We start from the raw sequence: 97594 nt of genomic DNA, 5'->3' as shown, positions 1-97594 counted from the left end.
CGGGGCGCGCGGGGCGCACCGGGGCCCGCCCGGGCCGCGGGCGCGGGGGGGGGGGGGCGGGGCACCCCGCACCGCGCCGGGGCCCGGCCCGGGTTTTTCCCCCGGGCCGGGCCCCGCTGCGCTGTGCTGTGCTGTGCTGTGCGGTCCGAGGCGACCCCGCCGTCCGGGCGGCTGTGCGGTCCGGGGCGGCCGCTGTCAGACGAGGACGACGCAGGAGGCCGCTGGGACCTCGACGGAGCCCGCGTGCCGCGGGACGCCCGTCTCGGCGTCCACGGCGAACCAGCTGACGTTCCCGGAGTGCTCGTTGGCCGCGTACAGCCACTGCCCGCTCGGGTCGAGCGTGAGGTCGCGCGGCCAGCGGCCGCCACAGCCGACGGTGGCCACCAGGGCCGCCTGCTCGCCGCTCTCGTCGAGGGTGAGCACGGAGATGCTGTCGTGGCCCCGGTTGGCGGTCCACAAGAAGCGTCCGTCGCGTGCGACGACCACCTCGGAAGGGTAGGTGCGCGCCGCGCCCTCGGCCGCCTCGTGCTCGGGCAGCACCGGCGTCTCCCCGAGCACGTCGAGGCGGCCCGTCGCCGCGTCCCAGCGGCACACGGTGAGGGTCGGCTCCAGCTCGCCCAGGACGTAGGCGAGGGTGCCCGAGGGGTGGAAGGCCAGATGGCGCGGTCCGGTGCCCGGGCGCAGGGCGGTCTCGCCGTGCGGGCGCAGGGCGCCGGTGGCGGGGTCCAGGGCGCAGACGTGTACGGAGTCGGTTCCGAGGTCCACGCTGACCACCCAGTTCCCGGAGGGGTCGGCGAGCACCTGGTGGGCGTGCGGTCCCTCCTGGCGGCCGGTGTCCGGGCCGCTGCCCTCGTGCCGGAGCACCGAGGCCGCGCCCCCCAGCGATCCGTCGGCGAGGACCGGCAGAGCGGTGACGCTGCCGGAGCTGTAGTTGGCCGTGACCAGGTGGTTCGCGGCGAGCGCCAGGTGTGTGGGCGCATCGCCGTCGACGGCCCGGACGGCGCCCAGGAGGGCCGGTACGTCGCCGTCGAGCGCGAAGGCGGCGGCGACGCCCGGGGCGCTCTCGCCGACCGCGTACAGGGCCGTGCCGCCCGCTCCGGGGCCGACGGCGAGGAAGGAGGGGTCGGGTACGGCGTCCGTGGAGCCGAGCACGGTCAGCGCGCCGGTGTCCCGGTCCACGGCGGCGGCGGTGATGCCGCGCCCGCCCGCCGAGGTGAATGACCCTATGAATGCCCGCCCGACGCTGTTGCCGGTCATCGTGCTACCCCTCTTCACCGTCGCCGCGATCTTCACGGCCGACGGTAGCAGGCAGCCCACGGCGGTCCAGACCAATGTGATCGGAGGGGATCGAGAGGATCGGAGGGATCGGAGGAGGGGGCCGGCTGCCCCGATCGGCGGGACGCCCGCCAGGGGGCGATCAGGCCGGTTCGGGGATCAGGCCGGTTCGGGGGCCACGGCAGGTGTCCGGCCGCCCCGGCCCTGGAGCGGTGCCGCCAGTGCGGCGAGCGCGCGTTCCAGGCCGTGGAGGTGGGCCAGGGCGGGGTCCGCGGCGGCCACGGGAAGCTCGGGCAGGTGGAAGCCCCGGGAGCCGTCGGGTGCGGTGAGCGCCTCGACGGTCGCCTCGACGCGGGAGCACGCGGCCGACAGCCGTGCGTCGTGCGAGGCGTCCGGGTCGGCGGCGATGGAGGCCAGCCCCCGCACTTCCCGTACGCAGTCGTCCAGCAGCGCGAGCACCTGCCGGGCGCGCGCCTTGCGGGCCGGCAGCGGGCTCAGGGGGTGCACCAGCGGCGCGAGGGAGAGCCGGACCCGGCCGAGCAGCACCTCCAGTTCGGCGACGCGGGGGCCGGGGTCGGCGAGCGTGGAGCCGGCGAGGCGGTCGGCGGCCTCGGCCGTGCAGGCGTGCACGCAGCGCAGCGCCTTCTGGATCCACGCGTCGGTGATGGCGTGGGTGGTGACGGGGAGGACCAGCAGCACGGCGAGCACCGCGCCGAGCGCGCCGACGGCGGTCTCCGCGACGCGCAGCCAGAGCAGGGCGGCGTCCAGGACGCCCAGCACGCCGTAGAGCATGCCGACCATCACCGTCACCCAGAACATCATCCAGCTGTACGAGACCGCCGCCGTGTAGAAGATGCCGAAGACGCTGACCGCGACGATGGCGGCGGTCGGGACGCCCGCGCCGTCGAGCGGGATGGCCACGGCGAAGCCCGCGACGATGCCGACCACGGTTCCCAGGACCCGCCGGAATCCCCGTACGAGCGTCTCGCCGCGCGAGGTGGTGTTGACGAAGACCCACCAGGTGGCGCCCACCGCCCAGTACCACCGCTGGTCGGACAGGACCTGCCCCAGGCCGAGCGCGAAGGCCCCGCCCAGGGTGGCCTGGACGGCCTGCCGGGTGGTGATGCGCAGCCGGCCCCGGCCCTCCGGAGGAGCGGGCGCGGCCACGACGGGCAGCCGCCGCTCGTAGCACCACAGGCCGAAGCGCACGGCGGACGAGGCGCACAGGGACAGCACCACGGCGAGGTACAGCTCGGGAAGCTGCCCGGGCACGGTGTGCAGGAACTGGGCGGCGAAGAACGTCATGAACGCGAAGACGCCCAGCGCGTGCCCGCGCGGCCCCCAGCGCCGGGCGTACACGCCCGCCCCCATCACCGCGAGGAAGATCAGGTCGCGGGCGGCCGGCTGGTCGTGCAGCACAGCCGCGACGGCGAGGACGGGCAGACCGACGGTGGGGAGCAGTGCGGTGGTGACCGCCTGCCCCCGCACCGTCGGGTCGGTGACGGTGAAGAGGGCGAGCAGGGCCGCGAGGCCACCCGTGATGGCCGCCACGAGCGAGAGCCCGGCGAGGCCGCACAGCGCGACCGCGAGACCGATGCCGAGAACGGCCCGGACGGCGAAGCGCAGCCGTACCCGACCCGGGTCCGGCGCCACGAACACCCTCTTCAGCACACTTCCACCCCTTCCGCGTCGCCGCGGGACTCGCACGAAAAAGGCGCCACGGAAGTCCGCGGCGCCATCGACATCACCATTGCAGCATCTATCGGGCCCGTGGATCAAATCAGGAGGAATATCCTGTACCAATGGACCAGCGGAACGGCCGACACTTCGGCCACCAGCATGCCAACGGACCATCCGTGGGATGAGTACGCGTACTCATCCCGCGGACGGCGCGGGCGGCGCGGGCGGCGCGGGCGGCGCGGGCGGCGCGGGCGGCGCGGGCGGCGCGGGCGGCGCGGGCGGCGCACGATGCCGCCATGGACGTGAACATGGACATGGACATGCGCACGGCCGGGCTCCGGGCGGAGCGCGAGCCGCGGAGCGGAGCGATAAACCTCCTGGTGTTTCTGGCGCTCGTTCCGTTCGACGCGCTCGTGGGCGGCTACGCCTGGCTCGCGGTCGGCATGGAGGGCTGGGCCGCCGCGCACAACGGGGCGGAACCCACCCTTCCGGTGGCGGAGCTGATGGGGAGCGGGGGCGTGCTGGTGGCGGTGGGGCCGGCCCTGTACTGGGGCCGGTTCCGGGGCGCCGCCGTGATCCAGCTGGCCCTGACGGTCGTGCTGATGGCCTGGCTGCTGTCGCCCTACGGGTGACCTGCTGTCGTGCGAGGTGACGCCCTCGCCCTGGGTACAGTCGGAGCCGCACCGGACAACCGGACAGCTCGGAAGGAGATCTGCGGATCATGGCGGTGGACGCTCTCGACACCCGGATCCTGCGCCTGCTGATCGAGCAGCCGCGCACCAGCGTCCGGGAGTACGCGCGCATCCTCGGCGTGGCCCGCGGCACCCTGCAGGCCCGGCTGGAGCGGCTGGAGCGCGACGGCGTGATCACCGGCACCGGGCCGACCCTCTCCCCCGCCGCGCTCGGCCACCCCGTGCTCGCCTTTGTCCACCTGGAGGTCACCCAGGGGCATCTGGTCGAGGTGGGCGACGCCCTGGCGGCCGTGCCCGAGATCATCGAGGCGTTCTCGACGACGGGCGGGGGCGATCTGCTGACCCGCGTGGTCGCCCGGGACAACGGGCACCTGGAGGACGTGATCCAGCGGCTGATCCAGCTGCCGGGGGTGGTCAGGACGCGGACGGACGTGGCGCTGCGCGAGCGGGTGGCGCACCGGGTGCTGCCGCTGGTGGAGTCCGTGGGGCGCGCGGCGGGCGACCGGGACCGGCAAGCCCCGGGACCGGCCAGGGGTGACGGTCCCGGTCAGGCATGACGGTCCCGGTCAGGCATGACGGTCCCGGTCAGGGAAGGCCGGGGAGGGCGGTCAGGGGTGACCGGACCCGTCGGTCCGGGCTGCGGCATGCTGGGGCCATGACTTCCCTCCCCGTATCCGCGTCCGGCCTTCACGTGATCTTCGATCTCGACGGGACGCTGGTGGACAGTGAGCCGAACTACTACGAGGCGGGGCGGCGGTTGCTCGCCCGGTACGGGGTGCGGGACTTCGGCTGGGAGGTCAACGCCCGGTTCATCGGCATCAGCACCCTGGAGACGCTGACGGTCCTGCGCGCGGAGTACGGGATCGACGCCCCGCTCGAGGAGCTGCTCGCCGGGAAGAACGCCCTGTATCTGGAGCTCGCCGGGGCGTCGACGGAGGTCTTCCCGCAGATGCGGGTGCTCGTGGAGCGGCTGCACGCGGCCGGGGTGCCGATGGCGGTGGCCTCGGGTTCGTCCCGGGCCGCGATCGAGGCGGTGCTCGCGGTCACCGGGCTCGACGCGTACATCCCGCTGTACGTCTCCGCCGATGAGGTCCCGCGCGGCAAGCCGGAGCCGGACGTGTTCCTGGAGACGGCCCGGCGGCTGGGGGTGGAGCCGGGGGACTGCGTGGTGCTGGAGGACGCCCCGGCCGGGGCCGCGGCCGCGCACGCGGCGGGCATGCGGTGCATCGCCGTCCCCTACGTTCCGGAGACCGCGTCCGACCCGGCGTTCAAGGCCGCCGACCTGCTGTTCCCGGACGGCCAGTCCGCGTTCACGGCCGAGGCCGCGTGCCGCCTGCTGCTGGGCTGACCCGGATACGGCGGGCCGCTCCCGGCACCGGGACCGGCGGCGAGGGGTGCCGGGCCGTCAGCCGGGCCCGGTGAAGGGGCCGTCGGGGCATCCGGGCTCCGCCGGACCGATATCCTGATCATGTCGTTCGTCGCACCGCCCAGGACTCCGCCGGAGACCGGGCCCCCGGGGGCCGACAGCCGGAGCGGGCCACAATTCGAGATAGGTGTACAGGTGCTGGTAGCTGGTCGGTACCGATTGGTATCCCCCATCGGTCGTGGCGGCATGGGCGAGGTGTGGCGCGCCACGGACGAGGTGCTGGGACGCGCCGTGGCCGTGAAGCTGCTGCTGGGCGACCAGGCGGACGCCTCGTCGACCGCCCGCTTCCGGCTGGAGGCCCAGACCGCCGCCCGGTTGAGCCACCCGCACCTGGTGGCCGTGTTCGACTTCGGGGCCTGGGAGGACCGGTTCTTCCTGGTGATGGAGCTGGTCGAGGGGCAGAGCCTCGGAGACCTGCTGGCCGCCCAGGAGCGGGTCCATCCCGAACAGGTCGCCCTGATCGCGGGCCAGGCGGCCGCCGGGCTGGCCGCCGCGCACCGCCAGGGCATCGTCCACCGCGACATCAAGCCGGGCAACCTGATGCTGGACGCGGACGGTTCGGTGAAGATCGGCGACTTCGGGATCGCCCAGTTCGTCGACGACCCCTCGACCGCGCTGACGACGGCCGGTCACATCGTGGGCACGAGCCTCTATCTGGCCCCCGAGCGGGCGCTGGGGCGCACCGCCGACTCCGCGTCCGACATGTACTCCCTGGGCTGCGTCGTCTACCAACTGCTCCTCGGTCAGCCGCCGTTCAAGTCCGACACCGCGACCGCCACGCTCTACCAGCATGTCGACACCCCGCCGGTCCCGCTGCGGCAGCACGGGGTGGACATCTCCGCCGCGTTCGACTCGTATCTGCTCGGGCTGCTGGCCAAGAAGCCCGAGGAGCGGCCCACCGCGCAGCAGGTGTCCGACTGGTTCCGCACCGACGCCTGGCGCGGCCGGCCGGAGCCCCTCCCGATGCAGACGCCCAAGTCCCACCGGGCGTCCACCCCCGTGGCCCCGAAGCCCGCTCCGGCGGCGCCGCCCGCTCCGGTCGGGCCGACGACGTACCGGCTCCCGGGGCCCACGGGGCGAAGACGGCAGGCCCCGGCCCGCTCGGCTCCGGCCCGTCGGCGCAGCACCCGCGAGGCGATCCGCCGGCGCCCCAGGGTGGCCAGTGCCATCGCGGGCACGGCGACGTTCCTGGCCGCCGTGTATCTGGGGATGATCCTGTTCTCCCCGGACTCCAGTTCCGCCGGCACACCGGACCGGAGCCCGTCCCCGGGCCCCTCGCAGGACGTCCGCGACGGCGGCGGGCAGCAGCAGCCCGATCAGCAGGGTGAGCAGGGCCAGGAGGACGGGGACCAGCAGGGCCGGGGCCAGGACGACGGGGACGACGAACAGGACGACTGAGTCCCGCCCGCCCCTCCCCCTCCCCCTCCCCGTCCGTCACCGTCACCAGCGGTCGTGGACCGCCGCACGGATCGACCGGTCGTACAGGTCGCGCACCGCGTCCAGCGTGGACTGCGGCAGCGGCGGCAGGGCGGCCGCCGCCGCGTTGGCACGGGCCTGTTCCACCGAGCGTGCGCCGGGGATCACGCTGGTCACGCCCGGCTGCTGGATGATCCAGCGCAGCGCGGTCTGCGCGGGGGTGGCTCCCTCGGGGGCCAGTTCGGCGAACTCGGCGGCCGCGGCGACGCCGGTCGCGTAATCGATGCCGGAGAACGTCTCGCCCTGGTCGAACGCCTCGCCGTGCCGGTTGTACGTCCGGTGGTCGTCGGGGCCGAAGACCGTGTCCTTGGTGTACTTCCCGGAGAGCAGGCCGGAGGCGAGCGGGACCCGGGCGATGATGCCGACGCCCGCGGCGACGGCCGCCGGGAGGACCTCGTCCAGCGGCTTGAGGCGGAACGGGTTGAGGATGATCTGTACGCTCGCGACGCCCGGGCGCGCGATGGCGGCGAGTGCCTCGGCACAGGTCTCGACGCTCACCGCGTAGGCGGCGATCCGCTGTTCGGCGACGAGGGTGTCCAGGGCGTCGTAGACGGCGTCCGAGGAGTAGACGGCGCCGGGTGGGCAGTGCAGTTGTACGAGGTCGAGTGTGTCGGTGCCGAGGTTGGCCCGGGAACGGTCGTTCCAGGCACGGAAGTTGTCCAGGACGTAGTTCTCCGGCACCTGATCGGCGCGACGGCCCATCTTGGTGGCGACGAAGACGTCCGCGTCGGGGCGGTTCTTGAGGTAGCGGCCGATGAGCTGTTCGCTGCGGCCGTCCCCGTACACGTCCGCGGTGTCGAAGAAGGTGACGCCGGATGCGACGGCCGCGTCGAGGAGCCCGAAGGCGTCGTCCTCCGCGACCTCGCCCCAGTCGCCCCCGAGCTGCCAGGTGCCCTGTCCGACGACCGAGACGTCACGGCCGGTCCTGCCGAGTGTGCGCTGTTCCATGAGGATCATGCTATTCCGCTTCTCGCGTGGGAGGAGTGGACGGCGGCAGGAGCACCGCTGCCGCCGTCCACGTCTGATGCCCCCAGGGAGCGGGCGGGCCCGGGAGGGGGGAGCCGGCACCCGTCCGCGGACTGCCGCGGACGGGTGCCGGGGCTGCTGGTTCCACCGCGGCCGACACCTCGGGCGCCCGCGCCGGTCCGTCGCCGGTGGTCCGTCGCCGGTGGTCAGTCGCCGGTGGTCAGTCGCCGGTGGTCAGTCCCCGGTGGTCAGTCCCCGGTCGTCAGTCCCCGGTCGTCACGCGGACGTAGTCGATGACCATCTCCTGCGGGAACTGGGTGGAGCCGTCGGGGTCGCCCGGCCAGTAGCCGCCGACCGCGAGGTTCAGGATGAGGAAGAAGGGCTTGTTGAACACCCACTGGTTGCCGCCCAGGTCGGCGGGGGTGCGCCGCTGGAAGACGTTGCCGTCGACGGACCAGGTGATGGAGTCGGGCGCCCAGTCGACGGCGAAGGTGTGGAAGTCGTCGGCGAACGCCTGCCCGTCGGGCAGCGTGTACGAAGCGCCGATGCCGCCGGAGCCGGAGTATCCCGGTCCGTGCAGGGTGCCGTGGACGGTGCCGGGTTCGAAGCCGACGTTCTCCATCACGTCGATCTCGCCGCTGTCCGGCCAGCCGACGTTGCCGAAGTCGTCGCCCAGCATCCAGAACGCGGGCCAGATGCCCTGGCCGCGCGGGATCTTGATCCGCGCCTCGACATGGCCGTAGGCCGCGGCGAACTTGCCCGAGGTGTTGAGCCGGGACGAGGTGTAGTCACAGGTCCCGTACCAGCACTGGTAGTTGCCCGGGTTCTCCTTCCGGGCGGTGATGACGAGGTTGCCCTGGCCGTCGAGCGCGGCGTTGTCGTTGCCCGGGGTGTAGAACTGCCGCTCATGGTTGTTGACGTTGTCGCCGGTCTCGAGCTGCCACTTGCCGCCGTCCACGGCGGCGCCGGCCGGTCCGTCGAACTGGTCCTCGAAGGCGACCGCCTGGGCAGCCGGGCCGGGGGCCGGGGAGCCGGTGGCGGGTGCGGCGGACGCTCCGCCGGGGAGCGCGGTCAGGATGGCGGAACAGCAGAGCAGCGAGGCCGCGTAGAGAGCGACGCGGCGGCGCCGGGAGACGCTGCGCGCCGTGGAGTGCGTGGGGTGCACGGTCATCACATCACTTCGCGTGGGGGGCATGCGCATGACAGGTGGACGCCGAGAGGTGAACGGTTGGGGCGATCACCTCGGGCGCATATTTCAATTCTTGATTTAAGGGAGTGCCGAAGGAGCCGTCAATAACCTGGTCCGGACCGGAGAAGGAACGGCATGCGCCAGAGGCATATGCATCTGAAGACAGCCGTACATCGTGCGGTTCGCACTCCGCGGCCGCAGAGTGGAGATACAGGCGAAGGGAGCACGACGTGGACAACGACAGCGCACCGCGGCCCCACTTCGTCGTGCAGATCCATGACGCGCGCCGCCTGCACTTCGACTTCCGGCTGGAGGTCGACGGCGTACTGAAGTCCTGGGCGGTGCCCCGCGGGCCCTCGGAGAACCCCAGCGACCGCCGGCTCGCCGTGCCGACAGAGGATCACGCCCTGGAGTACCGCGAGTTCGAAGGGGTCATCCCCCGGGGCGAGTCCGGCAGCGGCACCGTCATCGTCTGGGACCAGGGCACCTACCGGCCCCTCGGGCACGACGGGCAGGGCGACTCCGTCCCCTTCGCCGAGTCCCTGGAGCTCGGCCATGCGACGTTCTGGCTCCACGGGGCGAAGCTGCACGGCGAGTTCGCGCTCACGCGCATCCAGCAGGGCGACGAGCCGGACAGCGGCGGCCACGAGGCGTGGCTGCTGATCAAGGCCAACGACCGCCTCGCCGTACGCGGCAGGCCCGGCTCCCCCGACCCGTACCACGCACGCTCCGCCCGTACGGGACGGACGCTGCACCAGGTCGCCGCGGCGGCGGCCCGGGAGCCCGGGGGTCTCTGACCGGGGGTTTCTGGCCTCAGGTCTCCGGCCTGGGGTCTCCGGCCTGGGGTCTCTAGGGCGTGTCCGGGCCGGGGTCTCTAGGGCATGTCCGGGCCGGGGATCTCGGCGAGCACATCCGTGTAGAGCGAACGCCGGTCGGGCCGGGCGTGGGCCGCGGCCCGGCGCAGGACCGGAACAGCCGCCCCGCCGAAACCGACGAGCGCGTCCCGGGCGGCCCTCCGGACCACCGGCTTCGCGTGGTCGAGGAGCCGGACGAGGTCGGGCAGCGCGGGCTCCCAGGAGGCGCGGCCGAGCGTCCGGACCGCCATGCGCACCACGTCCGGCAGCGGATCGGACAGCAGGAGCGCGGTGAGCCGGGCGTGGGTGTCCCGGTCGAACAGGGCGCGCGAGGTCCGGTGGGCGTGCAGGCGCACGCCGGCACGCGGATGGCGCAGCAACTCCTCGACCAGCGCCCGCACCCCCGGGTCCGGGACGGCTCCGGGCGCGGGCGCGTGCTCCTCGACGAGCCGGGTGAGCACCCGGCGGGTCTGCTCGGGCGTTCCGGTGCGGGCCAGACCGAGCAGTTCCGGCAGCGACGGGGGGTCCGCCGGGGCCGCCGGTCTCCGTGGCGGGGCGCGCAGGGCGTCGAGCGCGGCGGCGTCGTCGTGTTCGGCCCCGGGTGCGCGCAACGGGCCGTCGACGAGGACGAGCGCGTCGGCCAGGGCGTCGCGGCCCTCGGTACGCAGAAGGCGCTCGGCCCTGGTCAGCGTGGGGGTCCGGAGCAGCCGCAGGCCGGTCAGCAGGTCCAGCAGCCCGAGGTCGCCCGCCTCGATGCGAGGCGCCAGGAGGTGGGCGAGGGCATCGGCCCGAACGTTGCGCAGCGTGGTGCGGGCCGCCTCGTGCACAGCGGGCGGACCGTGTTCCCACCACCGGACAAGCAGCGGGACGAGCGGGGGCAACTCGTCCCCGGACAGCCGGGCCGCCCAGCGCAGCGCCCGCTCGGGCAGCACACCGTGAGCGGTCAGCTCCGCGACGGCGGGGTGGCGACCGCCGGTCGGGCCGGTCTCTCCCGGCTCTTCGGCGGCGTGGGCGATGAGGTCCAGGGAGGTGGCGTCGGGGAGTACGTCGACCCGGCCGCGCAGATACGCCCGCAGCACGGCGAGCGACGCCTGCGGCTCGGGCCAGTCGCACAGGGCCCGCGCGGCGGTGGTGCGGCGCTCCGGACTCCCGGTGTCCAGCATGGCCAGCAGCCGGGCCCGCTGGGCGGCCGACCGGGGCTGGTCGAGATCGTCCGCCCGCACCGGACGCGACGAGGCTCCGGGGGCCGCGCTCGCCGCCCTGGTCTCGGCGATGGTCCACTCGGGCGCGTCGAGCGGCTGGAGTTCGGTCATCCAGTCGACAAGTCGGCCCCGCACGCCGGGCGCGGCCCCGGGATACGCCTCGACGAGCGCGGAGAGCAGCTCCCGGGACCCGGGCCCGGCGGTGGCGCGGCCGGCCCCGGCGGGGGCACCGCGCTCCCGGAACTCCGCCAGCGTTTCGGGCGTCCGTACCGCCACGGCCAACTCCGCACGCCATACGGCTGGTTCATCGGATGCCGCCCGTTCCTCCGGTACGCCGAACGCTTCACGGAGCACGGCGGGCGCGGCCTGCCAGGGGTCGGCGCCGAGGTGAGCGGCGGCCAGGGCCCGGTCGAGGTCGGCGCGGACGAGCACCGCCCCCAGCCGTCGGAGCAACGTCAGAGCGGAGGCGGCCGCACCGGGCCGGCCGTCCGGGCCCGCGGGCGGCAACCTGCGGATCCCCTCGACGACGGTGAAGCGCTGCACGGCGGACAGGTGCGGTGCGACGGCGTGTACAACGTCGGTCAGCTCCTCGACCGACCCGACCGACGCGGCCACGGTGACCGGCCCGGCCGACCCGGCCGACGCGGCCGACCCGGCCGACGCGGCCACAGTGACCGGCCCGGCCGACTCGCCCCCGGTCGTGGCGGCGTCGAACACATCGGTCACCGTGGCCGCGTGCCGGACGAGTACCGCCACCTCGTCGGCGGACCACGGCCCCGGGCACAGGCGCAGGGCGCACAGCAGCAGGCGGCCGCGGAGTCCGGCGTCGCCGATACTGTCGGCCAGCCCGAGCCAGTGACCCAACAAGGCGCGTGCCACCGGCAGTTCGTCGGCGACGCGGGCTTCCGGGAGTACGGGACGCCGGGCGATGCGCAGGGCGAGCGCCGGGTCCCATCCGGCCCGCAGCAGAGCCGCCACATCGGGGTCGGACCCGCCCGGCAACCCGCGGTGGGCGCCGGGCGGCTTCGGCACACCGTGCCGGGCCAACGACTCCGCCAGGTCCGCCACGGAGCCGGCGGCGAGCCGGACGACGCCGTCGGCGACGCGTGCCAGCAGCGCGGGGACGACCGGCGAGGCCCCCGCGTCGAGGGCGAGCACGGCGCGGGCGGTCACCTCGCGGTCGAGGGCGCTCACCAGGAGACGGCGGGTGCGCTCGTCGCGAGCCGCTTCGGCTGCGGCGAGGAGCGTCGCGGCGTACGCGCTGCCCACGATGGCGCGCAGCGCCCGTGTCAGTGCGGACCGCAGCCCCGGGTTGTCGTCGCGGCCGAGCGCCCGCAGGACATGCGGGACGGAGGCGGGCGCGCCCGCGTGGAGGAGGGTCGCCGCCGCGGTCTTCCTGATGTTCATGTTCGGGTGGTGGAGGCAGGTAGCGACGGCCTCGCCCGCCCAGCGGGCCCGTGCCGTGCCCAGGGCCAGGAGGGCCGCCCGTACGGTCCGGATGTCCGGGTCGGAGACCAGCGGGACGAGCGTCGCGGACAGAGCGCGGGCGTCCCTGCCGGAGGCGTCGTGGGCCAGCAGGGCGATGACGTGCTTGCGCACGTGCGGGTCGCGGCCGCGCAGCAGGCGGTGCACCCGGGCGCGGGTGGACGGGGTCGCGGGGACCTGGAGCAACGCCTTGAGCAGTACCGCCTGTTCGCCGCCGGTGAGCCCGGGGCGCTCCAGCAGGCCGAGCACCGTCGCGGTGAGGAACGCGTGGCCCGCGCCGGCGCCGTCCTCGGCGTCGAGCAGACAGACGGGCCTGATCCGCCGTCGTCCCCGCAGCCTGCGCCCGAGGGCGCGCACCGCTTCCAACGCCTCGTGCGGCAGCTCCGGTTCGCCGTCCGGCCGGGCCGGGGCTGCGGGTTCGACGCCGGGCCACGGGGCGACCGTCCTCGGCCGGGGCGGCCCGGGCACGTCGTCCCGGGCTGCCGCGAGATCGCGCACGATGCGCAGGAGCAGGTCGGCGACGAGGGACTGGCTCCCCGTACCGGCGTACTCCGTGATCCTGCGCAGCGACGCCACGGGGTCGTCCACGTCCACACGGGCGCGCAGTACGGCCAGTTCGCGCTCGTCGGGGGCGCCGAGGTCGGCCTCGACGTCGCGCGGGAGGGCCCGGGGGTCGAGCCGGTCGAGCAGGTCCCGCCGCTGCCCCGGGTCATGGGTGAGGTGCCAGAGGATCGCCAGTGCCCGATCGCGTACGGGGCGCAGTTCGGGTGCGACCGGGAGGCGGGGGAATCCGTCCGGGGCAGTGGGCGGGCCGTCCGGGGCGGTGGGCGGGCCGTCCGCCGGATCGCCCGCGCCGAGCCCCCGGGCCAGCGCCGATCGCGTACGGTCGCCGCCGATGGCCTCCAGGGCATCCAGCGCGGCGGCCGGGGCCGTGGCCAGCAGGGCGAGTACGGACTCCTCGGCACCCGGGGGGCGCAGGACGCGGATCGCGTCGAGGAACGGGCGCGGGGCGAGGGCGGCCGGGAGGAGCCGCGCGACGGCCTCGCCGATGGGGATGTCGGCGGCTCCCTGCCGCGACAGGGCGACGAGCAGTTCCAGCCGGCGCGGCCAGTCCGGGGCGGTGGGCGGGGCGTCGATGAGGGCGTCGAACAGTGGGCGACGGCAGGTGTAGAGGACCGTGGCGACGTCCTCCGCCGGAAGGGTGTGGTCGGCCAGGGCCAGGGCGAGGAGCGGCCCGACATCCGGCTCCGCCGGGAAGTGGCCGCGCCGGTGCAGTCCGCGCAGACAGGTCAGCACGGGCCCGGCGAGCAGGAGGGGGTCCGTGGCGGCCAAGGCCACCAGGCGGGCGATGTCGGTGCGTTCCGCCTGCTCGCCCAGGAGTTCCGCGGCCTGTCGGCGCAGTGCCGGAGGCCCGGCCGGGTCCTCGGCGGTGGTCCACAGCACCGTGTGGTGACCGTGCCGGGCCGCGGTGACGAGGGCGGCGGCCGCGAGGGCCGCCGCCGGCCCGGCACGGTCGGCACACCGACCGTCGCGGGCGCCCGCCGACCGGGTCAGCGGTGACGGGGGCAGGGGCGTCACCGCCGCCCAGGGCTCGGCGAGTTCGCGCAGCGCACCGGTCACGACGTCATGGTCGGGCGCGTCGAGGAGCCGGACGAGCCGGCCGCGTACGAACGCCGGTGCGAGCAGTCCGGCGTGCAGCCCGTCGCGGGCCAGCCGCAGCGCCTCGGCCCCGAGGACCGGGTCGCCGGTGTCGACGAGTTCGGCCACGAGCAGGTCGGGGCGGTGCGCGTCGGCGGCGGCGCTCTCGCGGACGGCCCGGTAGAGGAGTTCGCCGGCCGGTTCCGTGCGGAGGACCGCCGGGTCGCCGAGGAGTTCGGTCCGCAGCCAGGCGATCCGTACCCGGGCGGGCAGCACGGCGGCACGCCAGTCGGGCAGCCGGTGCCGCGGCGTCCGCGTCACGAGGCGGGCGTGCAGCCCCGCGAGCAGGAGGGATTCCTCGGGCGACTCCCCCGGGGTGTCGGGCAACAGGCGAGCCACCAGGGCGAGCCGCTCGGCATCTCCGGCGCCCGAGGTCTCCGGGGCATCCGAGGCGCCCGGGACGTCCGCGGCGCCCGGGGCATCCGGGACGTCCGTGGCACCCATGGCACCCGACGCGCCCAAGCCGCCCAAGTCATCCGTGCGTTCGGCGAGGAGGGTGAGGCCGAGGTGCCGCATCCGGGGCGCGGTGTGCCGGACCATCCGGGCGAGAAGTTCCGGCGGGCAGGTACGGGCGTCGAGGCGCCGGGCGAGCAGACCGGTGTCGGCGCGGTCGAAGGCGTCGCTGATCGGATCGTCCGGGGGGATGGTCACCGACGGAGCGTAGACGGCCGGTTCACTCCTCCGCCTCGGGATATTCGGACGCCCGGTTCCGCACCGGCCCCGCCGTGATCGATGATGTGGCCCGGGGCCGCCGCCCCGGCGGGAGCAACAGCCGTTGGACGAAGGGGTTGTGATGCGGAATCTGCCACCGGACCCGGCGACGACGGACGCGCGGGAGGTGCCCCGTACGGGAGAGGACGCCCAGGTGATCGTGGTGGGGGCGGGCCCGGCCGGCTCGTCGGCCGCGTATCACCTGGCGCGGGCCGGAGTGGACGTGATCCTGCTGGAGAAGGCCCGCTTCCCCCGGGAGAAGGTGTGCGGCGACGGCCTCACCCCGCGCGCGGTGCACCAGCTCATCCGGATGGGCGTCGACATCACCGCACCGGGCTGGACGCGTTCGCGCGGTATGCGCTGGGTGGCCGGGGAGCACCGGGTGCACATCGAATGGCCCGCGCTGGGCCGCTACCCGGACTTCGGCCTTTCCCGCAGCCGGCACGACTTCGACGACATCCTGGCCCGGCACGCCGTGGCGGCCGGGGCCCGGCTGTACAGCGGCTGGAAGGCGGAGCGGCCACTGACGGACCGGGCGGGCCGGGTCACCGGGGTCTCCGCGTCCTCGGACTCCCCCGACGTCCCGGAGCCGGTCGACTTCCGCGCGCCGGTCGTCGTCGCCGCCGACGGGGCCTCCGCCAGGCTCGCCCTGGCCCTCGGCCTGGAGCGGGACCCCGGGCGGCAGATCGCGACCGCGGCCCGGCGCTACTACCGCAGCCCTGAGCGTTCCCAGGAGGAGTATCTGGAGCTCTGGGCCGACCTCCGTTTCCCCGGCAGTGGCCCGTACCTGCCCGGCTACGGGTGGATCTTCCCGATGGGCGACGGCCGGGTCAACGTCGGCCTCGGGGCGCTGCCCCACCGGCGGCACGGCAAGGCGGACCTGCGCGCGACCCTGGACCAGTGGCTGGCCCGGACCCCGGAGGAGTGGGGGCTGCGCGAGGAGAACGCGGAGGGCCCGGTCCGCAGCGCGGCCCTGCCGCTCGGTTTCAACCGCCATCCGCTGTACGCGCGCGGGCTTCTGCTGGTCGGCGACTCCGGCGGGATGGTCAGCCCCTGGAACGGCGAGGGCATCGCCCAGGCGATGGAGGCGGGCGAGGTCGCGGCCGAGACCGCGGCCCTCGCCCTGGCCCATCCCCGGGGGCCCCGCCGCGAACAGGTGCTGCGCGGCTACCCGGTGGAGATGAACCGCCGCTGGGGCCGCTACTACCGCCTGGGCAACACCGCCGCCGACCTGATCTTCAGCCGCTCGGGCTTCCAGCCGGTGCTCAACCGGTACGTCATGGGCTCCCCGTTCCTCCTCGACGCGCTGGCCCGGCTGCTCACCGACCTGACGGACAAGCCCTCGCGCGATGTGATCGACCACGTCCTCAACACGGCGTTCCGTCTCGTCCCGGCCCCGAGGCCGGGCCTGCGCGGCGGCGGCCGGGTCCGGAAGCGCTGACGGCAGGGCGAGGCGGGGCGGGGCGGGGTCATCTCCGGCCTCAGCCTCGTCCTGCTGCCGGCCGTTTCGCGGCCGCGGTGATGGTGGTCGCCGGAGCCACCGCGATCGCGGCCATCCACCCGGAGCGGGACGCCCTGCGGATCCGGGCCGCCGCGACGGCGCGGGCGGACCGGTGACGCACGCTCCGGCCCCGTGAGGGCCGGTCAGGAGGCGGCGGGCCCAGGGGCGTCGTCCGACTGCGGCCCGTCGTCCGCGCGCAGAGCACGGCGTGCCACCGCGACGAAGTGCTCCTTGGCGTCCTCGAGTTCATCGGGCCGCGCCTGCCCGCGCAGACCGTCGACGATGCCGCAGGCCGCCCGGTGGACCTCGGGCGGCCCCTCCAGGGCTACCTCGGCCAGGGCCGACGACAACGTCACCGTTCCCGGGTCACCGCCGACTCCGGTACGCGCCGCCGTGACCGCGCGCTCGGCGGCATCGAGGAAACGCACGTAGGTCTGCCGACGCAGGTCGAGCACGCGCACCGCGGCCTGTTCCCGCAAGGTCATACGGACCGTGGCGAGCATCGCGTCGGCCTGCCGCTCACCGGCCAGCCGGGCGGCCTCCGCCTGCCTGATGCCGGCACTGCGGCCGTACCAACCGGTGACGGCACCACCCGCGATGGCGGCCGCCGCCGTGATCAGTGCGATCACCCATTCACTCATGACCGGCATTGTCCCGTCCGGCAGGTGGCGCGCGCCGCCGTCCTCGTCGACTGGGACGGGGATCACGTGGGCGCGGTCGTGCCGGCGCGGGAGCGATACGATCGCCGTATGCCGTCCCGAGCCCGCAAACAGCGTCTGATGTGGGAAAACCGCCCCTTCTCGGACCCGTCCCACGGTAGAATTCAATGATTGGGGCGACGGGCGACGGGCGACGGGCGACGGGCGACGGGCGACGGGCGACGGGCGACGGGCGACGGGCGACGGGCGACGGGCGACGGGCGACGGGCGACGGTTCTGTTCGCCGTGCGGTCGGCTGTGGCGCTGTACCGCCTCCTCGACGTACTGCCGGTGCTCGCCGGTGACGACCGGATCAGCACACGCTTCACGCTGGTGCCGGGATCGGATTTCAGTGCGGATGCCCTGACGGCTGTCGACACCGCGGGAGCCCGCATCATCCCGTGGGACGAAGCCCGAAGCCGTACGTTCGACCTGGTGCTGGTCGCCAGCCCGAAGGGTGATCTGCGGCTGCTGCACGGTCACCGGGTGCTCCTCCCGCACGGCGCCGGTTTCAGCAAGACGATCCGCGGCGAGGGCTCACCGGATTCCGCATCCGGCCTGGATCCGAAGTACCTCCTGTCCGGCGAGGGCAGTTGGGCGACCGTGCACGCCCTCGCCCATCCCCATCAGGTCGACCGGCTGCGTGCCGCGAGCCCGCACCACGGCGAGAAGGCGCAGGTCGTGGGAGATCCCACCCTGGAACGGCTGCTCGCCTCCCGTTCCCTCCGTGACCGGTATCGCGCCGCGCTGGGCACCGGCGCACGGCGGCTGGTGGCGATCACCTCCACCTGGGGCCCTCGGTCGCTACTCCGGCAACGCCCGGATCTCCCGGCGGAGCTGGCCGCCGTGCTGCCTCACGACACCCATCAACTGGCGCTGGTCGTGCACCCCAACGAGCGGGCCCGGGTGGGAACGTTCGAGCTGCGGGAGCACCTGGCGCCCGCCCTCGACGCGGGCATGGCGCTCGTCGGGGCCCATGAGGAGTGGGCCGCCACGCTCATCGCCGCCGACGCGCTGATCACCGACCACGGCTCGGCCGCCCTGTACTACGCGGCGGTGGCCGACCGTCCGGTGATCGCCGCCTGCGACGGGGGCGACGAGCTGATCGCGGGCAGCCCGATGGCCCGGTTGCTGGGGACGGTCCCCCGACTGGGCCCGGCCGGGGATGTTCTCGACAGTCTGACGGCGTACCGTCCGGGGTCCGGACCGGCGGCGGCCCGGGCCGCGTTCGCCGAGCAGGGACACGCTCTGGACCGGATGCGGCAGCTGCTCTACGGGCTGCTCGGTCTTCCCCTGCCCACCGTGCCGGTCGAACCGCGGACGCTGCCCGCCGTGTCCCCCACGACGCGCACACCGGTCGCCTTCGATGTCTTCCTCGACCGTGCCGGGGACCGGGTGCGGGTGGACCGCTTTCCCGCTCATACGGGGCTCCCGGGGAATCACCTGGCCGTCGAATACGGTGCGGCCGGCGAGCGGAACGTCCAGAGCGCCGGGTTGCTCTACCGTCGCCCCCTGATCACCGGGCCGGGCCCGCTGGACGCCGCCTGGACGGCGGGCGGCTGGTCGGCCCATGCGCTCGACCGGTACCCGGGCTGCCGGGCGGCGGCCGCCGTGCTGGCCTCGGGGACGAGCGTCCTGCGGGTCCGGGGCGACGACCGGCTGCTCGCCGTCCGGACCGAGCCCCGGATCGAGGGCGGCCGTGTGGTGCGCGCCGATCCGGCGGCCGCGCTCTCCGCCGTGCACGCCTGGGTGCTGAAGCGGGAGGAGCCGCCGCCCGCCTTCCACTGCCTGCTCGGCCACCGCGACTTCCGGGTCGTGGTGTCGCCCGCCACGGCGGCCGAGGAGGCCCAGACCTTCTGACCGGCCCTGCGCGGGGGGCCTCAGGCCAGTCCGTGCCGACGCCTGAGCGCCTCGGCGGCGTCCCGGTGCTCCTCTGCCTCGGTCATGTTCCCCTCGTCGTCCGCGACCTGGGCGAGGACGTCCAGGGCACCGGCGGCTCCGAGGTCCGAACTCCTCGCCCTGGCCGCTTCCAGCGACGCCTCGACGAACCCGCGGGCCTCGGCGCTCCGGCCGACCAGGCGCAGCGCCTGCCCGAGGGCGAGCCCGGTACGGCCGGTCATACGCGCCCGCCCCTGCGCCACGGCCACCGAGTGGGCCAGGGAGAGCAGTTCCACCGCCGACTCCGGATCACCGAGCTTGAGGCGGGCCTCGCCCAGCCGGTACGTCAGCAGCATCTCTCCGTACGGGTTGGGGATCGCCCGGTGCAGGCCGCGGCACTCCTCGAAGTCCTGGACCGCCGAGGGCCAGTCGCCCCGTACGCCGTTCAGCGTTCCCCGGAACTCCACGACGGAGGCGCGCAGCTTCGCGTCCCTCGTCGAGTCGCCCAGCATGTGCGCCCCGGCAGCAGCATGACGGAGCGCGTCGCCGGCTTCCTCCGTCCGCCCCGACTGCCAGAGCGAGCGGGCCAGTTGGCAGTGGGTGCGTACGATGGCGGGGATGTTGTTCCCGGCGCGCACGGCGGACTCGTTGGCCGTACGGAAGACCTCGGTCACATCCGTCTGGTGCGGGTGATCGAGGAAGAACGTCCATACGGGTTCGCTCAGCTGCCAGGCCTCGTCGTCCCAGCCCCGCGCGTGGGCGAGCCGAACACAGGCGAAGAGGGTGTGCCGCTCCTCGTACAACCACTGTGCGGCCCGTAGTTTCCGTGCCTCGGCCACGGCCGGGTCCGGGGCTTCCGCCGGGTTCTCCAGGAGGGCGTCCGGGGCTCCTTCGCGTTCGAGCACGTCCTCCGCGAGGGTCAGGCGCGGACCCGCGGCGAACCGGTCCGCCAACTGCCCCTGGTACAGCACCCAGCGTACGAACCGGAGCTGGGCCTCGGCCAGTTCACCGTCGGCGGCGTCCAGACGCGCCCGGCGCCGGGCGTGATCGCCGAGCCACTCGGGGAGGCGGACCCGGCCGTTCTCCCGGTGCACCAGGTCCCGGATGTCCAGGAATCCCGCCCCGTTCAGCTCCTGCAGGGCGTCGTCGCAGGCTTCGTCCCCCAGTCCCAGGAGCGCTGCCGCGGCTTCCCTCGTCAAGGAGATGTCCGGGACCCCGGCCAGCAGACGGTACAGAAGAGCGGATGCCGGCCGTAATTCCTTGTACGTCTCGTCCCAGAACGGTTCCACTTCCGCGATTCCCTTCTCCCCGAATTGCGCGGACAGCCCTGCGGTCAGCCGTGACAGGGGAAGCAGCGGATTTCTGCGCAGCCAGGCTCCGGCGGCACGCAGCGCGGCGGGGAGGCCGGAGCAGAGCCTCACCAGTTCCCTGGCGGCGGTCGGATCGGCTGCCAGGCGGCGGTCCCGGACGAGGAGACCCAGCAGTTCCAGCGAGACGGACTCCGGGAAGGAGGAGAGGGCGATCTCCAGCGCCGTGCCGTCGGCCAGATCGGGGAGCGGCCCCCGGCTCACCAGGATGACCACGGCAGCGCCCGACGGCGGCAGCAGAGGAGTGACCTCGGAGCCGTACTTCGCATTGTCCAGGACCAGGATCAGGGGTTCGTCCCCCGTCTTCCGCCAGTACTGTCTGCTCCGGTCGTCGAGCCGGGCGGCGAGCGTCTCCACCCCCAGCGAGGTGAGCAGATGGCCGAGTACGTCCCCGACGTCGAGCCGGCCGCGCAGCCGGAACCGGTCGAGGTCGGCGGTCAGCACCCGCCCTCCGGTCCGGGCGCACCAGGTGCGGGCGATCCGGTGGGCGAGCTCCGTTCTGCCCAGTCCGGCGGGTCCCCACAGCACCACGGGGAACGCGCGGTTGGGGGCGGTCCACTCCCCCAGCCCTTCGAAGACCTGCGCCGTCTCGTCCTCACGGTCGACGAAGTGCGCGATCTCCGGCGGAAGTTCCGTTGTCATCCTGGTCCGGCCCCGTCCACGCGATCAGCATTGCCCAGGCGAAGGGTACGCAGGTTCGGGCGGGAAGGAGCAGGATCCCGCGTACGTGTCCGGCATCGCCCGGGAGCGAACAGGGCTGATGGGCGTACGGTTTCGGCGACAGGCGACAGGCGACCGGTGGACCGGAGGAACGGTGGACCGGAAGACCGGAGGAACGGACCGATGACGGTATGAGGATCACCGCGCGCGGGCTCAACCGCTCCACGCTCGCCCGGCAGTTGCTGCTGCGGCGGGAGCCGCTGGACGCCTCCGAGGGGATCCGGCGGGTGGTCGCGCTCCAGGCCCAGCAGCCGGCCTCGCCGTACGTCGCGCTGTGGAACCGGCTCGCGGGGTTCGACCCGGCCGGGCTCGACGCGGCGTTCGCGGAACACGTGGTCGTCAAGGCGACGTTGATGCGGCTCACGCTCCATGCCGTGCACGCGGATGACCACCCGGCGTTCCGGGAGGCCATGCACCCGGTGGTGCGCGCGTCCCGGCTGAGCGCCCGCTTCACCGCCTCCGGGCTGACGGCGAAGGACGCCGACGCGCTGGTCCCCCGGCTGCTGGAGTTCGCGGACCGGCCCCGGACCACCGCCGAGTGCGAGGCCTGGCTGGGCGAACAGCTGGGGGAGCCGCCGAAGGCCGGGGCGTGGTGGGGGCTGCGGCAGTACGCACCGCTGCTCCACGCGCCCACCGCGCCGCCGTGGTCGTTCGGTCACCGGCCCTCGTACATCGCGCCCCGTACCGGTCCTCTGCGGGCGGATCCCGATCCGGAGGCGTCGGCAGCGGCCCTGGTGTCGCTGGCCCTGCGCTACCTCTCGGGGTTCGGGCCCGCCTCGGTCGCGGACGTGGCGCAGTTCGCCATGGTCACGCGGGCCAGGGCGCGGGCGGCGCTGGCGGACCTCGCCAGGGGCCTGGAGCTGCTGACGGGCCCGGCGGGCGAGGAGTTGTTCGACCTGCCGGGCGCCCCGCGTCCGGACGGGGCGGAGCCCGCGCCGCCCCGGCTGATGGCGATGTGGGACAGCGTCCTGCTGGCGTACGCGGATCGCGGCCGGGTCCTCCCGGAGGCGTACCGCAGGACCGTGATCCGTGCGAACGGTGACGTCCTGCCGACGCTGCTGGTCGACGGGTACGTGGCCGGGGTGTGGCGTCCGGTCGCCGGGGGCATCGAGGCCACCGCGTTCCATCCCCTGCCCGACGAGGTCTGGGAGGAGCTCGCCGCCGAGGCCCGGTCGCTGGTGGGGTTCCTAGCCGACCGCGAACCGGAGGTCTACCGGCGCTACGGCCACTGGTGGAGCCGCCTCCCGGATGCCACCGTGCGGCTGCTGCCCGGGGGTTGAGCCGGGCAGTCCGATCCGGGAACCGCGAACGGATGCTCTACAGCCCTGTAGATTCAGCCCTGTCGTCCAGTCCGCTCCAGAGAAAGCAGCAACCATGTTCGGGATCGGCGAACTCACCATCCTTCTCCTGGTGATCGTGGCGGTGCTGGCCGTGAAACGGCTGCCCGAGCTCACGCGATCGGCCGGCAAGGCGGCACGCATCCTCAAGAGCGAGAAGCAGGCCCTCAAGGACGACGAAGACCCCCGGTCGCCTCGCCGCGTGATCCGCGGCGAGGCGACCGAACGCGACACGCCGTAGACCCGCGAGCCCTAACGCCGGTCGTCGTCGAACGCGCGGTGGAGCGTGTAGCGCCGGTGGTCGGCTCCTTCGGGGTGGCAGCGCGTGGCGGGATTCCCTCGGTCATGGACACTCCCGGGAACCGCGCGGACACCCTCCGCAGTTGTGCGGATGGCCCCGCCCGGGGCCGCCCGCCGTCAGGGCGGGGAATTACGCTCCCAGGAGGCAGCAGTGGCCCAGATCGACCTGGACAAGGTGCTCGACAAGGCTTACGCGGACAAGGACCTGACCACCATCCTCTCGGCTCCCGTGGCGGCCCTGAAGGGGGTCTCGGACCGCGACGGCGAGCTGCTCCAGGAGGCGTTCGGCGTCAAGACGGTGGCAGATCTGGCCAAGTTGAAGTACGTCCGCTGGGCCCAGGCGCTCGCCGCCCTGGACACCAGCTCGTCCTGACCGGACGGTGTCCGCCCGCCGGAGCGATCCGGCGGGCGGACACCGCGTGCTACAGCGGTGTCGCCGCTTCCAGGACGAGGAACAGCGCGACGGCCGCGTTCAGCGCGGAGAGCGCGGAGACGGTCGTCCCGGCCGCGGCGACGAGCGCGGCGGCGCCGGCCGGGGTGAGGGCCGGGGGCCAGCCCCGGTCCGGCGGCACCGGGCCCAGGAGTGCTGCCACCCGGCGCGGCACCGGCCCCGCTGCGGCGAAGGCGGCGAAGGCCGTGCCGCCGGGGGCCGGGCGGGAGACCAGCGCCGCCTTGCCGACCGCGCGTGCGGTCAGCCGGCGGTCGCCGGTGACCCGGGCCGCCTCCTCGTCCGCCCAGCGCTCCGTGCTGTAGACCAGGGCCCCGAGCAGCGGCCACAGCAGGGGGTTGACGCAGCCGGCCAGCCGCGTCGCGAGCAGCAACCGGTGGTGGCGGCCTGCCAGATGGGCCCGTTCGTGGGCGAACAGGGCCCGGCGCTCGGCCGGTTCGAGGGAGGCGAGCAGGGCCGTGGAGACCATCACCCGTCCCGGGGAGCCGGGGAGTGCGTAGGCGTACGGGACGTCGTCGGGCAGCACGGCGACGTCGTCGCCGCCCGACAGACCTTCGAGCGCCCGGTGGGCCCGGGCCCGGAAGCGGTAGTGGCGATGGACGGTGAACCCGCAAGCCCCCGTGACGGCGACGAGCGCCAGGATGGACGCCTTGCCCGCGAACGCGTCGTGCGGCACGGCGTCGCGGACCTCGTCGTCGGACCAGCCGTCGGGCAACGGGTTGCCGGGCAGCTGGGCCGTGCCCACGACCACCAGCAGGCCGAGGCAGACCAGGCTGCAGGAGGCGAGGATCACGGCGACGGTGGTCAGCAGCCGGGCCGCCCTGCGGGGGTGCAGGTGCTGTTCGGCCAGGCGCGCGATCGGCAACGCGGTCAGGGGCAGGACGAGGGGCAGGTAGACGAAGACGCCCATCGTCAGCGCTCCGGCCGGTCCGAGGGCGACGCTCCGGTGCCGTCGGGACCGCTCTCGGCGAGCAGGGCCCGCAGCAGGTCCTCGTCGTGCGAGGAGAGGACGGAGACGAAGCTGGAGAGCACCGCGTCACGGTCGCTCTGCTTGTCGAGGAGCCGACGCATCCGCAGGGCGGCGAGCCCCGCCTCGTTCGCCACCGGCTCCCACAGGACCGGGCGGCCCCGGCCGCTGCGCGTGACCGCCTGCTTGGCGTGCAGACGCGTCAGGATCGTGATGACGGTGCTGTACGAGAGGCCCGCGCCGAGTCGTTCCAGCACCCAGGCGGCGGTCACCGGCTCGCTCGCCCCGCCCAGTACCGAGAGCACCTGGGCCTCCAGCTCGCCCTGGCCACGCCTGCGGACAGGCGTTTCCCGTTCGCCACCGGCTCCTTCGGCGTCCACGGCCCGACCTCTCTCTCCGTCTCGCAGCCCGGTCGTGGCGCTTCGCCCGCCGGGCATCGGGAAATCGTATCCAGCCGGCGACGGTGCCGGCACCGGCCGAGGCCCGGCCGGTCGCCTCCTGCCCCGAAAATCTACAGTGCTGTAGATTTTATTCATTGCCGCAGCGTGTCCGCGCCGTCACCCGTGGCGTGGCCGCCACCACGTGAACACCCGTCACCGCACAAGGGAGAACATCATGGGCGTCAGCCTCGCCAAGGGCGGAAATGTCTCGCTGAGCAAGGAGGCTCCCGGGCTGACCGCGATCCTCGTGGGTCTCGGCTGGGACGTCCGCACCACCACCGGCACCGACTACGACCTGGACGCGAGCGCGCTGCTCTGCGACGAGGCGGGCAAGGTGCAGTCCAACGAGCACTTCATCTTCTACAACAACCTGAAGAGCCCCGACGGTTCGGTCGAGCACACCGGGGACAACCTCACCGGTGAGGGCGAGGGCGACGACGAGATCGTCAAGGTCGACCTCGCCTCGGTGCCCGCGACCGTCGCGAAGATCGTGTTCCCGGTCTCGATCCACGAGGCGGAGGGCCGGGGCCAGAGCTTCGGCCAGGTGCGCAACGCGTACATCCGCGTGGTGAACCAGGCGGGCGGCGCGGAGATCGCCCGCTACGACCTGAGCGAGGACGCCTCCACCGAGACGGCGATGGTCTTCGGCGAGCTGTACCGGCACGGCGCCGAGTGGAAGTTCCGTGCGGTCGGGCAGGGTTACGCATCCGGCCTGAGCGGCATCGTCGCCGACTTCGGCGTCAGTCTCTGAGCCGCCGGAATCCGGACACGTACGACCCCAACCACGTCACGACAGGCACCGAAGGCGGAACGATGACGATCAATCTCACCAAGGGCCAGCAGGTCAGCCTCACCAAGTCCGGCGGCGGCGAGCTCGGCGTCGTACGGATGGGTCTTGGCTGGAAGTCCGCTCCCCGTAAGGGATTTCTGGCGCGGCTGACCGCCCGCGAGATCGACCTGGACGCCTCGGCGGTGCTCTTCGCGGGCCCGGACCCGCAGGACGTCGTCTTCTTCCAGCACCTGACCAGCGACGACGGTTCGGTCCAGCACACCGGGGACAACCGGGTCGGCGGGGCGGGCGAGGGCGGCGACGACGAGTCCATCGTCGTCGACCTGCGGCGCGTGCCGGTCCATGTGGACCAGATCGTCTTCACGGTGAACTCGTTCACCGGCCAGACCTTCGAGGAGGTCGAGGCGGCCTTCTGCCGGCTGGTCGACGAGAGCAACGGCCAGGAGCTGGCCCGGTACACGCTGACCGGCGGCGGGCGGCACACCGCCCAGATCATGGCCAAGGTCCAGCGGACCGGCTCGGGCTGGCAGATGACCGCGATCGGCGCGGCGGCGGACGGGCGGACCTTCCAGGACCTCATGCCCGCGGTCGTGCAGCACCTCTAGGACGCCTCGGACGCCTCACCGGACAGCGGCGGGGGTGCCGTACGCGTCGCGTGCGCACCCCCGTCGGCAGTCGTAGGACCACCCGCACACAGGTATCGACCGAGGGACAGCATGGGCAGACCTTCCCGGCTCGGGGACGAGGACCGGTCCGACTACGCGAGCGCACTCGACGAGGTGATCGCCTCCCCGGAGATCGGGCGCCTGCTCGAACGCTCGGGAGTCCCCGGCGACCGGCTGCGCGTCCGGGGCCTGGCGGCCGTGGCACGCACGACTCCCGCCGCCGACGCCGAGTACCGGCGGTACGCGGACCTGCGGAGGCAGGCGCGTGGCGGGCGACGGGACGCCGGGCTGCCGTCGCTCTCCGGACCGGGCGATCAGGAGCGGCCGGGTGCCGGGGTGCTGGCGGTCCTCGGGGTGCTGACGCCGGTGCTCGCCGCCGTGGCGGCGGCGACGTTCCTGATCCTCGGGTACGGGCTGCGGCTCGCCGAGGCCCTGCCGGCCCTGGCGGGCACCCTCGTCGGGGTCGGCTGGTTCAGTCTGGTGGTCGCGGCGGTCGCGGGGCTGGTCAGCGTCGTCGCCCTCTACCGCACGGCGGCGCAGCAGTCGGCGGACGGCCCGGCGGCGGTGCCCGACCGGTCCCTCACCCCCGCCGTCGAGGACTCCCGCGAGGCCTGGCTCGCGGTGCTGCGCGACCGGGGGATCCGGCCGTTCCTCCTCCAGGAGCTGGCCGAGGCGGCGGTGCCCGGGCAGGGTCCGGGCGAGGGGCACGGCTCCCGCTTCAGCTCACCGGCGTTCGCAGGGCCTGAGTTCTCCGGTCCTGGCTTCGAGGGCTCCGGTGGGCCCGTCCCCCCGCGGCCCGGACCAGCGCGTCCATGACCCGGGTGTCCTCGCCCATCTCCGGGTGCCACTGCACCCCGAGCACCAGGCTTCCGTGCCCGGGGAGTTCCAGGGCCTCCACCGTCCCGTCGGGCGCGTGCGCGGAGGCCACCAGGCCGTCGCCGAGACGGTCGACCGCCTGGTGGTGGTAGGCGGGGACCACGGCGGTCTCCGGCACGGCGTCCGCGTACGCGGTACCGGGTACGGGGGTCACCGGGTGGCTGCCGAAGACGCCGGGGCCGCCGGTGTGGTCGTCCAGGTGCTGGTGCAGGGTGCCGCCGAGGGCGACGTTCAGCAGCTGCATGCCCCGGCAGATGCCGAGCAGCGGGACCTGCCGCTCCATCGCCGCCCGGATCAACGCCAGCTCCCAGGCGTCGCGTTCGCGGGCCGGGGGGCCCGTACGGGGGTCGGCGACCGCCCCGTACCTCGCCGGTTCGACGTCCGCTCCCCCGGCGATCACCAGCCCGTCCAGGGCAGCGACGGCGTCCCGGGCCGCGTCCTGCGCGTCGTCGGGCGGCAGCAGCACCGCGAGTCCGCCCGCCGCCCGGACGAGTCGGGGATAGCCGGCGGGCAGCAGCACCACGGGCATCTCCCACACCCCCCAGCGGGCCGGGTCCTGGTAGGTGCTGATGCCGATGACGGGCCGGGACATGGAAACGTACTCCTCGTTGGGTCGTGGTGCTGGACGGAAGGGGCGCGGTCCTCAGTCGCGGGCGAGCTCGGCCTCGGCCGCCGCGAGTGCGGCGAACTCCTCCTCCGGGGCTCCCGCGACCAGCCGGTGGCGGCTGTAGAAGGCGAAGTAGGCCAGCGCCACCGCGTACACGCCGAGCGCGATGAACGCCGCGTCGCGGTCCACCAGGAAGGTCGCCACCAGCGCCGAGCATGCCAGAACGAACGCCACGGACGAGGTGAGCGCGCCGCCGGGGGTGCGGTAGGGGCGCGGCAGCTCCGGTTCACGGCGGCGCAGCACCATGTGGGAGAGCGCCATGAGGGCGTAGCTGATCGTGGCGCCGAAGACGGCGACGTTGAGCATCCGGCCGCCGTTGCCGCTCCAGGCGGCGAGCGTGAACCCGATGATTCCGGGGATCAGCAGGCCGAGGTAGGGGGACTTGCGGCGGTTGGTCAGCGACAGGAAGCGCGGCAGGTAGCCGGCCCGGGAGAGGGCGAACAGCTGACGGGATCCGGCGAAGATCAGGGAGAAGAAGGACGCCACCAGTCCGGCGAGGCCCGCGTAGTTCACGAACCGGCTCAGGGCGGTCGGCTCGCCGGTGCCCTGCAGGGCCACCACGAGCGGGTTCCCGGCCTCCTTGATGGCGTTGGCGCCCTGGGCTCCGGTGGCGGAGACGAAGGTGATGAGGGCCAGGAAGACCAGCACGGCGAGCGAGATGGCCAGGGCCTTCGGCATCGAGCGGACGGGGTCCTTGGCCTCCTCGGCGGCGAGCGGCACGCCCTCCACCCCGAGGAAGAACCACATGCCGAACGGGAACGCCGCCCAGATGCCGAGAAGCCCGTACGGCAGCCAGGAGTTGGAGCCGAAGGCGGAGGCGTCCGCCGGGATGTCGTTGAGGCGGCCCGCGTCGAACTCGGTGAACGCGCCGACGGCGAAGATGAGGAGGGCGGCGACCGCGATGGCGGTCACCACCAGGCTGAAGCGGAGCGCCTCGCCGACGCCCCAGAGGTGGATGCCGATGAAGATCGCGAAGCAGGCGAGGTAGACGGGCCAGCCGGAGGTGAGCCCGAACAGGCCGAGTGATTCGACGTAGTCGCCGATGAACAGGGAGATCGCGGCGGGGGCGAGGATGTACTCGATGAGGATGGCCGTGCCGGTCAGGAAGCCGCCCCAGGTGCCGAGCGCCCGCCGGGCGAAGCCGTAACCGCCGCCCGCGGTGGGCAGGATGGCGGAGAGTTCGGCCAGCGCGAAGACCAGACACGCGTACATGACGCCCATCAGGACCATGGCCGCGGCGAGTCCGCCGAATCCGCCCTTGGACAGGCCGATGTTCCAGCCGGAGAAGTCGCCGGAGACGACGTAGGCGACGCCGAGACCGGTCAGCAGAAGCCAGCCGGCGCTGCCCCGGCGCAGGGTTCGGCGGTGCAGATACGCGTCCGTGCCGGACGTCCCGGGGCCCGCGCCCCCGGAAGGTCCGGCGGGTGGTCCGGCGGGTGTTTCGGTTCCCTGAGCCATGAGCGCTCCCGATGTCTGTCGACTCCGCGGACGGGAGCCGATGGCACTGCGTCGGTCAAAGGTTCGTCGGCACACCTTTGTGGAACGGGCGAGCGAATGGCAAGGGCCGTGCGTTAAAGAGTGGTTACGGATTCGGCTCCGCGCCGGTCCCCCCTCAAGGGCGGCGGGGCTCAGGCGAGGAAGCCGCGCAGCAGCGCCGCCGTGCCGCCGCAGTGCTCGCGCATCATCTCGCGCGCCGCGTCCGCGTCCCGGTCGAGCACCGCCTCGACGACGGCCGCGTGCTGCTGCTGGGAGTGCTCCAGGTTGCGCACCAGCAGCGGGATGCAGTCGAGCAGTTCGTTGAGGGTGGCCCGGACCGCGGCGTACTGGGCGGCGAGTGTGCGGGATCCGGAGAGTTCGGCGAGCGTGAGGTGGAGCAGGGTGTCCTGGCGGCGGTAGTCCTCCAGCCGGGCGCCGTGTGTCGCGTCCAGCGCCGCCCGCAGCCGGGCCTCGCCGTCGGCGGGCAGCCCCTCGGCGCACAGGCCCGCCGCCCCGGCCTCCAGCACCTCGCGGAAGCGCAGGGTGTCCTCCACGTCGACGGCGGCGATCCGGCGGCGCAGTTCGTCGCTGCCGTCGGCGGCGGCGGTGCGCGGCAGGACGAACGTTCCTCCGTAGCGGCCGCGGCGGCTCTCGACCATGTTCTGGTCCTGGAGGACCTTGAGGACCTCGCGCAGTGTGACCCTGCTGATCCGCAGATGCTGGGACAACTCGCGCTCGGATGGCAGCCGTTCGCCGGGCGGGACCAGACCGAGGCGCAGCAGCTGGAGGACCTGCTCCAGCGCCTCCTCGAAGCCGTTGCCCGCGCGGACGGGGCGCAGCACGGAGTCCGGCCGGCCGGTCGTGGCGTCCGGCCCGCCCGCCGCCGCGTCGGTGGCGGCTGCCGCCGGACGGGTGTCGTCCGCTCTCTCCCTCGTGGCCACTGGCGGATCCCCTTCCCAAGCAATGGTTCCCTGTCATACCTTAGACCGACCGGCAATTGGGGGGCGGCGTCGCAGAGCTGGGCACGCACATCTGCGGCGTTGTCGTCAATCGCCATGGCTCCGCCATGCCTCAATCCTCCGCCTTGCAGCTGCACGCACCCAGCCCCGCTCCTTCTCCCACCCCCCAATTGCCGGTCGGTCTTATGCCTCCCGGTTCACCCAAGGAGGCAATCCCGTGGCAGACCGCACACCCCCGCTCGGCGTCGACGAGCTCCGCTCACGCGTCGCGGACGGGTCGATAGACACCGTGGTGCTGGCCTTCCCGGACATGCAGGGCCGGCTTCAGGGGAAGCGGTTCGCGGCCGGGTTCTTCCTCGACGAGGTGCTGGAGCACGGGACCGAGGGCTGCAACTACCTCCTGGCCGTGGACACCGAGATGCGGACCGTCGACGGCTACGCGATGTCCTCGTGGGAGAACGGCTACGGCGACTTCGGCATGGTCCCGGACGCCGCCACCCTGCGCCCCGTGCCCTGGCACGAGGGGACCGCCCTGCTGATCGCGGATCTCGCCTGGCACGACGGCAGTCCGGTGGTGGCCGCCCCGCGGCAGATCCTGCGTCGCCAGCTCGACCGGCTGGCGGAGCTCGGCTGCACCGCCCAGGTGGGCACGGAGCTGGAGTTCATCGTCTTCCGGGACAGTTACGAGGAGGCCTGGGACCGCGACTACCGCGGGCTGACCCCGGCCAACCAGTACAACATCGACTACTCGATCCTCGGCACCGGCCGTATCGAGCCGCTGCTGCGCCGGATCCGCAACGAGATGCAGGAGGCCGGGCTGACCGTCGAGTCCGCCAAGGGCGAGTGCAATCCTGGCCAGCACGAGATCGTCTTCCGCTACGACGAGGCGCTCACCACCTGCGACCAGCATGCCGTCTACAAGACGGGCGCCAAGGAGATCGCGGCCCAGGAAGGCTTCTCGCTGACCTTCATGGCCAAGTACGACGAGCGCGAGGGCAACTCCTGCCACATCCATCTCTCGTTGACCGACGAGGACGGCGAGAACCTGATGGCGGGCGACGGCCCCGACGGCATGTCCGAGCTGATGCGGCACTTCCTGGCCGGTCAGCTCGCCGCCCTGCGGGACTTCTCCCTCCTCTACGCGCCCAACATCAACTCCTACAAACGCTTCCAGCCCGGCTCGTTCGCCCCCACCGCCGTCGCCTGGGGCGTCGACAACCGCACCTGCGCCCTGCGGGTCGTCGGCCACGGGCGCTCGATGCGCTTCGAGAACCGGCTGCCCGGCGGGGACGTCAACCCGCATCTGGCCGTCGCCGGTCTGGTCGCCGCCGGACTGTACGGGGTCGAGCACCGGCTGCCGCTGCCCGAGGCCTGTACGGGCAACGCGTACACCGGGGACTACGACCAGGTGCCGACGACGCTGCGCGAGGCGGCCGAGCTGTGGGAGGCCAGCCCCATCGCCAAGGAGGCGTTCGGCGAGGAGGTCGTCGCGCACTACCTGAACATGGCCCGGGTCGAACTGACCGCGTACGACTCCGCGGTCACCGACTGGGAGCTGCGCCGCTCCTTCGAACGCCTCTGACCGCCCCCTCTTCCTGATCGAGGTCCGTACGTGTCACAGCACTCCGCGGCGTCCACCCTGGACGTCCTGAACCCGGCGACCGCCGAGGTCGTCGCCACCGTCCCCGCCGCCTCCGCCGCCGATGTGGACGCCGCCGTCACCCGGGCGGCGGCCGCCCAGGGGCGCTGGGCGGCCGCCGCACCCGCCGACCGGGCCCGGCTGCTGCGCCGCTTCGCCGTGGTCGTCGACGAACACATCGAGGAACTGGCCCGGTTGGAGGTCCGCGAGGCCGGCCACACCATCGGCAACGCCCGGTGGGAGGCGGGCAACGTACGCGATCTCCTCGACTACAGCGCGGGCGGCGCGGAGCGGCTGCTCGGCCGGCAGATCCCGGTCGCGGGCGGTATCGACTTCACCGTCCTCGAGCCGCTGGGCGTCATCGGCGTCATCGCCCCGTGGAACTTCCCGATGCCGATCGCCGCCTGGGGTCTCGCCCCGGCCCTCGCGGCGGGCAACGCCGTCCTCCTCAAGCCCGCCGAGACGACCCCGCTCACCGCTCTCCGGCTGGCCGAACTCGCCCTGGAGGCCGGTCTTCCCGACGGGCTGTTCCAGGTGCTTCCCGGCGAGGGCCCGGTGGCCGGAAGCGCCCTGGTCGAGCATCCGGGCGTCGCGAAGATCGTGTTCACCGGCTCCACGCGGACCGGGAAGCACATCATGACCCGCTGCGCGGAGCGCGTGAAGCGGCTCACCCTGGAGCTGGGCGGCAAGAGCCCCAACGTCGTCTTCGCCGACGCCGACGTGGCGGCCGCGGCGGCCGCCGCCCCGATGTCCTTCCTGGACAACGCCGGCCAGGACTGCTGCGCCCGGACCCGGATCCTGGTCGAGCGATCCGTGTACGACCGCTTCCTCGAGCTGCTCGTCCCGGCCGTCGCCGCCGTGGTGGTGGGCGACCCGGCCGACGAGAAGACGCAGATGGGGCCGCTGATCTCGGCGGTCCAGCGGGACCGGGTCCGGGGGCTCGTCGACGGCGGCCGGGGAGCCGACGGCGTACGGACCATCCTCGGAACGGCCCCCGAGGGCCCCGGGTTCTGGTATCCGCCGACCCTCCTCACCGGGGTCTCGCCCGATGCGCCGGTGTCCGTCGAGGAGGTCTTCGGGCCGGTCGCGGTGGTCCTGCCGTTCGAGGACGAACAGGACGCGTTGCGCCTCGCCAACGCCACCGACTACGGCCTCGCCGGCTCGGTCTGGACCCGGGACGTCGGCCGCGCGCTGCGCGTGAGCCAGGGGCTGCGGGCGGGCAATCTCTCCGTCAACTCGCACTCCAGCGTGCGCTATTCGACCCCCTTCGGCGGCTACAAGCAGTCGGGTCTGGGCCGTGAGCTCGGCCCGGACGCCCTGGCCGCCTTCACCGAAACCAAGAACGTCTTCATCAGCACGGAGGCCTGAGCACCATGACCGAGACTTCTTCCGTCTGCCGCCGCCTGGTCGGCCGCACCGCCGTCGTCACCGGAGCCGGCAGCGGCATCGGCCTGGCCACCGCCCGGCGGCTGGCCGCCGAGGGCGCGCACGTCGTCTGCGCCGATGTGGACGAGGAGCGCGGCAAGGCCGCCGCCGAGGAGACCGCCGGGCTCTTCGTCCGTACCGACGTCACCGACGCCGAGCAGGTGGACGCCCTCTTCAAGGCCGCGTTCGACGCCTACGGCTCGGTCGACATCGCGTTCAACAACGCGGGGATCTCGCCGCCCGACGACGACTCCATCCTGGACACCGGTCTGGAGGCCTGGCGGCGGGTGCAGGAGGTCAATCTGACCTCCGTGTTCCTCTGCTGCAAGGCGGCCATTCCCTATATGCGCGCGCAGGGCAGGGGCTCCATCATCAACACGGCCTCGTTCGTGGCCCGGATGGGCGCCGCCACCTCGCAGATCTCGTACACCGCGTCCAAGGGCGGCGTGCTGGCGATGTCTCGCGAGCTGGGGGTGCAGTTCGCGCGCGACGGCATCCGGGTCAACGCCCTGTGCCCCGGGCCGGTCAACACCCCGCTGCTCCAGGAGCTGTTCGCCAAGGACCCGGAGCGGGCCGCCCGGCGTCTGGTGCACATCCCGGTCGGCCGGTTCGCCGAGCCGACCGAGATCGCCGCCGCCGTCGCGTTCCTGGCGAGCGACGACTCCTCGTTCGTGAACGCGACGGACTTCCTGGTCGACGGCGGGATCGCCGGGGCGTACGTCACCCCGGTCTGATCCCGGTCTGATCCCGGCGGTCCCCCGACGGCCCCGGCGGCCGGACGTCCTGCGATGTCCGGCCGCCGGGCCGTTCGGCGTTCAGCGCGTGGCCGGGGCCAGGTCGCGCCTGAGGCGTTGGGCTCGGAGCACCAGGAGCATCTCGAAGCGCTGGTCCGGTTCGTCGATGGCGTTGCCCCACAGCTCGCGGATCTGCCGCAGCCGGTAGCGGGCCGTCTGCGGGTGGATGCCCAGGCGCGCGGCCACCTCGGGGGCGCCGCCGGGGGTCTCGATCCAGGCGAGCAGCGTCTCGGCCAGGCGCTTCGCCTGGGTCGGGCTGAGGCCGTCCAGCGGGGCGAGGCAGCGGCGGGCCGCGGCGTCGATCAGCTCCTGGGCGGGGAGCAGCAGCAGTTCCTCCGTCCGCTCGGTGCAGTACAGCACCTCGCCCTGCGGCAGGAGGCCCTTCTTGATCAGCTGGACCGCGGTCTCGGCCCAGCGCAGCGAGGTCGCCGCCGCCGCCAGGGGGACCGGCGGGCCGATCGCCCCGGACCAGCCGGCCGTGGCCCGCCGCAGGATCTCCGCACGGCCCGCCGTGTCCGGGTCCGGGATGACGATGCGCGGCTGCTCGCTCTCCATCTCCAGCAGGATGCCCTGCCCCACCGCCGGGGCCACGGCCTCGCGGGCCGGGCGCATGAGCACGCCCACGGCGATGGTCTCCGGGAGCTCCCAGCCGATGCGGGCGGCCCGCTCGGCCAGGGTCATGGACACATCGCCGCGGTGTTCCACCAGGAGGAGCTCGATCAGCTGGCGCTGGAGGCGGAGCCGTTCACTGGCGCGCCGGGCCGCCGCCTCGGCGTATCCCCGTACCGACTGTTCCACGAGCCCGTCCAGATACTCGAATCCCGATTCGGCCAGCTCGTACATGGCGGGCGCGGGGATGTCGACCTGCTGGCCGATCTCGGCGAGCCTGCGCCAGGTGAGCCGGACCCCGAGGCGATAGATGGCCTGGAGCGCGTCGAGGCTGCGGCCCTCGAGCCCCTCGCCCCGCCCGAACTCCTGGAACATCTCCGGCGGCACCCGTGGGTGGGCGCCGGCGGTGAGGTTGTGGACGAAGCCTTCGATGGCGCGGCGGATCCCGACGAGGGCCATCGGTTCCCCGGACTCGTCCTCGACCAGGTGCAGATAGGGATATTCCTGGCGAATCTGGTACAGGATCGTCTGGGCGAGTTCCGGGGCCTCGGACCGGGCGATCGTCTCGAAACGATCGAGCTTCGCCCGGGGGACGTCCTGCCAGGCGGGGCGCGTCACGGAGCCGCCGGACCGGTGTCATAGCTGATCAGGGGCGTATTGGGCTGGTCGGGGGTGGCGTCGAGCAGTGCCACGACACCGACCGCCGCACCAACGGCGAGCGTCGCGGCCACCAGAACGGTGACAGCGGCGGCGATGAGTCTGCGCATAAGTCGGGTCAGCTCCTTGCTGGAGACGATCCCCACCCCTTCAGCCGGGCCCCTCCGGCTGGGACACAGTGTCGACAGCACATTGACATTCCGTCAAGGGCTTGCTTACTGTTCACGCCAATCAAGGGCTGACCGGCCCGGGGCCCGTGCACCTCCGCGAAGAGATTCGACCCAGGAGTGCCCGGATGCGCCACAACGCTTCACCCCTGTCGCTTGTCCTGCTGGGGGCAGGGGTCTTCCTGCTCGTCCTCGCGCCGCTGCTCGTCTGGTACGTCCAGCCGCACGCCAAGCGCACCCCCATCGACATCGACACCACCACCGTCTTCACCGGGACAGGCAGCTACTTCGACACGTCCGAGGTGGAGACGGTCGAGGGCAGAACGATCACGATCACCCGGCAGGTGCGCGGGGACGTGGCCGACAGCGAGAAGAGCGGCAACGCCGTGTGGGACGTGTCCACCTCGGTCGACCACCAGGGCACCCTGCCCGCATCGGACCCCCGTGACGCCCTCCAGTGGACGCTGGAGCGCTGGGTGACCGACCGGGCCACCAACGAGCCGGTCCACTGCTGCGAGGAGACCCCGGCGTTCGACGGGGAGGCGTACCTGAAGTTCCCCTTCGACGTCGAGAAGCGCTCCTACCGCTGGTGGGACAGCACGCTCGGCGGCGTGGTGCGGCTCTCGTACGCCGGTGAGCAGGAGATCCAGGGCTACTCCGGCCTTCTCTTCAAGGGCGAGGTGGAGCCCACCAGGACCGGGGTGCGCCAGGTGCCGGGGCTGCTCGTGGGGAAGAAGAAGACCCCGCAGGTGCTGGCCGAGGAGTGGTATTCCAACAGCGGGATCGAGCTGGTCGTGGACCGGCGGACCGGGCGCATCATCAACGCGGCGATCGGCCCGAGGAAGACGCTGCGCGCCCCGGGCTCCAAGAAGGACGCCGTCGTGCTGCTGGAGAGCAAGCGGGTGGAGTTCACCAAGGAGACCCAGCTCAAGCAGGTCGAGCTGGCTTCGGCGGACAGCGACCGGCTGGCGATGCTCGGCACGACCGCGCCGGTCGGGGCGGCCGGGCTGGGCGGTGTGCTCGCTCTCGTGGGCGTCGTCCTCGTGGTCCGGGGGCGCCGGACGGAGCCGGAAGCTCCGAATACTCACATGATGACGAGTCCGCCCACCTGAGTTACCCGCAAGTTGTTGCACCGGTGAGTAGCCGGGCGCGTACCCGTGCCGAAAACTGTCTATCCCCACCAGAGCACGGCCCCCCGGTCTCGTCCCTGCCCGTTCCTCTCCTCATCCTTTCTTCTCCCTTCACCTCTTCACCTCTTCTCCCGTCCCACCCTCGCGGTCCCTCGCCCCCCGTCACGTCCCCGTACCGCACGGCCCTCGTCCCTCCTGGGCCGCTTCCCCGATTCCCCGCACCCCGAGCCGAGTTGGAGCACCCATGCCCCAGCACGTACCTCCCCCACTGCTCGACGCCGCCGTACGCCCGGGTCAGGGCCCGGCGTCCGCCCCGGTCCCCGCAGGCCCGAGACGCATCGTCTTCCTCGCCCACCGCGACCTGGGCAATCCGGCGGCCGGCGGTTCCGAGCTGCTGGTCGACCAGCTCGCCCTGGGCCTCACCGAGCAGGGCCACGACGTCACGCTGCTGTGCGGCGGGCAGGCCGCCCGCAGGCCCTACCGGGTCGTCTCGGCGGGCTCCACCCTGGGGCACTACGTCGGCGCACGGTCCGCGTTCGCCCGGCACATCGGAACGTGCGACCTGCTCGTCGAGGTCTGCAACGGCATGCCGTACTTGGCGCCACTGTGGCACCGCGGACCCACGGTGTGCCTGGTCAACCATGTGCACACCGATCTGTGGGACATGCGCTTCCCGGCGCCGGTGGCCCGTGCCGGGCGCAAGCTCGAACACTGGGCCCTGTCCCGGGCCTATCGCGACCACCTGATGATCGCGGTGTCCCCGTCCACGGCGGGCGCCCTGCGCGAGCTGGGCGTCCCGGACAGCCGGATCCGGGTGGTGCACAACGGAGTCCAGGAGCCGAGCCCGCAGGGCGAGAGGTCCGACGCGCCGCTGTTCGTGGCGCTGGGCCGGCTCGTCGACTACAAGCGCATCGATCTGCTGCTCCAGCTCTGGGAGCGGGTCCGGCCGGTCACCGGCGGCCGGCTCGTCATCGTCGGTGACGGCCCGGAGCGGGCCAGGCTGGAACAACTCGCCGGTCCCGGTGTGGAGTTCGCCGGTCATGTGACCGAGGCGGAGAAGCACCGGCTGCTCTGTGCCGCGTGGATGCTGCTGCACCCGGCGGCCGTCGAGGGGTGGGGGCTCGTCGTCACGGAGGCGGCGGCCCGGTCCACCCCGACCCTGGGTTTCGACGTGCCGGGGCTGCGCGACTCCGTCGAGGACGGTGTCACCGGGATCCTCGCCCCGGGCGCGTCCTCCTTCGCCGCCGCCTGGTGCGCGCTGGCGCTGGACGACGAGCGGCGCGAGACGATGGGCAAGGCCGCCCGCGAACGGGCCGCCGACTACCGGTGGACCGCCAGTGTGCGCCGGTTCGCGGCGGTGGCCGCCGAGGCGGCGGCCGGTCCGACGGCTCCGGCGGCGGACGGCCCGGGCGCCCCGGCGATCGGTGCGAGCGCGTGAAGGATCCTTCGTTCCGGCGGTCGGCCGCCCTGTTCCGCGCCTTCCTGCGCGAACAGGGCGACCCCGCCACGGCGTACACCCTGCTGGCCCGTGACGCGGCCGACCAGGTCGAACGGCACGGTCCGCTCCGGGACAAGGTCGTCGTCGACATCGGCGGCGGCGACGGCTACTTCACCCGGGAGTTCCGGCGGCGCGGTGCGCACAGCTACCTCTTCGAACCGGATCCGACGGAGATCGGCCCCGGGCAGCGCGTGGACACCGTCGTCGCCGACGGCTATCTGCTGCCGCTCGCCGACGGCGCGGCCGACGTCTGCTTCTCCTCCAACGTGCTGGAGCACGTCGCCGATCCGCACACCTTCCTGAGCGAGATGGCCCGGGTGACCCGCCCCGGCGGACTCATCTACGTCTCGTACACCAACTGGCTCTCCCCGTGGGGCGGCCACGAGTGGGCGCCCTGGCACTACCTCGGCGCCGAGCGCGCCCGGAGCCGCTACGAGCGGCGCACCGGCGGCCCGGCCAAGCACCGGCTCGGCGAGAACCTCTTCAAGATCGGCGTCGGCGAGACACTGAGCCATGTCCGGGGCCGCTCCGACGTGGCCGTCGTGTCGGCACGCTCGCGCTACTGGCCCGTCCTTCCCCAGCTCGTGCCGCGGATCCCCGTACTGCGGGAGTTCGCCACCTGGAACCTCCTCCTCATCCTCCGGCGGTGTTCATGACCAGCGCTGTCCACCCACCCCGGCCCACGGCCCCGGACGGCCCGGGCCCCGTGCCGCCCGGCTCCCCCGATGGCCCGCCCCCGCCCCGGTCGCGGCGTTGGCTGCTGGGCTTCTGGGCCGCCGTGTTCGCGGCGTTCCTCGCGGTGTCGCCCGGGCGGATGACGTTCGACACGAAGCTCGGCGTCGTCGTGGATCCCTGGCGTTTCCTGGGTGATCTGGGCGAGCTGTGGCACAGCCGGGCCGGGTTCGGCGGGATCGCCGACCAGTACGTGGGTTACGCCATCCCGATGCTGCCGTACTACGGGGCGGCCGACCTGCTGCACGTACCGGTCTGGCTCGCGGAGCGGCTGTGGCTGTCGCTGATCGTGGCGACCGCCTTCTGGGGTGCGCTGCGGCTGGCGGAGCGGCTGGGCGTGGGCTCTCCGGCCACCCGGCTGCTGGGCGGTGTGGTGTACGCGCTGTGGCCGACGTACACGATCGTCGTGGGCTCGACCTCGGCCGCGGCCCTGCCGGGCGCCCTGCTGCCGTGGGTGCTGCTGCCGCTGACGAACCCGCGGCTCGCGCCGAGGATCGCCGCGGCCCGCTCCGCGCTGCTGATCCCGCTGATGGGCGGCGTCAACGCCGCCTCCACGCTGGCCTCGCTGCTGCCGGTGGGGCTGTATCTGCTGTCCCGGCCCGGCGGGCCGCGCAAGCGCGCGCTGCTGGCCTGGTGGATCCCGGGCGTGATCCTGGCGACCGCCTGGTGGATCGTTCCGCTGCTGCTGCTCGGGACGTTCGGCGAGAACTTCATGCCGTACGTGGAGTCCTCGTTCACCACCACGACGACCATGTCGGCGACCGAGGTGCTGCGCGGCGGCGGGAACTGGGTCGGCTATCTGAACTTCGGCGAGGCCTGGCTGCCCGCCGGCTGGACCGTCGCCACCGCGACCGTCACCATCCTGGGCTCGGCGCTCGCCGCGGCCCTCGGTCTGGCGGGGCTGGCGCGGCGTGATCTGCCCGAGCGCCGCTGGCTGGTGCTGACCGTCCTGAGCGTCGCGCTCATCACGCTCGCCGGGTACGGCGGCGCGCTGGGCGGGCTGTTCCACGGGACGGTGCAGGACTGGCTGGACGGCTGGCTGGTGCCGTTCCGGAACATCTACAAGTTCCAGACGGGTCTGGCGCTGGCCCTGGCCCTGGGTCTCGCGCATCTGACGGCGGTGGCCTCCGTCGCCGCCGCCTCGCGCGCCGGCGGCAACGCGGTGCGCGCCCGTCGGCTCGCACCGGTGGTCGCCGCCGCGATCGTGCTGCCGGGTCTGGCCTGGCCGTACGTCAACGGGTCGATCCTGCAGACGGGTTCGTTCCAGCAGCTGCCGAAGTACTGGGACGCGACCGGGGGTTGGCTGAAGAAGAACTCGGCGGACGACCGGGCCCTGGTGGTCCCGGCGACCGCGCACGGCATCTACACCTGGGGCTCCCCCATCGATCAGCCGCTGGATGTGCTGGCCAACTCGCCCTGGGCACAGCGGGATTACGTGCCGTTCGGCACGCCGGGCAACCGGCGGGCGATGGACGCCGTCGAGCAGGCGCTGACCTCCGGCGGTGAGGTTCCGGGGCTGAGCGAGTATCTGAACCGGGCCGGGCTGCACTATGTGGTGGTCCGCAACGACCTGGATCCCGACCAGTTGGGGTATGTCCCCACGACGACGGTGAAGCGCACGCTGGAGGCCTCCGGGTACAAGCGCGTGACCGGGTTCGGTCCGGTGATGACCGGCGGCCGGATCGCCGCGGACACTCCCGTGCAGGTCGAGGGGCTCTACCCCCGGCAGCGGGCCGTGGAGATCTACGAGCCGCCCGCCGGGACGGAGCGTCCGGGCCGGGCGAGCACGGCCCCGGTGGCCGCGACCGCCGTGGTGAGCGGCGGACCCGAGTCGCTGCTCCCGCTGTCGGCGAGCGGCGCGCTGGAAGGCCGGCCGGCCGTGCTGGCCGGTGACGCGCATCCGGGTCTGGGACGGCCGTCGCTGTACGCGGCGGGCGACGGGCTGCGGCGCGCCGACACCCGGTTCGGGCTGGTCAACTCCAACACCTCGTACACGTACACCGCGGACGAGCGCAACGCCGCCGAGGCGGCGCAGGATCCGGGCCGGAGCCCCCGGCAGATCCTGCCGACGTCCGGCGCGAAGCATCAGACCACCGCCGTGCTGCGCGGGGCGAAGAAGGTCAGCGCCTCGTCGGTGGGGAACTGGCTGTTCCATCTGCCGCAGTACGACCCGGTCAACGCCTTCGACGGCGATCCGGAGACCGGCTGGGCGGAAGGGTCCCCGGGCTCGCCCGAGAACGAGTGGGTGCGGATCGACTTCACCTCCCCGACGGACCTGCCGGGCTCGCTCCAGGTGACACCGCTGCCCAGCGCGAACGTGCGGGCCGCGCCGACCGTCGTCCGGGTCGAGACCGACCGGGGCTTCAAGGACAGTCCGCTGCGGGCGGACGGCTCCGCGCAGCAGGTGGCCGCGCCCGCCGGGCAGGCGGCCTGGCTGAAGGTGACGATCCTGGAGTCCCAGCAGGGGCGTCCGGGCCTCACCGGCGCCGGGTTCACCGACATCGCGATCCCCGGGGTGCAGGTGACCCGGATGCTGGAGCTGCCCACGGACGCGCCGCGTGAGGGCGCGGACTCCACGGTCTACTCGCTGCGGCGGGGAAGCGACCCGGGCGGCCTGTCGTCGGTGGCGGCCGAGGTCGGTCTGCACCGGCAGTTCACCGCCCAGGAGGCGGGCACGTACAAGGTGTCCGCGAGCGCGGTCCCGGTGCCCGGGGACGACCTGGACAAGCTGCTGTTCGAGCTGACGGGCGAGCGGGACAAGATCGAGGTGAGCGCCGACTCCACGGCGCGTCTGGGCACCAACCTGAGTCCGCGCAATCTGACCGACGGTGATCTGACCACGGCGTGGATCGCGGGCGAACGCCCCGTACTGCATCTGTCGTGGCCGGAGAAGAAGGAGGTCGGCGAGATCGTCTTCGCGGCGGCCGGCGGTCTGTCCACCCGGCCCGAGCAGGTGCAGATCAGTTCGCCGGACGGTACGGCGGTGGCGGCCGTGGACGAGAACGGCATGGCCCGCTTCTCGCCGATCAACACCGACCGGATGGACATCACCATCTCGCGTCAGGCGCCGCTGACCGTCCACAACCCGGTCGCCGACGACCAGTTGCAGTTGCCGGTCGGTCTGAGCGAGGTCTACATCCCGGCCCTGGAGGAGTACCGCTCGCCGCAGCCGAAGCCGGACAAGACCTTCAGCCTGGCCTGCGGCAAGGGCCCGGTCCTGTCGGTGGGCGGTACGTTCCTGGAGACCCGGGCCGAGGGCCGGGTGCGGGACCTGACCCAGCGCCGCCCCATCGCGGTCACACCGTGCACGAAGGACGGCTCGGTGGAGCTGGCCGCCTCGTCCACCACCGTCGAGGCGGGGGACGCGGGTCCGCTCGCCATCACGGACGTCACGCTGAGCAACGGCACGTCCGAGGCCGGGGCGAGCACGCCGCGGTCGGTGGACGTCGAGCAGGGCGACGGCGACCGGCGCACGATCGCCGTCGGCGCGGGCGCGGCCTCCTACCTCCAGCTCCACGAGAACCACAACGCGGGCTGGAAGGCCACCCTGGACGGCAAGGAGCTGACGCCGCTGCGGATCGACGGCTGGCAGCAGGCCTGGCTGGTCCCGGAGGGCGAGGGCGGCAAGGTCACCCTGGAGTACGAGCCGGCCCGGATCTACCAGGTGGGTCTGCTCGGCGCGGGGGCGCTGCTCCTGGTGCTCGTGGGACTCGCCTTCGTCCGGCGGCGCGGAGCGGAGCCGTACGCGGCCGAGGAGCAGCCCGTTCCGCCGGGGCCGGGTCTGGTCCTGGGCACGGTCGCCCTCACTCTGGTGGGTGTGGTGATCGCGGGGCCGCTCGCCCTGGCGGTGCCTCTCCTCGCCGTACTCGCCCACTTCCGGCCGCGGTTGCTCGCGCCGGTGGCGTTCGCGGCGATGGCCGCCGCGGGTGTCGTCGCGGCGGTGGGCACCGGGGACACCACGGCCGCCGACGAGGGCGCGTTCGGTGCGACGGCCCAGTTCCTGGCCCTGGTCGGCCTGTTCGCCGCCCTGGTCACGGTCGGGCGCGGGCCGCTCGGCAGGCGGGCCGCCGGTGGCCCGGGCCTGGCAGCCCCGGCATCGGCCGGCGGTGCGGCGCCCACGGTTCCGGCGCAGGCCACCGCCGCTTCGGGCCGGACGCTGTCCACCGACCCGAAGCGGCCGCAGGGAACTCCGCCGCCCGCTCCCGGAGTCGGATACGGATCCGACTCGGGCGAAGGCGACGGCAACGGCAACGGCAACGGCAACGGCCGTGACGGTCGTGGCGACCACGACGAGGGTGGTGACGGTCCGACGCGACGGCTCGGCGGTCAGCAGCCGCCGTCCCGTCCGGGAGGGGGCACCTGATGGCGACCACGCAGCAATCCCGGGCGCGGGGCGGCGGGCCCCGGTCCGGGCCCCCGGCCCGGGTGCCGTTCCCGGTGGTCGACGAGGTGGCCCGGCACTGCGAGCAGGACGCCGAGCCGAGCACCGTGCACATCGAGATCCATCTGCCCGGCCGGGTGGACGAGGGGCGGCTGCGCTCCGCGTTCGCCGAGGCGCTGGCCCGGCATCCCCGGGCGCTGATGCGGGAGCGTCCCCGGGGCCCGTTCGCCCGGCGCTACGAGTGGGAGCTGACCGCGGGCGCCGACGCGGATCCGGTCTCCTTCCCGCCGTCCGGGCCCGGGGCGCTCGACCGGGCCCGGGCGCGGGCGCTGGACCAGGCCCCGCCGCTGACGGCGTCGCCGCCGCTGCGGCTGGAGGTGGTCGAGGAGCCGGGGGGCGAGGGGTGTGTGCTGGTGTTCGCCGTGCACCACACCGCCCTCGACGGTCCGGCGTGCATGCGGCTGGCGGCGACGGCCGCCGAGATCTACGGCGCGCACCGCACCCCGCCGTCGCCCGCCCCGGCGCGCCCGGCGTCCGAGCCGCTCGGCGGGGAGTCCCCGGCGGCGCCGCTGGCCCGGCCCGCCCGGATCGCGGCGGGCTCGCCGGGGCCGTCCCCCGTACCGGGCAACGCGATGCTGCTGGTCGAACTGCCGGTCCCCCGGCGGGAGTCCGGCGCCCCGTACACGGTGAACGACCAGCTGATGGTGGCCACCGCGCTCACGGTGGCCGACTGGAACCGGACGCAGGGCGCGCCGGGGGCCGACCGGCGGCCGCTGCGGATCACCATGCCGGTCGACGACCGCACCCGGGGGCCCGAGATGCCGATCGGGAACGGCACCCGGCTGGTGGAGGTCGGCTTCGCCGCATCCGAGCCGGCGCCCGGGGCGGATGTCGCCGCCCTGCTCCGGACGACCGCCGAGCGGACCCGGGCGCTGAAGGCGCGCCCCCGGCCGCCGTTGGGCCGTTCCGCCTCCCTGCTGACCGCGCCGCTGCTGCCGGTGGCCGCCCGCGCCGCGGTCACCCGGGGGCTGCGGGTGCTGGCGGGGCCGTGGACCTCGACGACGCTGCTGAGCAACATCGGCCGCGTGCCGTATCCGTTGGACTTCGGGGATGCGGGCCGGGCGACGGCCGTGTGGTTCTCGGCACCCGCCCGGATGCCCCGGGGGCTGACGTTCACCACGGCGTCCACGAACGGGCGGCTGCATCTGGCGCTGCGCTGGTCGCGCACCCTGCTGGGGGACGAGGACGGCGTACGCCTGTGCGAGATGTTCACCCGTCACCTGGCCTCGACGTCCTCGGAGAACGTATGACCAACGCCGCCTCTCCCCCGCCCGGGCTGCGGGACTTCTACGAGAACCCGGCCGTCCCGGTGGCGTCGGGCGACGGGCGCAGCAGACGGCAGGCCCGGCTGCTGGCCGATGCGCTGGGCGCGCCGGGGCAGGTGATCCTCGACATCGGGTGCGGCGACGGCACGGCGGCGGCCACGGCGGCCCCGTTCCTCGCCGGGCACCGGCTGGTCGGCGTCGACTGGTCGCAGGACGCGCTGCGCAGGGCCCGGCCCCGGATGGGCGCGGTGGTGCGCGGTGAGCTGGAGCACGGCGGGCTGCCGCTGGCCGACGGGTGCGCGGACGCGGTGCTGTTCAGCGAGATCCTGGAGCATCTGGTCGACCCGGACCAGGCTTTGGACGAGCTGCGGCGCGTGCTGCGGCCCGGCGGCCATCTGATGCTGTCCACCCCCAACCTGGCGGCCTGGTACAACCGGGCGCTGCTGCTCGCCGGGGTGCAGCCGGTGTTCTCGGAGGTCAGCCTGCGCGGGATCCACGGCCGCCCCGGCTCGGAGGTGGTCGGGCATCTGCGGCTGTACACCGCCCGTGCGCTGCGCTCGTTCCTGACGGCGTCCGGCTTCACCGATGTGACGATCAAGGGCGCCCCCTTCCACGGGGTGCCGCGTCCGCTGCGGCTGCTGGACCGGGCGGCGTGCGCGGTGCCCGGGGCGGCCTCCATCCTGCTGGCCCACGCGCGGCGGAGGTAGCGCGATGTGGTGGGGTGTCGGCGCGGCGCTGGTGGCCAACGCGCTGTACAGCGTGGGGTTCGTGGTGGAGAAGCGGGCCCTGGGCTCGCTGCCCGCGCTCTCCGCCGGCCGGCCGCTGCGCGTGGTCCGGGTGCTGCTGACAAGCCCGCTGTGGATCGTCGGCGCGCTGGCGCTGGCGGCCGGGTTCGGGGCCCAGCTGGTCGTCTACCGGGCGCTGCCGATCGCGGCGGCGCAGGGCATCTTCGTCTCCGGTCTGGTGCTGCTCCTGCTGTTGTCCTCGGCCGTGCTCGGCGAGGAGTCCACGGGCCGCGAACGCTATGCGCTGGGCGGAGTGCTGGTCGCCCTGCTGATGGTCGTCGCCTCGGTGCGCGAGGGCGAGGACGTGGTGAGCGGCGGGGCCCCCTGGATGCTGGTGCTCCTGGTCTGCCTGCCGGCGCTGGCGGCGGGCGTCTGGCTGTACGTACGGGTCGAGAGCCGGGCGGCCAAACGGCACCGGGTCCCGACCAGCGGCATCGGGTACGGAGTGGCGGTGGGGCTGCTCTACGGGGTCAGCTCGCTGGCCATCAAGGGCACGTCCAGCCGCCTGACCAGCACCGATCTCGGCGAGTCCGCGCTGTCCCTGCTGGGGTCCCCGTATCCGTATCTGCTGCTGTTCACCGCGGGGGCCGGTCTGGTGATGTCGCAGACGGCGCTGCAGCGCTGCCGGGCCTCCCTCATCGTGCCGGTGTGCACCACGGTGACCAGCCTGTTCACGGCGGTCCTCGGGACGCTCGCCTTCGGCGAGACCCTGCCCGACGATCCGCTGCTGCTGGCCCTGCGGGTGGGCGGCACGGCGCTCGCCCTGTCCGTCCTGCTGGCCATGCCCCGCCACGATCCGCAGCCCGCCGCACCGTCCTGACCCCGGATACGGCACACCGTGTCCGCCGCCCCCGACACCGAGGAGCTTCCCGATGAACCCCGACGACCCGCTGCTCGCCATCCTGGCCTGCCCGCTCGACAAGGGACCGCTGTCCCTGCTGCCCGAGGAGGAGGCGGAGGGGGCGGCGCTCTACAACCCCCGGCTGCGCCTGAGTTACCCGATCGTGGACGGCATCCCGCAGCTGCTGCCCTCGTCGGGCCGGAAGGTCGGGGCGGACGACCACGAGCGGCTGCTCACCCGGCTCAAGGCCTCGGCCACGTGACCACGTTCGCCGCGGCGGTGGCGTCCCGGCTGCCCGGCCGCCTCGTCGGCTCCGCCGCCGTCGCCCTGTATCCGCGCTTCGAGCCCGAGCTCCGGCGGCTCGCGGACTTCTGCCCGCCGGACGGCATCGCCCTCGACATCGGGGGCTGGTACGGCCCCTGGTCGCGGCGGTTGGCCGCCCGCTGTGCCGAGGTGGTCACCATCGAGCCCGTGCCGCATCTGGCCGAGCATCTGCGCCGGACGCTGCCGTCGAACGCCCGGGTGGTCCAGGGCGCGGCGACCGACCGGGAGGGCACGGCGCAGCTGTGGTTCCCGGAGGGCGACCGGGGCGACCGGGGGGTGTCGTCACTGGCCCGCCGCGACATCCACGCGCACTGCCTGGAGGTGCCGTCGATCACCGTCGACGGTCTGGGGCTGCGTGGGGTCGGCTTCGTGAAGATGGACGTCGACGGCGGCGAACAGGCGGCGCTGCTCGGCGCGGCGGAGCTGCTGAGCAAGGACCGCCCGGCCCTGCTCATCGAGCTGGAGAGCCGGCTCGGCCCGATCGCGCCGGCGATCGACCTGCTGACCGGACAGGGCTACGCGGGCTGGCTCCTGTCGGGCCGGCGATGGATCGCGCTCGACGGGTTCGACCTGGTGGCCCACCAGGCGCGGACCGAGCACCTGGTGCACCAGGGTCTGCTGCGCCGGGCCCTGGTGCCGCACCGCGACCGGTACATCAACTCGGTGCTCTTCCTGCCGGACGGACGGACGCCGGGCGGGAAGAGCACCGCCTGACCGGCCATGACCGGGCTGACCGGCCCCGACCGGGCTGTTCGGCCCTGCACCCCCTGGGCCCCCGCGTATCCTCGGCCCGGGGGTATGCCGAGCGGAGGATGACGTACGTGGCGGGCAGCAGCGCAGGGCGGGACCGGGTGCGGCCGGACGGGCCCGGGAGCGAGCAGGCGGGCACCCCGGAGCGCACGTCGCTCAGCGTCCACGCGCGGGACGCGGTCCGGCAGCGGATCGTCGACCGCCGCTACCCGCAGGGCGCCCGCCTCGTGGAGCGCGAGGTCGCCGAGGAGCTGCGGATGTCCCGCGTGCCGGTCCGCGAGGCACTGCGCGCCCTGGTGGGCGAAGGGCTCCTGGAGCTGCTGCCGAACAGCGGGGTCCGGGTGCGGCGGATGGCGCGGGCCGATGTGGAGCACCTGTACGAGGTGTGGGAGCCGCTCGCGGTCCAGGCCTCCCGGCTCGCGGCACGGCGGGTGGCGCGGTCGGCCCCGGCGGAGCTGCCGGGCGTCGCCGCGCTCCGGATCTCCCTCGACCGGGCGGAGCAGGCGGCCTCCGACGACGAGGGGGCGCGCGAGGTGGCGGCCCACACCGCCTTCCACGAGGACATCGTGGCCCTGAGCGGCAACCCGATGCTGGCCCGCACCATGGAGCAGCTCGGCGGACAGCTCCGGCTGCTGTTCGGGATGCGGGAGGAACCGGAGCACATGCGGGCCCAGCACGCGGTCATGTTCCGGTACATCGCGAGCGGCGACGAGGAGTCGGCGGCGGCGAGCACGCTGCTGCACGTACGGGACAGCCGGGCCGTGGCCCTGCGGTCGCTGTTCGACGACGCCTAACCCTTTGTATACCAATCACTCCCGCCCTTCGATGACCCCTCAAGAGCAGAGCGCATTTCCTGCACGTTTCCTGCACGCACGGAGAGCGGAATCACTCCTTCCCAGATCGCCGACGATCCTGGTATACAAAATGCTCCCACGTTCGCTTCCGCTTGCCGCGGTCGAAGGAGCCTTCCCATGTGCGTCGAGAACACCCCGCCCCCCTCCGGCCGACTGACCCGCCGGGGTGTCCTCGCGGGCGCCGCGGCCCTGGCCGGGACGTCCGCGGTCCTGGCCCAGGCAGCTCCCGCCGCGTCCGCCACGTCCGCCGCGCAGGCTTCTTCGCGAGGTCCGTCGGGCCGGGGCGGCGATCTGGTCGTGGAGGGCGGCACGCTGCTCGACCCGCTGACGGGCGAGGTCACCGAGGACGCGGTCGTGGTGATCACCGGGGGCGTCGTCCGCGCGGCCGGTCCCCGGGGCCGCATCGGGACGCGGGTGCCCTCCGGCGTACCGGTGCTGCGGGCACACGGGCAGTGGATCCTGCCGGGTCTGGTGGACGCGCACATCCACCTCAACACGGCGGCCGAGGCGCGCGACGCGGTCCTCAAGGGCGCGACCAGCGCACGCAGCGGCTCGACCAACTTCTACCAGGACATCGCCGTACGGGAGTTGGCCCGCCAGGCCCCCGAACAGGCGCCCCGGCTCCGGGCCGCGGGCATCTTCGTCACCCCGGACCTCGGCGACACGATCCTCGCCGACCCGGAGCTCGCGCCGCTCGCCCGGCTGCGCGACGGGGTGCGCTCGCCCGAGGCGCTGCGGCGGGTGGTCGAGGTCAACCTCGCACGCGGGGCCGACACCGTGAAGACCCGGGTGAACGAGCGCGCCGGGCTGCCCGAGCAGGACCCGCTCGTCCAGGTCTACGACCACGAGCAGCTGTCCGCGATCGTGGCGGCGGCCCGGCGCGGTGGAAAGGGGGTGCTCTGCCACAGCTACAGCGAGAAGGGGTGCCACGACGCGGTCACGGCCGGCATCCGCTCCCTGGAGCACGGGGCGTTCGTCGGCGAGCGCACACTGCGTGAAATGCGCCGCAGGGGTACGCACTTCACACCGACGCTCACCGCCATCGCCGGCCTCGCCGACTCCTCGGACCCGATCCTGGCGGAGCGCGGCCGCGCCTATCTGCCGGTCCTGAAGCGGGCGGTCCTCGCGGCGCACGAGCTGGGCGTCCCCCTCGCCGCGGGCACGGACTCCTCGGGCGGAGCGGTCGACCCGATCGGCCGCGAGGTGGAGCTGATGCACGCGGCCGGGCTCTCCGCCCTGGACGCGATCCGCACGGCGACCACGGGCGCCGCGAAGCTCCTGGGGTTCGACGCCACGGCCGGCCGGCTGGCGCGGGGCTTCGCGGGTGACGTCCTCGTCGTGGACGGCGACCCGCTGGCCGACCTCGGCGTGCTGAGCCGTCCGGTGCGCGTGGTGCGGGCAGGGTTCCCGGTACCGGTCCCGGTCCCGGCCGCCTGACCCCGCCCCCTGCTCCCTCTTACCTCCTCCTTCCTCCCTCCCCTTCTTCCCTCTCCTCGAAGGAGTTCCTGATGCACGCCGAGTCCACCGCCTCCCCCACCGCCGGTCTCTCCCGGCGCTCCATGCTGGCCGGGGCCGCCGCCGTCGCGGGCACCGCCGCCGCCATCACCGCGTCCGGAGCCGAGGCCGCGCCCCTGCCCACCGGGGCGTCGCCGTCCGCCGCGGACCGGATCACGGAGCAGCCGGACCGCACGGGCGGCCACGCGCGCGCCACGGTGTTCAAGAACGTGCGGCCCTACGGTGCGAAGCGGCCCGTCGACCTCACCGTCGTCGACGGCGTCATCACCGCCGACCCCGCGCCGCGCGGCGCCAAGGTCGTCGACTGCAAGGGCCGGATCGCGCTGCCGACCCTGGTCGACGCGCACATCCACCCCGACAAGACGGCGTGGGGCGAGCCCTGGGTGACCCGTAACCCGGCGAGCACCATCGCGGAGTACACCGCCGAGGACGTGAAGCTGTACCACGCGCTGCGGACGCCCCTGAAGCAGCGCGCGGAGCGCCTGATGGGCCATGCCGTCGCCCAGGGCACCCGGGCGATGCGGGCCCATGTCGACGTCGCCCCCGCCTACGACCTGGTGGGCGTCGAGGGCGTCGGGTCCGCCCGCAGGAACCTGCGCCACGCGCTCGACGTGGAGATCGTGGCGTTCCCGCAGCACGGGGTGATCCGTACGCCGGGCACCAAGGAACTGCTGGAGGAGGCCGCGCGCACCGGGGCGATCGACCGGGTCGGCGGCATCGACCCGATCGGGTTCGACGAGGCGCTCGACGAGCAGCTCGACGTCGTCTTCGGCATCGCGGACCGGCACGGCGTGGGCGTCGACATCCATCTGCACGAGCGGGCCGCGACGGGCATGGAGTCACTGCGCGCGATCATCGCCCGCACCCGGGCGCTGTCGTTGCAGGGCAAGGTGACCGTCAGCCACGTCTTCTGCGTGCCGGGGCTGCCGGAGCGCGAACTGGACGGACTGGCAGCCGACTTGGCCGATGCGGGAATCTCGCTGACGACGGTCGCGCCGTCCTCGGACCTGGTGCTGCCGATCGCCCGGCTGCGTGAGCACGGCGTCCACGTGGGCCTCGGCTCGGACGGCGTACGGGACTCCTGGAGCCCGTTCGGCAACGCGGACATGCTGCACCGCTCGCACCTGCTGGCCTGGGTGCAGGACGCCCGCCTCGACGAGGAGCTGGAGGCGGCCTTCCGCTCGGGGGCCGACGGCGGGGCCCGGCTGCTCGGGCTGCCGGAGGCGGACCTGAAGCCGGGGTCGCCCGCCGACTTCCTGCTGGTGCGCGGGGAGTGCCTGCCGCAGGTCGTGGTCGACCTGCCGCGGCGCGACATGGTGGTGCGCGACGGGCGGATCGTCGCCCGGGACGGGGAGCTGGTCGGCCACTGACCCGCTCAACCGCCGCCGCCCGGCGCGGTTAGGGTGACGGCGTGAGAGTGCTGCTGGTCGAGGACGACGTCAACCTCCGCTTCGGCGTGGCCGCGGCCCTGCGCGCCGCCGGGCTCGCCGTCGACGAGGCGGTCGATCTGCCGCAGGCCGACGAGGCGCTGTTCATCACCGCGTACGACTGTGTCGTCCTCGACCGGATGCTGCCCGCCGGGGACGCCGCGGAGTATGTGGAGGAGCTGCGGCGCTCCGGGCGGGCGGTGCCGGTGCTGTTCCTGACGGCCCGGGACACCGTCGCCGACCGGGTGGAGGGCTTCGCCCGGGGCGGTGACGACTATCTGGTCAAGCCGTTCGCCGTCCCGGAGCTGGTCGCCCGGGTGCGCAGTCTGTGCCGCCGCGCACCGGCCGTCACCCCGCCGGTGCTGCGGGTCGGCGATCTGGAGATCGACACGGCACGGCGGCGGGTGCGGCGGGGCGGGGTGTTGCTGACGCTGACCAGCCGGGAGTTCGCGGTGCTGGAGGTGCTCGCCGACCGGGCCGACCAGGCGGTCGGCCGGGCGGAGCTGGTCGAGCGCTGCTGGGACGAGATGGCCGAGCACCGGTCCAATGTGCTGGAGGTGCTGATCTCGCAGCTGCGCCGCAAGCTCGGCGCTCCCCCGTTGCTCCACACCGTACGCGGCACCGGCTACCGGCTGGCCGTGGCGGAGGACCCGGCCTCGTGACCGGAGCCGTACGCAGCAGGTTCCGGCGCTCCCGCCCGCTCACCCCGACCGCCCGGGTCCGTCGGCTCCGCCGCCGTATCACCCTGTTGTTCGCCCTGACCAGTGCGGTGGGGCTGGTGGCGATGGCCGCCTGGGCGGTACGCGGCGACGACGCGCGCTGGCGCGATCAGCTCGACCGGACGATGAGCGCGGACACCAACTGGGCGCTCGGCCTGCTGGAGACGGACGAGGACGGGCGGCTGGACGCCGAAGTGCTGCTCGACACGGCCGGGACAGCCTGTCCTCCTCTCCATCTGCTGTCCGTCCCATCGGACGCCGAGCCGGACGCGCGCCGGATCGCTCCGGCGGACCTGGTCGTCGAGCACGCGCCCCGCACGCCCTGCCTCACCGTCGACGGCCCTGCCGTACGACGGGCGGCCGCTTCGGCCGTGAACGCCGACGAGGAACGGTCCCTCGACGGCGTCACGACGACGGGTGAACCGGTACGCCTGTTCGCCCTGCCGTTCTATCCTCCCGAGGCCGAGGAGGACGCCCGCCCGCAGGGAGCCCTGGTCACCGTGGCGGAGACCGCCGCGCAGCAGGCGGACCACCGGCGGCTCGCCTGGCGGGTGACCGGCGGCTGCGCCCTCCTGGTGGGTCTGTCGGCCCTGGTCGGACATCTGCTGTCGGGCCGGGCGGTCCGGCCCGCCCTGGAGGCCCTGGACCGGCAGGAGTCGTTCCTCGCGGACGCCGCGCACGACCTGCGGACGCCGGCGGCCTCGCTGCGGACGCTCGCCGAGACCGCGCTGCGCGGGGACACCGACAGCACCGACGTGCACCGGCGCACGCTGCGGCTCGCCGAGGGGATGGGCGCGCTGGTCGACGGGCTGCTCACCCGGGCCCGGCTGATGTCCGGGACGGCCGTGCTCGCTGCGGAGCCGCTGCGGCTGGACCAGCTGGTGGAAGCGGTGGTGGAGGACGCGCCGGCGGACGGCCACCGGGTGACGGTGGAGGCCCAGGAGGCCGTCGTGGTCGCCGACCCCGACCTCGTACGGCGTGCCGTGGCGAATCTCGTCGGCAACGCGCTCGTCCACGGCCACGCGCCCGGGGCCCCGGCCGAGGTGGAGGTCACCGTCGCCGTCGCCGTCGACGGGGCATCGACGACCGTGACGGTGGAGGACGCCGGGCCGGGGCTGCCGCCCGAGGTGGCGGGGGCACTGTTCGACCGGTTCCGGAGCGGCTCGCGGTCGACGGGTCTCGGGCTGTCCATCGCCTCCTGGGTCGCGCACGCCCACGGCGGCAGCCTCACGGCCGGACCCGGGCGGCGCGGCGGGGCCCGGTTCGTGCTGCGGCTGCCGAGCGGCGACCGGCCGTCCACGGGCGGCTGACACCGGGCTGCGAGGCTGCCGTCGGGCCGACTCATCAAATCCTCAGCATCGACCGGGGATGCTGCCGGTGAACCGCACGGTCCGATCCCCGGGAGCAGTCCGTTGAACCACCCCGTCCGCCGTCCCGTCCGCCGTCCCGCCCTCGTCACCGCACTGGCGCTCGCCTGCTCGGTCGCGCTCACCTCCTGCACGGCCGGCCCGGCCACCGGACCGGGGCGGGCCGGCACCGCCCCGGCGTCGGCCGACCCCGCGTCCCGGCCTGACCTCGAGCCGTTCTACGGCCAGCGGCTGCGGTGGACGGACTGCGAAACGGAGGGGTACGTGTGCGCGCGGCTGACCGTTCCCCGCGACTACACGGACCCGGGCAACGGCAAGACCTTCGTCCTGCCGGTGGCACGCGCGGCGGCCGGGAAGCCGGAACGGCGCATCGGCTCGCTCGTCTACAACCCGGGCGGGCCGGGGGCGGCCGGGGTCCAGTCGCTCGAAGAGGGCATGGACGAGGCGTTCGGCCGGGCGGCCCGCGACCGCTTCGACATCGTCGCCTTCGACCCGCGCGGGGTCGGGGCGAGCGTCCCGGCCCTGACCTGCACGGCGGCCGAGGAGGAGGAGGAGGGCACCGACGAGGACGACGCGGCCGCCGAGGACGTCGCGCCGCTCCACCCCCGTACGGACAAGGAGCGCACCGCCGCCGACGAAGGGGCGCGGGCCGCAGCGGAGGACTGCGAACAGCACAGCGGCGACCTCCTGCGGCACGTCGGCACCGAGGACGCGGCCCGTGACCTGGATGTGCTGCGCGCCGCCCTGGGCGAGCGTGAACTGACCTACCTGGGCTGGTCGTACGGGACGAGCCTGGGCACCGCGTACGCCGAGCTGTTCCCGCGCCGGGTCCGCGCGATGGTGCTGGACGGGGCGATCGACCCGTCGTTGGACTGGTCGCAGCGGGTGCTCAGCCAGTCGGCCGGATTCCGGCGGAGCGTGGACGACTACGCCGACCACTGTGCGGAGATCGCGGGTGACAGCTGCCCGGCCGACAGCCCCGACGCGATACGTGCGCTGATCGAACGGCTCTACGCCCGCGCCGGACGCGAGCCGCTGCCGGTCTCGGAGGACAGCTCCTACGCGGAGTACGGCGGGATGGACGCGACGGCCGTCCTGGACGCGGTGTCGATGGCGATGTACACGCCGGAGGACCAATGGGAGCCGCTGTCCCGGGCGTTGGCCGCGGCGGACGCGGGTGACGCGACCGAACTGGGCGCGTTGGACGAGGAGGAGCCGGCCGAGGAGGAGCCCGCTCCCGAGGACAGCGGGGAGGACGGCCCGGGCGACGAGGAGGTCACCCCCGTCGACAACGAGGGCGCGGCGCTGACCGCGGTCAACTGCCTGGACGTCCCGCACCCTCGCGACCTCGACGCCTACTGGGACGTCCTGCCGCGCGCGGAGAAAACCGCGGGCGTCTACGGCACCGCCGGGGTGACCGCCGAACTCACCTGCCGCGGCTGGCCGTCCGGCGGCCGGACGCCCCACCGGGTCGACGCCGACGGGGTGCCGCCGGTGCTCGTCGTGGGCACCACCGGTGACCCGTCCACCCCGTACGCGGAGGCGGTGAGCCTCGCGGACCAGTTCCCGGGCGGGATGCTGCTCACGTACGAGGGGATGGGACACACCGCGTACGGGCGCGGCGACGCCTGTGTCACGGAGAAGGTCGACAGCTATCTCGTCGGCCTGAAGCCCGTCCGCCCCGGCGCGACCTGCTGACCGGGGCGGGCCGACGGCCTGCCTGTCGGGCCGTCAGCTCTGCTGCGCTTCCTCGGCGTTGCGCCAGACGGTCAGGTCGATGGTGATGTAGCGACTGGGGTCGCTCGGGCCCGACTTGCCGCGATAGGTCACCACGGCGATGTGTCCGGCCTTGCTGAGGACACAGATCTGCGACCCGGTCGTGAGCTGTTCGAGCTCGATCTTCTCGGTGAAGCGGGTCTCCTGACGGCAGACCTCCAGGGAGCCCTTCTGCGAATTCTTCAGCACCACCAGCTTCCCGTTGGCACTGCCGACCCTCTCGTCGCCGAAGAGGGAGTCCCGGTAGAAGTAGAAGTCCCCCTTGCCGTAACTGACGCCGCTGTCTTCGTCCTCCACCGGCCGGGGCGGATGGTCGGCCAGCTTCAGGGCGTAGTTCGCCGTCATGTCGATGCCCTTGTACGAGACCGGCTTGGGGTCGACCGGCTTGTCCCCGGCCTTGTCCCCGGAACCGCTGCCGCTCGAACCGCCGTCGGAGGACGCCGTCGACCGGTCGCCCTTGCCGGATGTGTCGTCGTCCGGCAGCAGGTTGCCGATGACACCGAGGACGACCAGCGCGCCGAAGACCGAAGCGCCGATGATCAGGCCCGTCCGCTTGGGACGCGGCGCGGCGGGCTGGAGACCGGACGGGCCCCAGCCGGGCTGCTGGAACCCCGACTGTTGGAACCCCGACTGCTGGAACCCTGGCTGCTGGAAGCCGGGTTGAGCGAATCCGGACCGCTGGTGCGGCGGCGGAGTGGGGTGGCCCTGGGGGCCGGTGTTCTGCTGCCACTGACCGGGCGGCACGTTTCCCGGCGCTCCCGGCGCTCCCGGCGCCCCGGGGGCTCCGGGTGCGGCGGGTCCGGTCTGGGTGGGTGCGGCGGCCATCGCGTGGCCGGTCGGGGTGTAGGGGCCGGCCGGCGGTCCCTGCGGGGAGAACTGGGTGGGCGTGGGTGCGGTGGCGGGCTGTGGGGGCGGGGTCGGTGCGGGTGCGGGGAGCTTGTGTCGTTCGGTGATGGCGCCGGCGACTGCCTGGGGGAGCCAGTCCTCGCCCTGGCGCAGGGGTTCGGGTGAGATCTCGTGGCACATGCGGATGATGTCGGCCAGGGCGGGGCGGTCGGCGGGGTCGCGGCTGAGGCACTGGGTGACCAGGGGCAGGAGTTCGGCGGGCAGCCGGCTGAGGTCGGGGTCCTCGTGGACGATCCGGTAGAGGACGGCGTGGGAGGGCCCGTCGCCGAACGCGGGTGCGCCGATCGCGGCGTAGGCGGCGATCTGGCCCAGGGCGAAGACATCGGTGGCCGGGGTCACGGTCCCGGCCGCCGCCTGCTCGGGTGCCATGAACGCCGGAGTGCCGACACTCACCCCCGTACCGGTCAGGGCGGTCGTGTCGGCGGCCCGGGCGATACCGAAATCGATGACACGCGGCCCGTCGGAGGCCAGCAGCACGTTCGCGGGCTTCAGATCACGGTGCACGATCCCCGCACCATGGATCACCCCCAGCGCCTCGGCCACCCCCACCGTCAGCAGCAGCACACTGCGCAACGGCAGCCCGCCATGCCCGGCGACCGCGTGCGCGAGCGAGGGACCCGGCACATACGCCGTCGCCAGCCACGGCTGCGCACCCTCGGTGTCCGAATCGATGACCGGCGCGGTGTACAGCCCCTGCACCCGCTGCGCGGCCCGTACCTCCTGCTGGAAACGCCGCCGGAACTCCGGATCCTCCCCGAACTCCGCCCGGATCACCTTGATCGCCAGAGGCCGCCCACCGGGCGTGTACGAGAGATACACCTTGCCCATACCGCCCGTACCCAGCACGGCCGCCAGCCGATAACCCCCCACGACAGCAGGGTCGTCGGCCTTGAGTGGCTGGAACGGGCCGGTCGAAGGCGCGTTGCTCATTAGGAACCATCCCCCTGGTCACGGCAGTCCGGAGCCCGCACGCGCCCCGAAGATCAGACGAGAGCGTATCCAATGCCGGTCTCATGCGGGGAGCGGGTCAGGGGCTGGCCACATCGAAGGTGTACCGGAGCGGCCCGCTGCCCGGGCGTGGGTCGCGGCGGTAGACGTACAGCGCCGACACCCGCACGTCCGGGTCAGGGGCGTCCAGTGGGCAGGGGCGGGTCACCTGCAGGACGTTCGGCCGGTCGGCGACCCTCGTGCGCAGCCCGTCGGCCGGTCCCCCGTCGAGCACCGCGGACTCCCAGCGTGACGTGTCGTTCCAGTTCATGGCAACAGTTTAACTATTGCGCAATTCATGAATGTTCGCGCCCCCCGGGCGGGACCCGAGGCTTCCGCGTGCCCGGAGGAGCGGCCTTGCCGCACCCCGGCGCCGGGTCCATGCTTGTGCCATGGGTGACCAGACCGGCCCCGAGCCGACGGTGTCCGTCCGGCAGGACCTCCGGTTGCTGGAGGCCACCGGCGCACACCCGGACGGGGCTTCTGTGCAGCAGCTGGCCCACGAGGCCGGGCTGGCGGACGTCACCGCCCGGCGACTGCTGCACGAGCTCGCCCGGGACGGGTATCTGCGCGAGCTGGACGACGGCGGGTTCGCGCTCCGCGAGCGGGACCCCCGGTTGCAGGCCGCCGTCGACGGCCAGGCACTCCAGGAGCACATCCGCCCTCTGCTGTCCTCGCTGCGCGACAGCCTGTCCGCCGCCGTCTATCTGACGCTGTACGACGAGGGCGAGATCCGGGTCCTGGAGATCGTCGACAGCCCGCGGACCCCGCGGGTGGATCTCTGGGTGAGCTTCCAGAACGCCGGACACGCCACCGCGCTCGGCAAGAGCGTGCTGCGCGAGCTGGACGAGGAGGCGCGCGCCAACTACCTCTCCCGGCACTCCCTGGCTGACCTCACCCCCCGCACCATCACGCGCCGGGAGGAGCTGCTGCGGCAGCTCGACGCCGCACCCGCGGGCCCACTCTCGCTGGACCGGGGTGAGTACGCGCGGGGCACGACATGCGCGGCGGTGCCCGTGTACAGCGGCGACCAGGTCGGTTCGATCGGCATCTCGTTCCGGTCGGACCGGATGTACCGGACCACGGAGGTCAGGGCGCGGTTGCTGGAGTCGGCGCTGCGCGTCACACGGCGGCTGACTCTTCCGGAGAGCTGACCCGTCGTCCCGGAGTGCCGACCCGTCGTCCTGGGGTGCTGACCCGCCCGCCCCGGCCCCGGCCCCTCAGCCGGTGACGATGCCGGCGACCAGGTTGATCGTGGTGGCCAGGATGCTCGCGCCGAAGACGTACGACAGCAGGCAGTGCCGGAGGGCGACCGCGCGGATCCTGGAGGTGGAGACGTTGGTGTCGGAGACCTGGTACGTCATGCCCAGGTTGTAGCTGAAGTAGAAGAAGTCGATGTAGCGCGGCGGTTCCTTCGTGTTGAAGTCGATCCCGCCGCCGGGCGGCCCGTAATAGATGAACGCGTAGCGGGCGGCGTACATCAGGTGGAGCGCCGCCCAGGACATGAAGACGCCGCAGAGGGCCAGGGCCGCCGCCGCGTGGCTCAGATCGGTGTCGCCGATCAGGAGCAGCAGCACGATGCCGACCAGACCGGACAGGGCGGCCCCGACGACCACGAGTTCCTCGGCGACGGGCCGGAACTCCTCGCGCCGGGCGTTCTCATGGGTGGCGGCGGCGTCCATCGGCCACAGGACGAGCCATCCCGCGACGACGAAGAGGGTCTCGGCGGCGGCGATGCCGACGAGGATGCCCAGCGGCGCGTTGGCGAGGAGGAGACCGACCAGCACGCCGACGGCGGCTCCGGCCACCGCGGAGCAGGCCAGCCGGGGAACGGCGGGGAGCAGGAACCGACTGTTCATGGGGGCCTCACCTGTGCTGCCCGAGGAGGAGCCCGGGGCCCTGCTCCGCAGGGGCGCCACGGAGCGAGCCGGACCGTGTCAGCGTATGCGCGCGCGGTCCGGAGCGCAGCCCGGGAACACCCCTCGGGCCGCCCCTTGCGCAACCCCCGGCGCGACCCCCGGAGCCGAGTGGCAGGCGGGAATCACCGGACATAGCCTGCCCGGAAGGACTAGATTGCCCGGGAAAGGGTGGAAGTGCCGTGAGCACCGACAACGAAGCGCAGGAGCCCGACGCGGCGCAGGAGCCCCTGGAACCCCGGGTCGGTCCCGTCCCCGAGGGCGACCCGCGGTTCCGGCCCTACCACCATCCCGCCGCCGGCTGGGGAGCGGCGAAGAGCGTGACGCGCTTCCTGGTGGAGGAACGCGCGCTGGTGGACGGTCCACGGGCCATCATGCGGATGAACCACGAGAACGGCGGGTTCGACTGTCCCGGGTGCGCGTGGCCGGACGACACCAAGGGCCTGCACCTGGACATCTGCGAGAACGGCATCAAGCACGTCACCTGGGAGATGACCCGCAAGCGCGTGGACCGCGAGTTCTTCGCCGCGCACTCGGTGACCGAGCTGGCCGGGTGGAGCGACTACGACCTGGAGAACCAGGGCCGGCTGACCGAGCCGATGGCGTACGACCCCGACTCCGACCACTACGTGCCGATCAGCTGGAAGGACGCGTTCGCGCTGGTCGGAGCCACCCTGCGCGGGCTCGACAGCCCGAACCGGGCGGCGTACTACACCTCCGGCCGGCTCGGCAACGAGGCCACCTTCCTCTACCAGCTGATGGCCCGGGAACTGGGCACGAACAATCTGCCGGACTGCTCCAACATGTGCCACGAGGCCAGCGGACGGGCCCTCCAGGCCTCTCTCGGCACCGGAAAGGGGACGGTCGACCTCAAGGACTGGGAGTCCGCGGACGCCCTGTTCATCCTGGGTGTCAACGCCGCGTCGAACGCGCCGAGGATGCTCACCGCCCTCGCCGAGGCAGACCGCCGCGGCGCGCAGATCGTGCACGTCAACCCGCTGATCGAGGCGGCGGCCACCCGCACCATCGTGCCGCACGACTTCACGGACATGGCGCTGTTCAAGACCACCAGGACCAGCACGCTGAACCTCCAGCCGCGCATCGGCGGCGACATGGCGCTGCTGCGCGGCATGGCCAAGGCGATCCTGGAGAAGTCGACGAGCGACCCCAAGGCCCTGGACGTCACGTTCATCGAGCGCCACACCACCGGCTTCGAGGAGTACCGGGCGCTGTGCGAGGCCACGCCCTGGGAGGAGCTGGAGCACCAGTCCGGGCTGAGCCGTGACGACATCCTCAAGGCGGCGCAGGTGTATGGGGAGGCCGACCGCTCCATCGTGAGCTGGTGCCTGGGCCTGACCCAGCACGAGCACGGCGTCGACACCGTCCGCGAGATCGTCAACCTCCTGCTGCTGCGCGGCAATCTCGGCCGGGAGGGCGCGGGCCCCTCCCCCGTGCGCGGCCACAGCAACGTCCAGGGCAACCGCACCTGCGGCATCGACCACCGCCCCACCGACGCGTTCCTGGACCGGCTCGCCGAGGCCTGCAAGATCGACCCGCCCCGCGCACACGGCCTGGACACCGTCCGTACGATCCAGGCGATGCGGGACGGCGAGGTGAAGGTGTTCGTCGGGATGGGCGGCAACTTCGCGCTCGCCGCGCCCGACACTCCGGCGACGTACGCGGCGCTGCGCTCCTGCGACCTCACCGTCCAGGTGAGCACCAAACTGAACCGCAGCCATGTCGTGCACGGCCGCGCGGCGCTCATCCTGCCGTGTCTCGGGCGCACCGAGAAGGACCACCAGCGCAAGGGCATCCAGAGCACCTCGGTCGAGGACTCGATGAGCATGGTCCACATGTCCGTCGGGATGAAGCGCCCCGCCTCCCCGCACCTGCTGTCCGAGCCGGCCATCGTCGCCGGGATGGCGCGCGCCGCCCTGCCGGACAGCGAGACGCCCTGGGACTGGTACATCGAGGACTACGACCGGATCCGGGACACGATGGCCGAGGCGCTGGACGGCTTCGAGGACTTCAACCGCCGGGTCCGGCTGCCCCTCGGCTTCCGGATCAAGCAGCCCGCGCGCGAACTGGTCTTCCTGACCCCGTCGGGGCGCGCGGAGTTCTCCTCGGCCGCCCTGCCCGACGTCGTGCCGGAGCCCGGCACCCTGGCGCTCGGCACGATGCGGTCGCACGACCAGTGGAACACCACCATCTACTCCGACAACGACCGCTACCGGGGCGTCAAGAACCTGCGCACGCTGGTCTTCATGAACCGGGCCGACATGCGCGAGCGCGGCATCGCCGACATGGGGCCCGTCGACATCACGAGCACGGCGAAGGACGGCAGCCGGCGGTTCCTGACCGGCTACACGGCGATCCCGTACGACATCCCGCGCGGCTGTGCGGCCGGCTACATGCCGGAGATGAACGTGCTGTGCGCGCTGGGCGACTACAGCACCCAGAGCGACCAGCCGATCATGAAGCACGTCAAGGTCACGGTGGTCCCGGCCGCCGCCTGAGCGGTCGCCGGCCCGGCCGCCTGTGCGGCCGTGCGCCCGCCCGGGGTCACCGGGGCCGGGCGAACCGCTCCAGCAGCAGGTAGGCCCGCCGTTCGGCGGCGGCGAGTTCGGTGGGGTCGATCTCCGCCGGCCAGAGCTCGCCCGCCGCGGCGTCGTCCGCCGCGCGCAACTCCACGACGGCCGCGGCCAGTTGTGCCTGGGCAGCGGGGAAGGACGCCACCGAGCGCTCGTCCAGGGCGTGTTCGGCGTACCCCGAGGCCGCCCGGCACGCGGCCAGGGCGCGCCGCGCCCGTACGGCGGCCCGGTCGTGGACCACCAGCAGAGCGCAGACCAGCGCGATGCCGACCCCGAGCAGGCTGCTCAGCGCCCGGTCCTGGACGAGGTCCCCGGCCGGCGAGGGAGCGGCGAGGTCGGTGAGCAGCAGCGCCAGCGGGGTGAGGAAGACGACGCCGAGACCGTAGTTGCGGGCGACGACGTACTCCAGCAGGAACTCCATCACCACGATCACCAGGACGAGGACCACCGGTTCGGGGCGCGCGGCCAGCACGCCGAGGGCGAGCAACAGCCCCGCCATCGTGCCCAGCGTCCGCTGTACGGCCCGCTGCGCCGCCGTCCGTACGTTGACCGAGTGCAGGACCGCCGCGGCGGAGATCGCCGCCCAGTAGCCGTGGCCGAGCCCGAGCGGCAGCGCCGCCGCTCCGGCGAGCCCGGTGCCGAGGAGCATGCGCAGCGCGGGCACGAGCAGGACCGCCGTACGGGCGGCGCGGCGGTGTCCCCGCCCGGTCACCAGCTCCGTGGCCCGCACCTCGGCGGCGCGCAGGGTGGCCGGGGCAGCGGTGTCCGGGCCGGCGGTGTCCGGGCCGGTCACGGGCGGGGCGGCTGCGGGCGAGGTGGTTGCGGGCGGGACGGCCAGGGTGCGGGACAGCGCCGCCAGTTCGGGGAGCATCCTCGGCAGGCGTCGGCGGCGGCTCACCAGAAGCTCGGCCTGTCGGCGCAGGTGGCGTGCCGGGCCGCGGGGGCCGTCGGGCGCCCGACGTGCCGCGCCGATGAGCAGCGCCCAGGCCAGATCGGTGAGCCGGAGGCACGTATCGCCCCGGCCGCCCCGTTCCGCACCGGTGGGCGGCCTGACCCCGAGGGTGCGGTACGCCTGGAGCACGGCGGCCGTCGCCCGGTGCCGTACGAGCCCCCGGCCCTCCCCCGCGCCCGCCGCCTCCCACAGGTCCGCCAGTTCGCGCAGGGCGGCGGCCACGGCGAGACGCTGGGGCCGGTCCGGGTGCACGAACCACCCGAGCACGGCGAGCACCCAGGCCACGGCCGCGCCCGTCGCGGCCAGGGCCGTCTGCACCCGGACGTCGGAGGGACCGGTCGAGCCGTAGGCCGCGACGGAGAAGGCGAAGAGCAGCAGCACCGCGCCGAGGCCGCTCAGCCGGGCCGCGTCACAGGCGAACTTCGCGGCGGCGGCCACGACGGCCATCGCCGCGACCGTCGTCGCGGCGCCCGCTCCCCCGTCCCTCGGCTGCGCCCACACGGCGAGCGCCGAACCGCAGCCCACGCACGCGGTCATCGCCACCGCGACGACGGCGAGCACCCGGGCCCTGCGCGCATAGGGCAGATTGCGGCCGAAGGTGGTGATGAAGGAGCCGAGCATCGTGTAGACGGCGTGATCGGCCCGGCCCGCCAGGGCCAGCGGCAGGGCGGGCACCGCCATGGCGAGCGCGGCGCGCAGGGCGAAGGAGACGGCGCCGTCCACGCTCTGCAGGGCCAGCGCGCCCCGGGGGGAGAGCGCCCGCCCCACACGGGTGGCGAGCGACCTCCGCCGCCGCGCGGACGCCCCCTTCCCGGCCCTCTCGGCGAGGGGCCGGGTCGGATCATCGTCCGGAGCACCGGAGGCATCGGGGCGGTGCGTCATGGTCGGGTCCTCAGCGTGGGAGGGGCGGGGGCCGTGACTCGTCGACGGGTCGGCCGGGGGGGAGGGCGGTCAGGTCGGCTGTCAGGTCTGTGGTCCGGGTGGCGGTCAGGAGCCGGGGACGTCGAGGATCTCCACGACGGTTCCGGCCTCGGCGCCGCCGGGCGGCACCACCGCCAGCCCGTCGGCGACGGCGAGACCGCGCAGCATCGCCGGTCCGTCGAACGGCAGCGGCGCCACGGCAGGCCCCGTACGGCGCACCGGCAGCAGCCGGGTGTCCCGCGGGTGCCCCGGCAGTGCGGCGGCGCAGGCCGCTCGGACCGGCTCGGCTTCCAGGTGGCCGCCGAGGCGACGCAGCAGCGGTACGGCGAGGGTCACCGCACCGGCGACGGCGGCCAGGGGATTGCCGGGCAGGCCCACCAGATGCCTGGGCCGTCCGTCGGCGCCGGGCGGCAGCTCGGCGAGCAGCATGGGGTGGCCCGGCCGTACGGCGACGGAGTCGACGAGGAGCCGGGCGCCCAGGGCGCGGAGGACGTCGTGCAGGAAGTCCACGGGTCCGGCGGCGGTGCTGCCCGTGGTGACGACCACATCGGCGGTGGAGCCGCGTACGGCCTCGTACAGCGGTCCGAAGTCGTCCGGCACCAGGTGACGGCCGACGGCGTCCGCACCCCGACCGAGCAGCCAGGGCGGCAGGAGCGGGCCGAGGGCGTCGCGTATCCGGCCGTGCCGGGGCGGTCCGGCCTCCAGCAGCTCGTCGCCGAGAACCAGCAGCTGCACGAGCGGGCGGCGGTGCACGGCGAGCCGGTCGTGGCCGGCGGCCGCCGCGAGGCCGAGGACGGCGGGGGTGACGGTCGTCCCGGCGGGGAGGAGGGGGTCGCCCGCGTGGCACTCCTGGCCGCACGAGCGGATGTCCCGGCCCGGTGCCGGAGGCCCGGGGCTCGTGGCGCGGTCGAGCAGCAGGCCGCCCCGGCCGTCGTCCTCGCCGTCCTCCCTGCGGAGCACGGCGACGGCGCCGTCGGGCAGACGGGCGCCGGTGGCGATGGGGACGGCGGTCCCGAGGCGCAGCGGTTCGGGCCGCCCACCGGCCAGTACACCGCCGCCCCGGAGCCGCCAGGGCCCCGGTCCCGCCACGGCCCAGCCGTCCATGGCGGAGGTGTCGAACGGCGGCAGGTCGGTGATCGCCGTCAGCGGCTCCGCGAGGGCGTGACCGAGCGCCTCGGTGAGGTCGCGGGTGACGGTCGGCAAGGGCGGTACGGCGCGGGCGACGGCCCGGGCCTGCTCCCAGCCCGTGCTCACGGCTGCCGTGCTCATGCGCGTTCCTCGTTTCCGGTCGTACGCGGTCCCCGTAGCCCTGCACCGGGCGCCGGAGACCGGAGGTCGGGGGTCGGTCGTCAGGTGTCGGGCGTCAGCCGCCGATGGCCGACATCGGACGCTCCGGCCGGCGGAACTCCGGGCTGTCGATGGCGTGGCCGGGGCCTTTGCCCGCGATGGAGTTCCGCCAGGCCGCCTCGATGACCGGGTCCTCCGCGCCACCCCGCAGCAGGGCCCTCAGGTCCGACTCCTCGGTGGCGAAGAGGCAGTTGCGCACCTGCCCGTCGGCGGTGAGCCGCACGCGGTCGCAGCCGCCGCAGAACGGGCGGGTGACGCTGGCGATGACGCCCACCACCGTGTCCGTCCCGGCGATCCGCCACTCCTCGGCGGGCGCGTTGCCGCGCCGGTCCATGGGGACCAGGTCGAACCGCTCGCCGAGGCGGCCCAGGATCTCCTCGGCGGTGACCAGCCGGTCCCGGTCCCAGGCGCCCTGCGCGTCCAGGGGCATCGACTCGATGAACCGCGCCCGGTAGCCGTGCTCGACGGCGAACGCGGCCAGTTCGGCGATCTCGTCGTCGTTGACCCCGCGCACCGGAACCGTGTTGATCTTCACGGGCGCGAGGCCGGCCGTGCGGGCGGCGCGCAGTCCGTCGAGGACGTCGGTGATCCGGTCGCGCCGGGTGATCGCGGTGTACCGCTCGGGACGGAGGGTGTCCAGGCTGACGTTGACCCGGCTCAGCCCGGCATCGCGCAGCGCGGCAGCGCTGCGGGCCAGGCCGATCCCGTTGGTGGTGAGGGACAGTTCGGGGGCTCCGGGCAGGGCGTGCAGACGGGCGACGAGCCCGGGCAGGCCGCGGCGCAGCAGCGGTTCGCCGCCGGTCAGCCGTACCTCGGTGATGCCGAGGCGCTGGACGGCGACGCGGACGAGGCGGACCACCTCGTCGTCGGTGAGCAGCGCGGGCCGGGGCAGCCAGTCGAGGCCCTCGGCGGGCATGCAGTACGTGCAGCGCAGATTGCAGCGGTCGGTGAGCGAGACCCGCAGGTCGGTGTGGACCCGGCCGAACCGGTCCGTCAGCGGGGACGGAGCGGGCCTGTCGAGGAGCGGTCGGGACACGGGGCGGCCTTCTTCCTCTGCCCGGGGGCAGTTTCCTCTGCCGGGGGGCAGTCACGCATTTCTCACCCGCCGACCACTTTCGAGGGATAGCCGGATGAAGTCAAAGAGGACTTCTCTATTACGTGATCGGCGCCGCCGATCCGGCCCGGAAATACCCGTGATAGGCCAGGCCTTTCAGCTCATCGAATTCCCCTCTTTGACTTCCCCCGGCGAATGAGCGGATATTCGACGCGCCATCCCCGGAACGAACGGCCGACGGCCCCGAGGCAGAGAAAAAGAGGCGCATCCCGTCATGAGCAGCCGCATCGAGGACGACCCGAGCGACGACCTGCGGGTCACCCCGCCCAAGACCTGGGCGACGGGTCTGCCCGCGGTGACCCATGCGCTGGAGTACTCCCTGGGCCAGACGTCCCCGCGGCGCACCGCGCTGACGCTGCTCACCATCAACCAGCCCGAGGGCATCGACTGCCCCGGCTGCGCATGGCCCGAACCGGCGCCCGGCAAGCGGCACAGGAACGAATACTGCGAGAACGGCGCCAAGCACATCAACGACGAGGCCACCTCGCGGCGCGTCACCCGGGAGTTCTTCCGCGAGCATGCGATAGCCGAGCTCGGCGGGGCGTCCGACTACTGGCTCAATCAGCAGGGCCGGCTGACCGAGCCCATGGTGAAGCGCCCCGGCGGCACCCATTACGAGCCGATTGGCTGGGACGAGGCACTGGGGCTGCTCGCCGGGGAGCTGCGGGGCCTGGACTCCCCCGACGAGGCTCTCTTCTACGTCTCCGGCCGGCTGAACAACGAGGCCGCTTTCCTGCTCCAGCTCTTCGCGCGCGCGTACGGCACGAACAATCTGCCCGACTGCTCCAACATGTGCCACGAGTCCAGCGGATCCGCGATGGCGCAGACGCTGGGCATCGGCAAGGGCAGCGTCTCTCTCGACGACATCCACCACGCCGACCTGATCTTCGTCGTGGGGCAGAACCCGGGCACCAACCATCCCCGGATGCTCTCGGCCCTGGAGGAGACCAAGCGCAACGGCGGGCAGGTCGTCGCGGTCAACACCCTGCCCGAGGCCGGGCTCATGCGCTTCAAGCACCCGCAGAAGGCCCGCGGTCTGATCGGCCGGGGCACACCGATCGCCGACCAGTTCCTGCACATCCGGGCGGGCGGCGACCTCGCGTTGTTCCAGGCCCTGAACCTGCTGCTCCTGGAGGCCGAGGACGCCGCGCCCGGCACCGTACTGGACCAGGACTTCATCCGTACGCACACCACCGGATTCGAGGAGTTCGCCGCACACGCGCGGAAGACCGACTGGGCGGACGTCCTGACGGCGACCGGGCTGTCCCGCGAGGAGATCCAGGAGGTGTTCGAGCGGGTCCTGAGGAGCGAGAAGGTCATCGTGTGCTGGGCGATGGGCCTCACCCAGCACAAGCACGGGGTGCCCACCATCCGCGAGGTGATCAACTTCCTGCTGGCCCGGGGCAACATCGGCAGGCCCGGCGCGGGCGTCTGCCCGGTGCGCGGGCACAGCAACGTCCAGGGCGACCGCACGATGGGTGTGTGGGAGCAGATGCCGCAGGAGTTCCTCGACGCCCTGGAGGCCGAGTTCGGCTTCACCCCTCCCACCCACCACGGTCTGGACGCGGTGAACAGCATCCGGGCCATGGTCGAGGGGCGCGCCAAGGTCTTCCTGGGCGTCGCGGGCAACTTCGTCCGGGCCACGCCCGACAGCGCGGTCACCGAGGCCGCGATGCGCACGTGCCGCCTCACCGCGCACATCTCCACCAAGCTCAACCGCTCCCACACGGTCTGCGGCGACACCGCCCTCATCCTTCCCACCCTCGGCCGCAGCGACCGGGACGTCCAGGCCACCGGCGAGCAGTTCGTGACCGTGGAGGACTCCATGAGCGACGTCCACGCCTCCCGGGGAAAGCTGCCGCCGGCCTCCCCGCACCTGCTCAGCGAGGTCGCGATCATCGCCCGGCTCGCCCGCCTGACCCTGGGCGACCAACCCCCCATCCCCTGGGAGCAGTTCGAGGCGGACTACGGCACCGTCCGCGACCGGATCTCCCGGGTCGTCCCGGGCTTCGAAGACTTCAACGCCCGGGTGGCGAAGCCCGGCGGCTTCACCCTGCCCAACCCGGTGAACCAGGGGGTCTTCCCGACGCCGAGCGGCAAGGCCGTCTTCACCCGCAACGACTTCACCATGCCGCACGTCCCCGAGGGGCATCTGCTGTTGCAGACCCTGCGCTCGCACGACCAGTGGAACACCGTCTGGTACGCGCCGAACGACCGCTACCGGGGCATCCACGACGCCCGCCGGGTCGTCCTCGTGAACCCCGCCGATCTGGCGGAACTCGGTCTCGCCGACCGGGACACCGTGGACCTGGTGAGCGTCTGGCACGACGGGCGGGAGCGCCGCGCGGAGAACTTCCGGGTCGTGGCGTACCCCGCGAGCCGTGGCTCGGCGGCGGCGTACTACCCGGAGACCAACGTCCTGGTGCCGCTGGACAGCGTCGCCGACATCAGCAATTGCCCGACCTCCAAGGGAGTCGTGGTCCGCCTCGAACCCGCCCCCGTGACGGGCGGCGGGAGCGGTGGGAAGGGCGAACCATGGGACGCATGACCGTACGGAGGCGTGTCCTGCGGGTACGGGAGGGGCGCTCCTCCTACCGTCCGGACACCCTGGCCGCCGAGGAACCGATGGAGATCCGGGTCGGCGGACGCCCGCTGGCGGTGACCATGCGCACGCCGGGCGACGACTTCGACCTCGCGGTCGGCTTCCTCGTGAGCGAGGGCGTGGTGCACGGCGCGGACGACGTGGCCGGGATCCGTTACTGCGCGGGCGCCACGGCCGACGGCGGCAACACGTACAACGTGGTCGACGTCGCCCTGGCCCCCGGCGTGCCGCCCCCCGACCCGTCCCTGGAACGGAACTTCTCCACGACGTCCTCGTGCGGTCTGTGCGGCAAGGCCGGCCTGGACGCGGTGCGCACGACGGCCGCCTGGTCGGTCGCCGAGGACCCGCTGCGCATCGGGACGGACGTGCTGACGGCCCTCCCGGACCGGCTGCGGGCGGCCCAGCGGGTGTTCGACAGCACCGGCGGTCTGCACGCGGCGGGGCTGTTCACGGCCGACGGCGGGCTGGTGTGCCTGCGGGAGGACGTCGGGCGGCACAACGCCGTGGACAAGGTCGTCGGCCACGCCCTGCGGTCGGGGCTCCTTCCGCTGCGCGGGTCGGTCCTGATGGTCAGCGGCCGGGCCTCGTTCGAGCTGGTGCAGAAGGCGGTGATGGCCGGCATCCCGATGCTCGCGGCGGTCTCCGCGCCGTCCTCGCTCGCGGTCGACCTCGCGGCGGACAGCGGTCTGACGCTGGTCGGGTTCCTGCGCGGCGCGTCCATGAACGTGTACGCGGGTGATGAGCGGCTGCACCCGCCGCCGGACGCCTGAGGACGGCGTCCGGAGGTGCCTCGCGCGCCGGTGGGGCGATTGGCGTTCCGGGAGGCCGTCCGGTAGACCCGTGGGGTGCTGTTCCGTCAACTCGAGTATCTGGTGGCCCTCTCCCGCGAGCGTCACTTCGCCCGCGCCGCCCAGGCCTGCCACGTCTCCCAGCCCGCCCTCTCCGAGGCGGTCCGCAAGCTGGAGGACGAGCTCGACGTCCCCCTGGTCCTGCGCGGCCGCAAGTACGAGGGACTCACGCCCGAGGGCGAACGCATCGTCGTGTGGGCGCAGCGGATCCTGGCGGACCGTGACGCCCTCACCAGCGAGGCCGGTCATCTGCGGACCGGGCTGAGCGGGCGGATGCGGATCGGTTCGGTCCCGACCGCGTCCGGCACCGCCGCCCTGCTGACCGCCCCCTTCTGCCTGGCGCATCCGCTGGTCACGGTGGAGGTCGTCGGAGACCTCCAGTCCGAGGACGTGCTCCGGCAGCTGCGGGACTTCGAGATCGACGCCGGGATCACCTATCTCCACGAGGGGGTCGGGGAGCAGTTCCGGACGGTTCCGCTGTACGAGGAGCGGTACGTGCTGCTCACCGGCGCCGCCGACGCCCCCGCCGGCCGGACGACGGCGACCTGGGCGGAGGCCGCGCGGCTGCCCCTGTGTCTGCTCACGGAGGCGATGCAGGGGCGCCGGGTGCTGGACGAGCTGTTCGCGGAGGCGGGGGTGCGGCCGTCGCCCCGGGTCGAGACGGACTCCGTGGCGGCGCTCTTCGCCCATGTCAGGACGGGCCGCTGGGCCAGCGTCGTGCCGCACACCTGGCTGCATGTCTTCGGCGTGCCGCACGGGATGCGGGCCGTGCCGCTGGTCGAGCCGGAGCGGACGGTGCCGGTCGGTCTGGTGACCGTCGCGCGGGAGCCGGGATCGGTGCTGGCCCGCGCTCTGCGGGAGATCGCGGGCCGCACCGATGTGGCCGCCGCCCTGGAGCGGCTGCCCGAGGACTGATCCGGCCGGACGCGCCCCCTATGCCTTCCTGTCCTGCTTCCTGTCCTGGTCAGGAGGGAGGCCCACTTCCTCGCGGTCCTGCTCCAGGCGCTCGTCGAGCTGCTTCTCGTCCGGGCGGCGGGGCATGCCGCGGCTGTGGCCGGTGTCGGGGTCGCCCTCGACCTCTTCGTTCGACTTGTGGTGGTGATGGGACATCGTTCACTCCTTGCCGTCGGCGGTGGCGTTGATCGTGCAGTGCAGGGAGTCGTCGACCACGTCGGCGACGATCGTGTCCCCCGGATCGGCCTCGCCGCCCAGGAGCAGGGAGGCGACGCGGTTGTCCAGTTCGGTCTGGATCGTGCGGCGCAGCGGGCGGGCGCCGAACTCCGGCTGGTAGCCGTGGGCGACGAGGAGCTTCTTCGCCGCCTCGGTGACCTCCAGCGTCATGCCCTGGGCGTGGACCCGGTGCTTGCTGCGGTCCAGCAGGTGGTCGACGATCTCGGTCAGGTCGTCCTCGGTGAGGCTGTGGAAGACGATGATGTCGTCGATGCGGTTGAGGAACTCGGGCAGGAACCGCCCCCGCAGGTCCTCCATCAGCTCGTCCTTGAGCTCGGCGGCGTCGCCCTCGTGGGCGAGGATGCGGTGGGCGCCGATGTTGGACGTCATGATGACGACGCAGTGGCGGAAGTCGACGGTGCGGCCCTGTCCGTCCGTGAGCCGTCCGTCATCGAGGATCTGGAGCAGCGTGTTGAAGACGTCGGGGTGCGCCTTCTCGACCTCGTCGAACAGGACGACGCTGTAGGGGTTGCGCCGCACCTTCTCGGTGAGCTGGCCGGCCTCGTCGTAGCCGACGTATCCGGGCGGCGCTCCGACGAGCCGGGCGACCGTGTGCTTCTCCTGGAACTCGCTCATGTCGAACCGGATCATCCGGTCGTCCTCGCCGAACAGCAGCTCGGCCAGCGTCTTGGCGAGTTCCGTCTTGCCGACGCCGGTGGGCCCGAGGAAGAGGAACGAGCCGACGGGCCGGTTCGGGTCGCCCATGCCCGCGCGGTTACGGCGTACGGCTTCGGAGACCGCGGTGACCGCCTCGTCCTGGCCGACGATCCTGGCGTGCATCTCCTCCTCCAGCTTGAGGAGCTTCTCCTTCTCGCTGGCGGTGAGCTGGGAGACCGGGATGCCGGTGCGGCGGGAGACGATGTCGGCGATGTCGGAGGCGGTGACCGAGACGACGCCCTCGCGGCGCTCCTCGATCCCGGCGAGTTCGCCCTCCACCTCGGCGATCTGCTGTTTCAGCCCGGAGGCCTTCTCGAACTCCTCGCCGGCGACAGCCTCGTCCTTCTCGCGCCGCAGCTTGGCGAGGCGGTCCTCGCGGCTGACGACCTCGGTGGAGCGGTTCGCGCTGCGCAGCCGTACGCGGGCTCCGGCCTGGTCCATCAGGTCGATGGCCTTGTCGGGCAGGAAGCGGTCGCTGATGTAGCGGTCGGACAGCTCGGCCGCCGCCGTGAGGGCCCCGTCGGCGAAGCGGACCTGGTGGTGGGCCTCGTAGGCGTCCCGCAGTCCTTCGAGGATCTGTACGGTCTCCTCGACGGTCGGCTCCGGGATGAGGACGGGCTGGAAGCGGCGCTCCAGGGCGGCGTCCTTCTCGATGTGCTTGCGGTACTCGTCGATCGTCGTCGCGCCGACGACGTGCAGTTCCCCCCGGGCGAGGGCGGGCTTGAGCATGTTGCCCGCGTCCATCGAGCCCTCGCCGGTCGCGCCCGCGCCGACGACGGTGTGGAGTTCGTCGATGAAGAGGATGATCTCCCCTTCGGCCTTCTGCACGTCCTCGATGACCTTCTTCAGCCGCTCCTCGAACTGGCCCCGGTACTGGGCTCCGGCGACCATGCCGGACAGGTCCAGGGAGACGACCCGCTTGTCCTTGAGGGTGTCGGGTACCTCGCCGGCGACGATGCTCTGGGCGAGGCCCTCCACGATGGCGGTCTTGCCGACGCCGGGCTCGCCGATGAGGACGGGGTTGTTCTTGGAGCGCCGCGAGAGGATCTCGATGGTCTGCTCGATCTCCTCGGCCCGCCCGACGACGGGGTCGAGCTTTCCGGCCTTCGCCTCCTCCGTCAGGTCCCGGCCGAATTCGTCCAGGGTCGTCGACGGCTGCTTCCCCCCGCCGGAGGTCCCGTCGCCGCCCGCCGCCCGGTCGGTGGCGCCGCGCAGCCTGCCCACGTCGAGGTCGTCCGACCCGAGGAACCGGCCGGCGCCGGAGTCGGCGTCGTCGATGAGCGCGCCGAGGATGTGCTCGGGGCCGATGTAGGACACCCCGGCCGCCTGCGAGCGGCCGTAGGCGGCGGTGAGGGTGCGCTTGGCCGCCGGGGTGAGACCGGGCTCGGCGGAGGGCTCGCCGGACTCCCGGGGCAGCACCTCGTCGAGCTGTGCCGCGAGGGCGTCGGGGTCGACCCCGGCCCGGGAGAGCAGTCCCCGCGAGGGCTCGACCTGGGTCGCCGCCCACAGCAGGTGCTCGGTGTCGAGGTCCGCCGTCCCGTCCGCGGCCGCTTTGCTGGTGGCCCGGCCCAGCAGCTCATGGGAGGACTCCGTCAGCAGCCGCCCGATCGGGACCCGCTGCATGGCCGGGGGCGAGGACGCGGGCGACATACCGAAGAACCGGTTCAACAGATCACTGAACGGGTCGGACGGACCGAGGGGTGAACCGAACGCCATCGACATGTCAGCTCCAGGGAGGCGGGAGGGGCCCTCTCACTGAAACGCGATGTCCACCGGCCCGCAAACGGAGGTGACCGCCGGGCCCGACCCGACTATCCGGAGTCGGCCCCCCACCGACCCCGCCCCGTCCCGCGGATCCTCCGACGGATCGGATGAGGGCCCAAATGGACCGAGGCCGTCAGAACATGCCGCGGCACGTCCACCGCGCTGCCGCCGGACCGTTCGTTGGCCAGGTGACGGCAGATCGCGCTCTTGCCGGAGCCCTTCCGGCCGATGACGAGGGTCTTCCGGCCGGACAGGGCCTCGCGGTAGGCGTACGTGGGCCGGAAGACCGGCCCCTTCAGGAGACCGTCACGCAGGTCCGCCTCCGCATCGTCCCGCCCGAAGAACAGACAGCTGACCGGCCCCGCATCCGGCTGCACGCTTCCCCCGCATCGCCGCCTCGGCGTCGGTCACTCCGCCATCGCGTACGCCCCCGACAGTGCCTCGACGCGCTCCCAGATCCGCGCCGAGCGGGCCGCGTCGACGACGGGGCGGCGTACCGCGCCCAGCGCCCACTCCTGCTGGTCCCCGGTGGCGGAGTCCTTGCCGTGCAGCTCGACGGCGTGCGCGGAGAAGTCGCGTACGAGCACGGCGAACAGCTCGTCGAGCAGTTCCTCGTCCAGGCCGGTCAGCCGGGCCTGCTCCAGGATCAGCTGACCGTGGACGACGAGGGCGAAGAGCTGGCCGACGGCGAGGAGGAGGTCGAGGTCGCGGCTCTGCTCCTCATCCGGGGCGGCCGTCTCGACGAAGGTGCACAGGGCGTCGGCCTGCTCGCGGAAGCGGGCGACGTTCGGTACCTCGGCGTACGCGTCGAACGCGGTGCGCCAGTCGTGGAAGCGTACGGAGCCGAGGCCGCGCGCCGGTCCCTGCTGGAAGAGGAACGCGTCGTCGGCGGCGTCGAGGCGGGTGGGGACGGCCGGGTAGTCGACGGGGTTCAGCAGGTGGTTCCGCATGAACTTGAGGATCAGCGCGAGGTTCACGTGGACCGTGCCCTCCAGCTTCGGCAGGCCCCGGATCTCGATGGCGGCCTGGGCGAAGTAGTTGTCCTTCTCGAAGCCCTTGGCGGCGATGACGTCCCACATGAGGTCGATGACCTTCTCGCCCTCGGTGGTCACCTTCATCTTCGTCATCGGATTGAAGAGCAGGTAGCGGCGGTCGTCGGGCCCGGCGGAGCGGAAGTAGTCGACGGCGCGGTCGCTGAACAGCTTCATCCCGACGAGCCGGACGTAGGCGTCGGTCAGCTCGCGGCGCACGTGCGGGAAGGCGGTGACGGGGCGGCCGTAGAGGATGCGGTTGCTCGCGTGGGTGACGGCCTCGTACATCGCGTGCTCGCAGATGCCGATGGAGGCGGTGCAGAGGTTGAACTTGCCGACGTTGACGGTGTTGAGCGCGGCGTCGAAGGCGGCCCGGCCGGTGTGGAGGATGTCGGCGGGCGCGACCGGATAGTTCTCCAGGCGGAACTCGCTGACGTACTTGGAGGAGTCGACGACGTTCTTCACCAGGTGGTACGCCTCGTGGCGGCTGTCGGCGGCGAAGAAGACGTAGCCGTCGGGCCCCTCGACGTCGGTGCGCCGGCCGAAGACGGAGACGAGACCGGCGGCGTTGCCGTTGCCGATGTAGTACTTGGAACCGGAGGCCCGGAAGCCGCCGTCGCTGTCCGGCGTCAGCAGCATGTCGGTGGAGTAGATGTCGGCGCCGTGCGTCTTCTCGGAGAGGCCGAAGGCGAACACCTCGCCCTGGGAGAGGAGTTCGGCCGCACGGTCGCGGGCGGCGGCGTTGTCGCTCTGCCAGACCGGGCCGAGGCCGAGGATGGTCACCTGCCAGGCGTACCAGTAGTCGAGGCCGTAGAACCCGAAGATCTCGTTGAGCGCGGCGATCCGGGCGGTGTCCCAGCGCTGGTCGTCCTTGCCCGCGGCGGATGCGGGGGTGAGGAAGGTGGCGAACAGGCCCTCCTTCGCGGAGAAGGCGAGGAAGTCGCCCAGCCAGGCGCGGGAGCGGTAGTCCTCGATCAGCCGGCGCTTGCCGCGCTCCTCGAACCAGTCGACGGTGGCGCGCAGCAGCCTGCGGGTCTCCGGGTCGAAGCGCTGCGGGTCGTAGGTACGCGGGTTGAACAGCAAGGAAGCGGAGTCAGCCATGGAGATCGCCTTCCGGGAAGGAGGAGGGTGGTCGGTGCTTACGGAGGTGGCGGCGGGCCGCCGCTCAGGCGTCCGGCCCGGAAGCCGCGAGCCGGTTGAGGGTGTCGAGTACGTCGTCGAGCCAGGCGATCGTCATCCGCTCGAACGCGATGCCGCCGCGCAGCACGACGTGCTGGAGCTCCTGGCCCGCGTCCGGCGGTGCGGGGGCGTCGGGCCCGGTGAAGTCGCGCAGTTCGCCGGCGAGGTAGTGCGCGAGCCGGTCCCGGTGCACCTGGTGGTGCCGCTCGACCTCGCGGATCAGGGCGGCCGGGTCATCGAAGGCCGCACCCCGGATCTTCACGGCGAGGTCGTGCCGAAGGCTCTCGGGCTCGATCGGCTTGTGCAGCCACGCGGCGAGCGCGGAGCGGCCGGGCCCGGTGACGGAGTACTCCTTCTTGTCCGGCCGGCCCTGCTGCTCCACCTCGCGGACGAGGAGCAGTCCGTCGGTCACCATGCGGCCCAGCACGCGGTAGATCTGCTGGTGGGTGGCGGTCCAGAAGTAGCCGATGGACCGCTCGAACCGCCGGGCCAGCTCATAGCCGGAGCCCGGCCGCTCCAGCAGGGAGACGAGGATCGCGTGGTCGAGAGCCATACCGCGATCCTTCTATGCAACTCGTTGCATAGACAAGTCGTGGAGCCCGGGTGAGACACGGCTCACCCGGGCGGCCCCGAACCGACAGTGAAACCGGGCGCCGTTCCGGTCCGCGTTGTTTAGTGGGATCCGTACGGGTGACGCGGTGAGCGCCCCGGGCAGGAGCCGACGACTCGAGCAGGAGAAGGGAGCACGTCATGCCGGCCGGATCCAACAGGAAGCGCGAGCGGCAGTACGAGCACATCAAGGAGAGCCAGGAAGAGCGGGGCGCCTCGCAGAAGCGCGCGAAGGAGATCGCGGCCCGGACCGTGAACAAGCAGCGTGCCCGGTCCGGCGAGTCGGAGACGGCGAGCCGAACCTCCACGCAGGACGAGAAGTCCGCCTATCAGCGCGGCGGCGAACGCTCCCACAAGGGCGCGCGGGGCCCCACGAAGGACCAGCTCTACGAAGAGGCCAGGAAGAAGAACATCGACGGGCGTTCCTCGATGAACAAGGAAGAACTCCGCAAGGCCCTCGGACGCTGACGCCGAGGCCCCTCAGGACGTCAACGGCGTACGGAGCGCGGTGCGGCCCTCGCGCCACGCCGCCAGCAGGTGGTCCGCGAGAAGGTCCTCCAGATGGCCGGTCGCCCCGATGCCCAGGACGACGTCGGCCGCCAGCCCGGGCTCGTCCTCCAGCAGGCCGGCGATCACCTCGTGGCGCACCACCTGTTCGTGGACCGCGTCGGCCTCCACGTGCTCGTCGTAGAAGCGCTGTGCCGCCGGGCCGGCACCGGCCCGGCGCAGGGCCGCCGCCAGCCTCCTGGACCCCGGCGACGAGGTGATCTCCACCGTGGCGAAGTGCCCGACCAGCGCACCGCGCAGCCGCCGGTGAAGGCCGAAGAGGGACATCATGTTGACCGTGGCCAGGGCCTGGGCCGGTGCGGCGTCGAGGTAGCGGCCGTAGCGCGCGTCAAGGCCGAGGTCCGTCATGAGATCGGCGAAGAGCCGCGCATGGACGTCCTCGGCCCGCCCCGCTCCGAATTCGTCGAACTCCACGGCGACCATCGCCGCCTTCGCCCGGCCGCGCAGCCTGGGCACCACCCACAGATGCGGATCGGCCTCCTTGAGGTGGTAGAGGGAGCGCAGTGCCGCGTATTCGCGCAGCTGCCACAGCTCCCCCTCCCGCTGGAGGTGGTGGCTGACGCTGTGGCCGTCGTCCCCCACGGGTTCCAGCAGGAGCGCGTCGAGGGCCTGCGCCACGTCCGTCCGGTCCGATCCCCCGTCGCGGCGCAGCGCGTCCAGGAAGACGTCCTCGGCCGCCGCGCGTACGCCGAGCAGGGCGGGGTCCCATTCCAGGCGCTCGTCCACGCCCGCGAACCCCCGGTAGTGGAGCTCGTACAGGCCGTACAGGAGCAGCTGGAGATCGTCGCCGTACGGGTCGGCGCGGCGGACCTCGGCTGCTTCCGGCAGCCGTGTTCCGCGGCCGGCCAGGACACCAAGGACGCTCTCGCTCAGGGGTCCGCGCGGCTGCGGTAGCCCGGGAGACGCCTCGGGGCTCCGGGGGGCGGTGGTGGCGGGGGTCGTCACGGCCCGGATTCCTCCTCGCTCTCCCGGGGCTTTCGGCCGCCCGGGTCCGGCCCTGCGGGCTTGCGGCGGCGGTGGCTGGTGTCGCACCAGGGGTAGGTGCGGCTGCGGCGGCAGGTGCAGATCGCGACGACGAAGCGGTCGGACCGGGTCGTCGTGCCGTCGTCGGCCACCACCTCGACCGGCCCTTCCACCAGGATGGGGCCGTCCCGGTTCACCACCACTCGGCGCGGCTTCTCGTTCCGCCCGTTCCGCTCCTCCCGCTCGTCCCGCTCATTCCTTCCGGGCACGGATCACCACCAGCTCTTCCCCGTCCTGGTGGACCGGCAGCAGCCCCCGGGCCCGTAGCCAGGCCGACCGGCCGCGGGTGACGGGGCCGAGCGGAATCGTGACCCGGTCGGTCACCGAGACATCGAGTCCGGCTCCGGACAGCTTGCCGACGGTCGCGTCGGGACGGCTCAGCCCCGACTGCACCAGAAGGAGCAGGCCACCGGGGCGCAGGGCGGCGAGAGCGCCGTCGCAGATGCGGTCCAGGACCATCCGGCCGTCGAGGCCCGCGTCCCAGGAGCGGGCGGCCCGGTGACCGCGCGCCGAGGGGCCGGGAGCCGGTACGTACGGGGGGTTGCTGACGACCGCGTCGAACGTACGGCCCGGCAGCGCATGGAGCAGGTCGCCCCGCCGCACCGTGACGGGCAGCCGCGCGAGCACCGTGTTCAGCCGCGCCGACGCCACCGCCCGGCGGCTGATGTCGACCGCGGTGACGCGGGCTCCCAGCCGGGCGGCGTGCAGGGCCAGCGCGCCGCTTCCGGTGCACAGGTCCAGTACGTCCATTCCGGCGCGGATGCCTTCACGGCGCATGGCGGCGGCCAGCAGGAGCGTGTCCTCCTGGGACCGGTACACGCCCGGGAGCCGTAGGACCCTGCCCGGTCGCGGTGCGTCGCCGAGTTCTGACGGCAGGGCTTGCTGCGTCATCGGTGTCCTCCTGTGCCGTCGGCAGTGATCCCATGGTCGAACGGTTTGTGCGTCTTCGCCCGGGAGGACGGGCCCGGATGCCGACAGGGCGCCGTCGCCCCGCTCCTGGGACAATGCCCGTAGGCAGTGGGCGCGCGGCGCGGGACCGGTCCGGCAGGCGCCGGCCCGTGGACCGGCGCTGCGGCCCGATGTCGCCGTGCTCGACGTCCGGCTGTCCGACGGCGACGGCGACGGCGACGGTGCCACCGTCTGCCGCGAGCCGCGAGCTGCGGTCCCGGATGCCGGATCAACGGATCGGCGCAGATCGCCAAGCGGCTGTACCTCTCCGACAAGACCTGGAGAGCGGTACCGCAGACGTCTCGCAGACAGGACACGCCCATGCTCACGCAAGAAGAACACCAGCTCACGGCGGTGGTGACGTCGCTGGTCGAGGACGCCGTCGCCGCGCCGTCCATGCACAACGCCCAGCCCTGGCGGTTCGTCCACCACTCGGGCTCCCGGCTGCTCTCCCTGTACGGCGATCCGGAACGTACGTTGCCGGTCGGCGATCCGGACCGGCGAGGTCTGCACCTGGGGTGCGGCGCGGCGCTGCTCAATCTGCGCGTGTCCGCCGCCCGGCACGGGTGGACCGCCGACGCCGAACTGCTCCCCGACCCCTCGGACCACCTGCGTCTCGCCGACGTCCGGCTGAAGGAGTCCGCGGCGACGGACACCGCGCTGGCCGACCTCCACCCCGCGATAGCACGACGGCACACCAGCCGCTTCCCGTTCTCCGAGGAGCCGATCCCGCCGGAGCTGCTCGACGAGCTGTGCGCGGCCGCCCTCCTGGAGGGCTCGCGGCTGATCGTGCCCGGGACCTGGCACCGGGACGCCGTGCTGGACCTCGTCCACGACGCGGAGCTCCTGGAGTCCGCCGACGCGGCCGTGCGCGCCGAGATCGCCGACTGGACGCGCACCGGCAGGACCGGCGATGGCACCGCCGCCGACGACGACGGCATCCCGTCCTCCGCCTTCGGTCCGCGCCAGTACGGCGTGACGGCCCCCGCCCGGGACTTCGACATCCCCCGCACGGTGCCGGACCGTGCCGCTGCCACGTTCGAGGAGCGGCCGCAGATCGCGCTCCTCGGTACGGCGACGGACACTCCGGCGGACTGGCTGCGGGCCGGGCAGGCGATGCAGCGCGTGCTTCTGGAAGCCACGCTCGACGGTCTCTCGACCTCGCTGATGTCGCAGCCGCTCGAATGGCCCGAACTCCGCCCCCTCACCCGTGATCCCGGTTCCGCGACGGCCTTCGTGCACATGGTGCTCCGGCTCGGCTACGGCCCCTCGGGAACGGCCACCCCGCGCCGGCCGGTCGCCGACGTCCTCACCGTCGTATGACCGGTTCCTCGCCGTCGTGCGACGGCGAGGCCGCCGGCTCACGAGGCGTCCGCCGCCTCCGCCGCCCCGTCGGTGGCACCGGCGTGACCGGGAGGAACGACCTCGACGGGGCAGTTCCCGTGGTGCGGCAGCGCGTGAGCGACCCGGGAGTCGGCGGGCATGGGCCTTTCGGCCCCGATCGAGCCCTGTCGGCCCTCCCGCCGACGGGGCGGGCGGCGGAAGGCTGGAGACGTGGTTCCGCACCGGGAACCCGGCACGCCGAGGAGGCCCCGTCATGAACCGCCACGTCACCGTCGGCCTCGACGACTGCACCGAAAGCCACGCGGCAGCGGCCCGGGCCGCCCATGAAGCATCGTCGCGAGGAGTCGCAGCACGGAGCGGAACCGACGCCGTCCGTCACCCGCCGAGGTCGGGGCGCGGCACCCGGCGCGGGTCGATGAGCGTGAGGGTGGTGAGGACGGCGACGGCCGCGAGCGCCGCCGACACGCCCAGTACGGCCCGGGCCCCGTCGGTGACCGCCTGGGCGCCGTGGCCGCCGTGGAGGGCGTAGACCGCGCCGAGCGCCGCGGTGCCGACACCCGCGCCGAGGGAGGCGAGCGTGGAGACGGTCCCGGCGACCATGCCGACGCGTTCGGGTGCCGTGACGCGTACGGCGACGGCCATGACGGGGGCTCCGGCGATCCCGCCGCCCGCTCCCCAGGCGATCAGCGGCAGGAGGAGCGCCCACCACGGGGTGTCGGGGGTGATCAGCAGCGCCAGGGCGGCGAAGCCGATGCCCTTCAGCACGTATCCGGCGCCGATCACCGGGCCGGGCGCCCGGTTGCCGATCAGCTTGGAGCCGACCATGCCCATGACGATCTGGGCGAGGAAGATCGGGGTCATCAGGAGGCCCGCCCCGGTCGGGCTCAGGCCGAGGCCGTCGGAGAAGTACAGCACCAGGTAGACGGAGCCGCCGATGGTCAGGACGCGGGAGAGGAGGACGGCCAGCATCGCGCCGGAGAACGCGGGCCGGCCGAACATCCGCAGCTCCAGCGTCGGCGCGGGCACCCGGAGTTGGACGGCCAGGAAGGCCACGAGCGCGAGAGCGGCGGTGAGCAGCACCGCGGTGTCCTGCCGGGACCAGGGCGTGTCACCGGGGCGGAGCATCAGCAGTGTCGCCGTGCCGAGGCCGAGCATCAGCAGCAGGCTGCCGAGCCAGTCCGTCCGGCCCGTCCGCCCCGCTCCCTCGACCCCGGGGGAACGGGGCAGCACGCGTACGGCCAGCAGCCAGGCGGCCACGCCGAGCGGCAGGTTGACCGCGAAGACCGCCCGCCATCCGAAGGTCTCGGCCAGGACCCCGCCGAAGACCGGGGCGAGCAGGCCTGCCGCGGTCGCGAACGAGCCCCACGCGCCGATGGCGAGGTTGCGCTCCTCGCCGGAGTAGCGGTCGGAGAGGAGCGGGATGCCGTTCACCATGATCGCGGCGGCTCCCGCGCCCTGGACCACGCGGGCGAGGTCGAGCCACAGCAGGTCCGGTGCCACGGTCGCGCCCAGCGAGGCAAGGGTGAACACGGCGATCCCGGCGAGGAACAGCGTCCGCCGGCCCCACCGGTCCGACAGGCTTCCGACGACCTGGGTGAGCGCGCCCATGGCGACCATGTACGTCACCACCACGGACTCCGCCGAGGCTCCGTCCGCCACATCGGCGCTGATCAGCGGAAGCCCGATGGCCACGATCGTCAGGTCCACGACCACCAGGCCGGTGGACGCCATCACGAGCACCAAGGCCCCGCTCAGCGGCGGAAAGCGGCGGGACTTCTGAGCCGGCATACGGGGATCGACCTCCGGGCGTCGAGGCGGCGTTTGGGTACGGAGGGCAACCCTGGCTCCATCCATCGTTAAAGTCAACATGCGTGAAGTTCAAGCGGCCCGTACGCTGTCGCCATGCCTGCCACCCCTCGCCACCGTCCCGCAACCCGCAAGGGCCGCCCGGTCCTCACCCGCGAGATCATCGCCGCCAAGGCGCTGGAGATGGCCGGCGCACAGGGGTTCCCGTCCCTCACGATGCGCGCACTGGCCGCCGAACTGGACGTGACCGTACGGGCGTTGTACAACTACGTCGAGGATCGTGGGGAGGTCGTCGCACTGGCCGTCGACCTCATGCTGAGCTCCTGGAACCCGCCCGCGCTCGACCCGGCGGACTGGGAGACCTCCGTCGCCGACTACGCCCGTTCTCTGCGCGCCCTGTACCGCCGGTGGCCCCGCGCCCTGCTCGTCTCCCTCGACGAGGACACCCCGCCGGCCTCGGTGCATCCGAACCGCCTGCTCAACCTGGACCGGTTCCTCCGGCTCCTGCGGGACGTCGGGCTGGACATGCCCGCCGCGCTCGCGGCGCACCGTCAACTGTCCCTGGCCGTGCTGTCCTTCGCCCTCGTGGTCGACGGGCCGGCCGACCGGGTCGGGGACGACGGGAAAACGCTCGTCCCCGGCCACTGGCTCTCGGCGCACGCCGATCTCGACATCCCGACGCTCCGGGAGGCCGCCGCGCTGCCCCTGCCCACCGCGGACGAGCAGTTCGACGAGGCCGTCGCCGCCGTCGTCGCCCGGATCCGCGACGGACTCAGCGCGGGCTGACGGCCAGCGGCTCCTGCCGGGGCTCCCGGTGGATGGGCTCCGCGCCGCCGGTCAGCGGCAGACCCGTGCCTCCGCGCCGGGCCGCGACGATCTCCGCCGCGATGGACAGGGCCGTCTCCTCGGGCGTACGGGCTCCGAGGTCCAGGCCGATGGGTGAGTGGAGGCGGTCCAGTTCGGCCTCGCTCAGGCCCGCCTCGCGCAGCCGCCGCGTCCGGTCCTCGTGGGTCCGGCGCGACCCCATCGCGCCGACGAACGCGGCGGGCATCCGCAACGCCTCCACGAGCAGTGGCACATCGAACCGGGCCTCGTGCGTGAGCACGCACAGCACGGTACGGGCGTCGGTCGGGGTGCCCCGCAGATAGCGGTGCGGCCAGTCGACGACGACCTCGTCCGCCTCGGGGAACCGGGCCCGGGTGGCGAAGACGGGCCGGGCGTCGCACACCGTCACATGGTGGCCCAGGAACTTCCCGGCCCGTACCAGCGCGGCGGCGAAGTCGACCGCACCGAAGACGATCATCCGGGGCGGTGGCACGCTGGTCTCGACGAGCAGGGTGAGCCCGCCGGGGCAGTGCGATCCGTCCTCGGAGAGGGCGACGGCGCCGGTCCGGCCGGCGTCCAGCAGGGCGGCTGCCTCGGCCGCCGCCGTACGGTCCAGCTCCGGGTGGCCCCCGAGCCCGCCCTCGTGACTGCCGTCGGGGCGGACCAGCAGGGACCGCCCCAGGAAGCCGTCCGGGCCGCGCACCACCCGGGCGAGGGCCGCCGCCCCGCCGGAGACGGCGGCGGTCAGCGCGGCCCGCAGCACCTCCCGTTCCGGTGAGTCGGCGCGGACCGGCGTGATCATGATGTCGATGACCCCGCCGCAGGTCAGCCCGACGGCGAAGGCGTCCTCGTCGCTGTAGCCGAACTGTTCGCGCACGGTCGCGCCGTCCTGGAGGGCCCGCTCGCACAGTTCGTAGACCGCGCCCTCCACACAGCCGCCGGAGACCGAGCCGATCGCCGTGCCCTCGCTGTCGACGGCGAGGGCGGCGCCGGGACCGCGCGGCGCGCTGCCGCCGACGGAGACGACGGTGCCGACGGCGAACTCCCGGCCCTCCGCCATCCATCGGTGCAGCTCGCCCGCGATGTCAAGCATCCACGGCTCCCCCGCCCGCGGGGGCCGCCGTGAGAATCCGGTCGGGGCGGATCGGCAGGTCCCGGTGGCGTACACCGGTGGCGTGCCAGACCGCGTTGGCGACGGCCGCCGCCGCGCCCACGATGCCGATCTCCCCGACGCCCTTGATGCCGACCGGGTCGTCCGGGTCGTGGTCGTCCACCCAGTCCACCTCGATGTCCGGGACGTCGGCGTGCGTGGCCACGTGGTAGCCGGCGAGATCGGGGGCGTAGTGCCCGCCGGTGTTGCGGTCGCGGACCGCCTCCTCGTGCAGGGCCATGGAGATGCCCCAGGTCATGCCGCCGACGAGCTGGTTGCGGGCGGTGAGCGGATTGACGATCCGGCCCGCCGCGAAGATGCCCAGCATGCGCCGCACCCGGATCTCGCCGGTGGCGGTGTCGACGGCGACCTCGGCGAACTGCGCCCCGAAGGAGTGCCGTTCCTTCTGCGCGAGGGCGCCGATGGCCGCGGTGGTGTCGGACCGCACGGTGATCCCCTCCGGGGGGACGGACGTGGTCACCGCGAGCCGCTCCCGCAGTTCGGCGGCGGCGGCCGTGACCGCCCAGGCCCACGAGCGGGTACCCATGGAGCCGCCCGCGATCATCGCGGGGCCGAAGTCGCTGTCGCCGATGCGGACCCGGACCCGTTCGGGGGTCGTCTCCAACGCGTCGGCCGCGATCAGGGTGAGCGCGGTGCGGGCTCCGGTGCCGATGTCGGCGGCGGTGATCCGTACGGTGAAGGAGCCGTCCGCCTCCGCCGTGACCAGGGCCGTGGACGGGGCGGCCCCGGCGCCGAAGGAGGCCGCCGCCGTGCCGGTGCCCAGCAGCCAGCGTCCCTCCCGGCGCACACCGGGGCGCGGATCGCGGTCCGCCCAGCCGAACCTGCGGGCCCCTTCGTGGAAGCAGGCCGCCAGGTTGTTGCTGCTGAACGGGAGCCCGGAGACCGGGCCGACGGCCGGTTCGTTGCGCAGGCGCAGCTCGATCGGGTCGACGCCGGTGCGTTCGGCGAGTTCGTCGAGGGCCGCCTCGATCGCGAACGACCCCGGGGCCTCCCCCGGCGCGCGCATCCAGGTCGGGGACGGCACATCGAGCCGGACGACGTGGTTGGCGGTGCGGTGGGCGTCGGCGTCGTACAGCACCCGGGCGACGCCCGCGCTGGGCTCGACGAACTCGTACACCGTGGACGTCTGGTTCAACGAGCGGTGCTCCAGGGCCAGCAGCCGGCCGTCGGGGGCCGCGCCGAGCCTGACGCGCTGTGTGGTGGGGCTGCGGTAGCCGCCCAGCGAGAACGTCTGGCGTCGGGTCAGGACCACGCGTACCGGGCGCTGCAGCGCGGTGGCGGCCATCACGGCGGACACCTGGTGGGCGCGCAGGCCCTTGCTGCCGAAGCCGCCGCCGATGTGTTCGGAGCGCACCCGCACCGAGGACGCGTCGAGCGAGAACATCGTGGCCAGCTCGCTCTGGACCCAGCCGGCGCCCTGGTTGGAGTCGACGACCTCCAGCCGGCCGCCCTCCCACCGGGCGGTCGCCGCGTGCGGCTCCATCATGCTGTGCTGCTCTTCGGGGGTGGTGTACCGCGCGTCCACCACATGGGCGGAGGCGGCCAGTTGTCCCTCCAGGTCGCCCTTCTCCGTCTCGGCGGGCATATGGCCCGCGCCGGGGTAGGCGCCAGAGTGGCCGTCGACGAGCACGGTGTCGTGCGGCTCCTGGTCGTACGTCACCACGAGCGCTTCGGCGGCCTCCCTGGCCTCCTCGGGGGTCTCGGCGACGACGAGCGCGACCGGCCAGCCGGCGAACGGCACCCGGTCGTTCTGGAAGACGGCGGAGGCCGGGTCCGGCGGGGTGCCGAGCATGCCGACGTAATCGGTGTTCAGGCGGGGGGCGTTGCCGTGGTGCAGCACGGTGAGCACGCCCGGCATGCCGAGGACCGGGGCGGTCTCCACGTCGAGGATCCGGCCCCGGGTGACCGTGGACAGCACGAGCCAGCCATGGGCCAGGTCCGCGAAGGGGATCTCACCGGCGTAGCGCGCCGCGCCGGTGACCTTGTCGCGGCCCTCGATACGGGTGTGGGCGACGCCGACGGCTCCGCGCACGGCCGGGGGTCCCGGCGTGGTGGTCGTCATCGGGCGTCCCCCTCGGCGAGTTCGGTGAGTTCGGTGAGTACGGAGACCACGAGGTTGCGCATGAGGGTCACCTTGTATCCGTTGTCGGGCAGCGGCCTGGCGGCGGCGAGTTCGGCGTCCGCGGCGGCGGCGAAGGTCGCGCGGTCGGCCGGTGCGCCGGTCAGGACGGCTTCCGCGGCGCGGGCGCGCCAGGGCCGGGAGGCGACGGCCCCGAGGGCGAGGCGCGCTTCGCGTACGCGGCCGTCCTCGATGTCGAGCGCCGCGGCGACGGAACCGATCGCGAAGGCGTACGAGGCGCGTTCGCGCACCTTGCGGTAGCGGGAGCGGGCGGCCACGGGCGCGGCGGGCAGGCTGACGTGGGTGATCAGCGCGCCGGGCGGCAGGGCGGTCTCGCGGTGCGGGGTGTCGCCGACGGGGAGGTAGAAGTCGGTGATCGGGCTCTCGCCGGGCCCGTCCGCGCTCTCATAGGAGACGACGGCGTCGAACGCGGTCAGGGCCACGCCCATGTCGGAGGGGTGCACGGCCACGCAGTGGCCGGAGGCGCCGAGGACGGCGTGGTTGTGGTGCTCGCCGGCGACGGCGGGGCAGCCGCTGCCCGGGGTCCGCTTGTTGCAGGGTCCCGAGACATCGGTGAAGTAGCCGCAGCGGGTGCGCTGGAGGAGGTTGCCGCCGACGGTGGCCATGTTGCGCAGCTGCCCGGAGGCCCCGGCCAGGACGGCCTGGGCCAGCGCCGGATAGCGGCGGCGGACGTCGGGGTGGGCGGCGAGGTCGCTGTTGGTGACGGTCGCTCCGATGCACAGGCCGCCGTCCGCCGTGGGTTCGACGCGGCCCAGGGGGAGTTCGCGGACGTCGACGAGCCGGGCGGGGCGCTCCACGCCGGCCTTCATCAGGTCGACGAGGTTGGTGCCGCCGCCGAGGTACCGCGCGTCCGGGTCGGCGGCGAGGAGGGCGACCGCGCCGGTGACGTCGTGGGCGCGCTGATAGCCGAACTCCTTCATGCGGCGGTCTCCTTCGTGGCTGCGGTCCGGTCCTCGGCGTGCGCCTCGGCGGCATGTTCCTGGGCGGCCCGGGCGACGGCCTGGACGATCGAGACGTAGGCGCCGCAGCGGCACAGGTTGCCGCTCATCCGCTCGCGGATCTCGTCGGGCGTCAGCGGTGGCGGCCCCGCCTCGGGGCCGACGTCGTCGGTGACGGCGCTCGGCCAGCCGGCCGCGTGCTCCTCGATGACGGCGATGGCCGAGCAGATCTGGCCGGGGGTGCAGTAACCGCACTGGTAGCCGTCGAGGTCGAGGAAGGCCTGCTGGACGGGGTGCAGGTCATCGCCCCCGCCCACGCCTTCGATGGTGGTGACCTCGCGCCCCTCGGCCGCGACCGCGAGGCTGAGACAGGAGACGACGCGCCGCTGGTCGACCAGGACGGTGCAGGCGCCGCACTGTCCCTGGTCGCAGCCCTTCTTGGTGCCGGTGAGATCGAGACGCTCACGCAGGGCGTCGAGCAGAGTGGTGCGGTGGTCGACGGACAGGTGGTGCTTCTCGCCGTTGATGTTCAGGGTGATCGCACTCGACGTCGACGAGGTCGCTGGGGCCATGATCAGCCTTTTCTGGTGTCAGGTGACGAGGAACCCGGGCCGTCGGCCGGTGACCGGCGGCCCCGGTCGGCAGTAAGGTAGCCCTAACCGGACTATTGTCCGCTTGCCTGGAAAACGTAACGGACAACTGTCCGGTTAACAAGGACGGGTTTCGGCCATGAACCCGCGAGGAGGATCCGTGTCCCGGTCGAACAAGGACGCCCCCCTGCGCTCGGACGCGCAGCGCAACCGCGAACGCATCCTGCGGGTGGCCATGGTCGAGCTGACGCTGCGCGCGGACGCCCCGCTGAGCGCGATCGCCAAGAAGGCGGGCGTCGGACAGGCCACGTTCTACCGCAACTTCCCGCACCGGGAGGCGCTCGTCCTGGAGATCTACCGCTACGAGATGCAGCAGGTCGCCGACGCGGCGTGCGAGTTGCTGGAGACCCGCCCGCCCGAACGGGCCCTGCGCGAGTGGATGGACCGTCTCGCCCGGTTCGCCATGACCAAGGCCGGTCTGGCGGACGCGATCCGGCTGGTCACCAGCGCGCCCGGCGGGCCCGCCAGGCCCGGCCCCACCCCGATCATGGAGGCGGCCGGAACCCTCCTCCGCACCTGCGAGGAGGCCGGGGCCATCCGCACCGGGGTGACCCCGGACGACTTCTTCCTCGCCATCGCCGGTCTCTGGCAGCTCGATCCGCACAAGGACTGGGAGCCCACGGCCGGCCGGCTCCTGGACTTCGTCATGGACGGGCTGCGCGTGGGGGCGCCCGGCCGCTGACCGGACCGCCCGCCGTCGGTGTCGGTGGGCCGTGTGATGATGCCGTACGGCGCTCGGACCTGGGGAGGGGCCGAGGGAGACGCCGGCACGGAACACGGGCGGGAGCGGTGAGTTGAGCAAGGGTGGGGCGTCCGTACCGGACGAGGAGTGGGAGCGTTTCCTCAAGGAGGCCGAGGCCGGAAGCCCGGGTGCGCCCGAGGAACCGTCGGCGCGGGCCCGGATGGTGGCACGGCGGCTCCAGGAGGAGCCCGGCCCGCCGGAGGGGTGGCGGACCTACACGCCGGCCCAACCCCGGCGGCGCGGCAAGGGGTGGTACGCGTTCGGTCTGGTGGTCGCGATCGTGCTGCTGGTGACGGTGGCCGTCGCTCCCGGGCGGATCGTGGGCTGGTTCGACGGCGGGGAAGCGACTGACACCACACCGCTCGCCGCGGAGTCGGAGCGTCCGAGCGGGCCGCCCGCAGTGGGGGCCGCCGACCAACAGCCCACGTTGGACCAGCCGTTCAGCGGATCACCGGCCGCACGCTGGAGCGACGGCGCGGCGGGCATCCATCTGCCCGAGGCACGGGCGACCGGCTGGATGAGCAAAGCGGAGGTCGGCAAGGCGCTGGACCGGACCCGGGACTTCCTGGTCGCGTCCGGTCTCGACCCCGCCGTGCTGCGCGGCGAGCGGCCCGAGAAGGCCATGGCGCTCATCAACCCGCACCAGTCGGACGTCCAGGACTTCCTCGGGAAGGCGTTCCGCGCACCCGACCGCGAGAACGACCCGCTCCTGCTGTTCAGCCGCTTCCGGTCCGCCGATGTGCGGCCGGCCGGGGACGTGGTCAAGACCCGCGGCCGGGTCGCCTTCCGGGAGGGCGCGAAGGGTGCGGTGGAGATCTCCACCGACGTCACCTACGTCTACCCGGTCGTGCGCGCCGCGGGCGGCAGCGACGAGGTCGCGCGCACCATCGTGCGCCGCGAGGTGGTGATGAGCTGGGACGACCCGGCGAAGATCGTGATCGAGCCGGGCACCTTCTCGCTCGTCTCCTACAAGGTGGACACCACCAACGGCGGTTGCGGCACCTACACCGGCTATCTGACCCCGAAGTTCCTCGCCGATCGCGCCGCATCCGACGGGGGCGACGGCCCCGCGGTCGACCCGTACGACCGGAGCGCGCCGATGGAGAAGCAGATGGGTGAGGCCGGGGACGGGACCTGCGGAACCGCCACCCGTTCCTGAGGAACCCCGGGAAGGGCCGCCCCCGCACGGCACGAGCAGCGCGGTGTGCCGCTCGGCACCAATCCGGTGATCGCCCGGCACCGAATACGGGGTGGAGGGCCGCGGAGTCCGCCGCTCTCTCCTTCGAGAGGCGGTACGCCATGATCACGCTGATGCTGATCGGCTTGCTGGGAGGGCTGATCACCGCGGTCTCGCCCTGCATTCTGCCCGTCCTGCCGGTGGTGTTCCTGGCCGGGGGCACCGGGCGGGGCGAGGACGCCGGCACCCCGGCCGAGGCCCGGAGTGCCGGTGCGGCGGGCGGTGACGGTAGCGGGGCCGAAGGCGGCGGGGGCTCGGTGGCGACCGCGACCGCCCCGGCCGCTCCCGTACGCGCGCCGCGCAATCGGCGTCCGTACGCCGTGGTCGCCGGGCTCGTCATCAGCTTCGCGTTCTTCACCCTGCTCGGGGTGACGATCATCTCCGCCCTCGGCCTGCCGCAGGACATCCTGCGCTACGTCGGACTGTCGCTGCTCGTCCTCATCGGGCTCGGCCTGATCTTCCCGCCCGTCGAGCGCGTGCTGGAGAAGCCCTTCGCCCGGATTCCGCAGCGTCAGGTCAACAAGGAGGGCAGCGCCTTCGCCCTCGGTCTGGGCCTCGGCCTGCTGTACGTGCCGTGTGCCGGGCCCGTCCTGGCGGCGATCACCATCGCGGGCGCCCGGGGCGAGATCAGCTCCGACATCGTGGTGCTGACCCTGTCGTTCGCCGTCGGCACGGCCGTGCCCCTGCTGGTGTTCGCCCTCGCCGGGCGCAGGGTCGCCGATCGGATCGCCGCGTTCCGCAGGCGCGCCCGGGGACTGCGGATCGCCGCCGGCTCCCTGATGATCGTGCTCGCGCTGGGTCTGGCTCTCGACGTCACGGCGGCCATCCAGCGGGCGCTGCCCGACTACACCTCCGGTGTCCAGAAGAAGATCGAGGACAGCGATGCCGCCCGGCAGCAGTTGTCCGGTCTGTACGACGATTCCAACAAGGAGCTCTCGCGGTGCGAGGACGGCGCCGACGAGCTGCGCTCGTGCGGGCAGGCCCCGGCACTGGAGGGCATCGACTCCTGGTTCAACACCCCAGGCGACCGGCCCGTCGACCTCAAGACCCTGCGCGGCAAGGTCACCCTGGTCGACTTCTGGACGTACTCCTGCATCAACTGCCAGCGTGCCGTGCCGCACATCCGCGACTGGGAGCGCGCCTACCGGGACGCGGGGCTGCGCGTCATCGGGGTGCACTCCCCCGAGTTCGCCTTCGAGAAGAAGCGGGGCAATGTCGTCGCCGGCGCCGAGAAGCTCGGAGTGGACTGGCCCGTCGCCCTCGACAACGACCTGACCACCTGGGACAACTACCGCAACCGCTTCTGGCCCGCGAAGTATCTGATCGACGCCGAGGGCACCGTCCGCTACTTCAAGTTCGGCGAGGGCCAGTACGACAAGACCGAGAAGATGATCCGCGAGCTGCTCCGGCAGGCGGACCCCACCGTCGTCCTGCCGAAGCCCACGGACCGTGCCATGGACGATCTGGCCGCCGACCGGACGCCCGAGACGTATCTGAGCAATCTGCGCATCCGCGGGTACGTCGGAACGCCCCTGGTCGACGACAGGGCGACCGCCTACCGCTTCCCCAAGGGTGATTTGCCGCTCAACAAGCTGTCGCTGGACGGGACATGGACGGCGGGATACGAGCAGTTCACCGCGGGTCGCGAGGCCCGTCTGGCCTTCACCTACCGGGCGAAGAACGCCAACCTCGTCCTCGCCGGCACCGGAAAGGTCACCGTGCTCGTGGACGGGAAGGTCACCAGGACGGTCGAGGTGACCGGGTCGCCGACGCTGTACCGCCTCACCGACGACAAGGAATCGCGTACCGCCCGCCTCGAACTGCGCCTGGACGAAGGCCTCCAGGCCTACGTCTTCACCTTCGGGTGAGCCGGTCCGCCCCCCTGCTCCGGCCCCGCGGCCCGCCACAGCTCGGCGAACCGGTCGAGCAGCCCGGCGGCGGCCGCCACATCGTCCGTCAGGGGCCGGTCGGCCGGCTCCGCGTCGAGCACCGATGCGGCGAGCTCGAAGGCGCGGCCGACCGGCAGCTCCGGGTCGAGTCGCAGCTCGCGCTGGCGCAACGCCCGGACAGCCGCGACGAGTTCACAGCCCACCACGAGCCGGAACGCCTCGCACGCCCGCAGGGTCTGCCGCGCGGCCAGCGACGCGAAGCTGGCCTGCTCCTCGACGCCCCGCGAGAGCACCGCGTGGCCGAGCGAGGCGGGCGCGGAGTAGGCCCGCAGATCGCCGAGCGCCGCTCCCGCCGCGTATTCGAGGATCATCACGCCCGAGGACGCCGGCTCGCCGTCCGCGAGGAACGGGCGCAGGCGGGTGAAGCCCGGTTCGTTGAGCGTCGAGAGGCGGGAGGTGGACAGCCGGGCCACCTGGGTCACCGCGAGCCGGAAGTGGTCGAGGGACAGGGCGAGTTGGGCGAGGTAGAAGCCGCCGTGGTGGTAGGCGGCCATGTCGTCGGCCGAGATCAGCGGGTTCTCGGCGGCCGCGTTGATCTCGACCGTGAGGACCTCGTCGAGCGCGTCCGCCGCGTCGTGCGCGGGTCCGTGGATCTGCGGCACACAGCGGAAGCCGTACGGGTCCTGGATCCGGCCGAGCGGCGGTGTGGGGCGGTCGGGGGCACCGAGCAGCAGTCGCATCCGCTGGGCGACCGCGTACGAACCGGCGTGCCGCCGCGCCTCGTGCACGGGCAGCGCGTAGGCCTCGTAACTGCCGTCGATCGCCATCAGGGACAGGGCCGCCACCACCTGCGTGGCCGCGATCAGGGTGCGCAGTTCGTGCAGGGCGAGGGCGGACTGGCCGAGGGTGAGGGCGTTGCTGCTGATCAGGGCGAGGGCGTCGTTGTTGTCGAGGGGCTGCGGTCCGGGGGCGGCGCCCGCGCCCCGCCAGGGGTGTTCGCCCGCCAGGGCGAGGCCCATCTGCGCGAGGGCGGCGATGTCGCCGGTGCCGACCGAGCCGAATTCGTTGACCTTCGGATAGGCGCCCGTCTCCAGGGCCTCGCAGAGCGCGGTGACGACGGTCGGGCGCAGGCCCGCTCCGCCGGCGAGGAGCTGGTTGGCGCGGACCGCGAGCATGGCGCGGACCTGCCGCGCGGGGAGCTCCTCGCCGATCGCTCCGGCGTGGCTGCGCAGCAGGCGCAGGCCGTGGTCGGCGGCCGCCTCGGTGGGCACGGACTCGTTCCGGTTCGCGCCCACGCCGGTGGAGCGGCCGTAGACGCGGCCCCACGAAGCGATTTCCCGGGCGGCGTTCCACGAGGCTTCCATCCGCTTCATGCCGTCGGTCGCCGGAACGGGCCGGGCGTCGGATTCGGCCATGCGTACGACATCTGCGACCATCAGTCGGCGGCCGTCGAGGATGACGATCGCACTGCTGTCTTCGGCCACCTCGTCCGAGATATGAGACGACATCAGTAGCATTTCCTCCTCGATCGGGCGCTCCGTCTTGCCCTGCGGCCATGCGTAACCAGGGATTTACGCCTGAGCGGCGACGACCTATTGACAACCTATTCAGTCACCGAGAACTCTGCATGATGATATGCAGCCGGGCAAGGGACTCCTCATGATCCAATTCGACAAGGCCCACAAGCGCTTCCCGAACGGCACGACCGCGGTGCACGACCTCACGCTCGACCTGCCGGAAGGAGGCGTGACCGTCCTCGTCGGATCTTCCGGTTGCGGCAAGACGACCACGCTTCGCATGATCAACCGCATGGTCGAGCCGACCTCCGGGACCATCAGGGTGGGCGGCAAGGACGTCCTGGAACAGGACGCCGCCGAGCTGCGCCGCTCCATCGGCTACGTCATCCAGCAGTCGGGGCTCTTCCCGCACCGCACCGTGCTGGACAACATCGCGACCGTACCGCTGCTGCTCGGCTGGGGCCGCAGAAAGGCGCGGGCGCGGGCGGCGGAGCTCCTGGAGACGGTCGGCCTCGCCGCCGACGCCGGGAAGCGCTACCCGCACCAGCTCTCCGGCGGCCAGCAGCAGCGCGTCGGCGTGGCCCGCGCACTCGCCGCGGACCCGCCGGTCCTCCTGATGGACGAGCCCTTCGGCGCCGTCGACCCGGTGGTCCGCACCCAGCTCCAGGACGAACTGCTGCGGCTCCAGCGGGAGTTGAACAAGACGATCGTCTTCGTCACTCACGACATCGACGAGGCCGTACGGCTCGGGGACCAAATAGCCGTCTTCCGTACCGGCGGCCACCTCGTCCAGTGCGCCGCCCCCGCCGAACTCCTGGCCCGCCCCGCCGACGCGTTCGTCGCGGACTTCCTCGGCGCGGAGCGCGGCCTGAAGCTGCTGTCCCTGACGACGCTCGAAGCGGTCGCCCAGGGCCCCGCCCCCGAAGGCTCCCGCTGGCAGCTGACCCTCGACGCCGCCCGCAAGCCGCTGGCCTGGCGCGACAGCGAGAGCAAGGGCGCCGCGGAGATACCCGTCCGGCCGCTGCGGGACACCGACTCGCTCCTCTCCGCGCTCAACGAGTCGATCGCCGCGCCGAGCGGCCTGGTCGCCCGGGTCGACGCGGACGGCGTCCTCACCGGTGTGACGTCCCGCGAGGACATCCACGACCGCGCGGGACAGGTGCACAGCGCGGCGAGCACGGTGGCCGCATGAGCGTCGACTGGTCGTGGATAGCCGACCACACCGACGATCTCACCGCCCTGACGCTCTCCCACCTCCAGGCCGCGTTCAGCGCCGTACTCCTCGGCCTGCTCGTCTCGCTGCCGCTGGCCGTGGTGGCCCACCGGGTGCGCAGGCTGCGCGGACTGCTCCTCGGCCTGTCGAACGTCCTGTTCACGATCCCGTCCATCGCGGTGTTCGTGCTTCTTCTCCCGGTCAGCGGGCTCACCCGCACCACCACCGTCATCGGCCTGACCATCTACACGCTCGTCGTGCTCCTGCGGAACACCGTCGAGGGCCTGGACTCCGTCCCGGTCAGGACGAAGGAAGCCGCGAAGGCGATGGGGTCCCGGCCGCTGCGCACCCTGCTCACCGTCGAACTTCCCCTCGCCCTCCCCGTGATCATGGCGGGCGTACGGATCGCGACGGTGATGGCGATCTCCCTCGTCTCCGTGGCCACGTACATCGGCGACGGCGGACTCGGGCAGCTCTTCACCGACGGCTTCCAGCGCAACTTCCCCACCCCCGTCATCGTCGGCGTCGTCCTGACCCTGCTCCTCGCGATCGTCGCGGACGCCCTGCTCGTCACCCTCCAGTACGTCCTGACGCCGTGGACCCGCCGGCAGAAGCAGGGGGCCTGACCTCATGTACGAACTCCTCAAGGGCCTCGGCTCCTGGCTGGTCAGCGGTGAGCAGTGGACCGGCTCCGACGGCATCGGACACCGCCTCGCCGAGCACCTCCAGTACTCGCTGCTCGCCACCCTCGTCGCCGCCGCCATCGCCCTGCCGATCGGTCTGCTCATCGGGCACACCGGGCGCGGCGCGTTCATCGCCATCAACCTGTCGAGCTTCGGGCGGGCCCTGCCCACGGTCGGGCTCGTCGTCCTCGTCTTCCTCGCCAGCGGTCTTTCGATGTGGCCGGTCTACATCGCGCTGGTGGCGCTGGCGGTCCCGTCCATCGTGACCAACACGTACGCCGGGATGACGGCGGTCGACCCCGAGGTGCGGGACGCGGCGCGCGGCCAGGGCATGCGCCGGCACCAGGTCCTCCTCCAGGTCGAGCTGCCCCTCGCGCTTCCCCTGATCATGACCGGGCTCCGGCTCGCGCTCATCCAGGTCGTCGCGACGGCCACCATCGCCGCGTACGTCTCCTTCGGCGGGCTCGGCCGGTACGTCTTCGACGGGCTGGCCCAGCGCGACCTCGTGCAGGTGCTCGGCGGCGCCGTGCTCGTGGCGCTCGTCGCCGTCGTCCTCGATCTCGCGCTCTCCGCCCTCCAGCGCGTCCTTTTCCGCCACCGCCCCGCCACGCAGGCCCAGGCCTAGGAGTCCTCCCATGAACCGCAGAACTCTCCTCGGCGGACTCTTCGCCGCCGCGACCGTGCCCGCGCTCGCCTCCTGCAGCAGCGGCATCACCTCCCTCGACGGGGAGGGATCCGGCGGCGGGGGCGGCGGCTCCAGCGAGGGCGGAGTCACGATCGGCACCGCCAACTTCACCGAGAACCAGGTCCTCGGATACCTCTACGCCGCGGCCCTCGAAGCGGCCGGGGTGAAGACGAAGGTCCGCCCCAACCTGGGCACCCGCGAGATCCTCATCCCCGCGCTGAAGGGCGGCGACATCGATCTGTTGCCGGAGTACCAGGGTGCCCTGCTGCACTACCTCGACGCCGGGGCCACGGCCACCGAGGAGGGCACGATGCAGAACGCGCTGGCCATGCTCCTGCCGCGCGGCCTCCAGATCCTCCCGTACGGCGAGGCGGAGAACGCCGACGCCTTCGCCGTGACGAAGGAGACCGCCGAGAAGTACGGCCTGAAGTCCCTGGCCGATCTCGCGAAGCACAACGGTAAGCTCGTCATCGGGGCGGCGCCCGAGGTCAAGAAGCGCACGGTGGGGTCGGTGGGCCTCAAGGAGGTCTACGGCGTGGAGTTCAAGGAGTTCAAGTCCCTCGACTCCTCGGGCCCGCTGGTCAAGGGGGCCCTCAAGAAGGGCGATGTGGACGTGGCGAACCTCTTCACCACTGACACCGACATCCTCGCCGAGGGCTGGGTCGTCCTCACCGACCCCAAGAACCTGATCCCCGGCCAGCACGTCGTCCCGCTGATCGCCGACCGCAAGGCCGACTCGACGGTCCGCAAGGCGCTCGCCCGGCTCGGGGCCGTCCTGACGACGAAGGACCTCACCGAGCTCAACCGCCTGGTGGACAAGGACCGCAAGGACCCCGAGGACGTCGCGAACGACTGGGCGGCGAAGCACGGCATCAAGCGGTAGCCGGGACCGGCCGCCCACCGCCCGGGGCGGCCGCCCCACCGCCGGGGCCGGGCGTGTCACCTCCGGGGGCCGGCCGCCGCGTAGCCGATGACGCCGGTGGCCAGCAGCACGGCGGCGGTCCAGGCGGCCGGCCCGGCCCCGGGCGGGGCCAGCAGCCAGCCGACGGGCCCCGTCGGGTCGGGCGGGACGAAGAGGGTTGCGGCCGGCCAGCCGACGACCGGAGTCCAGGCGTAGGCCGCACCGAACAGCACGGCCCCCAGCGCGGCCAGACCGGTCAGCCCGGCGGCGTCCCGGAGCAGGAACCCCGCCGTCACCGGCTCTCGTGCCGCTGTCTGCGCCGCCAGGAGTACGAGGGTGACGGCGGCGGCGATCAGCAGCACGTGCGCCGCCCGGAGCGGGGCCCAGCGGATCGCCGCCGTCCGGTCCAGGGCGGCGTCCTGGCCGCCGAGCCCGGGGGCCGCCGCGGCGACGGCGGCCGCCAGGGCCAGGACGGTCAGCCGCGGCTCGGCGGTGCCGTCGGCCGCGGCGACCACGCCGAGCAGCGCCGCCGACGCGAGGAGCACCCCGGTCGTGGGCGCGATCCGCCGCGATCGCGCGTACAGGAGGAGACCGCTGGTCACCGCGCTCCCCCGGCCAGGTCGTCGGCCCAGGTGAACTCGCAGCCGAGGGCGGCCTCGCGCACCTCGGCGGCCCGGCTCCGCTGCTGCTGCGGGGAGAGCGCCGTGAACCGCTTCCACGTCCTGTCCATCGAGGCACGGTGGGCCTCGGGGTCGTACACATCGGCCTCGATGGGCCGGTACGTCCCGAGCGCCCAGCTCGCCAGCACGCTCTGCACGACGAGCACCTCGTCGCCGCCGAACTCGCGGGAGGTGAGGGCCCGGCAGCTCGGCGCGAGGCCCTCGCCGACCAGGCGGCGCAGCAGTTGGTCGCCCTCGGCCCCGCCGATCTGGGGGTCCTCGAAGTGGACGAGCACCGCCGCCGGGTCGAGCCGGCGCTCCTCGCCGACGGCTCGCGGCGCGGTCTCCTCCCGTACCCGCCGGGGCGCCGCGTCGCCGAGCGCGGTGCTCAGGACGTCCAGGGCCCGCGCGGCGGGAGGGGCGAGGGCGTCGAGCCGGTGGCGGTGCACCTCGGTGACGCACACCTGGCCTTCGCACACCGGGGCGGCGGCCGCCGGGTCGACGCGGTAGCTGCCGCGTGCGTCGCCCGGCAGCACCAGCAGTGCCAGCGCGGCCCCGGCGAGCACGGGTACCACCGCCGTGAGGCGGCTCCGCCCGCGGGTGGCGCTCAGCAGCGCGAACCCGGTGGCCAGGAGCCCGAGCAGCCACAGCGTCTGGCCCAGGTGCACGGCGCCGGTGAGGGTCAGCAGCACCTGGCGCGGCTCGGCGACGGCAGGGGAGAGTTGCGAGAACAGATGCGATCCGATGCGGGTGGTGGGCAGTTCGCCGTCGCCCTGCTGCATCAGAACGACGTTCGCCGCGAGGAACACGACCGCCACGCCGGGCGGGGTCAGCGGTGAGGGCAGGGCGCGTGCCACGCCCATGCCGAACACCGCCGCGGCCACCAGGGCGAGCAGCCCGACGGCGGAGATCGGCAGCCAGCCGAGGTGGGTGTACGAGGTCGGGCCGAGCGCCACCTGGACGCCGCCCCACAGCAGCAGCGCCCCGAACCCGGCGGCCAGCGCCAGGGCGATCGCGACGGCCGGTGTCGCGGCGCGCTGCCATCCGGGCCGTGGCGTGGCGGCCAGCAGTTCCGGCATCCGGGAGCGGTGGTCGCGCAGCCCGTACAGGGCGCCGATCCCGGCGGCCACGGGCCAGAAGTAGGCGAGCAGCATCCGGGTCCACAGGGCCAGTGAGGTCCACTGGTCGGTCCACCGGACCGTGCCGCCCCACCAGCCGCCGTTGATGGCGTACAGGAACAGGAACCCGGTGGCGAGGACGGTGAGGCCGGCCCAGGGGGCGGCGGAGCGCAGCAGTTCGGTGCGCAGGACGCGGAGGTTCACCAGCTGCCCTTTTCCTGCTCGGAGTCGGACGTGGACAGCAGGGCGGAGTAGCCGCGTTCCAGGGGGCTGTCGCCCGGCTGGTCGGCGGTTCCGGCGGCGGCCAGCGCCTGCGGGGTGCCCTGGAAGACGAGGCGGCCCCGGTCGAAGAGCACCACATCGGTGCAGGCCGCGGCGACGTCCTCGACGAGGTGGGTGGAGACCAGCACGCAGCTCTCCCGGCCG

At 73.3% G+C, this 97594-nt stretch carries 82 protein-coding genes and 1 pseudogene (1 of these 83 running past the window's edge); 47 read left to right on the top strand and 36 right to left on the bottom strand.

Features of this window, described 5'->3' with window-relative positions:
• Positions 1 to 195: 195 nt before the first annotated feature.
• Together ACIQPT_RS05825 and ACIQPT_RS05820 are read right to left on the bottom strand one after the other, a co-directional pair.
• On the bottom strand, positions 196 to 1257 hold the full coding sequence (locus ACIQPT_RS05825; RefSeq protein ID WP_401153049.1) for a lactonase family protein: 1062 nt from the start codon (positions 1255 to 1257) through the stop codon (positions 196 to 198).
• A gap of 177 nt (positions 1258 to 1434) precedes the next feature.
• Positions 1435 to 2946 carry an FUSC family protein gene (locus ACIQPT_RS05820; protein ID WP_401153047.1) on the bottom strand — a complete coding sequence of 504 codons (1512 nt, stop codon included), beginning with the start codon at positions 2944 to 2946 and terminating at the stop codon, positions 1435 to 1437.
• Positions 2947 to 3251: 305 nt separating this feature from the next.
• Here ACIQPT_RS05820 and ACIQPT_RS05815 point away from each other — a divergent pair, with 305 nt between their 5' ends.
• The 4 genes from ACIQPT_RS05815 (at position 3252) to ACIQPT_RS05800 (ending at position 6471) form a co-directional block, all read left to right on the top strand.
• Positions 3252 to 3587, top strand: a complete 336-nt coding sequence (locus ACIQPT_RS05815; RefSeq protein WP_401153046.1) for a hypothetical protein — start codon at positions 3252 to 3254, stop codon at positions 3585 to 3587.
• 89 nt (positions 3588 to 3676) lie between these two features.
• Positions 3677 to 4204, top strand: a complete 528-nt coding sequence (locus ACIQPT_RS05810; RefSeq protein ID WP_401153045.1) for an Lrp/AsnC family transcriptional regulator — start codon at positions 3677 to 3679, stop codon at positions 4202 to 4204.
• Positions 4205 to 4302: 98 nt separating this feature from the next.
• Positions 4303 to 4995 (top strand): HAD family hydrolase, encoded by a 693-nt coding sequence (locus ACIQPT_RS05805; protein WP_401153044.1) that lies wholly within the window; start codon positions 4303 to 4305, stop codon positions 4993 to 4995.
• A gap of 264 nt (positions 4996 to 5259) precedes the next feature.
• Positions 5260 to 6471, top strand: a complete 1212-nt coding sequence (locus ACIQPT_RS05800) for a serine/threonine-protein kinase (RefSeq protein WP_401153042.1) — start codon at positions 5260 to 5262, stop codon at positions 6469 to 6471.
• Between the two features lie 42 nt (positions 6472 to 6513).
• Here the strand turns inward: ACIQPT_RS05800 and ACIQPT_RS05795 are convergent, their stop codons facing one another.
• Both ACIQPT_RS05795 and ACIQPT_RS05790 read right to left on the bottom strand, forming a co-directional pair.
• Positions 6514 to 7506, bottom strand: coding sequence for an aldo/keto reductase (locus tag ACIQPT_RS05795; protein ID WP_401153040.1), 993 nt, complete (start codon positions 7504 to 7506; stop codon positions 6514 to 6516).
• A gap of 271 nt (positions 7507 to 7777) precedes the next feature.
• Positions 7778 to 8686, bottom strand: a complete 909-nt coding sequence (locus tag ACIQPT_RS05790; RefSeq protein WP_401153039.1) for a family 16 glycosylhydrolase — start codon at positions 8684 to 8686, stop codon at positions 7778 to 7780.
• Between the two features lie 248 nt (positions 8687 to 8934).
• Here ACIQPT_RS05790 and ACIQPT_RS05785 point away from each other — a divergent pair, with 248 nt between their 5' ends.
• Positions 8935 to 9501, top strand: a complete 567-nt coding sequence (locus ACIQPT_RS05785) for a DNA polymerase ligase N-terminal domain-containing protein (protein WP_401153037.1) — start codon at positions 8935 to 8937, stop codon at positions 9499 to 9501.
• Between the two features lie 77 nt (positions 9502 to 9578).
• Here ACIQPT_RS05785 and ACIQPT_RS05780 read toward each other — a convergent pair whose 3' ends face one another.
• Positions 9579 to 14594 (bottom strand): HEAT repeat domain-containing protein, encoded by a 5016-nt coding sequence (locus tag ACIQPT_RS05780; RefSeq protein ID WP_401153035.1) that lies wholly within the window; start codon positions 14592 to 14594, stop codon positions 9579 to 9581.
• A gap of 142 nt (positions 14595 to 14736) precedes the next feature.
• On the opposite strand from ACIQPT_RS05780, the gene ACIQPT_RS05775 reads away from it, so the two are divergent.
• Positions 14737 to 16095 carry a geranylgeranyl reductase family protein gene (locus tag ACIQPT_RS05775; RefSeq protein WP_401153033.1) on the top strand — a complete coding sequence of 453 codons (1359 nt, stop codon included), beginning with the start codon at positions 14737 to 14739 and terminating at the stop codon, positions 16093 to 16095.
• Between the two features lie 203 nt (positions 16096 to 16298).
• Here ACIQPT_RS05775 and ACIQPT_RS05770 read toward each other — a convergent pair whose 3' ends face one another.
• Positions 16299 to 16796, bottom strand: a complete 498-nt coding sequence (locus tag ACIQPT_RS05770; protein WP_401153031.1) for a hypothetical protein — start codon at positions 16794 to 16796, stop codon at positions 16299 to 16301.
• A 303-nt stretch (positions 16797 to 17099) separates the two neighbouring features.
• Here ACIQPT_RS05770 and ACIQPT_RS05765 point away from each other — a divergent pair, with 303 nt between their 5' ends.
• Entirely contained in the window at positions 17100 to 18713 is a 1614-nt protein-coding gene (locus ACIQPT_RS05765; protein WP_401153068.1) for a translation initiation factor 2, read from the top strand.
• A 20-nt stretch (positions 18714 to 18733) separates the two neighbouring features.
• On the opposite strand, the gene ACIQPT_RS05760 is transcribed toward ACIQPT_RS05765, so the two are convergent.
• The gene (locus tag ACIQPT_RS05760) at positions 18734 to 20740 is read right to left on the bottom strand and encodes a regulator (RefSeq protein ID WP_401153029.1); all 2007 of its coding nucleotides are present in this window, start codon (positions 20738 to 20740) and stop codon (positions 18734 to 18736) included.
• Between the two features lie 209 nt (positions 20741 to 20949).
• Here ACIQPT_RS05760 and ACIQPT_RS05755 point away from each other — a divergent pair, with 209 nt between their 5' ends.
• From ACIQPT_RS05755 to ACIQPT_RS05745, 3 genes are all read left to right on the top strand, one after another.
• Positions 20950 to 22098 (top strand): winged helix DNA-binding domain-containing protein, encoded by a 1149-nt coding sequence (locus ACIQPT_RS05755; protein WP_401153027.1) that lies wholly within the window; start codon positions 20950 to 20952, stop codon positions 22096 to 22098.
• A gap of 94 nt (positions 22099 to 22192) precedes the next feature.
• Positions 22193 to 22396, top strand: coding sequence for a twin-arginine translocase TatA/TatE family subunit (locus ACIQPT_RS05750; protein WP_401153026.1), 204 nt, complete (start codon positions 22193 to 22195; stop codon positions 22394 to 22396).
• 210 nt (positions 22397 to 22606) lie between these two features.
• Complete coding sequence (locus tag ACIQPT_RS05745; protein ID WP_401153025.1) at positions 22607 to 22828, top strand: hypothetical protein; 222 nt, start codon at positions 22607 to 22609, stop codon at positions 22826 to 22828.
• 49 nt (positions 22829 to 22877) lie between these two features.
• On the opposite strand, the gene ACIQPT_RS05740 is transcribed toward ACIQPT_RS05745, so the two are convergent.
• Together ACIQPT_RS05740 and ACIQPT_RS05735 are read right to left on the bottom strand one after the other, a co-directional pair.
• Positions 22878 to 23813, bottom strand: a complete 936-nt coding sequence (locus ACIQPT_RS05740; RefSeq protein ID WP_401153024.1) for a M56 family metallopeptidase — start codon at positions 23811 to 23813, stop codon at positions 22878 to 22880.
• A 2-nt stretch (positions 23814 to 23815) separates the two neighbouring features.
• Complete coding sequence (locus tag ACIQPT_RS05735) at positions 23816 to 24250, bottom strand: BlaI/MecI/CopY family transcriptional regulator (protein ID WP_401153023.1); 435 nt, start codon at positions 24248 to 24250, stop codon at positions 23816 to 23818.
• A 235-nt stretch (positions 24251 to 24485) separates the two neighbouring features.
• Here ACIQPT_RS05735 and ACIQPT_RS05730 point away from each other — a divergent pair, with 235 nt between their 5' ends.
• The 3 genes from ACIQPT_RS05730 (at position 24486) to ACIQPT_RS05720 (ending at position 26581) form a co-directional block, all read left to right on the top strand.
• Entirely contained in the window at positions 24486 to 25061 is a 576-nt protein-coding gene (locus tag ACIQPT_RS05730; RefSeq protein ID WP_392953112.1) for a TerD family protein, read from the top strand.
• A 62-nt stretch (positions 25062 to 25123) separates the two neighbouring features.
• On the top strand, positions 25124 to 25705 hold the full coding sequence (locus ACIQPT_RS05725; protein ID WP_392953115.1) for a TerD family protein: 582 nt from the start codon (positions 25124 to 25126) through the stop codon (positions 25703 to 25705).
• Positions 25706 to 25816: 111 nt separating this feature from the next.
• On the top strand, positions 25817 to 26581 hold the full coding sequence (locus ACIQPT_RS05720) for a hypothetical protein (RefSeq protein WP_401153021.1): 765 nt from the start codon (positions 25817 to 25819) through the stop codon (positions 26579 to 26581).
• Here ACIQPT_RS05720 and ACIQPT_RS05715 read toward each other — a convergent pair.
• The 3 genes from ACIQPT_RS05715 to ACIQPT_RS05705 all read right to left on the bottom strand — a co-directional run bounded on the left by ACIQPT_RS05715 (position 26484) and on the right by ACIQPT_RS05705 (position 29725).
• On the bottom strand, positions 26484 to 27233 hold the full coding sequence (locus ACIQPT_RS05715) for a gamma-glutamyl-gamma-aminobutyrate hydrolase family protein (protein WP_401153019.1): 750 nt from the start codon (positions 27231 to 27233) through the stop codon (positions 26484 to 26486). The genes ACIQPT_RS05720 and ACIQPT_RS05715 overlap by 98 nt on opposite strands.
• A gap of 51 nt (positions 27234 to 27284) precedes the next feature.
• Entirely contained in the window at positions 27285 to 28766 is a 1482-nt protein-coding gene (gene eat, locus ACIQPT_RS05710) for an ethanolamine permease (RefSeq protein ID WP_401153018.1), read from the bottom strand.
• 170 nt (positions 28767 to 28936) lie between these two features.
• The gene (locus ACIQPT_RS05705; RefSeq protein WP_401153015.1) at positions 28937 to 29725 is read right to left on the bottom strand and encodes a FadR/GntR family transcriptional regulator; all 789 of its coding nucleotides are present in this window, start codon (positions 29723 to 29725) and stop codon (positions 28937 to 28939) included.
• 235 nt (positions 29726 to 29960) lie between these two features.
• On the opposite strand from ACIQPT_RS05705, the gene ACIQPT_RS05700 reads away from it, so the two are divergent.
• From ACIQPT_RS05700 to ACIQPT_RS05690, 3 genes are read left to right on the top strand one after another with little or no spacing between them, the layout of a single operon-like run.
• A complete protein-coding gene (locus ACIQPT_RS05700) occupies positions 29961 to 31325 on the top strand; it encodes a glutamine synthetase family protein (protein WP_401153013.1) in 1365 nt (454 codons plus the stop codon).
• A gap of 30 nt (positions 31326 to 31355) precedes the next feature.
• A complete protein-coding gene (locus ACIQPT_RS05695; protein ID WP_401153012.1) occupies positions 31356 to 32750 on the top strand; it encodes an aldehyde dehydrogenase family protein in 1395 nt (464 codons plus the stop codon).
• 5 nt (positions 32751 to 32755) lie between these two features.
• Positions 32756 to 33541 carry a 3-oxoacyl-ACP reductase gene (locus ACIQPT_RS05690; protein ID WP_401153010.1) on the top strand — a complete coding sequence of 262 codons (786 nt, stop codon included), beginning with the start codon at positions 32756 to 32758 and terminating at the stop codon, positions 33539 to 33541.
• Between the two features lie 81 nt (positions 33542 to 33622).
• Here ACIQPT_RS05690 and ACIQPT_RS05685 read toward each other — a convergent pair whose 3' ends face one another.
• The gene (locus tag ACIQPT_RS05685; RefSeq protein ID WP_401153009.1) at positions 33623 to 34828 is read right to left on the bottom strand and encodes a helix-turn-helix domain-containing protein; all 1206 of its coding nucleotides are present in this window, start codon (positions 34826 to 34828) and stop codon (positions 33623 to 33625) included.
• The gene (locus tag ACIQPT_RS05680; RefSeq protein ID WP_164494007.1) at positions 34825 to 34977 is read right to left on the bottom strand and encodes a hypothetical protein; all 153 of its coding nucleotides are present in this window, start codon (positions 34975 to 34977) and stop codon (positions 34825 to 34827) included. The genes ACIQPT_RS05685 and ACIQPT_RS05680 overlap by 4 nt, the downstream gene beginning before the upstream one ends.
• Positions 34978 to 35162: 185 nt before the next feature.
• Between ACIQPT_RS05680 and ACIQPT_RS05675 the strand changes: the two genes are divergently transcribed.
• The 15 genes from ACIQPT_RS05675 (at position 35163) to ACIQPT_RS05605 (ending at position 54380) form a co-directional block, all read left to right on the top strand.
• Positions 35163 to 36146, top strand: a complete 984-nt coding sequence (locus ACIQPT_RS05675; protein ID WP_401153007.1) for a DUF3068 domain-containing protein — start codon at positions 35163 to 35165, stop codon at positions 36144 to 36146.
• Positions 36147 to 36408: 262 nt separating this feature from the next.
• Entirely contained in the window at positions 36409 to 37602 is a 1194-nt protein-coding gene (locus ACIQPT_RS05670) for a glycosyltransferase family 4 protein (protein WP_401153005.1), read from the top strand.
• On the top strand, positions 37599 to 38318 hold the full coding sequence (locus ACIQPT_RS05665) for a class I SAM-dependent methyltransferase (protein ID WP_401153003.1): 720 nt from the start codon (positions 37599 to 37601) through the stop codon (positions 38316 to 38318). The genes ACIQPT_RS05670 and ACIQPT_RS05665 overlap by 4 nt, the downstream gene beginning before the upstream one ends.
• Entirely contained in the window at positions 38315 to 42757 is a 4443-nt protein-coding gene (locus ACIQPT_RS05660; protein ID WP_401153001.1) for an alpha-(1->3)-arabinofuranosyltransferase family protein, read from the top strand. Before ACIQPT_RS05665 ends, ACIQPT_RS05660 begins: the two co-directional genes overlap by 4 nt.
• Positions 42757 to 44085: a condensation protein gene (locus tag ACIQPT_RS05655; RefSeq protein ID WP_401152999.1), complete on the top strand. Its 1329-nt coding sequence runs from the start codon at positions 42757 to 42759 to the stop codon at positions 44083 to 44085. Before ACIQPT_RS05660 ends, ACIQPT_RS05655 begins: the two co-directional genes overlap by 1 nt.
• Positions 44082 to 44807, top strand: coding sequence for a class I SAM-dependent methyltransferase (locus ACIQPT_RS05650; RefSeq protein ID WP_401152997.1), 726 nt, complete (start codon positions 44082 to 44084; stop codon positions 44805 to 44807). Before ACIQPT_RS05655 ends, ACIQPT_RS05650 begins: the two co-directional genes overlap by 4 nt.
• Positions 44808 to 44811: 4 nt before the next feature.
• Entirely contained in the window at positions 44812 to 45705 is an 894-nt protein-coding gene (locus ACIQPT_RS05645) for a hypothetical protein (RefSeq protein WP_401152996.1), read from the top strand.
• Positions 45706 to 45757: 52 nt separating this feature from the next.
• Positions 45758 to 45988 (top strand): Trm112 family protein, encoded by a 231-nt coding sequence (locus tag ACIQPT_RS05640; protein WP_401152994.1) that lies wholly within the window; start codon positions 45758 to 45760, stop codon positions 45986 to 45988.
• Entirely contained in the window at positions 45985 to 46764 is a 780-nt protein-coding gene (locus ACIQPT_RS05635) for an FkbM family methyltransferase (protein WP_401152993.1), read from the top strand. The genes ACIQPT_RS05640 and ACIQPT_RS05635 overlap by 4 nt, the downstream gene beginning before the upstream one ends.
• Before the next feature lie 98 nt (positions 46765 to 46862).
• Entirely contained in the window at positions 46863 to 47594 is a 732-nt protein-coding gene (locus ACIQPT_RS05630; RefSeq protein WP_401152992.1) for a GntR family transcriptional regulator, read from the top strand.
• A 177-nt stretch (positions 47595 to 47771) separates the two neighbouring features.
• Positions 47772 to 49091: an amidohydrolase family protein gene (locus ACIQPT_RS05625; RefSeq protein WP_401152990.1), complete on the top strand. Its 1320-nt coding sequence runs from the start codon at positions 47772 to 47774 to the stop codon at positions 49089 to 49091.
• Positions 49092 to 49162: 71 nt separating this feature from the next.
• On the top strand, positions 49163 to 50539 hold the full coding sequence (locus tag ACIQPT_RS05620) for an amidohydrolase family protein (RefSeq protein WP_401152988.1): 1377 nt from the start codon (positions 49163 to 49165) through the stop codon (positions 50537 to 50539).
• A gap of 47 nt (positions 50540 to 50586) precedes the next feature.
• Complete coding sequence (locus ACIQPT_RS05615) at positions 50587 to 51258, top strand: response regulator transcription factor (RefSeq protein WP_401153066.1); 672 nt, start codon at positions 50587 to 50589, stop codon at positions 51256 to 51258.
• On the top strand, positions 51255 to 52625 hold the full coding sequence (locus tag ACIQPT_RS05610; RefSeq protein ID WP_401152987.1) for a sensor histidine kinase: 1371 nt from the start codon (positions 51255 to 51257) through the stop codon (positions 52623 to 52625). Before ACIQPT_RS05615 ends, ACIQPT_RS05610 begins: the two co-directional genes overlap by 4 nt.
• A gap of 102 nt (positions 52626 to 52727) precedes the next feature.
• Positions 52728 to 54380 carry an alpha/beta hydrolase gene (locus ACIQPT_RS05605; protein ID WP_401152986.1) on the top strand — a complete coding sequence of 551 codons (1653 nt, stop codon included), beginning with the start codon at positions 52728 to 52730 and terminating at the stop codon, positions 54378 to 54380.
• A gap of 33 nt (positions 54381 to 54413) precedes the next feature.
• Here the strand turns inward: ACIQPT_RS05605 and ACIQPT_RS05600 are convergent, their stop codons facing one another.
• Both ACIQPT_RS05600 and ACIQPT_RS05595 read right to left on the bottom strand, forming a co-directional pair.
• The gene (locus ACIQPT_RS05600) at positions 54414 to 56294 is read right to left on the bottom strand and encodes a serine/threonine-protein kinase (protein ID WP_401152984.1); all 1881 of its coding nucleotides are present in this window, start codon (positions 56292 to 56294) and stop codon (positions 54414 to 54416) included.
• Between the two features lie 97 nt (positions 56295 to 56391).
• Entirely contained in the window at positions 56392 to 56622 is a 231-nt protein-coding gene (locus ACIQPT_RS05595) for a hypothetical protein (protein ID WP_401152983.1), read from the bottom strand.
• Between the two features lie 121 nt (positions 56623 to 56743).
• Between ACIQPT_RS05595 and ACIQPT_RS05590 the strand changes: the two genes are divergently transcribed.
• Complete coding sequence (locus ACIQPT_RS05590) at positions 56744 to 57505, top strand: IclR family transcriptional regulator (RefSeq protein ID WP_401152981.1); 762 nt, start codon at positions 56744 to 56746, stop codon at positions 57503 to 57505.
• A gap of 66 nt (positions 57506 to 57571) precedes the next feature.
• Here the strand turns inward: ACIQPT_RS05590 and ACIQPT_RS05585 are convergent, their stop codons facing one another.
• Complete coding sequence (locus ACIQPT_RS05585; protein WP_401152979.1) at positions 57572 to 58210, bottom strand: DUF1345 domain-containing protein; 639 nt, start codon at positions 58208 to 58210, stop codon at positions 57572 to 57574.
• Positions 58211 to 58497: 287 nt separating this feature from the next.
• Here ACIQPT_RS05585 and ACIQPT_RS05580 point away from each other — a divergent pair, with 287 nt between their 5' ends.
• Positions 58498 to 60783 (top strand): FdhF/YdeP family oxidoreductase, encoded by a 2286-nt coding sequence (locus ACIQPT_RS05580; protein ID WP_401153065.1) that lies wholly within the window; start codon positions 58498 to 58500, stop codon positions 60781 to 60783.
• Positions 60784 to 60829: 46 nt separating this feature from the next.
• On the opposite strand, the gene ACIQPT_RS05575 is transcribed toward ACIQPT_RS05580, so the two are convergent.
• From ACIQPT_RS05575 to moaA, 3 genes are all read right to left on the bottom strand, one after another.
• Complete coding sequence (locus ACIQPT_RS05575) at positions 60830 to 62692, bottom strand: FUSC family protein (protein ID WP_401152978.1); 1863 nt, start codon at positions 62690 to 62692, stop codon at positions 60830 to 60832.
• A gap of 105 nt (positions 62693 to 62797) precedes the next feature.
• A complete protein-coding gene (locus ACIQPT_RS05570; protein WP_401152976.1) occupies positions 62798 to 64000 on the bottom strand; it encodes a molybdopterin molybdotransferase MoeA in 1203 nt (400 codons plus the stop codon).
• A 94-nt stretch (positions 64001 to 64094) separates the two neighbouring features.
• Complete coding sequence (moaA, locus tag ACIQPT_RS05565; RefSeq protein ID WP_401152975.1) at positions 64095 to 65114, bottom strand: GTP 3',8-cyclase MoaA; 1020 nt, start codon at positions 65112 to 65114, stop codon at positions 64095 to 64097.
• Positions 65115 to 65406: 292 nt separating this feature from the next.
• Here moaA and ACIQPT_RS05560 point away from each other — a divergent pair, with 292 nt between their 5' ends.
• The 3 genes from ACIQPT_RS05560 to ACIQPT_RS05550 all read left to right on the top strand — a co-directional run bounded on the left by ACIQPT_RS05560 (position 65407) and on the right by ACIQPT_RS05550 (position 69557).
• A complete protein-coding gene (locus ACIQPT_RS05560; protein ID WP_401152973.1) occupies positions 65407 to 67740 on the top strand; it encodes an FdhF/YdeP family oxidoreductase in 2334 nt (777 codons plus the stop codon).
• Entirely contained in the window at positions 67728 to 68564 is an 837-nt protein-coding gene (gene fdhD, locus ACIQPT_RS05555; protein ID WP_401152972.1) for a formate dehydrogenase accessory sulfurtransferase FdhD, read from the top strand. The genes ACIQPT_RS05560 and fdhD overlap by 13 nt, the downstream gene beginning before the upstream one ends.
• A gap of 75 nt (positions 68565 to 68639) precedes the next feature.
• The gene (locus ACIQPT_RS05550) at positions 68640 to 69557 is read left to right on the top strand and encodes a LysR family transcriptional regulator (RefSeq protein ID WP_401152970.1); all 918 of its coding nucleotides are present in this window, start codon (positions 68640 to 68642) and stop codon (positions 69555 to 69557) included.
• A gap of 18 nt (positions 69558 to 69575) precedes the next feature.
• On the opposite strand, the gene ACIQPT_RS05545 is transcribed toward ACIQPT_RS05550, so the two are convergent.
• The 4 genes from ACIQPT_RS05545 to ACIQPT_RS05530 form a co-directional block, all read right to left on the bottom strand.
• Entirely contained in the window at positions 69576 to 69752 is a 177-nt protein-coding gene (locus ACIQPT_RS05545) for a hypothetical protein (protein ID WP_401152968.1), read from the bottom strand.
• Positions 69753 to 69755: 3 nt separating this feature from the next.
• A complete protein-coding gene (locus ACIQPT_RS05540; RefSeq protein WP_401152967.1) occupies positions 69756 to 72251 on the bottom strand; it encodes an ATP-dependent Clp protease ATP-binding subunit in 2496 nt (831 codons plus the stop codon).
• A 449-nt stretch (positions 72252 to 72700) separates the two neighbouring features.
• A complete protein-coding gene (locus tag ACIQPT_RS05535) occupies positions 72701 to 74425 on the bottom strand; it encodes an acyl-CoA dehydrogenase family protein (protein ID WP_401152966.1) in 1725 nt (574 codons plus the stop codon).
• Positions 74426 to 74489: 64 nt separating this feature from the next.
• Positions 74490 to 75056 carry a PadR family transcriptional regulator gene (locus ACIQPT_RS05530; protein WP_401152964.1) on the bottom strand — a complete coding sequence of 189 codons (567 nt, stop codon included), beginning with the start codon at positions 75054 to 75056 and terminating at the stop codon, positions 74490 to 74492.
• Positions 75057 to 75253: 197 nt separating this feature from the next.
• On the opposite strand from ACIQPT_RS05530, the gene ACIQPT_RS05525 reads away from it, so the two are divergent.
• A complete protein-coding gene (locus ACIQPT_RS05525; protein WP_401152962.1) occupies positions 75254 to 75580 on the top strand; it encodes a plasmid stabilization protein in 327 nt (108 codons plus the stop codon).
• Positions 75581 to 75592: 12 nt separating this feature from the next.
• Here the strand turns inward: ACIQPT_RS05525 and ACIQPT_RS05520 are convergent, their stop codons facing one another.
• The 3 genes from ACIQPT_RS05520 to ACIQPT_RS05510 are packed head-to-tail and all read right to left on the bottom strand — an operon-like array spanning position 75593 to position 77593.
• Entirely contained in the window at positions 75593 to 76624 is a 1032-nt protein-coding gene (locus ACIQPT_RS05520) for an iron-containing redox enzyme family protein (RefSeq protein ID WP_401152961.1), read from the bottom strand.
• On the bottom strand, positions 76621 to 76845 hold the full coding sequence (locus ACIQPT_RS05515) for a CDGSH iron-sulfur domain-containing protein (protein ID WP_401153064.1): 225 nt from the start codon (positions 76843 to 76845) through the stop codon (positions 76621 to 76623). Before ACIQPT_RS05515 ends, ACIQPT_RS05520 begins: the two co-directional genes overlap by 4 nt.
• A gap of 49 nt (positions 76846 to 76894) precedes the next feature.
• A complete protein-coding gene (locus ACIQPT_RS05510) occupies positions 76895 to 77593 on the bottom strand; it encodes a HemK2/MTQ2 family protein methyltransferase (protein WP_401152959.1) in 699 nt (232 codons plus the stop codon).
• A 139-nt stretch (positions 77594 to 77732) separates the two neighbouring features.
• On the opposite strand from ACIQPT_RS05510, the pseudogene ACIQPT_RS05505 reads away from it, so the two are divergent.
• Positions 77733 to 77873: pseudogene (locus tag ACIQPT_RS05505) on the top strand (DNA-binding response regulator); the annotation flags it as partial.
• Between the two features lie 98 nt (positions 77874 to 77971).
• Positions 77972 to 78973: an Acg family FMN-binding oxidoreductase gene (locus ACIQPT_RS05500; protein ID WP_401152957.1), complete on the top strand. Its 1002-nt coding sequence runs from the start codon at positions 77972 to 77974 to the stop codon at positions 78971 to 78973.
• A 396-nt stretch (positions 78974 to 79369) separates the two neighbouring features.
• Here the strand turns inward: ACIQPT_RS05500 and ACIQPT_RS05495 are convergent, their stop codons facing one another.
• Positions 79370 to 80782, bottom strand: coding sequence for an MFS transporter (locus ACIQPT_RS05495; protein WP_401152956.1), 1413 nt, complete (start codon positions 80780 to 80782; stop codon positions 79370 to 79372).
• A 114-nt stretch (positions 80783 to 80896) separates the two neighbouring features.
• Between ACIQPT_RS05495 and ACIQPT_RS05490 the strand changes: the two genes are divergently transcribed.
• The gene (locus tag ACIQPT_RS05490; protein WP_401152954.1) at positions 80897 to 81586 is read left to right on the top strand and encodes a TetR/AcrR family transcriptional regulator; all 690 of its coding nucleotides are present in this window, start codon (positions 80897 to 80899) and stop codon (positions 81584 to 81586) included.
• On the opposite strand, the gene ACIQPT_RS05485 is transcribed toward ACIQPT_RS05490, so the two are convergent.
• Genes ACIQPT_RS05485 through ACIQPT_RS05470 form a run of 4 tightly spaced genes read right to left on the bottom strand, consistent with a single transcriptional unit; the run spans position 81573 to position 86446 of the window.
• On the bottom strand, positions 81573 to 82718 hold the full coding sequence (locus tag ACIQPT_RS05485) for an XdhC family protein (RefSeq protein ID WP_401152952.1): 1146 nt from the start codon (positions 82716 to 82718) through the stop codon (positions 81573 to 81575). The genes ACIQPT_RS05490 and ACIQPT_RS05485 overlap by 14 nt on opposite strands.
• Positions 82711 to 84858: a xanthine dehydrogenase family protein molybdopterin-binding subunit gene (locus ACIQPT_RS05480; protein ID WP_401152951.1), complete on the bottom strand. Its 2148-nt coding sequence runs from the start codon at positions 84856 to 84858 to the stop codon at positions 82711 to 82713. Before ACIQPT_RS05480 ends, ACIQPT_RS05485 begins: the two co-directional genes overlap by 8 nt.
• Positions 84855 to 85856, bottom strand: coding sequence for an FAD binding domain-containing protein (locus ACIQPT_RS05475; RefSeq protein ID WP_401152949.1), 1002 nt, complete (start codon positions 85854 to 85856; stop codon positions 84855 to 84857). Before ACIQPT_RS05475 ends, ACIQPT_RS05480 begins: the two co-directional genes overlap by 4 nt.
• Positions 85853 to 86446: a 2Fe-2S iron-sulfur cluster-binding protein gene (locus ACIQPT_RS05470; RefSeq protein WP_401152947.1), complete on the bottom strand. Its 594-nt coding sequence runs from the start codon at positions 86444 to 86446 to the stop codon at positions 85853 to 85855. The genes ACIQPT_RS05475 and ACIQPT_RS05470 overlap by 4 nt, the downstream gene beginning before the upstream one ends.
• A gap of 157 nt (positions 86447 to 86603) precedes the next feature.
• Between ACIQPT_RS05470 and ACIQPT_RS05465 the strand changes: the two genes are divergently transcribed.
• The 3 genes from ACIQPT_RS05465 to ACIQPT_RS05455 all read left to right on the top strand — a co-directional run bounded on the left by ACIQPT_RS05465 (position 86604) and on the right by ACIQPT_RS05455 (position 90371).
• Complete coding sequence (locus ACIQPT_RS05465) at positions 86604 to 87206, top strand: TetR/AcrR family transcriptional regulator (RefSeq protein ID WP_401152946.1); 603 nt, start codon at positions 86604 to 86606, stop codon at positions 87204 to 87206.
• 112 nt (positions 87207 to 87318) lie between these two features.
• Positions 87319 to 88425, top strand: a complete 1107-nt coding sequence (locus ACIQPT_RS05460) for a hypothetical protein (RefSeq protein WP_401152944.1) — start codon at positions 87319 to 87321, stop codon at positions 88423 to 88425.
• 140 nt (positions 88426 to 88565) lie between these two features.
• On the top strand, positions 88566 to 90371 hold the full coding sequence (locus ACIQPT_RS05455) for a cytochrome c biogenesis protein DipZ (protein ID WP_401152943.1): 1806 nt from the start codon (positions 88566 to 88568) through the stop codon (positions 90369 to 90371).
• Here the strand turns inward: ACIQPT_RS05455 and ACIQPT_RS05450 are convergent.
• The gene (locus ACIQPT_RS05450; RefSeq protein ID WP_401152941.1) at positions 90350 to 91900 is read right to left on the bottom strand and encodes an aromatic amino acid ammonia-lyase; all 1551 of its coding nucleotides are present in this window, start codon (positions 91898 to 91900) and stop codon (positions 90350 to 90352) included. The genes ACIQPT_RS05455 and ACIQPT_RS05450 overlap by 22 nt on opposite strands.
• A 127-nt stretch (positions 91901 to 92027) precedes the next feature.
• Between ACIQPT_RS05450 and ACIQPT_RS05445 the strand changes: the two genes are divergently transcribed.
• The 4 genes from ACIQPT_RS05445 to ACIQPT_RS05430 are packed head-to-tail and all read left to right on the top strand — an operon-like array spanning position 92028 to position 95373.
• Positions 92028 to 93101, top strand: coding sequence for an ABC transporter ATP-binding protein (locus ACIQPT_RS05445; RefSeq protein ID WP_401152939.1), 1074 nt, complete (start codon positions 92028 to 92030; stop codon positions 93099 to 93101).
• A complete protein-coding gene (locus tag ACIQPT_RS05440; protein WP_401152937.1) occupies positions 93098 to 93748 on the top strand; it encodes an ABC transporter permease in 651 nt (216 codons plus the stop codon). The genes ACIQPT_RS05445 and ACIQPT_RS05440 overlap by 4 nt, the downstream gene beginning before the upstream one ends.
• A gap of 4 nt (positions 93749 to 93752) precedes the next feature.
• Entirely contained in the window at positions 93753 to 94430 is a 678-nt protein-coding gene (locus ACIQPT_RS05435) for an ABC transporter permease (RefSeq protein ID WP_401152935.1), read from the top strand.
• Between the two features lie 10 nt (positions 94431 to 94440).
• The gene (locus ACIQPT_RS05430; protein WP_401152934.1) at positions 94441 to 95373 is read left to right on the top strand and encodes an ABC transporter substrate-binding protein; all 933 of its coding nucleotides are present in this window, start codon (positions 94441 to 94443) and stop codon (positions 95371 to 95373) included.
• A 56-nt stretch (positions 95374 to 95429) separates the two neighbouring features.
• On the opposite strand, the gene ACIQPT_RS05425 is transcribed toward ACIQPT_RS05430, so the two are convergent.
• The 3 genes in view from ACIQPT_RS05425 to ACIQPT_RS05415 are tightly spaced (each overlapping or abutting the next) and all read right to left on the bottom strand, a layout consistent with a single transcriptional unit that may run on beyond the window.
• Positions 95430 to 95993, bottom strand: coding sequence for a hypothetical protein (locus tag ACIQPT_RS05425; protein ID WP_401152933.1), 564 nt, complete (start codon positions 95991 to 95993; stop codon positions 95430 to 95432).
• Positions 95990 to 97372, bottom strand: coding sequence for a hypothetical protein (locus tag ACIQPT_RS05420; RefSeq protein ID WP_401152932.1), 1383 nt, complete (start codon positions 97370 to 97372; stop codon positions 95990 to 95992). The genes ACIQPT_RS05425 and ACIQPT_RS05420 overlap by 4 nt, the downstream gene beginning before the upstream one ends.
• On the bottom strand, positions 97369 to 97594 hold the 3' end of the coding sequence (locus ACIQPT_RS05415) for an ABC transporter ATP-binding protein (protein ID WP_401152931.1). It continues 590 nt past the right edge of the window; 226 of the gene's 816 nt are visible here — the last part of the coding sequence; its start codon lies beyond the right edge, outside the window; the stop codon is at positions 97369 to 97371. Before ACIQPT_RS05415 ends, ACIQPT_RS05420 begins: the two co-directional genes overlap by 4 nt.

Origin of the sequence: Streptomyces sp. NPDC091289, from assembly GCF_044757365.1 — a bacterium.
Taxonomy (GTDB): domain Bacteria; phylum Actinomycetota; class Actinomycetes; order Streptomycetales; family Streptomycetaceae; genus Streptomyces.
The sequence above is the reverse complement of the archived record's forward strand: the minus strand, read 5'-3'. Positions and strand labels throughout refer to the sequence as shown.

Excerpts from the sequence above, each read along its gene's own strand:
- ACIQPT_RS05690 (WP_401153010.1), top strand. The coding sequence starts at position 32,756 with ATGACCGAGACTTCTTCCGTCTGCCGCCGCCTGGTCGGCCGCACCGCC.
- ACIQPT_RS05465 (WP_401152946.1), top strand. The coding sequence starts at position 86,604 with ATGAACCCGCGAGGAGGATCCGTGTCCCGGTCGAACAAGGACGCCCCC.
- ACIQPT_RS05480 (WP_401152951.1), bottom strand. The coding sequence starts at position 84,858 with ATGACGACCACCACGCCGGGACCCCCGGCCGTGCGCGGAGCCGTCGGC.
- ACIQPT_RS05805 (WP_401153044.1), top strand. The coding sequence starts at position 4,303 with ATGACTTCCCTCCCCGTATCCGCGTCCGGCCTTCACGTGATCTTCGAT.
- ACIQPT_RS05750 (WP_401153026.1), top strand. The coding sequence starts at position 22,193 with ATGTTCGGGATCGGCGAACTCACCATCCTTCTCCTGGTGATCGTGGCG.
- ACIQPT_RS05530 (WP_401152964.1), bottom strand. The coding sequence starts at position 75,056 with ATGGCTCTCGACCACGCGATCCTCGTCTCCCTGCTGGAGCGGCCGGGC.
- ACIQPT_RS05470 (WP_401152947.1), bottom strand. The coding sequence starts at position 86,446 with ATGGCCCCAGCGACCTCGTCGACGTCGAGTGCGATCACCCTGAACATC.
- ACIQPT_RS05810 (WP_401153045.1), top strand. The coding sequence starts at position 3,677 with ATGGCGGTGGACGCTCTCGACACCCGGATCCTGCGCCTGCTGATCGAG.
- ACIQPT_RS05430 (WP_401152934.1), top strand. The coding sequence starts at position 94,441 with ATGAACCGCAGAACTCTCCTCGGCGGACTCTTCGCCGCCGCGACCGTG.
- fdhD (WP_401152972.1), top strand. The coding sequence starts at position 67,728 with ATGGGACGCATGACCGTACGGAGGCGTGTCCTGCGGGTACGGGAGGGG.
- ACIQPT_RS05630 (WP_401152992.1), top strand. The coding sequence starts at position 46,863 with ATGACGTACGTGGCGGGCAGCAGCGCAGGGCGGGACCGGGTGCGGCCG.
- ACIQPT_RS05775 (WP_401153033.1), top strand. The coding sequence starts at position 14,737 with ATGCGGAATCTGCCACCGGACCCGGCGACGACGGACGCGCGGGAGGTG.
- ACIQPT_RS05655 (WP_401152999.1), top strand. The coding sequence starts at position 42,757 with ATGGCGACCACGCAGCAATCCCGGGCGCGGGGCGGCGGGCCCCGGTCC.
- ACIQPT_RS05445 (WP_401152939.1), top strand. The coding sequence starts at position 92,028 with ATGCAGCCGGGCAAGGGACTCCTCATGATCCAATTCGACAAGGCCCAC.
- ACIQPT_RS05755 (WP_401153027.1), top strand. The coding sequence starts at position 20,950 with ATGAGGATCACCGCGCGCGGGCTCAACCGCTCCACGCTCGCCCGGCAG.
- ACIQPT_RS05625 (WP_401152990.1), top strand. The coding sequence starts at position 47,772 with ATGTGCGTCGAGAACACCCCGCCCCCCTCCGGCCGACTGACCCGCCGG.
- ACIQPT_RS05740 (WP_401153024.1), bottom strand. The coding sequence starts at position 23,813 with ATGGGCGTCTTCGTCTACCTGCCCCTCGTCCTGCCCCTGACCGCGTTG.
- ACIQPT_RS05570 (WP_401152976.1), bottom strand. The coding sequence starts at position 64,000 with ATGAGCACGGCAGCCGTGAGCACGGGCTGGGAGCAGGCCCGGGCCGTC.
- ACIQPT_RS05620 (WP_401152988.1), top strand. The coding sequence starts at position 49,163 with ATGCACGCCGAGTCCACCGCCTCCCCCACCGCCGGTCTCTCCCGGCGC.
- ACIQPT_RS05450 (WP_401152941.1), bottom strand. The coding sequence starts at position 91,900 with ATGTCGTCTCATATCTCGGACGAGGTGGCCGAAGACAGCAGTGCGATC.
- ACIQPT_RS05640 (WP_401152994.1), top strand. The coding sequence starts at position 45,758 with ATGAACCCCGACGACCCGCTGCTCGCCATCCTGGCCTGCCCGCTCGAC.
- ACIQPT_RS05590 (WP_401152981.1), top strand. The coding sequence starts at position 56,744 with ATGGGTGACCAGACCGGCCCCGAGCCGACGGTGTCCGTCCGGCAGGAC.
- ACIQPT_RS05815 (WP_401153046.1), top strand. The coding sequence starts at position 3,252 with ATGGACGTGAACATGGACATGGACATGCGCACGGCCGGGCTCCGGGCG.
- ACIQPT_RS05645 (WP_401152996.1), top strand. The coding sequence starts at position 44,812 with ATGTGGTGGGGTGTCGGCGCGGCGCTGGTGGCCAACGCGCTGTACAGC.
- ACIQPT_RS05800 (WP_401153042.1), top strand. The coding sequence starts at position 5,260 with ATGGGCGAGGTGTGGCGCGCCACGGACGAGGTGCTGGGACGCGCCGTG.
- ACIQPT_RS05600 (WP_401152984.1), bottom strand. The coding sequence starts at position 56,294 with ATGAGCAACGCGCCTTCGACCGGCCCGTTCCAGCCACTCAAGGCCGAC.
- ACIQPT_RS05485 (WP_401152952.1), bottom strand. The coding sequence starts at position 82,718 with ATGCTTGACATCGCGGGCGAGCTGCACCGATGGATGGCGGAGGGCCGG.
- ACIQPT_RS05545 (WP_401152968.1), bottom strand. The coding sequence starts at position 69,752 with ATGTCCCATCACCACCACAAGTCGAACGAAGAGGTCGAGGGCGACCCC.
- ACIQPT_RS05670 (WP_401153005.1), top strand. The coding sequence starts at position 36,409 with ATGCCCCAGCACGTACCTCCCCCACTGCTCGACGCCGCCGTACGCCCG.
- ACIQPT_RS05825 (WP_401153049.1), bottom strand. The coding sequence starts at position 1,257 with ATGACCGGCAACAGCGTCGGGCGGGCATTCATAGGGTCATTCACCTCG.
- ACIQPT_RS05660 (WP_401153001.1), top strand. The coding sequence starts at position 38,315 with ATGACCAGCGCTGTCCACCCACCCCGGCCCACGGCCCCGGACGGCCCG.
- ACIQPT_RS05500 (WP_401152957.1), top strand. The coding sequence starts at position 77,972 with ATGCTCACGCAAGAAGAACACCAGCTCACGGCGGTGGTGACGTCGCTG.
- ACIQPT_RS05490 (WP_401152954.1), top strand. The coding sequence starts at position 80,897 with ATGCCTGCCACCCCTCGCCACCGTCCCGCAACCCGCAAGGGCCGCCCG.
- ACIQPT_RS05525 (WP_401152962.1), top strand. The coding sequence starts at position 75,254 with ATGCCGGCCGGATCCAACAGGAAGCGCGAGCGGCAGTACGAGCACATC.
- ACIQPT_RS05675 (WP_401153007.1), top strand. The coding sequence starts at position 35,163 with ATGCGCCACAACGCTTCACCCCTGTCGCTTGTCCTGCTGGGGGCAGGG.
- ACIQPT_RS05595 (WP_401152983.1), bottom strand. The coding sequence starts at position 56,622 with ATGAACTGGAACGACACGTCACGCTGGGAGTCCGCGGTGCTCGACGGG.
- ACIQPT_RS05720 (WP_401153021.1), top strand. The coding sequence starts at position 25,817 with ATGGGCAGACCTTCCCGGCTCGGGGACGAGGACCGGTCCGACTACGCG.
- ACIQPT_RS05560 (WP_401152973.1), top strand. The coding sequence starts at position 65,407 with ATGAGCAGCCGCATCGAGGACGACCCGAGCGACGACCTGCGGGTCACC.
- ACIQPT_RS05715 (WP_401153019.1), bottom strand. The coding sequence starts at position 27,233 with ATGTCCCGGCCCGTCATCGGCATCAGCACCTACCAGGACCCGGCCCGC.
- ACIQPT_RS05795 (WP_401153040.1), bottom strand. The coding sequence starts at position 7,506 with ATGATCCTCATGGAACAGCGCACACTCGGCAGGACCGGCCGTGACGTC.
- ACIQPT_RS05455 (WP_401152943.1), top strand. The coding sequence starts at position 88,566 with ATGATCACGCTGATGCTGATCGGCTTGCTGGGAGGGCTGATCACCGCG.
- ACIQPT_RS05585 (WP_401152979.1), bottom strand. The coding sequence starts at position 58,210 with ATGAACAGTCGGTTCCTGCTCCCCGCCGTTCCCCGGCTGGCCTGCTCC.
- ACIQPT_RS05540 (WP_401152967.1), bottom strand. The coding sequence starts at position 72,251 with ATGTCGATGGCGTTCGGTTCACCCCTCGGTCCGTCCGACCCGTTCAGT.
- ACIQPT_RS05725 (WP_392953115.1), top strand. The coding sequence starts at position 25,124 with ATGACGATCAATCTCACCAAGGGCCAGCAGGTCAGCCTCACCAAGTCC.
- ACIQPT_RS05535 (WP_401152966.1), bottom strand. The coding sequence starts at position 74,425 with ATGGCTGACTCCGCTTCCTTGCTGTTCAACCCGCGTACCTACGACCCG.
- ACIQPT_RS05770 (WP_401153031.1), bottom strand. The coding sequence starts at position 16,796 with ATGAGTGAATGGGTGATCGCACTGATCACGGCGGCGGCCGCCATCGCG.
- ACIQPT_RS05730 (WP_392953112.1), top strand. The coding sequence starts at position 24,486 with ATGGGCGTCAGCCTCGCCAAGGGCGGAAATGTCTCGCTGAGCAAGGAG.
- ACIQPT_RS05790 (WP_401153039.1), bottom strand. The coding sequence starts at position 8,686 with ATGACCGTGCACCCCACGCACTCCACGGCGCGCAGCGTCTCCCGGCGC.
- ACIQPT_RS05650 (WP_401152997.1), top strand. The coding sequence starts at position 44,082 with ATGACCAACGCCGCCTCTCCCCCGCCCGGGCTGCGGGACTTCTACGAG.
- ACIQPT_RS05435 (WP_401152935.1), top strand. The coding sequence starts at position 93,753 with ATGTACGAACTCCTCAAGGGCCTCGGCTCCTGGCTGGTCAGCGGTGAG.
- ACIQPT_RS05495 (WP_401152956.1), bottom strand. The coding sequence starts at position 80,782 with ATGCCGGCTCAGAAGTCCCGCCGCTTTCCGCCGCTGAGCGGGGCCTTG.
- ACIQPT_RS05680 (WP_164494007.1), bottom strand. The coding sequence starts at position 34,977 with ATGCGCAGACTCATCGCCGCCGCTGTCACCGTTCTGGTGGCCGCGACG.
- ACIQPT_RS05760 (WP_401153029.1), bottom strand. The coding sequence starts at position 20,740 with ATGACAACGGAACTTCCGCCGGAGATCGCGCACTTCGTCGACCGTGAG.
- ACIQPT_RS05575 (WP_401152978.1), bottom strand. The coding sequence starts at position 62,692 with ATGACGCACCGCCCCGATGCCTCCGGTGCTCCGGACGATGATCCGACC.
- ACIQPT_RS05475 (WP_401152949.1), bottom strand. The coding sequence starts at position 85,856 with ATGAAGGAGTTCGGCTATCAGCGCGCCCACGACGTCACCGGCGCGGTC.
- eat (WP_401153018.1), bottom strand. The coding sequence starts at position 28,766 with ATGGCTCAGGGAACCGAAACACCCGCCGGACCACCCGCCGGACCTTCC.
- ACIQPT_RS05440 (WP_401152937.1), top strand. The coding sequence starts at position 93,098 with ATGAGCGTCGACTGGTCGTGGATAGCCGACCACACCGACGATCTCACC.
- ACIQPT_RS05510 (WP_401152959.1), bottom strand. The coding sequence starts at position 77,593 with ATGACGCAGCAAGCCCTGCCGTCAGAACTCGGCGACGCACCGCGACCG.